Consider the following 115,343-nt stretch of genomic DNA (forward strand, 5'->3'; position numbering starts at 1 on the left):
GTTTGGCGATGCGCAGGTTGCGGCGGTGGGGGATCAGGCGGTGGTCTTCGACAGCGAGTCCGGGCAGCTCATCCTTCCGGACGGTGAGACGGTGACGTTGCCGGATGCTGAGGGTGGGCGTTTGCAGGAGAGCGGTCAGGCGAGTGGTTTCGCGGTGGTGGCGACGCCGTCGTCGTTGATCAAGCAGCCGTTGAGCGGCGGGGATCCGGTGATCACTGCATTGGACGCCACCGGGGTTCCGGCGGCTCCGGTGCAGGTGGATGGGTGTGTCCATGCAGCTTGGGCGGGCGCCGCCGTATACCTGCGCGATTGCGCCGATGATGCCAATGATCAGCGGAAGGAAATCCCTGAGCTGGGCGCGGATTCGGAGTTGGTGTTCCGGGTTAACCGGAGTGTGGTGGTTCTCAATGACATCAATGCCGGGGATGTGTGGCTGGTGTTGCAAAACATGCAGTTGGTCGATAACTGGGGTGACATCATTCCGCCGAAGCAGGAGTCGGATGAGGAGGATGAGGAGTCAGCGAGCGAGAATCCGGTTAACACGCTGCCGGACCGGTCGGGGGAGAACCGTCCGCCGGTAGCGACCGATGATTCGTATGGTGCCCGTGCCGGGCGGACGACCATCTTGAACGTCGTCGCCAATGACACTGACCCGGACGGGGACCTGTTGACGTCTTCCCTCACGGGTGAACAGCCCGCCGCGGGCAGCGTTCAACCGATCTACAACGGTGCAGGCCTCCAAATCGTGGTTCCCGAGGACGCCCCACTTGGAATCCACACGTTCGGCTATGAAGTCTCAGACGGACGGGGCGGAAGCGATACCGCGCAGGTCGAGGTGGATATCCGGAGTCGGGATTCGAACGAGGCCCCGAATCCGTTACGGCCGACGAAGATCCTCGTGGAAGAGGGTACGTCGGTCAGTCAGAACATCCTGAGTAACTGGACCGATGCAGACGGTGATGACCTGTTCCTGGTCAGCGCGGAGCCGACGCCGGATGGGGATCAGGTGCGTTCGCGATCGGATGGGTTGCTGACGTTCCGCGACGTCGGAAAATCCCAGGGGGTCAAGGAAGTCGACATCGTGGTTTCCGATGGGCGCGAGGAAGTATCCGGCGTCGTCAGTTTCGATGTCCGGGCGTCGGGGACGCTGCCGCCGGTGGTGAACTTCGACCATTTCACCGCCGTCGTAGGGCAGGAGTCGCAGTTGACTCCGCTGCAGAACGATCAGGATCCGGCAGGCGGCCAGCTAAGTTTGGCCAAGGCGGAGCTTGCAGGCGGCGACGCCGTGGTCAGCCCCAACTACGACACCGGCACAATAGCGTTCACGCCGAGTGCAGCCGGGACGTTCTATGTTGAGTATCTGGTGACGAATGGGCCGCAGAGTGCCAGTGGTCTGATCCGGGTCGACGCCAAGGCCGAAGGTACCGAGGGTGCTCCGATTGCCGTCCGCGATGTGGCGTTGTTGCCGCGTAACGGCGACGTGCTGGTGGATGTGTTGGGTAATGACAGCGATCCAACCGGCGGGGTGCTGGTGGTGCAGTCCGTCGACGTACCGGCCGGCTCGCCGGTGGATGTTGCGGTGCTCGATCATAACGTGCTCCGTATCCACGACGTTCGGAACCTTGGTGAGCAAACCACCATCACCTACACCATCTCGAACGGCAAAGCCTCCGCCACCGGTGAAGTCAGTGTCCTGCCGGTGGAGGGCCCGGAGACGCTGTTGCCGCCGCAGGCGAACTCGGATGAGGTGACGGTGCGTGCCGGGGATGTGGTGAACATTCCGGTGCTGGACAATGACACGCATCCTAACGGTGATGAGTTGACGCTCAGCCCGGTGTTGGCTCAGGGGATTGACCTGGCAGATGGTCGGGTGTTTGCTTCGGAGAACTCGTTGCGGTTCGTGGCGGGGCCGACGGCGAAGACGGTGTATGCGATTTATGAGGTGCTCGACAGCACCGGGCAATCTGACTCCGCTGAGGTGCGGATCAATATCCGGCCGCTGGATGCGCCGAATACGCCGCCGGTTCCGAAGAACCTCGACGCCCGCGTCATCGCAGGATCGACGGTGCGCATCCCAGTGCCGTTGGACGGTATCGACGCCGACGGTGACTCATCGTTCCTGGCTGGTATCGACGCTGCGCCGGCAATGGGAGCTGCTGTGCCGGGACCGAACTACATCGATTTCACTGCGTCGGCGACCGGAGCGGGGACCGACACGTTCACGTATACGGTGCGTGACCGGTTGGGCCTGGAGAACACGGGCACGGTGCAGGTGGGCATTGCCCCGGCGGCTGAGGCAAACCAGAAACCGATCGCGGTCAACGATGGTGTGATCCTACGGCCCGGCCGCGCGATCGCCGTCGACGCCCTGCGTAATGATTCAGATCCGGACGGGGACCCGATCGGGCTCGATCCGGAGGCACTGGTGGCGACTCCGGAGGAAATGGCACCGGAGGTCGTCGAGGGCAGGGTGCTGTTCACGGCCCCGACAGTCGAAGGTGATTTCAGCGTCCGCTACGGAATTCAGGACAGCCGTGGCGGCACTGCCGCCGGCAATATCAGCGTCACGGTCGACCAGAACGCACCGCTTCTACTGCCGATCGCACGGGATGACAGGGTTGAGGTCACCGAGACCCGCGGACGAACGGCCGTTGATGTACCGGTCCTGAAGAACGATGAGGACCCTGACGGTGTGGCCGAGGACCTGGTGGTCAGTCTTGACCCGGCGGATGTCACAGCAACGGTGGGCTCGGAGAACGTCGTTCGTGTGGAACTGACCCCCGAACCGCAGTCCATCCCTTATACAGTTGAGGATATTGACGGTGGTGTTGCGACGGCGGTGATGTGGGTGCCGGGGTTGAGCGAGCAGTATCCGACGCTGATCAGCGATGCGCCGATCGACGTGCAGGCAGGGGAGGAACTTGCCCTGGATGTGCGGGAGTTGGTGGAGGTCCGCGAGGGCAGGTCTCCGCGTCTTACGGTCAGCGAGAAGGTCTCGGCGATCGGGACCAGCAACACCAACGATTGGGTGGTTGATCCTAACAACCTGCGCTACGCCGCGGACGTCGCATACGCGGGCAAGGGCTCGATCACCTTTGAGGTCACCGATGGTTCCGGACCGGATGATCCGGAAGGTCTGAGCTCGACGCTGACCATTCTCACCAACGTGATTCCGGCAGAAGAGAGCCCGAACATTCCGCCGACCCTCAACTCGGGGTCACTTGAGGTGGCCGTTGCGGAGCCGGCGGTGAGCCTGGAATTGGCCGGTCTTGCCTTCGATCCCAACCCCGAGGACACCCTCAAGTTCTCGTTGATCGGTGATCAACCCGCGGGGTTCAAGGTGTCTCTTGGTGGCTCGGTGTTGAGCGTTGCTCCTGGTGATGATTCCGAGGCTGGTCTGACCGGCGTCGTGGGCATTTCGGTCACGGATGGGGAGGATTCGGCGTCGAGCTCGGTTGCGTTGACGGTCCTGGCATCGAACCGTCCGCTTCCGGTGGCGAATGATGATGAGGTGCTGGATGCGGTGCAGGGTGAGCCCGTGTCGGTGGATGTGTTGTCCAATGATGTGAATCCGTTCCCGGAGGAGCCTTTGCGGATTGTTGATGTGGTTGCTGACGGGAACGGCAGCGTGTCGCAGCAGGGTGAGTCGGTGTTGGTGACCCCGGCTGAGTCCTTTGTTGGGACGATGACGGTGCAGTACACGGTTCAGGACAAGACAGGGGATCAGTCGCGGTTGGCTACCGGGCAGGTCGTGTTGACGGTGAAGGGTAAGCCGGGGGTGCCGTCGACTCCGGTGGTGGAGAGTACGCGGAATAAGTCGGTGGTGTTGTCATGGGATCCGCCGGCGGATAACGGGTCGCCGATTACGGGTTACACGGTGAGCAGTAACAACGGGTTCACGCAGGAGTGCCCGGCGACGACGTGCACGTTGACGGGGTTGACGAATAACGTCGAGTACGTGTTCACGGTGACCGCGGCCAATGACATCGGTATCTCGGATCCGTCGCCGGAGTCGGCGGTGGCGCGCCCGGATACGCAGCCGGCGCAGCCTGCTCCGCCGAGCCTGGTGTTTGGGGACGGCGCCCTGACGGTGGATTGGACGCCGCCGGCGAATGAGGGGTCCCCGATTGAGGGTTATGACCTGCAGATTTCCCCTGCTCCGCCGAACGGTGTGGTGCAGCGCAGTGCCGCCGGTGGGCCGTTGACGTGGGAGGGCCTGGAGAACGGGACCGCGTACAAGGTGCGGGTGCAGGCCAGGAACGCTGCCCCGGAGCCGTCGGAGTGGAGTGATTACTCGGCCGCTGAGACTCCGGCGGGGTTGCCGGGGACGCCGGCGGCGCCGACGACCACGCGTGCGCAGTCCGTGGGATCAGAAAGTCAGTTGGTGGTTGATTGGGCGGATGTGTCACCCAATGGTGCTGCGGTGTCGAGGTATCAGGTTCAGGAGTTCCAGGGTGGGAGCCCCACACGGACGTTGCCGGAGGTGCAGGCCTCGGAGCAGACGATCACGGTGCCTAATGCTGAGGCGGATTATAGTTACGCGGTCCGTGCCTATAACAAGGCCGGGTGGACCGAGTACGGTGCGCAGTCCGCGCCGCGACGGGCCGTGGGTTCCCCTGCTGCGCCCAGTAACGTGACCTTGGCGGAGACGCGGACCGGTGCTGAGGGCCGGCACGTGCAGATCAACTTCAGTGAGCTCAGCGCTGAACAGCGCAACGGTGCACGCGCGTCCGAGGTCAGTTACCAGGCGACGCTCAACGGTCGCCAGATGGCGGTTCGGCCGGGTCAGGAAATCGGGGGCTTCGCCAACGGCACACCCGTCACAGCCACCGTCACCGCGGTTGTGAACAGCGACGGAGCCAACTACTCCAGCCCACCGGCCACCTCCAACACCGTGAACCCCTATGGCAACCCCGGGACGCCAACGGCCAGCGGCCAGAACGGTGCTCAGAACGAGACCAGCGTGACCTTCACCTGGGGAGCACCGAATACGGGTGCTCACGACGTCAAACAGGTTCAGATCAGCATTGATGGCGGCGGCTGGCAAAACGTCGCCAACTCGGGTTCGAGGCAGGTCAGCGGCAATTTCGAACAGCAACACGAGATCAGGGTTCGATCGCTCAATTCGCGTGACCAGGCCGGCGGAATTGCTACCGCCCGTGCAACGGCCGGTAAGGAACAGCCCAGCCAGTTGAACACCCGACTCTCAAGTCATATGGTGCGCAGCTGCACGGATCCGGCAGACAGAGCCACCTACAATCCCAAGACCTTCACCTGTCAAGGCGTTGGGGGAAACAATCCGCCCTGGTTCTATGCGGAGCATCAGTTCACGGTCGGATGCTGGATCCACCACACAGACGGTTACGGCATCGCCGGGCAGTGGTACCGGATCGTTGCGGGCCCCCGCAACGTCGGCCGCTACATCGACGCAGGACACGTCACCGTTGGTGGGCCGGCCCAGAGCAAGCTCCCGCAGTGTTAGCCCCTGGAGGTCGCTGTAGTGATCCTCCCCATGGGTACTCGTGCCCATGGGGAGCACAGCCTCCTTACCTATAGACTTGCGACGGCGCCGCGAACGGTCCAGGCGCCCTTTCTCGGGGGATAGCAACTTCTCATGATTCGTGGTCTTGATCGGCGCAAGCGCGCGCTCGTGTCCGGCACGGCGCTTGCCGTGGCGGCCGCCGTCGTAGGCGCCGTTCTCAACCCCGGTGTAACCACCGCTGAAGTGGACCTGAACGACGGCGGTGTCTGGGTCACCAACCTGTCGCAGGGCAAGGTCGGCCACCTGAACTATCCGTCACGCACACTCGACGGCGGTTTCATTGCCGGAAGCAACGCGTTCGACGTCCTGCAGCGCGATGCCACGGTGCTCAATCACAATCAGGACCAGGGCGCCCTCAGCCAGGTCAGCATCACCGCGGTCACCACGGGAGATGAACAGGAACTGCCCGGGAACGGCCAGCCGAAGCTCGGCACCGACTACGTTGTCTCGGTGAACGCGGGGGAGGGCACCGTGCGCACCGCACCGGTCACCAGCCTTGCAACCTTCGCGAGCGAGGACGCACCGCCCCTGGTCGAGGGCGCCACAGGCGTTGCCGCAGCGATCACCCCGCTCGACGTTGTTGTCACAGCCGATCCGGCGTCGGGCGACGTCGTGACCTGGGAAGCAGACGGCACCGGCGCGTTCGCCGAGACGTCACGGGAAACCGTGGAGGGCATCAGGGACGTCGAGGAACTGCAGCTCACCACAGTGGGGGACGACGCTGTCGCACTGGATCCGTCGTCGGGCACCCTGTTCCTGCCCGGTGGGAAGCAGACCGTACTCCCCGAGCCGGATGGCGCCCGCCTGCAGCAGAGCGGGCCGGCATCGCCTTTCGTTGCGGTCGCTACTGCCGGCGCGCTGGTCAGCGTGCCGCTGGACGGATCCGAACCGTCCGCTCAGCCCATCGAGGTTTCCGCTGAACCTTCCGCTCCCGTGCAGCAGGACGGGTGCGTCCATGCCGCCTGGGCCGCGGCCGGGATTTACGTCCGCGACTGCAGTACAGATTCGAACGACGTCACCTCGGAAATCCCCTCCCTCAACACGCAGTCGGAACTGGTGTTCCGGACCAACCGCAACGTCGTCGTGCTGAACGACATCCGTGGCGGCAATATCTGGCTGGTGCAGCAGAACATGCAGCTTGTGCAGAACTGGGACGAAATCATCCCGCCGCCGGAGGAGGACGACAAGGAAGACGAGGAGTCGGCCAGCGAAAACCCGATCAACACGCTGCCGGACAGGACCAAGGAGAACCAGCCTCCGGTTGCCGAGGATGATGAGCTGGGCGCCCGGGTAGGCTCCACCACCCTTCTCCCGGTGCTGGACAACGACTCGGATCCGGACGGCGATCTCCTCACGGTGACGGTTCCGGAAGGCCTTCCCGACGTCGGCGCGGTGCAGCCGGTGTACGACGCCACCGGCCTGCAGGTTGTGCTCGAAGCGGATGTCCCCCCGGGACGGCACACCTTCGATTACGCGGTCGACGACGGCCGCGGCGGTCGGGACACGGCGTCCGTCACCTTGAACGTGCGCTCTGCCGACTCCAACGAGCCGCCGCTGCAGAAGCGCAAGACGCGCATCGTCCTGGAGCAGGGTCAGAGCGCGAACCAGCACATCCTCGCCGACTGGACGGACGCGGACGGGGACGATCTCTACCTTCAGTCCGCCACCGCCACGACGGACGGTGACAGTGCCAAACACCGGGATGACGGACTGCTCACGTTCACCGACGGCGGAGCGCAGATCGGTGAGAAGGAAGTGGCGATCACGGTTTCCGACGGTCGGGAGACCACGGAGGGCGTCGTTGTCGTCGACGTCCGCGCCCCGGGCGAGGTGCCGCCCATTGCGAACCCGGACCACCTCACCGTCAACGCGGGGGAGGAGCTCCTTGTCGCCCCTCTGGAAAATGACCTCGACCCGTCCGGGAGGGGCCTGCGGCTCACACGCATCAACGGCGGCGAAACCGCTGAGGTCACCCCCAATTACGAGGTGGGTACGTTCACGTTCCGCTCGGACAAACCGGGCCCGGTTTACCTTGACTATGTCGTGGCCAATGGTCCTGCCAGCGCTCCGGGGATCATCCGCATCGATGTCCTGCCCGAGGGCGGGGAAGCAGGTGCTCCGGTAGCCGTGCGGGACAGTGCCCTGCTGCCCACCGGAGGGCAGACGCTGGTGGATGTGCTGGCCAACGACACCGACCCGGGCGGCGGTGTACTTGTGGTGCAGTCGGTCTCCCTGCCGGCCGATTCCCCGGTGACAGTGGCCGTCCTCAGCCACAGCATCCTGCGGATCAGCGACACCCGCGGACTCAAGGAACGCATCACGTTCAGCTACAGCGTGTCCAACGGACGTGAGAGCTCCACGGGCCAGGTGTCCGTGGTTCCCATCCCTGCACCCGCCAAGCTGCAGCCGCCCCGTGCCGCTGACGACGAAATCACCGTGCGTGCCGGCGACGTCGCCACGGTGGAGGTCCTTCGCAATGACGCGCATCCCAACGGCGGTGTGCTGACGCTGGACCCGGAGCTGGTGGAGACGGTCGCGCCCGCCCAGGGGCTGCTCGCTGTTTCGGGCAACAGCCTGCGCTTCAAGGCGGGGACCACGCCGGGAACCTACCGGGCGATCTACGCTGTACGCGGCCCGGACGGGCAGGAAGACTCGGCGCAGGTGCTGTTCCGGGTAACGGCAATCGACGAGGAGAACAATTCCCGTCCCCTGCCGGAAACGGTGAAGGCACGGGCCATCGCGGGCAACACCACGCGCATACCGATTCCGCTGACCGGGATCGATCCTGACGGCGACTCCGTGTCCCTGGTCGGTATCGATCAGGCGCCGACCAAGGGGACCGTGCGCGTTGGCGCTACCTTCATCGAATACACCGCCGCGACTGACATCTCCGGTCAGGACTCCTTCAGCTACGTGGTGACGGACCGTTTCGGGGCACGCTCGACCGGCACGGTGCTGGTTGGCATTGCACTGCCAAGTACGGTCAACCAGGTCCCGGTGCCGGTTGACGATTCAGTCGACGTCCTGCCCGGCCGCAACGTGACCGTGGACGTACTGTCGAATGATTCGGACCCCGACGGCGATGCGCTGGCCCTGTTGCCCGACGGTCTCGAGGCCGCCGGTGGAATCAACGCGGAGGTCCATGACCGCAAGGTGAGCTTCACCTCGCCTGAGCAAACCGGCACAACAGCGGTCCGGTACACGGTCGACGACGGCCGCGGCGGAACCGCGATGGGCACCGTTCGCGTGCAGACCAGGCCGGACGCTCCGCGCCTGGCACCCGTGGCGCACGATGACCGTATTTCCTTCTCGGAGACTCTGGGCAAGGCTGCCGTCGACGTGCCCGTGCTTGAGAATGACACGGACCGCGACGGGTCGCCGGAGGAACTGCAAATTTCCTTCCCCGAGCCCTCCGAAACGGCCTCCGTGCGGCCAGGAGAGGGCGACACGAGCATCGTCAATGTCCAGCTCCTGCCGGAGGCCCAGACCATCCCGTACACCGTCACCGACATCGACGGCCTCAGTGCGACGGCATTCATCCATGTTCCCGGTTCGGCGAACCAGCCGCCTGCCCTGTTGAACACGGGAACCCAGGAAGTGATGAGCGGCGAAGAGCTTGTCCTCGACCTCACCGAACTGGTGGTGGTCAGGGAAGGCCGCAGCGTGCAGCTCACCGATGACGCGAAGGTCACGGCTGTGGCGTCCAACAACGAGCCGCTGGTTCGCGACGCAACCACACTGGCCTTTACCTCGGCCGAGGACTATTCCGGAGCAGCGTCTGTCAGCTTCGAGGTCACCGACGGGACATCGGTTGATGATCCCGAAGGCCTGAAGTCAATGTTGACCGTCAGCATCATGGTGTTGCCTGACCCGAACCGGAACCACCCGCCCGAGGCACGTTCGGGCCAACTGCAGGTTGCCCAGCAGGAGAGCGGCACCATCGACCTGGCCAAGCTCGTCCAGGACATCGATGAGGCAGACACCCTCACCTTCGCACTTCTGGGCGATGCACCGGAGGGTCTGACGGCGGACCTTGACGGATCCGTCCTGTCCGTCGCCGCCGGTAACGCTGCGAAGAACCAGGCCCATACGATTCGATTCTCCGCGACGGACGGCCGCAGCGATCCCGTCGAAGCGGCAGTCAACATCACAGTTGTCAGTTCCACCCGTCCATTGGCCGTGGCGAACGACGATGTGGAACAGGACGCCGTGCAGGGCGAAACTGTTCTCGTCGACGTACTCGCCAATGACACGAATCCCTTCCCCGACACACCCCTGAAGCTGATCTCCGTCAGTACGGAAACCGGTCTCGGTTCGGCCAGTGCGCAAGGCGACTCCGTCGCAGTGACTCCGGCTGACGACTTCGTGGGCACCATGGTTGTGCAGTACCGCATCGGTGACCGTACGTCGGACCCCGAGCGCGAAGTGGACGGGCGGATCCGACTCACCGTCAAGGGTGCCCCTGACGCGCCTTCCACCCCGTCCGTCGGCGAAGTCAGCAGTCAAACCGTGGTGCTCTCCTGGGATCCGCCGGCCGACAACGGTTCCCGGATTACGGGCTACAGGGTCAGCGGCAGCGGTGGTATCAGCCAGGATTGCCCGGCCACTACCTGCAGCATTACCGGGTTGACCAACAACACGGAATACACCTTCACCGTCGTTGCAGTGAACGACGTCGGTGAGTCGCCGGCGTCGGGCGCGTCCGCCTCCGCACGGCCTGATGAGAAACCGTCCACCCCGGCCCCGCCGAGGCTTGTTTTCGGCGACCGCTCACTCTCCCTGGCGTGGGACGTCCCCGCGACGGAGGGCTCACCGGTGGAGAACTACGACCTCGAGATCTCGCCGGCTCCGCCGACCGGGGAGTTCCAGAAAACCGGAATCGCCGGCACTGCCGTCGAATGGGAGGGCCTCGAGAACGGCATCCCCTACAAGGTCAGGGTGCGGGCATTCAACAAGGCTCCGGATCCCTCGGATTGGAGCAGCTACTCCGCGTCCGAAATTCCAGCTGGCGTGCCGGCAATTCCTGCAGCACCGACTGCGCAGGTCTCCTCCCAGGGCGGGTCGACGAACTCCGTCCTGTCGGTGTCCTGGGCGCAGCCCTCCACGGCCGACAAGAACGGCGCGGAAATTGAGTCCTACACGCTGACCACCTTCCAGAACGGCAGCGCGTTGCGGTCTGCGGAACTGTCCGGATCCGTCTTCAACACCACGGTGACGGTGCCGAACTCCCAGAGTCCCTACACCTTCACCCTCACAGCCACCAACAAGGCGGGCACGTCCGCCGCAAGCGCGCCCTCCGAGCCCCGCCAGGCAGTGGGAGCGCCCGGAGCTGTGCCGAACGTGCAGGCAACTCCCGCCGATCGCAGCCTCACGGTGAAGCACGGGCAACCTGAGACCAACGGCGCAACGGCTCAGCAGACCCGGTACGAATACCAGTTGAATAACGGTGCCTTCGCGGCGCTCCCGGCGAACGGCGTCATTGGCGGTCTCAGCAACGGAACCGAGTACACCGTGGGCGTGCGAGCGGTGAACACCGCCAACGGCAGCTCCTTCCCGGGACCGGCGACCCAGTCGAACCCCGTGGTTCCGTTCGGCCAACCGAACACGCCGTCAATCAGCTCATCGCCGTCGGGGGAGCAGGTTGTCTTCTCGATCGGCGCCACCCCGTCCAACGGTCGTCCGGTCCAATCGGTGACCTGGGAGGCAGGCGGAGCGAGCGGGTCTGTTCCGGCCGGTGGCGGGCAGGCGACATCGGGTCGCGTCGGCTACGACCGGGACGTCACCATCACGGTGACGGTGACTGATTCCGAGGGGCAGCGCGCCACCAAGACGGCGACCGGCCGGACCTCCCCGGCGCCGAAGAAGTATGCAACGGTGAACGACACCGACGCCACGGGCACCTGCGAGTACCCTGTCTCGAGCAATGACAAGCCGGCCAACAGGGCCAACTGCTCCGATGCCGGTGGAACCTGGCGGGGCATCGGCTACCGGTTCGAGATCGAGTGCATAACTCCCAATGGGGGTGTCTACCCGATCTATGACATGCCGTCCCCGGGTCGGTTCGTCCAGGTAGGCAGTTCGAGCGAGTGGGTCAAGGCTGCGGCTGGAGGCTGGTTCAAGGCAGTCAGCGTGGCGGCTGAGCCAGGGGCCCGAACATGTTGACGCGCCGGGCGGGCTGTGGGAACAGACGACTCAAGAGCACTCAGGAATCACGCACGAGAAAAAGGAAGACATCATCATGACAATGACCGCTGAACAGGCCGCGTGGTTCGCCGGGACGTTCGACAAGCTTGTCGGGAATGTTGGGCAGGCTGTGCTCGGCAAGTCCCAGGTGGTCCGGCTTGTCCTGACCGCAATGCTCGCCGAGGGTCACGTGCTGCTTGAGGATGCTCCGGGCACCGGCAAGACCATGCTCGCGCGCTCCCTCGCCGCCACTGTGCAGGGCACCCACTCGCGTATCCAGTTCACGCCGGATCTGCTGCCCTCCGACGTCACGGGCATCACCATCTATGACCAGAAGACCCAGGAGTTCGAGTTCCACAAGGGACCGATCTTCGCCAACATCGTCCTTGCGGACGAAATCAACCGCGCTTCGCCGAAGACCCAGTCGGCGCTGCTGGAAGTCATGGAAGAGTCACGGGTGACCGTGGACGGTGTCAGCTACACCAATGAACGGCCGTTCATGGTCATCGCGACGCAGAACCCGATCGAGCAGGCCGGCACCTACCGCCTGCCTGAAGCTCAGCTCGACCGCTTCCTCATCAAAACAATGATCGGCTACCCGGACCACGCCTCGACCGTCCAGCTGCTTAGCGGATCCTCGACCCGCGACCGTTCGCTTGCCCTGACCCCCATCATCACCACCCAGGCCATCAAGGACATGGCAGACCTCGCCACGGAAACCCACGTGGATAACGCCGTGCTCGAATACATCTCGCGGTTGACCGAGGAAACACGTTCCGCACCCGAGACCCGTCTCGGAGTGAGCGTTCGTGGTGCGCTGGCGATGGTTCGCACGGCGAAGGTCTGGGCAGCAGGGCAGGGCAGGCACTACGTCCTCCCCGATGACGTCAAGGAACTGGCACCCTACGTGTGGACGCACCGGTTCGTCATGGACCCGGAAGCAGAGTTCGCCGGTGCAACACCCGAAGCCGTTCTGCGCCGTGTCCTGGCGGACGTTTCAGCTCCGCAGCAACGCGCGACCGCCTGAGACTCCTGACCATCCATGGCAACGAGTACCGAAACCGCAGAAAAGGGCGCCGCACGCCGGCGGGTGTCTGATCCGACATCCCGGCGGGCCTCCAGTCCGCGCCGATCAGGCGGCGGACGCCAAAAGCGCACGTCACCGCCGTCGTCCCGCCTCCATCCCCGGTCGCTGATCCGCGAGGTCTGGCAGCTCGCCCAGGCAGCGGGTACACCCGTGGCGCAGCGCGCCGCCGCTCTCGTGGAGCGGTACTGCGCCCCGGTGGTGGGAATCGTCAGCCCGCTCGGCTGGATCATCGGAGGAACGGTTGCTGCGCTCTGGGTACTCGGGGCCGTCTTCGGCTGGCGGGAAGCCCTGATCGCTGCCTTGATGGGAACCTTCCTGTTCATCCTGGCGATCGGTTTCATCCTTGGCCGGTCCTCGTACGCTGTCGAGCTGGACCTGACCCGCACGCGTGTGGCGGTGGGGGACCGCGCCGTCGGAAGCGTTGCTGTCTCCAACACGTCCTCCAAGGCACTGCTCCCGGCTTCCCTGGAACTACCCGTCGGCGCAGCGACGGCGATCTTCCACCTGCCGCGCCTGAAGCCGAATCAACTGCACGAGGATCTTTTCACCATTCCCACGCAGCGTCGCGCAGTCATCGTGGTTGGGCCGGTTCGTTCGGTGCGTGCCGATCCGTTGAGCCTGCTCCGCCGCCAGGTGTTCTGGACCGAGCCGACCGACCTCTACGTCCACCCGCGCACGGTGGCCCTGGTCGGGTCGGCCGCCGGGTTCATCAAGGACCTCGAGGGACTGCCCACCAAGGACCTCTCCAGCGCCGACGTATCCTTCCACGCCCTGCGCGACTACGTGCCGGGCGACGACCGTCGTCACATCCACTGGAAGACGACGGCGCGGACCGGTCAGCTGATGGTCCGGCAGTTCGAAGAGACCCGCCGCTCCCACCTTGCAGTTGCGCTGTCTACCAACACGCAGGAGTACGACTCCGACGCCGAATTCGAGCTCGGCGTCTCGGTAGCCGGGTCCATCGGCCTGCAGGCGATCCGGGAGCAGCGGAACCTCAGCGTCCTCACCCAGGACGGGCCGCTGCGCTCCGAAACCGGTCGTAACCTGCTGGACGACATGACTCGTATCGAGGGCCGCAGCCGCAGGCTCACCGCCGTGGATCTGGCGAGGACGACGGCGGATACTGTCCCCAACGCTTCAGTGGTCTTCTTCGTGGTGGGGCCGCACGTGACACCGTCCCAGCTCCGCTCGGCAGCCGCTTCCATTCCGCCCGGAATCCGGTGCATCGCCATCCGCTGCGTGACTGACCAGCAGCAGGCCAGGGCAACCATCGGCGACCTCACCGTCCTGACCCTGAACGACCTGTCCGACCTCGGACTCATCCTTCGAAAGGCTGCAGCATGAGCCGCCGCGCCGGTCGCACAGCCCGTCCGCTTCCAGGACGGCTGCAGACCATCATCGACGTCGGTGTGCTCACCGCCCTCCTCGGACTGGGCGTACTCGGTTTCGGCCCCACCTTCGGCGGCGACGTTCGCTACCTGGCAGCAGGGTTCGGCGGCCTGGCCGCCGGCCTCATCACAGCCTGGCTGAGTGCGCGCTTCCGCTGGGGTTTCTGGGCGACTGCCGGCGTTCTGTTGGGCGCCTACCTGCTGCTGGGCCACGCGCTGGCAGCGCCGGTCGAGTCCTTTCTCGGATTCCTGCCTTCACTTGAGTCCCTGCGCGTCCTGATTGTCGGCGTCGTCTTCTCCTGGAAGGACCTCCTGACCGTCGCCGACCCGGTGGGCATCAGCCGGGGCATGCTGGTGGTGCCCTTCCTGTCGGTGCTGCTGCTGTCGGCGGTTGCCGGTCTGCTGGCCTGGCGCATCCGTACTCCCTACTGGGTGCTCTTGCCGGTCCTTGGCCTGTTCATCGTCAGCATCGCTTTCGGAACCAACAGGGCGTCCCTTCCGGAACTGCGCGGGATCCTGCTGCTCGTCGCTGCGACTGCCTGGCTCGCGTACCGCCGGGACATTGCACGAACCGATGAGACCGGTGCGCTCTCCGCCAACGCACCGGCGGTGCCCGAGGCTGCCGCCGGTGTCAGGGGAGCCATCCGTTCCAACACGGCACGCCGGCTCGGATTCGGAGGTGCGGTGCTGGCGGCCGGCACGGTCCTGACCCTCCTGGTCAGCCCGGTGCTGGCCAGTACGGACCGGGACGTACTGCGCGACGTCGTCGAGCCGCCCGTGGACCTGTTCGACTACCCGAGCCCGTTGTCCAGCTTCCGAAAGTACGTCAAGGACCAGGCGGACGAGACGCTGCTGACGGTCGACGGATTGCCCGAAGGGCAACGGATCCGGCTCGCCGCCATGGACGCGTACGACGGCGTGGTCTACAACGTGAATCCGCAGGCTGCCGGAAACTTCGCCCGGGTCGGGGACGCCCAGCAGCTCGGCAGCGCCGAGGTAGCCGAGGGCGAGGGGACAGTCGCCACGCTCGACATCACCATCGAGGGCTACAACGGCGTATGGCTGCCCTCCGGCGGTGAGCTGCTTGGCGTGGATCTCGAAGGTCCCCGATCCCAGGACCTCAACCGCTCGCTGTACTACAACAACGATGCCCTGACGGCGCTGTCGACCAGCGGGGTGCAGGCAGGCGACAGCTACAGCGTCAACGTGGTCTTCCCGGAGATCCCGAGCGATGAAGTGCTGACGCAGTACGACTTCGCCGACCTCAGCCTCCCGCGGGTCCAGAATGACCCTCCGGTCATTGCATCCAAGGCCAGCGAGTACGTCGGGGACGTGTCGAATCCCATTGAACGGGTCCGTCGGCTCGAGCAGGTCCTGAATTCGCAGGGCTTCTTCAGCAACGGCAAGGACGGCGAAGCCCCGTCCCTGCCCGGCCACGGCGCTGCCCGGATGCTGAGCCTGCTGGATGCCGAGCAGATGGTCGGAGATGACGAGCAGTACGCCGTCTCCATGGCCCTCATGGCGCGCAAGCTCAACATCCCGGCCCGCGTCGTCATGGGCTTCTACCCGGATTGGGATGAGATCGAGGACCCGTCCGCTCCGATCGCGCTGACCGGCAGTGACGTCCACGCCTGGGTGGAAATCGCTTTCGATAACGCCGGATGGGTGCCGTTCAACCCCACCCCGCCGGAAGACAATGAACCGGTGCCGCCGCAGCAGCAGCCGAAATCCTCACCGAAGCCTCAGGTCCTGCAGCCGCCGCCACCACCGCAGGAACCGGCCGAACTGCCGCCGGACTCCGCTCCTGAACCGCAGGATGCGGAGGATCGGACCAAGGACTTCTGGGATGACTGGGGTCCGCTGATCCGTGCCATCGCGCTTGCCCTGATTCCGCTGGCAGTCCTGCTGCTGCCGCTGCTGCTCATCGCCCTGTTGAAGGTACGACGCCGGAAGCGGCGTGCCAACGTCGGTGCGCCTTCCCAGCGGGTCGGCGGAGGCTGGAGCGAGGTTCTCAGTCTCGCAACGGACCTCGGCGCGGACACCAACTCGAACGCCACCCGCCGCGAGAGCGCGCGGGAGCTGGGCGATGCTTTTCCTGTCAGCGCCGTCTCCACAACGCTCCTTGCGGAGCGGGCGGATGCCAGCATCTTCTCGTACGGCGAGCCGACCGAACGGGAGGTCGAGGAGTACTGGAAGGACGTCGAGTCATCCCTGGAAGACATGCGGGGCTCGGTAGGCTGGTTTCGTAGACAGCGTGCGCGGTACTCGCCGCGCTCACTCGTGCGTGAGGCGCGCTCACGGGTGGGTCAGCGCAGCGCCGGCCGCACCACCCAGGGAGGTCCGATCCCGGGTACCGGTCGACGCGCCGGGCGAAAGAAGGACTCATGACGGCAGGTGCGCAGGAGTGCCCGCGCTGTTCGTCGCGCGTGGTCTCCGGCACCGCTTATTGCGTGCGTTGCGGCGCTTCCATTCCCAATCGGACCGCGCATGTCCGTACAGTGGACCCACTGGGCAATGCGCTGGCGCATCACGATGCCCGGACGGACGGTGAGGGAGGGACACAGGGCGCCATGGCTCAGCTCAACCTTGAGAACGGCTCGGCGGGCAAACGGCTCGGAGCAAAACTGGTTGACGGCATTCCGCCTGCCCTGATCACGGGACTTGCCGCCGTCGTCGGTATGCCCCTGATCGGGTACGAGCAGGTGTCGTCGAGCTCAGCCGTGCTGGATCTCAGCAGGTTTTTTTTGGTCACCGGCGCCGGTGGGCTGCTGGCGCTCGGCTACTGGATTTTCCTGTGGGGCTGGGAGGCCAAGACGGGAAAGACGCTCGGCAACCTCATGTTCGGGCTGCGCACCACGGATGACGGGGGCTTCGCTCCCGGATGGCTCGCAGTGTTCCTGCGGAACCTCATCATCGGGTTATCGGGGATATTGCCCGTCATCGGGTTCGTGATTGTCATGCTGTCCAACCTGTTCGACTCCAACGGCAAGCGCCAGGGCTGGTATGACAAGGCCGCGCGCACCTTCGTTTTCGATGTCCGACGCGGCCGTAATCCGCTGGTGACCGGCGGGATCAACGGGCCGTCGTCGTTCGCGCCCGATTCGCCTCCGCCGGCCCTTCAACCAGTGTCATCACCGGTCATATCACGCCAGGAACCGTCCTCACCGGCTCAGGCGGTGCCGGCCCACACGACCGCAGTTCACATCGGGTCGCCGGGCGGAGCGCACGCGCAGCCTTCCCAACCGGAGCCCGTGACCTTCCGTCCCGAGCCGGTCGTGTTCCAGTCGGAGAAGGTCCCGACAGGCCGGACCGCCCCGCTCCCGGACTTCGACGCTACCCACCCGGACGAGGCAGCTGGGGAGACGGTCGTCTCCCGGCCCGCAACTGCTGCTTCCTATGCACCCCGGAGTGTGCGGATCAGGCTCGACGACGGCAGGGACTTCGTGCTGGAGTCCGCGGCTCTGATCGGCCGCAACCCGGCGGCCAAGGGCAGCGAGTCAGTGCAATTGATCTCCGTACAGGACGAAGGCCGTTCAGTCTCCAAGACACACCTCCACCTGCGGGTGGAGGCCGGCCGGCTCTGGGTCACGGACAGGCATTCGACCAACGGCAGTGCAGTCACCGGTACTGACGGCGAACGCACTCCGCTTCCCGGCGGACAACCGTACTGGGCGGCTCCCGGTTCGACCGTGCATTTCGGTGACCGCAGCTTCAAGGTGGAACAGGCATGAATAATCCGGAACAGACGAAGGACTGGAAAATTAAACTCACCGTCGGGTACGCGTCCGACCGCGGCCTCAAGCGTCAACTGAATGAAGACTCGCTGATTGCGTCCGAGCCCATCTTCGCGGTCGCGGACGGCATGGGCGGGCACGAGGCAGGCGAGGTTGCTTCCGGTATCTGCGTGCGGACGCTGGGGGAGAGCAGCATCATCGGCGAGCATGCTCCGCGTTTCTCGGCGTCGGATCTCGAGGAACTGCTGCGGACGGCCGATGAGCACATCCGTTCGGAAACCGGGGGCCGCGCCGGCACCACCCTGTCCGGCGTCGTGTTCGTCGAGGAATCCGGCATGCCGTACTGGCTCTTCTTCAATGTGGGAGATTCGCGCACCTATCGCCTGAGCCAGGGTCGTTTCGGACAGATCTCCGTTGACCATTCAGAGGTGCAGGAGCTGGTCGACCGGGGCCACATCACACAGGAGCAGGCTGCAGGTCATCCCCGCCGGCATGTCATTACACGTGCGCTCGGTACCGGGGATGATTCCGAAGCAGACTACTGGCTCATGCCCGTGGAGATGGGGGACCGGATCCTCATCTGCTCGGACGGGCTCAGCACCGAGGTGTCCGAAGAACGCATCTACACCCTGCTCAGTTCGTTGGCTGATCCGCAACAAGCCGCCGACGCCCTCGTGGAGGAGACCCTGCGCAACGGAGCACGCGACAACGTGACTGTTGTGGTGGTTGATGCACATGGAGTCGACGGCGACGCCGACCTTCACACCACCGCCCCGCGGACCATGGGGATCGAAACTGTCAGCGGTGCTGCTCCCGAGAACGCGGAGGCAGAGCGTCCGTGAGCGTTGTCCGCTACCTCCCCGGGGAGGAATGGCTCTGTGTGGTGCGCTCCGGCGTCGTCGTGATGGTTCCTGCAACCACTGCAGCCGACGTCCTTGACCGGCTTTGGAGCCGACTCGGGGAGACCCCAAACCTGCAGGCCATCCTGCCGATCGTGGCCGGCGGCTTCGGCCAGGGCCTCGACTCGATGCCGCCGTTCGGAGTGGTGTCCTACACGGACCGGCTGCACGTGCTGTTGCGCGGCGAGGTGCGCCTGAGCGTCGCGAACGACGACGGCGCGGCTCCCCTCGAACTCTCAGGCGAGTACGTAACCACCTGGACGGAGCGCATGCTCGACGGCGGTGCCCGGCACTTTTCGATGAGTGCCGGCGCCCCTGCCGGCCTTCCCGGTGCGGATCTCGAGGGGTCGGCCCTTCCGCTCGAAGCGGGTGTCGTCCGTTCCGCCAGCGTGAGCGTTGGATCGTCCGGTTCTGGAGGTGCGCCGACCGTGACGGCGGAACCTGCCTCCGTCGAACCTACTTTCGTCGAACTGGCTCAGGCCGAAGCGGCTCCCGTCGAACCTGCACCTTTCCTGCTGCCGCCCGCACAGTCCGCGTCGCTTGAGCCCGCGGAGGAGGAGGACCCTGAGCGTGCAATCACCGGGGCGCTCGAGGCCGAGGAATTCGCGACGATCAATCCGAGCCTGTACCTCACGTTCAACGAAGAACCGGAACCCGGACCGGAACCCGAACCCGAAACGGAACCCAAACCCGAAGAAGAACCGGAACCCGAACCGGAACCGGGACCCGAACCGGAAGAAGACCCGGAACTGAACACAACCGGCTATGACCACCTGTGGGACCAGACTGTTGTGCGTCGCGTTGAAGATGCTGCTGTGCGCCCTGCAGAGGACGATGACGCCGAGGAAGCACCGGTCGGTGAACCAGCCGGCCAGGATGCCCACGCGAATACCGGGAGCGGCACCCACGCAGGCGCCCAGCCGGCCGAAGCTCCGGCGCAGCCCGAAGTTTCGCAGTTCAAGGTTTCGCAGCCCGAACTTTCGCGGCCTGACGTTTCCCAGGTCGGCGACTCTTTCCCGCAGAGTGCTCCGCTGACAGAGGCTACGCCGGTGCCGCTTCCTGCGCCGGGTCAGCTGATCGACTCCGTGCCTTGGGCACGCAGGAGTGCTGAGCCGCCCAAGGCATCAGCCGTGCCCCCCAGCTCACCCATACCTCCAATGGGCGGCCCTGCGGTTCCGGCTGCACCGGTTTCCATTCCGCCGGTACCAGCCGGCCCCGGCGTGCTGCCGGACGGTCTTGATCTCGATGACCACGACGGTCAGACGATCATGCGCAGCGAGCTCGAGAGCCCAGCGCCCACATCGGTCCAGCCCTCGCCGGAGCCCCGGCCGGGCACCGGGCCGTTGGTGCTGGCGCGGCTGTGCCCGCAGGGTCATGCAAACCCGCCCGAAGCGTCGGCCTGCGGTGTCTGTTCGCAGCCGGTTGACGGTGAGCCGCGGGAGGTCCGACGCCCAAGTCTCGGCACCATGCGGATCTCGACCGGCGAGGTTGTCGAGCTGGACCAGTCGATCGTGATCGGCCGGCAACCCTCGGTTTCGAGGGTCCAGGGCCGCGGCATGCCCAAACTCGTGCAGGTCACCAGCGCCGGAGGCGATATTTCGCGTTCGCATGCGGAGGTGCGGCTCGACGGCTGGCACGTACTGCTGTGCGACCTGAAGGCCACCAACGGCACAGTGCTGATCCGCCAGGGCCAACCGCCGCGCCGCCTCGGCGAAGGAGAGACAGCTTTCCTGCTCGACGGCGACGTAGCCCAGCTCGGTGATGACGTCTTCCTGCGCTTCGAAGGCCTGCGATGAGTTCACGGCGCGCAGCCGCACCGCCCCCGCACATTCCGGGCTACCGCTACATCAGCCTGCTCGGATCGGGCGGCTTCTCGGATGTCTACCTGTACGAGCAGGACCGGCCGCGCCGGCGCGTGGCAGTAAAGGTACTGGTTTCAGGGCTGCTGACGGAGGGCGCGCGGAAGGCATTCGAATCTGAAGCCAACCTCATGGCCCAGCTCTCCACCCACCCGTACATCGTCACGATCTATGAAGCGAACATCACCGACGACGGGCACTCCTACCTCGCGATGGAGTACTGCTCACGGCCCAGCCTGGACGTGCGCTACCGCAAGGCAAGGCTGTCGCTGGCAGAGACCCTGACCATCGGCATCCAGGTTGCCTCCGCCGTCGAGTCCGCCCACCGGGCCGGTATCGTGCACCGCGACATCAAGCCCGCGAACATCCTTGTGACCGACTACAACCGCCCTGCCCTCACTGACTTCGGGATCTCCGGTACTACGGACGGCGGCGCGGACGAGGATCTCGGCATGTCCATCCCGTGGTCGCCGCCGGAAGCATTCGTGGGCGGCAGCGTCGACGGCGTCCGCATGGACGTCTGGTCCCTAGGGGCAACCCTCTACACGCTGCTCGCCGGCCGTTCGCCCTTCGTATTTCCCGGGATGGACAACTCCCAGCGCATGCTGATGGACCGGATCGGATCCATGCAGCTCGCTTCGATCGGCCGGGATGACGTGCCGGAATCACTCGAGCTCGCGCTGGCCACGGCGATGGCGAAGAACCCCGCCGCCCGCTATAGCTCGGCACACTCTTTCGCTCTCACCCTGCAGCGGATCCAGACCGAACTCGGCATCTCTGTCACCCCGTTCGAAGTGCTTGATGACACCGAACACGTACGTGATGATGACGACGACGCCGAAGCCACCAGGGTGCGCAAGGTTGTCTCCATCGATCCCGAGTCGCCCACCTACTCACCGACCTTCCCGACGGCGGCCGGCACCGCGCCCGCCCGCTCACTCCAGCGAGACCTGCCCACCTACGCGCCGCCGTCGTCATCCGTGCCCCCGTCCACCGCTGACAGGTCAGCAACGGGGAATTACGCAGGCGCGAATGACGCAACCGAGGACCACGCGTGGCGGGACCGGACGGTCCTGCGCGGGCGGGAGCCGCACACCGACTCGATGCGTATGGACACCACCCTCCATCGCCCTGCCGCCACCGGACAGCACGCGGACACGGACGACGTCGGACCGGCGGATGCCAGGCGCAGGCCGGGGGCGCTGGTCGGCGTCCTGGTGGGGCTCGTGCTGCTCGCCGGCGTCGCAATCGGCGGTTTCGCGGTCATGAACGGGCAACCACAGGACGAGCCCACGGTCGAAGCGCCGACGCAGCCTCCGCCCGACGCACTCGCGGGGGTGGAGGGCGTTGTTCCCTCGCCCACGGACGTCGTGGGTGAAGGGTCCGGGAACAACGTAGTGTTCACCTGGACGAACCCGGACCCGCAGGAAGGCGATGTGTATCGCTTCCGGACCGTGACCGTGCAGGAAGAGAGCGAATGGTCCAGGACCGTGCAGACCGAAGCGCCCCTCGTGGCCAACCCTGACGGTCCCACCTGCACTGATATACAGATAGTGCGGGCAAACGGCACAGCATCTGAGCCTGTGCGTGCCTGCTGGCCTGAATGAATTGAAGGGAACACCTGTGGGGGAACTTGCAATAGATTTTTGCGGTGAATGGCATGAACCGAAGGACGACGAGCCCTTCAACATCGGCCGCGAGGGTGACCTCGAGGTCGACGACAATCCCTACCTGCACCGCAAGTTCCTCCAGATTGCCCATCAGAACGGGATCTGGTGGCTCAACAACGTGGGCACGATGCTCTCGGCGACGGTCGCAGACACCACCGGCGGAATGCAGGCCTGGGTGGCACCGGGAGCGCGCATTCCGCTGGTCTTCGGCCAGACGCGCGTGGTGTTCACCGCCGGTCCCACCACCTACGAGTTCGATGTGCACCTCAAGACCCCTGCCTTCCGCCAGGAGCGGCAGGTCGACGACGGCTCGGGCACCACGACAATCGGCCCCGTACGCTTCACGGATTCGCAGCGGGCGCTGATCGTCGCGCTCGCCGAACCCATGCTGCGCCGCGAGGGAACCGGCTTCAGTTCCATACCCTCGTCCGCGGCGGCGGCGCAGCGGCTCGGATGGGCGTTGACCAAGTTCAACCGCAAGCTCGACAACGTCTGCGACAAACTGGACCGGGTCGGCGTGGTGGGTCTGCGCGGCGGCGGCGGGAAGCTCGCCACCAACCGGCGTGCCCGGCTGGTGGAACATGCGGTGACCTCGCACATCGTCACGCCCGAGGATCTACACCTGCTCGAAAAAATGAAGGGCAAGGCCGACGAGGACTGACGCATCCGGCGCCGGGCTTTTCGAAGCTGCACCGTGTGCCGTCGTCGTCCGTGTTGGTTTGGTACCTGACATCCCTCTAACTCACAGGAGTGTTCCTGCATGAAGCTGCGCCTGACCCTGCGGCGTGACCCTGACCCGGCGAGGGATCTCGCTGTCACCGTCGACGGGCTCGCCACCGTGAGCGACGTCGCCCGCGAGCTGTACGTCGCGGATCCCGCGCGTGCCGGAGCCGAGCCGCCCGGGCAGTTGTCCCTGACGGTCGAGGAATCGTACGTTGCCGGCGGTATGCGCGGCCGGACACTCAACCCGGATGTCAGCCTTTTCGAGTCCGGCCTCCGGCCGGGCTCCACCGTGACGATCAGCCGCGTCAGCGACCAGTTCAACGTGCCGGGCCAGGACCGCGGGCCGGCTGTTGCCACGCTGCGGGTGCTGTCAGGGCCGGATGCGGGCAAGGAGTTCTCACTGCCCGCCGGCGCCAGCTACCTGGGCCGCGACCGCAACTGTGACATCAGGTTTTCCGACCCGATGATGTCCAAACGGCACGCGCGGATCAACGTTGCGGACGGTATCGAGATTATCGACACCAACTCGGCCAACGGGCTGCTCATGGACGGTACAAGAGTGGCGCGTACTGCCCTGACTTCGGCAGACGAGGTCACGCTCGGCGATACCACCCTTGCCGTGGTGCCGCTGACCCGCTCCTATTCTGCGGATCCGACCAATCCGGTGATCGAGTTCAACCGGTCGCCGCGGGTGGTGCCCGCCTTCGACGAAAAGCCCAAGCAGCTCCCGGCCGGACCGCGCAGACCCAACCCCATGCGCTTCCCGTATCTGCTCCTGATCGCGCCTATCCTGTTGGGCGCCATCATGTTCTCCATCACGCGCAGCCCGTTCAGCCTCATCTTCATCCTGATGATGCCGATGATCCTGGTGGGCAGTTACCTCGACCAGCGGATCAACGCCAAGCGCACGTTCCGTGAAGCCGTGGCTCAGTTCCGTGATTCCATGGCGTTCTTCCGCAGCGATATTGAGCGGACCAGGAAGGTTGAGTGGGCGGTCCGGCATGCCGAAGCACCCTCCGTGGCGGACACGGTCGACGCCATCTACAAGCTGGGCCCCCTCCTGTGGACCCACCGGCCGGAGCATGACTTCTTCCTGACGATGCGCTTCGGCACCGGCCGCGCGCCGTCACGAATCGAACTGTCCGAACCCGCCGGATCCGACACCCTCCCTGAATTCTCCGAGGAGATTCGCGACGCAGCGGAGGAATACGGCTACATCGACGATGTGCCGATTGTCGCCAGCCTCCGCCTGTCCGGTGCACTGGGCGTCGCCGGGGCACGCGGGGTCGTGGACGACGTCGCACGCGGACTGGTGGTGCAGGCCATCGGTCTGCACTCGCCGGCAGAGCTGGCAGTGGTCGCCCTGACCTCGGTCCAGTCGAAGGAGCGCTGGGGCTGGCTGCAGTGGCTGCCGCACACCGGATCCGTGCACAGCCCGCTGACGGGGGACCACCTTGCCGCCGGACCCGCAGCAGCCGGCCTGCTGCTGTCACGGCTCGAGGATCTGGTGTCCGTCCGGGCAGCTGAACGGTCCGGCGTCGCGCTGCGTGGCCGCCTGGACCCACGGAAGGAACTGAACTACCCGGTCCCGGTCACGCCCTCGGTGCTGGTGATCGTCGAGGACGACGTCACGGCGGACCGCGCCCGCCTGACCCGTATCGCAGAAGCCGGGGCAGACGTGGGTGTCCACGTCCTCTGGATTGCAGGCACGGTGGCCGCCCTGCCCGCAGCATGCCGCGACTTCCTCTTCGTCGACGGCGACGCGGCGAATGTCAGCGGCCAGGTACGGCTCGGAGAACTGTCGACGCCGGTCAGCTGCGAGAGCGTGGACCTTGAGCTGGCGGGGCAGCTGGCTCGGATGCTGACCCCCGTCGTCGACGTCGGAAAGCCTGTTGAGGACGACTCCGATCTTCCACGCGCGGTCTCCTACGTCACCCTTGCGGGCCACGAACTGGTGGAGGCGACGACGGCGGTCGCGGACCGCTGGACCGAAAACAATTCGGTTGCGTCCCGCGCCGTGCCCAACCGCAAGCATCAGGGCTCGCTGCGTGCCCTGGTGGGTTCAAAGGGCGTCGAGCCGATGTACCTGGACCTGAAGACGGAAGGGCCGCACGCCCTCGTCGGCGGAACGACGGGCGCGGGCAAGTCTGAGTTCCTGCAGTCTTGGGTGCTCGGCATGGCCGCCGCATACAGCCCTGACCGACTCTCCTTCCTCTTCGTTGACTACAAGGGTGGGGCGGCGTTCGCGGACTGCGTGAAGCTGCCGCATACCGTTGGCCTGGTCACCGACCTGTCGCCGCACCTGGTGCGCCGCGCACTGACCTCCCTACGGGCGGAACTGCACTACCGGGAGCATCTGTTCAACCGCAAGAAGGCCAAGGACCTGCTCGCCATGGAGCGCGACGCCGACCCTGAAACACCGCCGTCACTGGTGATCGTGGTCGATGAGTTCGCTGCCCTCGCACGGGAGGTGCCCGAGTTCGTCGACGGCGTGGTGGACATCGCAGCCCGTGGCCGGTCACTTGGTCTCCATCTGATCCTGGCCACGCAGCGGCCCTCCGGCGTCATCAAGGACAACCTGCGCGCCAACACGAATCTCCGCATCGCGCTTCGCATGGCGGACACGGACGACTCCCAGGACATCCTCGGTACGCCGATGGCCGCCTACTTCAGCCCGTCGATTCCTGGGCGCGGTGCGGCGAAGACCGGCCCCGGCCGTATCCAGAGCTTCCAGACCGGTTACGCCGGAGGCTGGACCACCCGGGCGCCGGCGCGCCCACGGATCGACGTCGTCGAGATGAACTTCGGCTCGGGCACCCGTTGGGAGTCTGCAGGGGACGAGGTTGTCGCTGAGCCCGGCGGCCCCAATGACATCGCCCGGATCGTGGGCAATGTTTCCCAGGCTGCACTGGAACTGGGCATCAAGCCTCCGCGTAAGCCGTGGCTTGCTGAACTAGCGGAAGCCTATGACTTCTCGAAGCTGCCGAACCCCCGAACGGACGAGTCGCTGCTGCTCGGAGTGGTGGACGACCCGGAGCACCAGGCGCAGCCCACCGTTTTCTACCAGCCCGACGTCGACGGCAACCTCGCGATCCTTGGATCCGGCGGCTCAGGCAAGTCGACGGCGTTGCGGACGCTGGCAATCGGTTCAGCCGTCACCGTGCGCGGTGGTCCGGTGCAGGTGTACGGGATCGACTGCGCCTCGAACGGCCTCCAGATGCTCGGCCAGCTGCCGCACGTCGGCGCGGTGCTCGATGGCGAAGATTCCGAGCGGATCGGCCGGCTGCTTCGCTACCTGCGTGGCGTCATCAACGAGCGTTCCGACCGGTTCGCCGAGGTCCGGGCGGGAACCATTACGGAGTACCGTCGGCTGGCCAACCGTCCGGAGGAACCGCGGATCCTGCTTCTTGTTGACGGCATTACCACTTTCCGTGAGAACTACGAGTTCAAGGGGCGCGAGCGCCACTTCGAACTGTTCCAGCAGATTGCGACGGACGGCCGTCCCATGGGCGTGCACATTGTCGTCACCGGAGAGCGCACCAACTCCCTCCCGCCGTCGTTGGCGGCCTCGATCAGCAGACGGATCATCCTGCGCATGGCGGGGAAGGACGACTACTCGACGCTGGGCGTGCCCCGTGACGTACTCTCCAGCTCGTCGCCTCCCGGGCGTGGATTGCTTGACGGGCTCGAGGTGCAGCTTGCGGTCTTCGGCGGCAACGCCAACCTCGAACTGCAAGCGCGCGAGGTGGAACGCATGCGCGACGCCATGCTGCGCCAGGGTGTTCCGCAGGCGCCGGGCGTCCTCAGCCTGCCCGAGTCGATCGACCTCGATGTGCTGCCCGCGGCTGAGACGGGCTTGGCGGTCATTGGTGTTGATGACTTCAACCTTGAGCCCGCCGCGGTCTCCGCTACGGGTGCGTTCATGGTGTCGGGTCCGCCGGGGTCGGGACGCACGGTGGCGCTGGTGACTCTGGCTGCGGCACTGCAAAAGTCCTCGCCGCATGTGAAACGGATCTATCTCGGGGCGCGGCGCTCCACGGTTGCATCACTCGGTCTGTGGGACGAGGCGTACGCCACCGCTGCCCTGGTGCAGCCGGAACTGGCGAGGCTCACCACGCTGGTCGATGGTCCGGAAGGTTCGGTCGCGTTCTTCATCGAGGGCCTGACCGAGTTCACCGATTCGTTGGCGGAACTGGAACTGTCCTCGCTGGTGAAGACGGCTGTGAAGTCGGGTCAGTGGGTGGTCGGCGAGGCGGAAACGTCCACCTGGTCCAGCGCCTGGAACCTGTCCGGTCCATTCAAGTCCGGCAGGCGGGGACTGCTGCTCAACCCGAACGAGCTCGACGGCGACACGCTGCTGAACACGTCGCTGGGCAGAACTGCGGGTAACCGCTTCATACCGGGACGCGGCTACGTTGTCGGTCGGGGCAAGGCATACAAGCTACAGGTCGCCACAACCATGGGCGGCCTGGACTGACACAACGGTCCGGCGCCCGGACGGGTAGTGCTCCTTGGGTAGAGCTCCTTGGGGAGCGGTCCCCATCGACACCTCTCGACGGGCTTGGATAGGTTGTAGTCAGTCGCCCAAACGGGGAGCCCGCGAGGGACATCCCGGAAGGGCAGGGCGGTTCCGGAAATGCCGGACCGCCACAACGAAAGGTGGGGACAATGAGCAACGTTACACACGGTAATAACCCGGAGCAGATGGGACAGCTGGCACAGCTGCTTACCCAGAAGTCCGAAGAACTGAACCAGACCGCCAACCAGCTGACCCAGCAGCTCGGCAACACCGCCTGGGTCGGCCCGGACTCCGAGCGCTTCCGCGGCGAGTGGGAAACCCACCGCGCGCAGCTGACCCAGATTGCAGCACAGCTGCAGGAAGTCAGCGCGACCGTACAGCGCAACCGCCAGGATCAGGAAGCCACCTCGAACGCGTAAGTTTCCCGGTACGGCAGAACGGTCCGCAGCTTCGGCTGCGGGCCGTTCCCTCATTAACGCCCGCAACTGTCCGTGGTCTGGGGCAAGATAGGAACCGTGGCCACAGTGAACCAACACGCCGATGAGCAGTCCGAAGAACGTTCCGAGGTTGAGCTGCCCGCCGATGAGGTGCCGGCAGACTCGCTCAAGGAGGAGTACGCCCGGCTCGTGGAGGAGGTGAGGCGCCACCGCTTTGCGTACTACAACGAAAACGCACCGGTTATCTCGGACGCCGAGTTCGACGTGCTTTTTCGCAGGCTCGAACAGATCGAGGCCGAACACCCGGAACTGATCTCGAATGATTCGCCCACCCAGGAAGTCGGCGGCGATGTGTCCGCAGCCTTCGCGCCGGTTCAGCACCTGCAGCGCATGTACAGCCTGGAGGATGTTTTCTCCACCCAGGAGCTGGAGACATGGGTCCGGCGGGCGGAAGCAGGCATCCAGTCCCAACGTCCGGGCAGCACGGTCTCCTGGCTCACCGAGCTGAAGATCGACGGACTCGCCGTCAACCTGCTCTACCGCAACGGTGAGCTGGTGCGGGCGGCCACCCGGGGGGATGGCGCAACGGGCGAGGACATCACGCACAACGTGCTCACCATCAAGACCATCCCGCGCAAGCTCAACGGATCCAACCATCCTGCGGAGGTCGAAATCCGCGGCGAGGTGTTCTTCCCCTCGAAGGAATTCGCCCAGCTCAACGAGTCCATGGTCGAGGCAGGCAAGGCCCCCTTCGCCAATCCCCGCAACGCTGCAGCGGGTTCACTCCGGCAGAAGGATCCCGCGCTCACGGCCCAGCGGCCGCTGGACATGTATGTGCACGGCATCGGTGCCCGTGAGGGGCTGGAATCCGAAAGTCAGTCCGAGACGTATCGCCTGCTTGAGCAGTGGGGGCTGCCCGTGTCGCCCTACTTCAAGGTGTTCGGATCCTATGAGGAGGTTCTCGACTTCATTGAGCACTACGGCGAGCACCGGCATGACCTGTTGCATGAGATCGACGGCATTGTGGTCAAGGTGGACAGCTTCGCGCTCCAGCGCGCGCTCGGCCACACCTCGCGCGTGCCACGATGGGCTGTGGCGTACAAGTACCCGCCCGAGGAAGTGAACACCAAGCTCCTGGACATCCGCGTCAATGTCGGGCGTACCGGACGCGTCACACCATTCGGGCTGATGACTCCGGTCAAGGTGGCCGGTTCCACAGTGGAGATGGCCACGCTGCACAACCAGGAGGTTGTAAAGGCCAAGGGAGTCCTCATCGGTGACATCGTCGTGCTGCGCAAAGCCGGTGACGTCATCCCTGAGATTGTCGGCCCTGTAGTTGCGCTGCGGGCCCAACAGGATCCGCCGCCCTACGAATTCGTGATGCCAACGGTGTGCCCGTCCTGCGGCACGCCGCTGGCGCCTGCGAAAGAGGGCGACGTCGACATTCGGTGTCCCAATGCCAAATCCTGCCCGTCGCAGCTGCGGGAGCGCGTGTTCCACGTCGCCGGCAGGGGTGCGTTCGACATCGAGGCGCTCGGTTGGGAAGCGGCCATTGCACTCACCCAGCCTGCCGAACCTGCCGTGCCTCCGTTGACCACCGAAGCCGACCTCTTCCGTCTGACTCCTGAGAAGCTCGCCGATGTGCGGATAGTCCGTGACAAGAAGGTCAAGGGCGTTGTGAACGGCCAGGAGCTGGTGCCGTACTTCTACACGAGGGGCAGCGCCAAGAAACCCTCCGAACCCACGGCCACCACACGAAAGCTTTTTGTGGAACTGGAGAAGGCCAAGTCCCAGCCGCTGTGGCGTGTACTGGTTGCGTTGTCCATCCGCCATGTGGGGCCGACGGCTTCACGGGCTCTGGCCACCGCATTCGGATCGATGGAGAGGATCCGCAGTGCCAGCGAGGAAGAACTCGCCAACGTCGACGGCGTTGGACCCACCATCGCCGCAGCACTGAAGGAATGGTTCGCTGAAGACTGGCACTGCGAGATCGTCGATCGATGGGCTGAGGACGGGGTCCGGATGGCCGACGAGGTGGACGAGTCCATGCCCCGCACGCTGGAGGGGCTCACCGTCGTCGTCACCGGGTCGCTGGAGGGGTTCAGCCGTGACGAAGCGAAGGAAGCAATCATCCAGCGCGGGGGCAAGGCATCCGGTTCGGTATCGAAGAACACCAGCTACGTCGTGGCCGGGGAAAATGCCGGGACCAAATTGGACAAGGCAGAGCAGCTGGGGCTGACCATTCTCGATGAAGACGGTTTCCGAAGGCTCCTGGAGGAAGGAACCGTATGAGCGCCAGCCCTGCCGAACTGCTTCACGTCGCGCTGCAAGCCGCTGAAGCCGGTGCCCAGGTGCTGCAGAGGCGCGGTAACGGCGTCCTTGAAGCCGAGAACAAGAGTTCTGACAGTGACTGGGTCACCGCTTTTGACACCGCTGCCGAACGGGCCGTCCGTGATGTGATCTGGCGTTCCCGACCGCATGATGCGATTACGGGCGAGGAGTTCGGAACCACGGTTCCGGAAGGCCAGGCGTCCGGGATCCGGTGGTCCGTCGACCCGCTGGACGGCACTACCAATTTCATCCGCAACATTGTTTACTACGCCACGTCGGTAGCGGCGGTTGACAGCGGGGGAGAGTGGCTGGCCGGCGTGGTTCACGCGCCGGCGCTGGACCGGGTCTACTGGGCCTCGAAGGGCCAGGGCGCCTGGGTGCGGGAACGCGGACAGGTGCGCGAGTTGCACGGACCTGTTGCAGGACGCGCAGGCGCCATCGTGGGTAGTGGGTTCAGCTACCACCCCGGGCAACGGACGCACCAACTCGGGGAGCTCGGCGAACTCGTCGCGGGCCACGGGGACCTGAGGAGGATCGGGTCGGCGGCCCTTGACCTCTGCATGGTCGCCGATGGAACGCTGGACGCCTACATCGAGCGTGGACTGAATGAACACGACTGGGCGGCCGCTGCGCTCATCGCGGAGGAGGCCGGGGCCGTCGTTCGCCGTCCCGTCCTGACGTCGGCACTGGATGGCGGACCGGATGAGCACGAACGGTTCTCGGCGTTCACTGCGGCTGGTTCGCAGGCCATAGTAGAGCGTGCCGCGGAGCTCGAGGCGCGGTCCGCCGCTTACTGACCGAGGATCCTTCGACTGCAGGTCATGCAGGTCATGCAGGTCATGCAGGCGGCAGGCTGTAGCGGTGCTCCGGCCTGCCCGTCGTCCCGTAGCGCAGCTGGATTTCCACCGCGCCGTCGTCCGCCAGCGAGGACAGATACCGCTGCGCGGTGGCCCGCGATACGCCTACCCGGTTGGCGACCTCCACGGCGGAGTACTGCTCGTCGGGAACGAAGGAATCCAGGACCGCTGCCTCCGTGGCTGATCGGGGTTTAGACGACGGAGTGACGTCGCCCGGGATCAGCGATCGCTTGGCGCGTTCCACGGCATCCTGGTCCAGTGCCCCCGGCTGAGACAGAAGGCGGCGGTACCTGGCGTACGACCGCAGCTGCTGTGAGAGGGATTCGGCAGTGAACGGCTTCAAGAGGTAGCCGAGCGCGCCGCGGCGGAAGGCGGCGCTGACGGAGGCAGGGTCGGAGGCTGCGCTCAGAATCACGGTGTCCACGTCCAGCTGCTGGAGTAGGTCGAGTCCGGAGGCATCGGGCAGGTAGACGTCAAGCAGCACCAGGTCCGGACGGAGGCTGTGGACCGACTGCAGCGCCAGCGATGCTGTTCCCACCGGGGCCAGCGCCAGGAACCCGGCCACCGAATCCACGTACGCGGCGTGCAGTTTGGCCACGTGGAAGTCGTCATCGACTATCAGCACACGGAAGTCATCGGCCATGATCGTCCTTTCCTGCTCCATCGTTCCCCCGTGAATCCTTCGCCGCCGCGGTCGTGCCGGGCAGGGAAGCCATAAAGACCGCTCCCGGCCCGCCGGGCGTACCGGGCTCAAGCAACCGGACGTCCCCGCCGCGGCGCCGTGCCAGCTGGCGCACCAGCGCAAGCCCGAACCCCTGGCCGCCGCCGGCACGGACGGGGCCGGAAACTGTAGTGAAGCCTTCGGCAAAGATTGCCTCGGTGTCGGTTCCCGGCGCCAGCCCGTCTCCCGAGTCGGCAACCACCACATGAAGTGTCCCGCCGTCGTCGCCCGGTTCATCCATCACTTCCACCTCAACCCAGCGGGGGGTTCCTGTTCCGGCCACAGCGGCATTGACGGCGTTGTCAATCAGGTTGCCTAGAACCGTTGTGACGTCCTGCGCAGCTGTGACCTGCCCTCGGACCAGTGTTTCCGGCCCAATGCGCAAGGCAACGCCGCGCTCGTCGGCCTCAACCCCTTTTGCGCCCACGAAGGCCTGCAGATATGGGTCCTGAAGAAGTTCGGCCTGGTCTACCGGGAACTTCAGAGGCCCCGTCGCTGCCAACCGCGCCAGGTATTCGCGGGCCTGCTGGTGCTGACCGATGCTCATGAACCCGGCGATGGTGTGGAGCTGGTTGGCGAACTCGTGCCGCTGGGCGCGCAACGCAGTGGACATGGTTCCCACCGCGTCCAGCTGCCGGGTAAGTTGCTGCAGCTCCGTGCGGTCCCGCAGCATGAGCACCCATCCCAGGTCCTCGCGCCGATGAAGGGCCTTGCGGGCGCTGGCGACCAGTACGCGCTCACCGGCTACAAGCTCGACAGCGGAAGGGGAAGCGGAACCGGCGCCCGGCTCTGTCAGGGCCTTGAGCTGATCCGGGACGGGCGCGTCCTCCCACCGCGTTCCTGCCAGGTCCTCCTGCCCCAGTAGCCGCTGTGCTGCTGCGTTGAAGACGCTGATTCTCCCGTCCGCGGAAACACCGATCACGCCCTCGTCCACACCCTGAAGCACAGCCACCTGGTCATGGACCAGGGTGCTGATCTCCTCGGGTTCCAGACCCAGGGTGAGTCGGCGCAGCCGCCGACGCAGCAGGAAGGAGCCAAGCACGCCGGCCAACAGGGCGCCGGCGGCAGTCAGGGCAACTGGTCCCACGTCCTGGGCTACGCTCTGGCTCACGGTCTCCATGGAGTAGCCGACGCTGACCTCTCCAACCACGGCTGAGCTGTCGGGGGCGTAGACAGGAACTTTGGCTCCGGCGGAAGGCCCCAGTGTGCCTGTGTTGCGGGTGGTGACCTCGCGCCCTGCCAGGGCCTCGGTGGGATCGGTACTGACTTGCTCCCCGAGCCGCGCAGGATCGGGATGGGCGAGGCGAAGCCCGGTGTCGTCGGTGATGACCACGAACAACGCTCCGGTCCGTGTACGGGCTGCTTCCGCGGTGGCCATCAGGGGGCCGGCGGCCAGCTGGGCGGCCGGAGGGGTCCCCTCCTGTCGGCTGATGGCCAGCACGTCCGCCCTGACGGACGGATCCGACGCCACCGTCCTGGCAAGGGTTAGCGCCTGGGCCTCCGCCTCGTCGCCCGCCCGCTCATAGGTCAGCCAGGCGTGGACGGCGGCGCTGAGCAGGACCACGAGCAATACCACCGCCAGCTGCAGCAGGAGTGTCTGGGTGGAGAACCGCAGCGCGGGGCGCGGCCTGGGACGCGGCACGGTCCTCCTTTAAGCGGGTGCGGGGGCGATCGGACGTGGCGCCCTTCGGTGGGTGAGCACAATGAGCAAAATGCTCGCAACAAGCAGTATGTCAATCAAATCAACCAAAGGCACTGCCGTGACGGCGGTCACCCTACAGTTTGTATCACGCGTCACATTGCTGTGCCGCTGTTCACACAGAAGGAGCCGGCCGTGCTGGTAATACTTGGATTCGCGATGATCGCGGTGTTCATGGTGCTGATCATGACGAAGAAGTTGTCGCCGGTGCTGGCGCTGATCATCGTCCCCACAATTTTCGGTCTTTTCGCAGGTGCAGGCCTTGGCATCGGCGAGATGGTCATGGAATCGATGAAGTCGATGACCTCAACAGCAGCCCTGTTGATGTTCGCCATCATCTATTTCGGTTTGATGATCGACGTCGGCCTCTTTGACCCGCTGGTTCGCTTCATCCTTCGGAAACTGGGCAATGATCCCGCCAAAGTGGTCCTCGGTACCGCGCTCCTCGCTGCCGCAGTATCTCTTGACGGTGACGGCTCCACGACCTTTATCCTCACCACGGCCGCTATGCTGCCGATCTACCTTCGGCTGAAGATGAGCCCTGTGGTGCTGACCTGTGTGGCCGGCCTCGCCAACGGCACGATGAACATCGTGCCCTGGGGTGGACCGACCGCCCGGGCAGCCACCGCACTCAACATCGACGTCAACGATGTCTTCGTTCCGATGCTGCCCTCCCTCCTTGGTGGCATCGCCCTGGTTCTTGCCTTCGCCTGGATGCTCGGCATCCAGGAGCGCAACCGTCTCCGCGCCACGCAGCCCGAGCTCTGGGGAGCGCCTGACACGTTCGACGGCGGTGCCCCCGCCGGCCGTTCCGGTGTCGGCGGTTCGTACGCGGGCCGCGGACGTCCGGGAACCAACCCCGGGGGAGCGGCTCCCGCCGTCGGTGGTTCTTCCGTCGCTGTACTGGAAGGTACCGAGCCTGTAGCGGATGTTCGCGATAACGCTCTGGCGGGCACCTCCCTGGACCCGAACCGCAGTACCCTCCGTCCGAAGCTGCAGTGGTTCAACCTTGCGCTCACCGTCGCAGTAATGGGCATGCTCATCGCCGACCTTGTACCCCTGCCGTACGTCTTCATGGTGGGCTCCGCGATTGCTCTGTTGGTGAACTTTCCCCACGTCAAGGACCAGAGCGCGCAACTTGTTGCCCACGCGCCGTCGGTCGTTGCAGTAGTCAGCATGGTCATGGCGGCCGCGGTCCTGACCGGCGTCCTGACGGGTACCGGCATGGTCGAGGCAATGTCCGCCTGGCTGGTGCAGATCATCCCGTCCAGCATGGGCCCCTTCCTGGCAGTCATCACCGGCGTCCTCAGCATCCCCATGACGTTTTTCATGAGCAACGACGCCTTTTACTTCGGTGTACTGCCAGTTCTGAGCGAGACCGCAGGTCACTACGGGATCAGTGCTGCTGAAATGGCACGCGCTTCGATTACCGGCCAGCCCTTCCACATGCAGAGCCCCCTCGTCCCAGCGATCCTCCTCCTCGTGTCGCTGGCCAAGGTTGATCTGGGGGACCACCACAAGAAGGTTCTGTGGCGCAGCGCCGTTGTGTCGCTGCTGATGCTGGGAATCGGCATGCTGACCGGAGCGATTGGAATCGGCTAACCTGTAGCTGCCGTGCTGCTGTGGCTGCGGTGCTGCCGCACGCTGGCTGGCAGCACGGCATAACCTGTCCCCGCATCAGATCCCGGGTATAACCATGAGTTGGCAGAAAGTGTTTTCGACACTGGCCTCCACAAGGCTGCGTGAGGCATACGCCCACGCGGTGCTGGGAGAGGATCCTGAAGTGCAGCCAAAGGAGCGAGCAAAGCTCATCGAGTCAGGACTGCTTGATGCCGACGGTTCGGTCAATGACGCCCTGTTCAAGGAGCTCCTGGCAGCCGCATCAGCCCCGCGGCCGCAGGGCGTCGACAGGTTCTTTCGTGAAGGACGTCTGGACGGACTTCCGGCGGGGCATGCCGACCGGCTGTCAGTGCTCGAGCACCTGGCCGATCGCCTGTTTCCGGGCGGGCAGGAGCTGACCGAGCCGCAGGTCAACCTGCTGATCGCCACTGTTACGCGCGATATCCCTACGCTGAGGCGCGCGCTGGTCGATTACGGGTACCTTGTACGGAATGCGGACGGAACCGGGTACCGGCGTTCAGAGGTCGCCTAACTTAACCTGATCGTTGCATTGGTCCGGTCACAGTCGCACGGCTGATCTGCCACACTCGGATCATCGGTGTCCTACCCCGGAGGAGTCATTCATGGACATTACGGTCAGGCAGGCCGGCGAGAACGATTACGCCGAGATCAGGCGCATCACCGTGGCCGCCTACGCGGATGCCGGATACATCGACGACGACTACGCCTACAACCACATCCTCGGTGCTATCGAGAACCGGGGCTATGCGGGCGCCTCGCTGCTGGTAGCGGAATCGGACGGAGCAATTGTCGGCTCCGTGTTCATGACCAGGGCGGGCGGTGACTTCAGTGACGTCGCCCACGACGGTGAACTCGAGTTCCGTATGCTGGCTGTTGCCCCGGACCAGCAGCACAAGGGAATCGGGCATGCGCTGGTCCGTGAGGTCATCGACCGTGCACGCCGGGACCCGGATCTGTCAGGTGTGGTCCTGACTATCGCGCCGCAAATGGACGGACAGCACAAGCTGTATGAGGAGATGAACTTCGTCCGCATGCCGTCCCGCGACTTCGTGCTGTCTGACTCCTTCTCTCTGCACGTGTACAAGCTCGCCCTCTGACGGCGTCAGGAGGGCGCTGGTTCCAACCCTCTGTGGGTTCGTCATGTGCGCAAGCCGTACTTCGGCTCGGGACAGGGCACAATGGATAGGCGCATTTCGGCGCCCTCCCAGAACAAGGCATAACCAATGACCCTCACCATCCGTCGTGTAACGGAGAACGATTACGACGACGTCCGCCGGATCACCCGCGACGCCTACCTTCACGCCGGCTACTTCGACGCGGCCGACCACCCCTATGTGCAGGTGCTCGCCGACGTCGAGCACCGGGCTGAGCACGCCGAGGTCTGGGTGGGCGAGGATGACGGCGTCGTGATCGGGTCGTTTGCGATCACTTTCGAGGGTCAGCGCTACACGGATATTGCCATCGCCGGTGAATTGGAGTTCCGTATGCTCGCCGTTGACCCGGCCGTCCAGCGAGGAGGCTACGGGCGCCGGATGGTCGAGTGGATCATTGACTACGCCCGCACCGTCGACGGCGTAGAGGCAGTCAGCCTGACGAGCGGCACGGACATGGTGCGTGCGCATCGACTGTACGAGTCGCTCGGTTTCGAGAGGGTGCCCAGCCGCGACTGGTGGGTACCGGGTGAGGACATCGAGCTGTGGGTCTTCCGACTGGAGCTGTGATCGAGGTGCCCCCTTCGCAGTCCGGTGACGGACTGAAGCGCGCATAGACTAGAACCCGAAACCCCATGCCATTCAAGATCCTGGAGAAACATGCCCGAGATCACCCGTGAGGACGTCGCGCATCTTGCCCGGCTCGCACACATCGACATGAGCGCCGAGGAGTTGGACCGGATGGCCGGTGAACTGGCCGTCATCGTCGATTCCGTCAAGGCGGTCAGCGAAGCGGCCGGCGACGACGTTCCGGCGACCAGCCACCCCATCCCGTTGAGCAACGTCTACCGGGATGACGTCATTGGCGAAACCCTCAGCAACGACGAGGCTCTGAGCGGTGCCCCCGACAACGCGGACGGCCGCTTCAAGGTCCCCGCAATCCTGGACGAGGAGTAAACGATGTCCGATCTCACCAGGCTCAGCGCTGCCCAACTCGCGGAGAAGCTCACTTCCCGCGAGATCTCGGCAGTCGAAACCGTCCAGGCGCACCTTGACCGCATCGGCGAGGTCGATCCGGCCATCAACGCCTTCCTCCACGTCAACACCGACGAAGCACTGCGCGTCGCTTCCGAGGTGGACAAAGAGCGTTCGCTCGGCGACGCAATGCACCCGCTCGCCGGCGTGCCGATCGCCGTCAAGGACCTGATCGTGACCAAGGGCCAGCCCACCACGGCAGGGTCCAAGATTCTCGAGGGCTGGCACAGCCCGTACGACGCCACGGTGGTCCGGCGCCTCCGCGACGCCAAGATGCCGATCCTCGGCAAGACCAACCTTGACGAGTTCGCCATGGGCTCGTCCACGGAACATTCGGCCTACGGACCGACCCGCAACCCCTGGGACCTTGAGCGTATTCCGGGAGGATCCGGCGGCGGATCGGCCGCAGCTGTCGCGGCCTTCGAGGCACCCCTCGCCCTGGGTACCGACACCGGTGGTTCCATCCGCCAACCCGGAGCAGTCACCGGAACGGTAGGCGTCAAGCCGACGTACGGCGGCGTCTCCCGGTATGGTGCCATCGCCATGGCGTCGTCCCTCGACCAGATCGGTCCCGTAACCCGCACGGTCCTTGACTCGGCCATGCTGCACGAGGTCATCGGCGGACACGACCCCCACGACTCCACCTCGCTGACCGACCCGGTCGGCGCCCTCGTTGAAGCTGCCCGCAACGCCGACGTCAAGGGCATGCGCATCGGCGTCATCAAGGAACTCCAGGGGGAGGGCTACCAGGAGGGTGTTCAGGCACGTTTCAACGAAGCCCTGGACCTGCTGCGTCAGGCCGGTGCCGACGTCGTTGAGGTCTCCTGTCCCAACTTCAAGTACGCATTGGGCGCCTACTACCTGATCATGCCTTCGGAGGCATCGAGCAACCTCGCAAAGTACGACGGCGTCCGCTTCGGACTGCGCGTCGTGCCAGACGGCGCTCCCACCATTGAGCGCGTCATGGGCGCCACCCGCGCCGCCGGCTTCGGAGACGAGGTCAAGCGCCGCATCATCCTCGGCACCTACGCGCTCAGCGCCGGCTACTACGACGCCTACTATGGCTCGGCACAGAAGGTGCGCACCCTCATCCAGCGCGACTTCGACGCGGCGTTCACCCAGGCGGACGTGCTCATCTCACCGACGGCTCCCACCACGGCATTCAAGCTGGGGGAGAAGCTGGACGATCCGCTGGCCATGTACCTCAATGACGTCGCGACCATCCCGGCGAACATGGCGGGAGTTCCCGGCATCTCGGTTCCGGGTGGACTCTCGGACGGATTGCCCGTCGGGATCCAGTTCCTGGCCCCCGCACGTGAGGACGCCCGGCTCTACCGGGCGGGCGCGGCACTGGAGACCCTGCTCGAAAACACCTGGGGCGGACCCCTGCTGGCACAGGCACCAGAGATCGCTGGAGTGAAATAAATGACTTCTGAAACCGCCGAAATCCTGTCCTTCGAAGAGGCCATGGAGAAGTTCGATCCGGTACTCGGATTCGAGGTGCACGTTGAGCTCAACACCCGCACCAAGATGTTCTCCAGCGCACCGAACGCGTTCGGTGACACCCCGAACACCAACGTCACTCCGGTGGATCTGGGCCTGCCCGGCGTGCTTCCGGTCATCAACCGCGTGGCGGTCGAGTCCTCGATCAAGATCGGCCTCGCGCTGAACTGCAAGATCGCCGAGCGATGCCACTTCGCCCGGAAGAACTACTTCTACCCGGACACCCCGAAGAACTTCCAGACCTCGCAGTATGACGAACCGATCGCCTACGACGGCTCCATCGACATCGAGCTCGCCGACGGCACTGTCTTCACGATCGAGATCGAACGGGCGCACATGGAGGAGGACGCCGGCAAGCTCACCCACATGGGCGGCTCCACCGGCCGAATCCAGGGCGCCGAGTTCTCACTCGTCGACTACAACCGCGCCGGGGTTCCCCTCGTCGAGATCGTGACGAAGCCCATCGTCGGTGCCGGTGAGCGTGCTCCCGAGCTCGCGAAGGCCTACGTCGCCGCCATCCGCGAGATCGTCAAGAACCTCGGCGTATCGGATGCCCGCATGGAACGCGGGAACGTTCGCTGCGACGCCAACGTGTCACTGAAGCCCAAGGGCCAGGAGAAGTTCGGTACGCGGACCGAGACGAAGAACGTGAACTCGCTTCGCGCCGTCGAGCACGCTGTCCGGTACGAGATCCAGCGCCACGCCGCAGTGCTCGACGCCGGCGGCACCATCACGCAGGAAACGCGCCACTGGCATGAGGACACCCGGTCGACGACGGCGGGACGTCCCAAGTCCGACGCCGACGACTACCGCTACTTCCCGGAGCCGGACCTGGTGCCCGTGGTGACCGACGACGCGTGGATCGAGAAACTCCGCAGCGAACTCCCCGAACCGCCCGCCGCACGCCGCAAGCGCCTGCAGGCTGACTGGGGCTACTCCGACGCCGAATTCCGCGACGTGGTCAACGCCGGCGTCATGGACTCCATCGAGGAGACCGTCGCTGCAGGCGTGAAGCCCGCAACCGCCCGCAAGTGGTGGATGGGCGAGATCTCCCGCCGTGCCAAGGTCGCCGACCTCGAGCCCGCTGAGCTGGGCGTCACTCCGGCCCTGATCGTGGAACTTCAGGGTCTCATCGACTCCGGCAAGATCAACGACAAGCTCTCCCGTGAAGTGCTCGACGGCGTGCTCGCCGGCGAGGGCACGCCCACCGAAGTGGTGGCCCAGAGGGGCCTCGAAGTTGTGTCCGACGACGGCGCCCTCCTCGAAGCGATTGACGGCGCCCTTGCGGCCCAGCCCGATGTTGCGGATAAGATCCGCGGCGGAAAGCTGCAGGCGGTCGGCGCTATCGTCGGCGGGGTCATGAAGGCAACCCGCGGCCAGGCAGACGCCGGCCGGGTCCGCCAGTTGATCCTGGAGCGGCTCGGAGTCGAAGGGTAGCCAAGCCGTTCGGACGACTGACAGGAACGGGTAGGGGGCCAGCGGTGGCGAACATGCCGGCAGCAGAGGTGAACGTCACCGCTGAGCTGGTGGCGCGCCTGCTCGCCGATCAGCACCCCGATCTCGCCGGCCTGCCGCTCGCCCGGGCTGCCAACGGCTGGGACAATGCGATCTTTCGGCTCGGCGATGATCTGGCCGTCCGCCTGCCCCGCCGGCAGGCGGCGGCCGACCTCATCCGGAACGAGCAGCGCTGGCTGCCCGAACTCAGTGTGAGCCTGCAGGCGGTGACACCCGTTCAGTTGCGGACGGGCACGCCGTCGTCGTACTTTCCCTGGTACTGGACCATCACACAGTGGGTGGACGGGATACAGGCGGCGGGAATCGAGCCGCACGGCCGCTCCCAAGCGGCCGAAGACCTCGCACGCTTCGTGCTGGCCTTTCAACGCCCGGCACCTCCGGATGCCCCACGCAATCCGGTGCGCGGCGGACCGCTTTCCACCCGCAACGCGGCTGTGGAGGAGCGGGTCGCCTCCGCGGGGCTGTCCGAGGACCTACTCTTCCTGTGGCGCGACCTGCGGGACCAACCGGAATGGGATGGCTCGCCTCTCTGGCTGCACGGCGATTTGCATGCGGCGAACCTTGTCCTGGACCGGGCGGGAGGCCTCGCGGCCGTTCTCGACTTCGGGGACCTGACGTCCGGGGATCCAGCGACGGACCTCGCCGCTGCCTGGATGGTCTTCGACGGCGGGGGCCGCAGGACTTTCATGGAAACAATCAACAGTGAACGGGCTCCCGATGCGGCGACGTGGCGGCGCGCCCGCGGATGGGCCCTGTGCATGGCCTCGGCCATGGCCGCCATCTCCGACGACAACCCGACTTTCCGCTCCATGGGGGTCCGGATTCTCGAGGAAGTACTGCTTGACGAAGGGGTCACCGGTTGAAGTTCTCGCATGTCTCCCGCGTCCAGACCGAGGGCGACAACCACGTCATGGAAGACGCCTGCGGTTACCGGAACAACGCTGCCTGGATGATCGACGGTGCAACGAGCCTCCTCGACGAACTCGATCTCCCCGGCGCTTCCAACCCCTCCTGGTATGCACAGGTACTGGGACTGGCGCTTGCTGAAAGCGCCGGGCCGAGCGATGCCCGCTCGGTTCTCGCCGCGGCGCTCGCGAAGGTGGACGACATCGGCCACCAGCTGGTCGGCGCCGAATCCGAGCGGTTCCCAAGCGCCGCAGTCTCGCTCATCACAGCGGACGACGACGGCACGCTCTCCGTCCTCAGCCTCGCCGACTGCCACGTGGTTGCAGGCTTCGGGAACGGGGAGGTGCAGCACGTCGGCGAGGCGTTGCCGGGATCGTCGTCGCTTGAGGAGCTGCGCGCGGCGCGCCTGAGGCGGAACACACCGGACGGCGTCTGGGTTGCTCGCCGCGAGCCGGCCGCAGCTCAACATGCGCAGCTCGTGACGCTCGAATCGGTGCACACCGTGGCTCTGGCGTCGGACGGTGCGTGGCGCGCTGTCGACCTGGGGCTTGTCCGCGGTCCCGAGGAGTTTCTTGAGGCGGTGCAGACTCCAATGGGGGCGCAGGAGCTTATGCTGATGCTGCGGACCACCCAGGACGAGATCGGCGAAGCAGCTGACGACGCCTCGGTCCTGTGCGTCGCACTGACGGAGCAGTAGCCGGACGTCAGCCGCATTTTTCGCGGAGACCAGCGGAGCGTGAGGAGATACGGCCATGGCCGAAACAGCAGACGTCGTCATCGTCGGTGGTGGGATTGCGGGACTGTCGCTCGCGTCGGCGCTCACGTCAAACACCCGCGCGCGGCTGAGGGTTGTCCTCCTCGAGGCAGAACACTCGCTCGCGTACCACACGTCCTCACGGTCAGCCCGGCAGCTGATTCCCAGTTATGGGCCGGAGGTGATCCGCCGGCTCACGGACCGGACGCTGAACCTCCTCCGGGAACTTGAGGGCGGCCTGTCTTTGCCGGTTCTGTCGCCCCGCAGCTTCATGCTGATCGGCTCCGAGGAGACTGTCGCTGCCCGTGCCAGCGGCGCAATGGAACGCATCCCGTGGGAGGAAGCGGTGCGTCTCTGCCCACAGATCGCGCCGGCTTCAGACGCCCACGGTTACGACGCCGCCGGCCTCGACACCACCTCCGTCGGCTGCAATACCGATGTGTTGCTCGAGCACCATCGTGAACGCGCCACTGCAGGCGGCACCAAGATCCTGACGGGTGCCCGGGTCCACTCCGTCCAGCAGTTGCGTACCGCCTGGCAAGTCGGCGCCGGACCGCACGCAGTACATGCCGCCGTCGTCGTCAATGCTGCAGGCGCCTGGGCAGATGAACTTGCTGTCCTGTCCGGGGTGGCCACGCAGGGCCTGCGCCCCTACCGGCGCACGGCAGCCGTCGTCGCGGCGAGGAATATGCCCGCTCCGGATTCCCCGATGGTCGCGGCAGCGGATGACAGTTTCTACTTCCGCAGGGACGACGGCGGTGTCCTGATTTCGCCTGCAGAGTCCGTTCCCAGCGTGCCTGAGGACGCGCAGCCCCGCCCCGAGGATCTTGAAGCGCTGATTTCCCGCCTCGGTTCGGTGACCGAACTGGAAATCGAGCACGTCCTGAGGGCATGGACGGGATTACGCACCCAGGTGGCCGATGGCCTGCCCGTGGTGGGTTTCGACCCCGAGGCCGAGGGCTTTTTCTGGTTAGCGGGCCAGGGCGGCTACGGGTTCCAGACGTCGTCGGCGATCGCGGAACTGGCGGCCGGACTCATCTCCGGCGCCGGCCCGGGATCCGGAGGCGGACAGGCCATTGCCGCAGCGCTCGCAGCGGACCGCTAGCCGAGGACGTGCCCTGCGGGCGCGCATCGCTGTTTCGCCCGAGGTGGACAGCTCCCGGAGTTCAGCACAGCGCTCCCGGGACTAAAGTAAAAGCATGAAGGTTGAAGAGACGCCGCTTCCGGGAATCGGCGTACGCAAGGATATTGTCACGGCTTCAGGCCGCAGAATCGGGACCGTCACCCAGCGTGACGGTGAGACGGAGTTGATCGTCTCCCGTGCCGATGACCCGGACGCATGTCTGGCGTCCATTCCGCTCACCGCCGAGGAAGCCTCTACCCTCGGGAACCTGCTTGGTGCGCACCAGCTCGTGGCGCAGTTGACCGAGGCTCACCGCGACCTTCCGGGCGTGAACACCCGCCAGTTCCTCGTGGAGGTCGACTCTCCCTATGACGGACGCAAGCTGGGGGATACCAAGATGAGGACCCGTTCCAGCGTGTCGATCGTTGCTGTACTTCGGCGGGGCCAGGTGCAGGCTTCGCCTACGCCGGATTTTGTGCTCGGGTCAGGTGACCTGCTCGTAGCGGTCGGCACCTCCGAGGGGCTCGACACCGCCGCCGAGATCCTCCGCGGCGGCTGAGCCGCCCGTGGGAAGTCACAGCGCGCTGGTTCTCATTGAACTGGGGGCCGTCTTTTTCGGCCTCGGTATCCTGGCAAGACTCGCCGGACGGATAGGACTCTCACCCATCCCGCTCTACCTGGTCGGAGGGCTGTTCTTCGGTCACGGCGGGCTCATCGAGCTCGACGGTGTGGCGGAGTTCAGCGAGATCGCCAGTGAAATCGGCGTCGTCCTCCTGCTCTTGCTGCTCGGGCTCGAGTACACGGCGGGGGAGCTGGTCACCGGCCTCAGACAGTCGTGGATGGCCGGCGTACTGGACATTGTGTTGAACTTCCTGCCGGGCGTGCTGATTGCACTCGTGCTCGGATGGGGCGGCATCGGAGCTTTCGTGCTTGGCGGCGTGACCTACATATCGTCGTCAGGCATCGTGGCGAAGGTCCTCTCGGACCTCGGACGGCTCGGAAACCGCGAAACACCGGTGGTCCTTTCGCTCCTGGTCTTCGAGGACCTGGCCATGGCGGTGTACCTGCCGATCCTCACCACCGTCCTGGCAGGCGTGAGCTTCGCCGGCGGTCTCCAGGCGGTGGGAATCTCGCTCGTTGTCGTGACCATCGTCCTCGTGGTAGCGCTGCGCTTCGGCGCGACAGTCTCCGCCGTTGTCGACTCGAAAGACCGGGAGGTCTTCCTGCTGACGCTGATCGGCGGGGCGCTTCTGGTGGCAGGTCTTGCCTCTGCCATGCAGGTGTCCGCCGCCGTCGGCGCGTTCCTGCTGGGTATCGCCATCTCCGGGGCCACAGCCACCAACGCTGCTCGCCTCCTCGAACCCCTGCGTGACCTGTTCGCTGCCGTCTTCTTTGTCGTCTTCGGGCTCAACACCGATCCCGCAACCATTCCGCCCGTCCTCGGTTACGCACTCCTGCTCGCGCTCATCACCACGATCACCAAGGTGGCAACGGGCTGGTGGGCTGCAAAACGGCAGGGTGTCGGACGCCTGGGCCGTGCCCGCGCCGGTGCCGCCCTGATTGCACGCGGTGAGTTCTCGATCGTCATCGCCGGCCTTGCAGTCGCTTCGGGAGCGGTGACCGAGGAGCTTGCTGCACTCGCAACTGCCTACGTCCTGCTCATGGCCGTGTTTGGACCGATCGCTGCGCGGCTCGCGGAACCGGCAATGAACCTGTTCCGAAGGAGCGTACCGCTACCGGTGTAGCCCGGATACGCCGACGCGGCCCGAGGGAGCACACGGTGACATTGCGGCGTCTGATTGATTGCGGTTCGACCCACTCTGTGACCTGTGGAAACGGTCATTTCACCTCCGCCGTAACGGTTATGCGCCGATGGCTTCCGCGCCGGATCCTTACGCTGTCAGCAGCCCTACGATGATCCCACCTACTCAAATGAAAGGTGGTGCATCATGCACACACTTCGTGCGCTGCTGGCGAGTCTGCTCCTCATTGTCGGATTCAGCCTGGTAGCGCCGGCCCCTGCATCCGCGGCTCCGTACTGTGGAATCACGTGGGGCTCACTAGCGAAGACCAGCACGGCCCAAACCAGTGCTCCCGTCGTGAACGCCCGAGCGGGACGACACGCCTGCTTCGATCGGCTCGTGATCGACGTGCGCGGCGCTGGTGCCGGCTACACCGTTCGCTACGTCAGCGCCGTCACCGGGACTTCCGGGCTGCCGACGCCATTGCGTGGAGCCGCTGACATCCAGGTCACGGTCAACGCCCCCGCCCACGACGGCAGCATGAACGCAACCTACCGCCCGGCCGTCCGGTCCGAAGCGGTCAATGTCACCGGGTTCACAACCTTCCGCCAGGTGGCTTACATAGACAGTTTCGAGAGCCGCACAACCTTCGGCCTCGGCGTCCGCGCCCGTCTTCCGTTCCGGGTCTTCACCCTCGCCGGACCGGGCACCTCATCCAGACTGGTCATCGACGTGGCCCACCGCTGGTAGGGGATATCCGCCCCACCTTCCGGCGGATGGCGTCACATAATGGCGCCTTGGGTTTCTCAGGGCGCCATTATCCTTGCCCCGCCCGCGGGCGGGTGCCTACGCCAGAGGCTCCTCCAACACACGGTCGACGGCGTCGACCACGACGCCGGCCTCCACCAGCTTGCGTACGGCCTCGATCTCCGGAGCGAGGTACCGGTCGGTTCCCGGTCCCTCGACCACCTCACGGATGGCGGTGCGGGCGGCATGGATGGCCGGGGAACTGCAGGAGTTGGCCAGGCCTCCGTCGCGCGCGTCCAGGGCACGGGCAGAGGTGAGCAGTTCGATCGCCACAACGCGGGTGAGCCCGTCCAGCGCGCGCCGCAGCTTCAGGCCCGCCGACCAGCCCATCGACACATGGTCCTCCTGCATGGCGGAGGACGGGATGGAATCGACGGACGCCGGCACTGCTAGCCGCTTCAGCTCGGAGACGATGCCCGCCTGCGTGTACTGGGCGATCATGTGCCCGGAATCGACGCCGGGATCATGGGCGAGGAAAGGATTGAGGCCGTGGTTGCGGCTCTTGTCCAGGAAGCGGTCGGTGCGGCGTTCGCTCATGGAAGCCAGGTCCGCGACGGCGATCGCCAGGAAATCGAGCGCGTAGCCGATCGGAGCGCCGTGGAAGTTGCCGTTCGACTCCACCCTGCCGTCTGGGGTAACTACAGGGTTGTCGATGGCCGATCCGAGTTCGATCGCGGCGACTGTTTCGACGTGCGCCAGGGTAGCCCGCACAGCACCGTGCACCTGAGGAGCGCACCGCAGCGAGTAGGCATCCTGGACGCGGGTGAACCTGTGCGCTTTGCGTTCCTCGGAGGCATGTTCGCCGATCAACCGTGATCCGGCCAGGACCCGGCGAATGTTCGCGGCGGAGGCCACCTGCCCGGGGTGCGGCCGGAGCTGATGAAGGTCCTCGGCGAAGACGCTGTCGGTGCCCAGCAGTCCCTCGACACTCATCGCGGCGGCGAGGTCGGCGGTGCGCAGCAGCCGGTGGAGATCGGCGGAAGCGAGCACGAGCATGCCGAGCATTCCGTCGGTGCCGTTGATGAGGGCGAGACCCTCTTTTTCCCGCAGCTCAACCGGGGCGATGCCGGCGGCAGCGAGCGCTTCAGCGGCGGGCAGCAGCGCGCCGTCGTCGTTCCTTACCTCACCTTCACCCATCAGGGCCAGCGCCACGTGCGAGAGCGGGGCGAGGTCACCGGAGCAGCCGAGCGAGCCGTACTCACCGATGACCGGAGTGATGCCGGCGTTGAGCATGTCCGCGTAGGTCTGAGCGACGATGGGCCGAACTCCTGTTCGCCCCGTGGCCATGGTGGAGAGGCGGCCGAGCATCAGACCGCGCACTACTTCCCGGTCGACCTCCGCACCCGACGACGCCGCGTGGCTGCGGATGAGGCTGCGCTGCAGGTGCGTTCGTTCCTGTACGGGGATGTGCTTGGTGGCCAGGGCGCCGAAACCTGTGGACACGCCGTAGTGCGGCGTCGGGTCATCGATGAGGGCATCGATCACCGCTCGGCTTGCCTTCATTGCGGCCAGCGAGTCCTCGCTGAGCTCCACCCGGGCGCCGTGCCGCGCGACTGCGACCACCTCCGCAGGGGCGAGTGCTCCCAAACCGATACTGACGATTGTGCCGTGCCGCATGCTGTCCTCTTCCCGTCCTGCGAGCCACGCTCTTGCCAACAGATGAAATGAGCGTTTCAATAAGTGAAATACAAATTGGCCTCGAACGCAAGGAAGAAACTGTGGCGGATACCTCTACCCGCACCGTCGAGCGCGCACTGCTGCTCCTCGGCACGGTGTGCGACCGGGGATCGGTGACGCTGGCGGACGCCGCCCGCGACGCCGGACTCTCCGCCTCTACTGCGCTGCGGCTGCTGCGCACCCTGGAGGGCACCGGCTTCGTCCGCCGGGACGACGACGGCTACCGGCCCGGCATGCGCGTGGTGCAGCTCGGCGCGCAGGCCCTCTCGCACGAATCGCTCGTGTCTCTCGCGGAAAGCGCACTCGAACGACTGGTCGACTCCACGGGTGAGTCCGCCTACCTGAACGTTCCGTCCCACGACGGCCACGGCATCTACCTTTCTGTCCGTGAAGGCACCCATTCTGTCCGCCACACCAGCTGGGTTGGCCGGAGTATTCCGCTGACCGGCACGGCGGCTGGAGCGGTCCTCGGTGGAGAGACACCCTCTGACGGGTACGTGGTGGTCAGCAACGGCATCGAACCCGACGTCACGGCGATTGCCGCTCCCATCGAATCAGGCGGCCAGGTGGTGGCCGCGCTGAGCGTTGTGGTGCCGACCTACCGGATCACCGCCGACGGCGCACGCCGTATCGGCCGCCAGGTCGCCCGTGAAGCAGCCGGGATCCTCCACGCCCCACAGGGTGTCTCCAACGACGGCACCCAATCACCTTCATCGAACGAGTCCCCGATACCAGGAGCACAGTCATGACCGGATTCACCCAGCACGATCCCTCCCGCGCCATCCGCGCACCCCGCGGCACAGAGCTGTCCACGAAGAGCTGGCAGACCGAAGCCCCCCTGCGGATGCTGATGAACAACCTGGACCCGGAGGTCGCCGAACGCCCGGAAGATCTCGTCGTCTACGGAGGAACCGGCCGGGCCGCGCGCAGCTGGGAGGCGTATGACGCGATCGTCGCCACGCTCAAGGACCTGGAGGAGGATGAAACACTCCTAGTGCAGTCGGGCAAGCCGGTGGGCGTTTTCCGTACCAACCCGTGGGCGCCGCGCGTACTCCTCGCCAATTCCAATCTGGTGGGGGACTGGGCGACGTGGCCCGAGTTCCGCCGCCTCGAGGCCGAGGGGCTGATGATGTACGGGCAGATGACGGCAGGATCCTGGATCTATATCGGCACTCAGGGCATCCTGCAGGGCACGTACGAAACCTTCGCCGCCGTGGCGAATGCCGGATTCGGTGGAACGCTCGCCGGCACCCTCACACTGACGGCGGGATGCGGAGGAATGGGCGGGGCCCAGCCGCTGGCGGTCACCCTCAACGGAGGCGCGGTCCTGATTATCGACGTCGACGAGACCCGCCTGCGCCGGCGTGCCGCGAAGCGCTACCTCGACGTCGTCGCTTCCGACCTTGAGGATGGGTTGGCCCAGGTTCTCGAAGCGAAGCGGGAGAAGCGCGCCCTGTCAGTAGGCGTCGTTGGGAATGCCGCAGAGATTGTGCCGGCACTGCTGGAAAGGCAGCGGAACGGTGAGTTCAGCATCGACATCGTCACGGACCAGACGTCCGCCCACGATCCGCTGAGCTACCTGCCCGAGGGCATGGGCGTCGACGAGTGGGAGCGGGAGGCCTCCAGCGATCCGGATGGTTTCACCAAGAAGGCCCAGACGTCGATGGCACGGCACGTTGAAGCGATGGTCGGTTTCCAGGACGCCGGCGCCACCGTCTTCGATTACGGCAACTCCATCCGGGACGAGGCCCGCAAGGGCGGTTACGAGCGCGCGTTCGCATTCCCCGGCTTCGTTCCGGCGTACATCCGGCCGCTCTTCTGTGAGGGCCTCGGACCTTTCCGCTGGGTTGCGCTGTCAGGAGACCCGGCGGATATCGCGGTGACGGACGCTGCTCTGAAGGAACTGTTCCCCGACAACGCGCACCTGCACCGGTGGCTCGACGCGGCCGGTGACCTGGTGGAGTTCGAAGGCCTGCCGGCGCGCATCTGCTGGCTGGGCTACGGTGACCGCGCCAAGGCGGGCCTGCTCTTCAACCGGCTCGTCGCCGAGGGCAAGGTATCAGCGCCCATCGTCATCGGCCGTGACCACCTCGACTCGGGCTCCGTCGCCTCGCCGTACCGCGAGACCGAAGCGATGGCGGACGGCTCCGATGCCATCGCCGACTGGCCGCTGCTGAACGCCATGCTCAACACCGCCTCTGGCGCCACCTGGGTCTCCATTCACCACGGCGGCGGCGTCGGCATCGGGCGTTCGATTCACGCCGGGCAGGTGTCTGTCGCCGATGGAACGGCCCTGGCCGCCGAGAAGCTGGAGCGGCTCCTCACGAATGACCCGGGGACCGGCGTCATCCGCCACGTCGACGCCGGCTACGAACGTGCACAGGAGGTGGCCCATGAGCGCGGAGTCCGCATTCCCATGGAGCGCTGACTCCGCAGGAGGACGCAGCTCAGGCGTTCTGCCAGAGTCCCATGACGTTGCCTTCCGGGTCGCGGAAATAGGCGGCGAACCCCATCTCGCCGACCGCCAACTTCTCGCCGACCGGGGATCCTCCGAGCGAGGTGACTTTCCCGAGGGCGTCTTCGATATTTTCGACGTCGATGGTGATGATCGGTCCGGCCAGTTCACCGCCGTCGCGCCTGAACATGCCGCCGTTGATGTACCCGGGCTCAGTGGGCCCTCGGTCTCCGGCAGGGCCGGTGACCGCAGCGGTGTACTCGAACTCGGGCATCTGCGGCGTGTCCCAGCCGAATGCCTCGCGGTAGAACGTCCGGGCGCGATCGCCGTCGTCGAACGGGATCTCGAAATGCACAACACGTCCGCTCACAATGAACTCCTCCGGATTGATTGGGATAGCAGTGTGCTGGTGAGTCTAGGCCCGATATCCGGCACTGCACAGGGGTACAACACGTCTTCCGGAAGAACGTCCGCACACGGGAAGGGAAACCATTGGACAGCGTAAGCAACCTGCTGGGAGCAATCGAGGATGTCGGGCGGGACGCGACCCGCGGCGGGTACTCCCGGCCGGTCTTCTCCAACGCGGAGCTGGACCTGAGGTCGTGGTTCGAGCAGGAGGCAACCCGGCGCGGCCTCGAGGTCGAGACCGACCGCAACGGCATCCTCTGGGCCTGGTGGGACACCGGCTCGGAGCGCAGCGACAGCTCTCGGGACGGCGCACTCGTCACCGGCAGCCACCTGGACTCCGTTCCCGGCGGCGGCGCGTTTGACGGGCCCCTCGGGGTCGCTTCGGCACTCGCCGCCGTCGACGTCCTGAAGCAGCGGGGCGTGCAACCGCAGCGGGCGCTGGCCGTCACGGTGTTTCCGGAAGAGGAAGGCTCCCGTTTCGGAGTTGCCTGTCTCGGATCGAGGCTGCTGACGGGCGGGATCGATCCGGATGCGGCACGGAACCTCAGGGACCCCGATGGCGTGAGCTTCGCAGAGGCTGCACGAGCCAACGGGCTGGACCCTGCTCATCTCGGCAAGGACGACGACGCACTCCGACGGATCGGCGACTTCGTGGAGCTTCACGTCGAGCAGGGCCGCGGGTTGATCGACCTCGATTCGCCCTTCGCAATCGGCACATCGGTCATCGGCCACGGGCGGTGGAAGCTGTCCATCACCGGGCAGGGTAACCACGCCGGCACCACGCTCATGGCCGACCGCGCCGACCCGATGGTCGCTGCTGCCCAGGTCATCCTGGCGATCCGGAAGACCGCCGCGGCAACGCCCGAGGCCCGCGCCACCGTTGGCAGGGTCCAGCCCATTCCGGGCGGCACGAACGTGATCGCGTCACGGGTGGACCTCTGGATCGACGTCCGCCACCCGGACGACGCCGTTACCGCCTCACTGGTCGAGTCCATTCACGGCCAGGCACAGAAGGCCGCCGCATTTGAAGGATGCGCTGCGGCGCTGACCCGCGAGTCGGTGAGCGGCACGGTGAATTTCGACGGCGAACTTCAGCGCCAGCTGCAGCTGGCCATCCCCGGTGCTCCAGGCCTTCCCACCGGAGCAGGGCACGACGCCGGCATCCTTGCCGCACACGTGCCCTCCGCCATGCTGTACGTACGCAATCCGACCGGTATCAGCCACTCACCCGAGGAACACGTCGAGGACGCCGACGCCGACGCCGGCGCGGTTGCACTCGCCGACGTGCTGGAGCGGCTGCTGTGAAAACGCTGTGGTGTGAACGGGCCTGGCTGGAGCCCGGAGAGATCATGGCCGGCGTCCGGGTGGAGGTCGGTGACGACGGCGTGGTCCGACGGATGACCCGCGGCAGCGAGTGCTCCCCTGAGGACCTTCGGCTGGATGGCGTCGTGTTCCCCGCAGCGGCCAATGCGCATTCGCACGCGTTCCACCGGGTCCTCCGGGGCCGTACACACGCCGGCTCCGGCACCTTCTGGACCTGGCGCGAGGCAATGTATGGGGCAGCGGGTCTCCTCACCCCGCAGCTGTACGAGGAACTTGCCACCGCTGTCTACACCGAGATGGTTGGGGCCGGCTGGACCAGCGTGGCCGAGTTCCATTACCTGCACCACCGTGCGGACGGTACCCCGTATGGCTCAGCTGACGACCGCGGCCCGCACGCCATGGAGTTCGCACTGGCGCGCGCTGCGGTTGCCGCCGGGATTCGCCTCACACTCCTTGACACCTGCTACCTCTCGTCGGGGTTCGGCGCTTCGGTGCTGCCTGAACAGACACGTTTCACCGATGGAAGCGCCCGGTCCTGGCTCACCCGGTGGAAGTCCCTGCGCGACGCGATGGCTGAGCAGTACAGCACCGCTCAGGTCACGGTCGGCGCGGCGATCCACTCCGTACGCGCGGTCGATGAACCGGCCCTGGCGTTCATCGCGCAAAACCTTCCCGCTGACGTGCCGCTCCACATCCACCTCTCCGAACAGCCCGCGGAGAACCGCGACTGCATTGACGCGACAGGATTCACGCCTGCCGGGCTGCTGGCCCGCCACAACCTCCTGTCCGAACGGCTCACGGCGGTGCACGCCACCCACCTGAACGAGGAAGACGTCAAACTTCTCGGAACGGCGGGGGTCACCATCGCCATGTGCCCCACCACGGAAGCGGATCTCGCCGACGGGATAGGCCCTGCCACCGCTCTCCGTGATGCCGGCGCAGTGGTGGCGCTGGGCACTGACCAGCACGCCGTCGTCGACCCCTGGCTTGAGATGAGGGCGCTGGAACACGGCGAACGGCTGGCCAGCGGACAACGGGGACGTTTCTCACCCGCAGAACTGGTGCGTGCTGCTACTGCCGGTGGTTCCAGGGCACTCGGGCGCCGCGCTGCGGGGCTCCAACCTGGTCAAGTGTGTGACCTGATGGTCCTTGACCCGCGGTCGACCCGCACAACGGGCTCTTCCGCGGACCAGTTGGCGCTGACGGCAACAGCGCAGGACGTGCTCGCCGTCGTCGTCGGTGGGGAAGTGCTTGCTCGCAACGGCAGCCATGTCCGGCTGGGAGAGCCGGCGGTCCTCCTCTCCGCTGCCATCTCCCGGCTTGATGCCGCGGTGGACCTTGATGCCGCGGTGGACCTTAATGCGGCAGTGAACCTTGATGTATCAGCGACCCCAGGGAAGGCACGGTCATGACAGCAAAGACAACGGTTCTCACGAACATCGGCGAGCTCATGACACAGGACGCAGAGCACCGGGTACTGAAGGACGCCGCCGTCGTGCTCGAGGGGGAGCAGATCGTGTGGATCGGCGCGACGCGCGACGCACCGGCCGCTGACCACCACTACGATGCCGCGGGCCGTGCCTGCCTTCCGGGTTGGGTGGACAGCCACACCCACCTCGTGTTTGCCGGGGACCGGACGGCCGAATTCGAAGCGCGGATGGCCGGACAGTCCTACGCAGCCGGAGGCATTTCCGTCACGGTGGACGCCACCCGCAGCGCTCCTGACGAAGAGTTGAGCGCCCTGCTGGTTTCGCGTGCCGCGGAAGCTATGGCGGGAGGCACCACCTACCTTGAGACAAAGACGGGGTACGGGCTCGACGTCGATGAGGAGGCGCGCAGCGCACGGCTCGCGGCCGCTGTGGCCGACGAGGTGACGTTCCTCGGCGCACACCTTGTACCGCAAGGGTGGAACGCGGACGATTACGTGCGGGCGGTCACCGGACCGATGCTCAGCGCGGTCCGCCCCTACGTCCGGTGGGCCGACGTCTTCTGCGAGACCGGTGCCTTCACCCCTGACCAGAGCCGGCAAGTGCTCCGGGCGTGCCGGGAGGCGGGGTTGGGCCTGCGCGTTCACGGCAACCAGCTGGGACCGGGGGAGGGCGTGCAGCTCGCGGTGGAGGAGCGGGCGGCGAGCGTGGACCATGTGAACTACCTGTCGTCGTCGGACCTTGACGCGCTCGCCGGCTCATGGTCGGACTGGGAGGGCGGACCCGGCACCCGGGGGACCGTTGCCACCTGCCTGCCTGCCTGCGATCTGTCCACCCGGCAACCCCTCGCGCCCGCCCGTAAATTGCTGGACGCGGGAATCCCGATTGCGCTCGCTTCAAACTGCAACCCGGGCACGTCCTACACCACGTCCATGGCGTTCTGCGTGGCGACGGCGGTGCTGCAGATGGGTCTGACGGTCCACGAGGCTGTGCGGGCGGCAACCTACGGTGGTGCCCTCGCCCTCCGTCGGGAACGCTCAGCCGACGACGGCGGTGCCTCCGCGTCCGACGGTGTCTCCGCCTCCGACGGTGTCCTTTCCGGCGGTGCACCGGCTGGTGGTTCACTGGCTGTCGGTTCTTTGGCTGTCGGTTCACTGGCTATCGGACACCGCGCGGATCTGCACTTGCTCGACGCGCCGTCCGCGACGCATCTGGCCTACCGCCCCGGGATGCAGCTGACCCATGCGGTGTGGCGCGCCGGGCAACGTGTGCGCTGATCCAGGCACGGGACGGTTCCGGCACGGGGTTCTTTTGGCGCGGGGTTCTTTTGGCGCGGGGCTGTTCGGTGGCGCGGGCTGTCCGGTGACGTGCGGGCTTTGGTCGGAACGGTCCGGTACGGCACCATGAAGGCATGTCAACCGCAAGGACCAGCCAGTCGTCGTCGTTGTCGTCTTCTCCGGCTGGCGAGAGGAGAATCAAGGCTGAGATTCTGATCGTCCTCGGACTGTCACTCGGCCAGGCCGGGGTGTATGCGATTGTCGAGCTGATCGACAAGCTGACCCAGGCGCCACTGTCCGCTCAGACCACGCGTCTGAACCCCGTGCTCGATGACCGGCAGTACTTCGACCTGACCTATCAGCTGCTGGGCATCTTCTTTGCGCTGGTTCCGGTGGTCCTCGTGCTCTTCCTCCTGACGGAACCCGGGAAATCAGCGTTCCGACGCATCGGTTTCACCTTCCGCAAACCGAAGGTCGATTTCGGTCTGGGCGTGGCGTTGGCGGCCGTCATCGGAATTGGGACCCTTGGTGTGTACGCCGCCGGGCGGGCGCTTGGCATCACCACCGCGATCATTCCAACCGCTCTGGACACCTATTGGTGGACCCTGCCCGTGCTCGTGCTGTCCGCGCTCCGGCACGCAGTCCTGGAGGAGGTCATCGTGGTCGGCTATCTCTTCGAGCGGCTCCGGGAACTCGGCTGGTCAGTTGCTGCGATTGTCGTGACCTCGGCACTACTGCGTGGGAGCTACCACCTGTATCAGGGGATCGGACCGTTCATCGGCAACGTGATCATGGGGTTGATCTTCGGCTACGCCTACACCCGTGCCAAGCGGGTGATGCCGCTCGTGGTGGCGCATGCCCAGCTCGACATCGCCGGTTTTGTGGGTTTCGCGTTGTTTGGCTCGGCCATCGGGATCGGGAACTGATCGAAACTGTTTCATGGCGGAAGCAAGTGTGGCCCCGGCTCTGACGATCCGGGGCCGCAGCCGTTTATTGGCGACGTTAGATTTGGACTGCGCCCTTCGGAGTCTCGAAGGTGACCGACATAATCCCGGGAGTGCCGTTGGGAGCGATCCACTCCACGTCCACGTCATCGAGCGGGTGGCTTACGGGAGTGCCAAGCCATTCTGTGACACGCGCTGCAGAGCCTGCGATAGTCAGGGCGCTGAGCCGCACGGATGCGGGCCGGGCCTGGGAGGGGTGGAGGGACTGCGTGCCGTCGTCCCAGCGGATCATGTACGGAACCTGCGGATCAGCGATGAGGCCCTTGATGCCGATCTGCTGCCAGGTCAGCTCCTGGCCATCGGGGAATTTGCGGTTGCCGGGAACCGCGCTGCGGCCCAGACGCTCCTCGAAGGGGGCGAGGTCGTCAACGGCGACGCACCAGCCCATCCATCCGCCGCCCGCTTCCGACCTCGCGCGTACGGCCTGGCCGAAGGGCGCCTTGTCCGAGGCGGGGTGGTCGAGTACCTCCACAACCTCAAGGTACTGACCATTGACGAGAGGAAAAATCATGTTGCGGGTACCGAATCGTGGGTGGACGCCACCCTTCACGAATTCGATGCCCAGAGCGTCGGAAATCCGCTCCGCAGTGGCAGTCAGACCGTCGGGTTCGCAGGCATAAGACACATGATCCAGGCGCATGGCCCCATTTTGGCACTTTGTGATGGACGCCTCGACTTAGGGTTGCCTAAGTCACAACGAGAGGACTTGAAGGTCCAAGTAAAACCCAAGGTCGGCCACGCATAGTTGAGTCACACAGGGAGGCCGGTTCCGAGACCGCCGGATCTTCCTGCCGGGACACCCAATGGGTGTTCCCCTTGGGTGGGGCCGCCGTTACCCATAGACGAGACGGCCCCACTCAAGCACTGCGTCCGCGCCGGCTCTGAGCGCCCTGACGCAACCGTCTGTTTCACCGCGAGTCACAATAGTTGCCGTTTCCTGCCCTCTTCGGGTTCTCTTGTATGAGGTCACGAGTGACAGTGCGGTGGGTTCTGCCCGCCGGCGGCCCCGGCTTGCTGTCCGGCAACCCTCCTTCGCGGTGGGGTGCCCCGGGTGACGACCAGGCCCTGCATGTGGCGTGCAGGAGCAAGCGCGAGCTCTGAAGGCGGCAGGATTGACAGGCATCACCACGGTTGAACCGCATCCCCAGGCGACAAAGGTGGAGGGCGTCGTCGTCCAACGGCTTTCCATCGGTCCCTTGACGCTGGAAACGGGCGGTCACTTGCCCGACGTCGTACTCGCGTATGAGACGTGGGGCACCCTCAACGCTGATGCCTCCAATGCCGTGCTCGTCGAGCATGCGCTCACCGGCAGTTCCCACGTAGCCCGTGGGGAATCGACGGAAGACGGGTGGTGGGACGGACTGGTGGGACCGGGCCGCACCATCGACACTGACCGCTACTTCGTGGTTTCCATCAACATGCTCGGTGGTTGTTACGGGTCGACTGGACCTGCATCGCTTGATCCGGAGGGCAGGCCGTGGGGTTCGCGGTTTCCCTTCGTCACCATCCGCGACTCGGTGCGTGCCGAGGCGTTGCTTGCCGATCTGCTAGGGATCAGCACCTGGCATTCCGTGCTTGGCGGCTCGATGGGAGGAGCCCGGGCTCTCGAATGGGCGGTCACCCATCCCGAGAGAGTACGGAATTGCGCCGTCATCGCCTGCGGTGCGGCGAGCACAGCGGAGCAGATTGCCTTTGCGCAGGCGCAGGTTCAGGCCATCAGGCTGGATCCACGGTTTGCCGGCGGAGATTACTACGGATCTGCGGGTCCGGAGAGGGGCTTGGGGCTGGCACGGCGAATCGCGCATATCACCTACCGTTCAGAGGCGGAGCTTGGCCATCGGTTCGGACGGGCTGCGCAGGGGCTTGAGGAGCCGTTCGGGGCAGCCTTACCGCACGAACGGGGGCGTTACCAGGTTGAGAGTTACCTCGATCATCAGGCGGATAAGCTGGTTCGCCGGTTCGATGCCAACAGTTATGTGGTCCTCACCGAAGCGCTGATGAGCCATGACGTTGCCCGTGACCGTGGCAGCCTGACAACAGCCCTGGCGGACACGAAAGCGAAATTCTTCATCGCTGCGGTTGATTCGGACCGTCTCTACTGGCCGGCCCAGTCCTTCGAGCTGGCGTCTGCACTGCCGGGCAATGTGGCTGTCCATACCATTACCTCTCCTATTGGCCATGACGCATTCCTCACGGAGATCGGCCAGCTGGAACCCGCCCTGCACGCGGCCTTCTACGACGACGACGGCGCTGCTTAGCCCCGAAGGTTGGGTGGCCTTCTGTTCGGGCTGGCTCCATTCGGTAGTTAGAGCAACGCAGGAGCAACGGGAGTAGATGCTTCAAACGTGCTGCGAGGACCTGAACAGATCATCCTCGTCCGCTGTTGGGAAATGCCGGCAGGATGATCATCAGCCTCCGAGTCCGGATCCGAAATTGTCGGTGGTGGATGATTGAGTGTTTTGTATGGAGTTGGGGAGCGCGGAGGTTGGTGGGGACGCCTATGAGGCGGCTCTTGATGAGATGTATGCCGAGGCGTCTCGGGATTGGTCGGAGGATGATTTTGAAGCCGCCTTCGGCTGGGAGATCGACGGGCTGAACGCATCCGGCATCGATACGCATGCCCGTGCTGTGGTGGAGGAAGCTTCCCCGTATGAGTTGATGTCGCGGTTGATGGAAGCAACGTCCCCACATGCACGGCGGTCGCAAAGGTCCGGGCAACCGGATGCGGTGGGTCGGTGGCGGGTACTGAGTGACACCCTGGACATGCTGCGGGCTGCGGACCGGTTGGTTTCCTGGGTAGCCGCCCGGCGCGCCTGCCTGGTGGCGGATGTGTTCCACGAGGTGCACCGGGAGGAGGGCACCCGGACCGCAAGGTTGGATTCGCGGTTCAGTTTCACGCTGGCTGCGCAGGAGATCGCCCCACTGCTGCGGGTTCCCGCCCGAACCGCGCAGATGATGCTTGGTGAAGCGCTACGCCTAACCGAGAACCTGCCGGAAACGTGGAAAGCGCTCGATGACGGCAGGATCAGTCAGGTCCAGGCACAGGTCATCGTCGAGGAATCCGGGGCCATTCCAGCCGAGTCCCTGGCCGGATTTGAACAGACGATTCTGGAGACGGCAGGCGGGTTGACCCGGCCGAAGCTCGCTAGGCGTTGTCGGAGGTTGCGGGAGGAGCTGCATCCTGAATCGATCATCGAGCGGAAGGCTCGGGCGGTGCAGGACCGGGACGTGAGCGTGCAGCCGGAGCAAGACGGCATGGCATGGCTGGGCGCGTATCTGCCCGCGGAGCAGGCGCACGGAATCTTCAACCGGGTCGACGCCGCAGCCCGCTCACTGCAGGGACCCGAAGAGCTACGAACGCTATCGCAGCTGCGTGCCGATGTCTTTGCGGACGTCCTGACCCACACCTGCACCGGAAACCCGAAGAAGGGCACGGGGTACAGGGGTATTGGAGCGAATGTGTTCGTCACAGTCCCCGTCATGACGCTCCTGGGCCACCGTCGGGAAGACTGGCACAGTACCACCGAACAGAGTGCGAACCCGAAGCGAGGCGGTCTTCAGAAGGCACCGGCTTCCCTCAACGACACGGTTGTCGGTGCGGCTGCGAGTGTCGGCACCGGTTCGGATGCCACAGCGGCGGGCCCTGGTTCCGACTCCGGCTCCGGTTCCGGTTCTGGCTCTGACGCTCGTGGTAGCGTGCCCGACCTTGCTGGCTGCTCGAACGGGTTGCTGGACGGGTACGGACCGATCGATCCGGACACCGCAGCGAAACTCGCAGCCCACGCACCGAGTTTCACCAGGATTCTGGTTCACCCCGAAACAGGGGCAGTACTCAGCGTCGGCCGTGACAGATACCGCCCGCCCAAGCACTTGCAGGACTGGGTCCGGATCAGCAATCCCACCTGCGTTCATCCGGGATGTAATCGATCGTCCTGGTCCTGCGAAATCGACCATGTCGTCCCCTGGGCTCACGGCGGCCGCACCGAACTCGAGAACCTCAAACCCAGATGCAAGCTCCATCACAAGCTCAAAACCGAAGGCATCTGGCCTGCCGGCCAGGACGAGCAAGGCACACCACACCTCACCTCTATCGGCGGGCAAACCTACACCACCTTGCCTGAGCCCCCTCCGCCCTTCTAGCAGAACCCGCCCGTAACGCCGCACGCATATCCGCCCCCGGTAGTGGACACTTCTGGGTGTTTCACCGCGCCCGGTAGCGGGACAGGGTGCTTTTCCCTGCCCGGTGGCGGGACTTCAGGTGCTTTCGCTGCCCGGTAGCTAGACTCGGAGGCGTTTCACTGCGTCTGGCAGCAGGGACTCTCAAGACGTTTCTTCGCGCCCAGCGTCCGACCAACGGCAAGATCAGCTCGCAGCTCCGGGCGGCATCCCCGGCCCGAAGATCGGCGTCGGCTCCGGCCGTTTGGCCGTGATGCCGTCCCCGGAGGAACGGTGGCGGATCCGCCGCAACACCCACGGCACAAAGTACTCGCGCGCCCACACAAGGTCCTCACTTCGCGCTACCCGCCAGCTCTTCGGCGGCAAGGGCTTTGGTTCCAGCGGTCGCAGCTGATGACTGACGGCAAGAGTCTCCAGCACCATCATGGCGATCGTGTGATGTCCCAACGGAGAGAAGTGCAGCCTGTCCTCGGCCCACATCTGAGGGTTCACCAGTTGCCGGAGCGCCCACATGTCTGCGATGACGGCGTCGTGCCTGGCAGCGATGATGCGCAGGTTCTCGTTGAAGATCGCTGTCTTCGCACGGATTCCGCCCAGCACGGTGTCGCGCACGTCCGGCCCGGTGAACAGCACGACTGTGGCGCCCTGTGAACCCAGCACCTGTACAGCGCCGTCGAGCTTGGCCGCTAGGCGATCCGGGTCTCCTCCCGGCCTCAAAAGGTCATTCCCACCGGCCGAGAGGGTCACCAGATCCGGTTTCAGTGCGACGGCCGGTTCGACCTGCGTGTCGATGATCTGCTGCAGCAGCCTGCCGCGAACAGCCAGATTCGCATACGCGAAGTTGTCATGCCCCCGGCTCAGCTCTTCCGCCACCCGGTCAGCCCAGCCACGGAAGCCACCTGGACTATCAGGACTAGGATCACCGATCCCCTCGGTGAAGGAGTCACCGAGGGCGACATAACGGTTCCAGGGATGGGGGTATTCGTTCAACTCTTCCTGTGTCTCGGTCACTCCGCCATCCTGCCAAGCAAGGGCAGGCTACGCGAACGCTGGTTCCCGGCCGCCGGACGAATCATGCCACCATGGAGCAATGACCACTCTTCCCTCGCCTGACGGCAACGCTGTGCCCGCTTCCGGAAAAGAACCCGTCGTTGTCTGGTCGAAGCCCGAAGATTCACGTGCCGGCACCCCGCTGCTGGTGCTGCTGCACGGGCACATGGCAAACGAGGAAGACCTCATGGGCATCCTGGACTTCCTCCCCGATGAATTCACGGTGGCATCCGTCCGCGCACCGGTGGCACAGGGTCCAGGCTTCACCTGGTTCCCCCTGATGCAGGACACCGCATACTCCGTGGACAAGGTCACCGCAGCGGTTCAGGACGTCATTGACTGGGTGGACACCATCAAGGAACCCCATTCGAGCGTGACCCTGCTCGGCTTCTCCATGGGCATGGCGGTGGCGAGCTCCATGCTGCGGGCCCGCCCCACCGACTATGCCGCCGTCGTCGGGCTTTCGGGTTTTGTCGTGCCAGCTGAAGACAGTGGGTTCTTCAAAGACGAAGCGCTCGAAGCGAATCCGGTGCCATTTTTCTGGGGCCGCGACCAGGAAGACCCGGTCATCCCGTCCGATCGCATCGAGTTCACCCACGGCTGGCTGAACCGCCATACGAAGCTCACCAAGGTGCTCTACGCAGGGATGTACCACAGCATCAACGCCCAGGAGCTGGGTCACGTCCGGGAGTTTCTGCAGATGGTTGTGCCAGGGGTCAGCCGGACACCACGGTCACGGTAACGCCGTTGACGGTGACGGCGTCTCCGGCATGAAGCTGCCGTCCCCGGCGATCCTCAATTTCGCCGTTGACCTTCACCATTCCGTTCTCGATAAGTTCCTTGGCCTCTACGCCGTCCTCGGCAAGGTTGGCCAGTTTGACCAGCTGGCCCAGCCTGATCATTGAATCGCGGATCGGAACCTCAGTGTCTTTGCTCATAGTTCCATCATGCCTGCCCTCCGCACCTGCTCCTCGCGGATCAGTGACCTAGGGTTAACGGGTGTCTCGCGCCCGCCACCTTCCCGCCGTCGTCGGTCTTCCCTTGGCGGTCGCCGCCGGAGTGGCTATCCCGCTCCAAAGCAGGATCAACGGCGCCCTCGGACAAACCCTCAAGGACGGCCTTGCCGCCGCACTCATCAGTTTCGGAACCGGACTGGTGCTGATGATCCTCATCTCCCTCCTGCTGCCACGCGGCAGGGCGGGGTTCGCGCAGCTGATTCCCGCCGTACGGGAGCGCCGCTTTCCCCGCATCTACCTCGCGGCCGGCACCATCGGCGCACTGTTCGTTTTCTCGCAGGCACTCACCATTTCGATCCTCGGAGTGGCGCTGTTCACCGTTGCCGCCGTGATGGGCCAGACGCTCAGCGGGCTCGCTGTTGACCGGATGGGTATCGGGCCGGGCGGTCGACGTGTCATCACGCCGATGCGTGTGATCGGGGTAGCGCTGACCGTCGCGGCGGTCATCTGGGCGGTGTCGCCCCGGCTAGGAGAAACGGGCACGACGGCGGCACTCATCCTGCCGCTCCTGCTTCCCATTGCGGCGGGCATACTGGTGAGCTTCCAGCAGGCGATGAACGGAACAGCCGCCATGCAGTACGGCACTCCGATCACAGCGACGCTCATGAACTTTGTTGCCGGGTCGACGCTGCTGCTTGCTGCGTGGCTCGTGAAGCTGATCGCGGTTGGACCGCCTGAGCCGTTGCCGGGGGATTGGTGGTACTACCTCGGCGGGCCGATGGGGTGCGTTTTCATCGGGATCGGGGCGCTCCTCGTGCGGTCCCTGGGCGTCCTCCTCACTGGCCTCGGCATGATCGCGGGCCAGCTGCTGGGTTCGCTGGCACTGGACCTTGTGTTGCCGACGCCGGGTACGGTCGTCGTCTTCGCCACGGTTGCAGGGCCTGTCCTTGCCCTCGGAGCGATTATTTTGACAACCCTCCCCTGGAGCCGGGGCCTCCTTAAGCGCTCCTGATCGACCGCCTGGAGCAGAACGGGACGGGTCACCTGTACCGGTGAACCGTCCCGTCCTTGTCTTGCTGGTTCGTGTTACTGGTCAACCAGTTCGTCGTGATCGTGCTCCGGGTGGAGTCCGCCGCCGCTCTCCGTGCCGCCGCCCAGAGGGTTGCCGTCGAAGCTGGTCTTTTGCTTGAAGTTGCCCTTCACGTTGTCACCGACGCCGTTCACCGCCGTCGTATTTAGGGCGTAGGTGAGCGTTAGGTGGGCGATGGCATCGCTCATCTGGTCCAGCGACTCAATGCTGACGTTGCCGGTGTCGTCGCACGCAGCGTGGTAGCAGGCATCGTAGGGTGCCCCTGCAACGCCGCCGAACAGCATGGCTTGTTCCTCAGTCTTGACGCCCTCAGCGCCCGTGAAGAGCCCCCCGGCGGGGACACCCTGCGCGATGAAGGGCCCATAGTCGCTGCGGCCGCTGAATGCTGTCTCCCCGGAGGGGAGTCCTTCCGCGGCGAAGTAGTCGTGGAAGTCCTGTTCGATTTGCCCCGATCCTGCCGGTCCCGCAGCAGCGCCGGGCCCGACGGGGAAGGCGGAATTGTCGCCGTCATACACGAAGCGGCCGAAGTTCGGCGAGCCGATCATGTCGAAATTCAGGTACAGGCCGACCTTGGCCAACTCGCCGGACGCCACAGCACCATTGACATAGTGGTGTGCGCCCAGCAGTCCTTGCTCCTCTGCACCCCACCAGGCGAAACGGACCTTGTTGGCGGTTTGGACCTTGCTCATCGATTCCGCGACGGCGAGGATTGCGGCGCTTCCGGTGCCATTGTCATTGATACCGGGACCCGCCTGCACGCTGTCGAGGTGCGCTCCCACCATCACAACGTTGTCGGCATCTCCGGACGCGGTCTCAGCGAGCACGTTGGCGGTCTTCCGGTTCTCCGAGATGGTGTCGGCCGCGACCCGGCCGGTGACACCGTCACCCATCAGGCCGACACCGACGTCGTAGCTGGCCCCAAGCACCGGAATGGTGATTCCCGGAGCGCCCAGCGTACCGGCGATCGGGCCTGTGCTGCCGGCAAGCCCCGTGTTGAAGATGACGACGGCGGTGGCGCCGGCTGCTGCAGCATTGCTTGCCTTCTGAGCAAAGGGACAGCTTCCTCTCTGTACCAATGCAATTGAGCCGGTCGGGAAACCTGCGAAGTCGGCGGCTTCGCAGCCGCTGGTGTTACCGGCTCCAACGGCGCCCGTAGTGTCCACTGTCGTAAAGGAGCCGGTAACGTCTCCGGCGCCGGAGTAGGTCATGGTGGCGAAGGTACCAGCCGGGTAGTTCACCGCGGTGGGGCTGACCTGTGTCAGGACGGAAGGGCTCAACTCCTGGAAGTAGGGGAACGTGAATTCCTGCACCGTCGGGGTGTATCCGGCAGCCTGCAGTTTTCCAACGACGTAGTTCACTGATTCGTCGTAGCCGGCGGTGCCGGATGCGCGGGTCCCGCCGTGCGCCACCGCAACGGAATCCAGGGCATCGAGATGGCCGACCACCCGGTCAACCGTGACGGCGTTGCGCAGTTTCTGGGAAGTGTTGTTGTTGCTGTTCTCGTGGGTTGGCACGGCGGTTGCTGCCAGCCCGGCCGAAGCGACAAGCGCAAGCCCGCCAGCAAAAGCCAGGGATGCACGCCCAAAATGGGCGCGCTTGTAGAGAGCGTTAGGGATCACCGTTGTTCCTTCTGTCGCACAGATGTGCCTGCGGTCGCGGACACTAGAACCCCTGTGGCGCGGATCACGCCACAGGGGTTCGCTCAATGTATGGATAGTCCTCGCACCGCGTCAAGGGACCGGTACGGGCAGGGGAAAGGGTTGTGGCGAAGCGCGGCTGAGGGGCGTAGGGTCGGAATCCCGAACCGGGTATCCAGTTCTACGCAAAGGAGAACTCCATGGGCCTGAGCAACATCATTCGAAGCGCTGCCAGCCAGTTGGGCGGCAGGTCAGGCGGCACCACCCGGCGCACGCCTCGGACCGGCAGGATGTCCACCGGACGCGGTATGTCCACTGGACGCGGCGGAGTCAACAGGGGTGGCACGGGAGGCGTGGGCGGAATCCTCCGCAGCATCCTCAACCGGCGCTAAACCCCAGGCACCGGCGGTGGGCCGCCCAACCTCGCTTGGGAACCCACCGCCGAACTGCCGCGTCGGCGCTGCTTACGATTGGCGCCGCTTACGGTCGGCGCCGCTTACGATCGGCGCTGCTTACGATCGGCGCTGAATGGAAAGGGCGCCGGAAAGTCATAGTGCCAGGATCAGGACGCGGTCCTGACCACCAAAACGTCACATGGTGCGCCGTGGACAACACTGCTTGCGACGCTACCCAGAACGCGACCCAGGCCCTTCATCCCGACATTGCCGACCACCAGCAGCTGGGCGTTGGAACTCTTGGCTTCTTCGACCAGCGCGTCCTGTGGTTTCCCGCGGCGGGCCGCCGGACGGATTGAAAGGCCGGAATGATCTGCACGCAGCTGCTCTGCAACGCGTCCAGCCAGCGACAGGGCGCGCTCGGCGTCGTCGAGGATGTAGGTGTCGCTCCCGATCTTCACGATCTCCGTGTTGTCCTGCACATGCGCACTCAGCACGACGAGCTCGGTCCCCAGGCCACTAGCCAGTTCGGCCGCCCGGGTAGCGGCCTTGAAAGCCGTGTCGCTACCGTCGACTCCCACAAGAACAACTCCTGCCATGGTGCATCCTCCTTGATACGCGACACCGTCGGTGCGGTGTCTGGAAACTGGACCCGAGGGTTTGCACCCCGGACCGACATCCTTACCAGTATGGGAGACGAATCATTCCCGGACCGCATTCCGGGAAGCAATGTCCGGTGATCTGCCGCTGGGCATGACGTCTGGCGGGCGTCGCCGTCGACGTGGTTTCGGTAGGCTAAGGTGGTACCTTCGCCCGCCCGCATTCGGCGCGGCAGCTCGCGCTCAATCGCCGTCTGCTGCGCTGTCCGGCGGCACGTCGACGACCGCACCCAGCGGCCTGTCCAAACATGTAGAGGATGGCATTCATCGTGGCCAAGCAGGTTTCCGCCCTGGACCCAATCATTTCCCTCGCCAAGCGGCGTGGCTTCGTTTTCCAGGCCGGTGAAATCTACGGCGGCTCGCGGTCCGCCTGGGACTATGGTCCACTCGGAGCCGAGCTGAAGGAAAACATCAAGCGCCAGTGGTGGCAGTCGATGGTCAGGGGCCGTGAAGACGTCGTCGGCCTTGATTCCTCAGTGATCCTTCCCCGCCAGGTGTGGGAAGCGTCCGGCCACGTCGAGGTTTTCTCGGACCCGCTGGTGGAGTGCCTGTCCTGCCATAAGCGCTACCGCGCGGATCACCTCGAGGAAGAGTACGAGGAGAAGAAGGGCCGGGCACCCGAGAATGGTCTCGCCGATATCGCCTGCGCCAACTGCGGCACCCGCGGCCAGTGGACCGAGCCGCAGGAATTCTCCGGTCTGCTCAAGACCTTCCTCGGCCCCGTCGCCAACGAGGAGGGCCTGCATTACCTGCGCCCCGAGACGGCCCAGGGCATCTTCGTGAACTTCAACAACGTGCTCACGACCTCCCGCAAGAAGCCGCCGTTCGGCATCGGCCAGATCGGCAAGAGCTTCCGTAACGAGATCACCCCCGGAAACTTCATCTTCCGCACCCGCGAGTTCGAGCAGATGGAAATGGAGTTCTTCGTCGAGCCCGGCACCGACGACGAGTGGCATGAGTACTGGATCAAGGAACGCTTCGACTGGTACACGGGCCTTGGCATCAATCCGGACAACCTGCGCCTCTTCGTCCACCCGCAGGAGAAGCTGAGCCACTACTCAAAGGGCACCACCGACATCGAGTACCGGTTCGGGTTCCAGGGCTCGGAGTGGGGCGAGCTCGAGGGCATCGCCAACCGCACCGACTTCGACCTCTCCACGCACTCGAAGCACTCGGGCACCGACCTGAGCTACTTCAACCAGGCCACCAATGAGCGCTACACCCCGTACGTGATCGAGCCTGCCGCCGGCCTGACCCGGTCCTTCATGGCGTTCCTCGTGGACTCCTACGCCGAGGACGAGGCACCCAATGCGAAGGGCGGCGTCGACAAGCGCACAGTCCTGAAGCTCGACCCGCGTCTCGCGCCCGTCAAGGCCGCCGTACTTCCGCTGTCCCGCAACGAGGACCTTTCACCCAAGGCGAAGGACCTCGGCGCGCAGCTCCGGAAGAACTGGAACATCGACTTCGACGACGCGGGCGCCATCGGCCGCCGCTACCGCCGCCAGGACGAGATCGGCACCCCTTTCTGCATCACAGTGGACTTCGACACCCTCGAGGACCAGGCCGTCACCATCCGGGAGCGCGACACCATGGCGCAGGAGCGGGTATCGCTGGACAAGGTCGAGGGCTACCTCGCGCAGCGGTTGGTGGGCGCCTAAGTGGCAATCCAGTACCGCCCCTGGCGTGAAGGCGACGACCTCGAACTCGTGCAGCTGTGGGGCGGGCCTGAAAGCCCGCCGGCAGAACAGTCCCGCGCGCTGTTCCGGCCGTCGTCGGACTCCCCATGGCTGCGCTGCATCGTCGCTGAGGACACCGTGGACGGCGTAGCGGTACCCGTAGCCGCCGGCTACGTATTCGAGCCGAAGCTTCACAACCGGCGGTTGTGGGCGTACGTCGAGGTCGGCAAGGACCACCGCCGCTCCGGCATCGGCGCCACCCTCCTCGGGATGCTTCGCCACGAGGCCGGCAGGTCGCCGTCGGGCGTGTCCACCCTGCGCGCCAAAGTGGTGCCCGGCTCCGGCGGCGCGGCGTTCGCTGAAGCTGCCGGACTCCGCGGGATCCAGCGTTCCCGGATTGTCGAGGTGAACCCGGGTGCGCTCGCCGTTCCGAACTTCACGGACGACGACGGCCCCCAGCTTGAGGAAGCAGCCACCGGTTCCGTAGAGCTCACCAGGGCAGTGACCGAGTGGTACAACGCGGTACACGCCTGGGACCCCGCCGACATGTCTTTGGGTCAGGCGCAGCAGTTCCTGCTCGCCGACACCGCCGGTGCCGGCGGAGCTGTCGTACTGCGGGATCGGCCGAAGAGCGCCGGCGGCAAGATCGCCGCGTTTGCGCTGAGCTACACGCAGAGTCGGACGGATGCCCCGGCCGATGTACTGATCGGTTACGACACCACCCTCCAGCCCAGCGAACAGAGCGCTGCCGTGGCGTCCCTGCTGGCGATGCTGGTGTACCAGTACCCGGTCCAGGTGGAGGTGGATGACTCCATGGCAGCGTTGGTCGAAGTGCTGGATCCCCTTCTGGCCACCGGATCCGCTGAGGTCGTAGCCGAAACCCGGGTCGTCAGCGACTGACGTCCCGGGTGGGCGGTGTTACAGCACCACCGCAAGCGGGGAGGGCTGGGCGGCCAGTTCGGCCGCCCGGCGGAGGTGCCTCGTACGTACCGGAGCGCCGGTGTCCCGCGCGAAACCGTCCAGCAGGTACGACACCGCGAGGTCGTGCCAGAGGGGGAGTTTCGTGACCATGAAGTGGCCGGCTCCCGCGATGGTGACGTAACGGACGTCGTCGGCGATGCCCTGGAGTCGCTGCGCGTAGAGCAGTGACTGGTGCGGCGAGGTCCAGGTGTCTGCATCGCCGTGGGCAATCAGAACACGCCGCCCGGCCAGATGCTGCACCGGCGTCGTGCTGTCCACCCATGGAGCAAGTGCGACGACGGCGCGAACCAGGGGATCTTCCGCTGCACACAGCGCTGTGAGGCCGCCCATCGAGTGACCCAGGAGATATACCGGCAGGCCGGGATGCTGTTCGTGAATCCGCTCGAGCGCCCACCGCGCATCACGCAACGGGGACATCAGCTCGCCGTTCCATCCGCGCACACTGTTGAGCAGGTTCCACGTCTCCAGGCCGGCAGAAGAACCCCACGCATGCAGTTGCCGCGCAATGGGAACCATACGTGCCGGGCTCAGGTGCCGCGGCCTGACCGGTTCGAAGCTGTTCGCCCGTCCGCCGTGCAGCACCAGTGCAACGCCGCGGGGCTCCGCAGCCGCCGGACGTACCCTCACTGTCGGGGCATGCGCTGTTGCCTCTGCCACAGCGTCGCGGGCCTCACTGAACCTTCTCATCACCGAACACGCTCCTCATGTTCAATAGCGCGGGCATCGAGCGCCGTATCCATATAACGCACGAGCCGTCCGGCAGCTTCCCGGGAGCACCTGAGTAGAATCCTCGGGGGTTATGTAGCGGATGGTGACTTCCATCTGTCGGCAGCACAACAACAGCAAGGGACGGGTTCTTGGGCCACAGCCATATCCACCACTCGGATGCAGCCGGATCGGCGGCTCCCACCCCTGAGCAGAATGCGGCCCTGGCAGGTACCCGCAGGCGCGCGAACTTCCTTCTCGCCGCCATCCTGGTTCCGCTGGGAGTGATCACGCTGATCGGCATGATGCTGCTGTGGCCGAGCGGCGACAGGTCAGACATCACAGTAGCGAACCCGCTGGCCACCGCGGCCGGCACGTCCATGGACGTAGGGACGGTCCAGCGTGTTGTGCTTGAGGATTGCCCCTCCTCCCAGCCGACTGTCGACGCCGGCGGGGAGGCCCAGCAGTGTCAGGTCGCCTACACCCAGCCCGACGCCGGCGGCTCACCCGTGCCGGTGGAACTGAACCCGGAGGTTGCCCGCTCCGGGCAGGTCGACGCGGGGGATTCAATCCGCTACCTGAATCTCGAGGAGGTCGTTACCGCATCCGGTGCCCCGTACATCTTCGTTGATTTCGTCCGCACGCTGCCGGTAGCGGCGCTCGCGGTGCTCTACGCCGTCGTCGTTGTTTCCGTTGCTCGCTGGCGCGGACTGCGGGCGATCATCGGACTGGTGGGCGCGCTGTTCATCCTCGCCCAGTTCATGCTGCCCGGGCTGGTCGAGGGCAAGCCGCCGCTGCTGCTGGGCCTCGTGGGCTCGGTGGTGATCATGATCGGGGTGCTCTACTTCGCGCACGGTTTCTCCGCGCGAACGTCGACAGCGCTGCTGGGCACAATCTTTGGGTTGGGGATCACCGCGCTGCTCGCAGCGTGGGCGACTGACACCGCGAATCTCACCGGTGTGGGAAGCGACAGTTCGAGTGCGCTCATCAACGCCTCGCCGGAAATATCGCTCTCCGGAATCATTCTGTGCGGGCTGATTATTTCCGGGCTCGGTGTCCTCAACGACGTCACCATCACGCAGTCGTCGGCCGTCTGGGAGCTGTATGAGATTGCGCCGCACACGTCCACGCGACGGCTCTTCACCGGTGCCATGCGTATCGGCCGCGACCATATCGCCTCGACTGTCTACACGATCGCTTTCGCGTATGCCGGGGCCGCGCTGCCGCTGTTGATCCTCGTGTCCCTGCAGGATTCCTCCCTCATGACCACACTGACCAGTGGAGAACTCGCCGAGGAGGTGGTGCGGACCCTGGTGGGCTCGATCGGCCTGGTGCTCGCTATCCCGGTCACCACGCTCATTGCCGTTCTGGTGGTCAAGGCGGTCGGCGTCCGCGCTTCCAACTACCCGTACGACGACGACGTCACGCCCGCCGTGCTCGCATCTGGAGAATCCGGGGTGGTCGGCGCAGTTCCTGCAGCGCCGGGAGCGGCGGAGGGTCTGCCGAGCCGGCGGGCCCTGCGCGGGCAGAACTCCCGCTAATCCGTCACGGCACCTCGATTTGCCCCGCCTTGCGACAATGGACGGGTGAGCATTGCACCAACAAGTACCGCCACGCGGCTCGACCTGCCGCCGCTTCGCCTGGGCGGGATCACCGTGGATACTCCCGTGGTTCTCGCTCCGATGGCGGGCATCACCAATACCGCGTTCCGTAGGCTCTGCCGCGAATACGGAGGCGGCCTGTACGTCTCCGAGATGGTGACTTCGCGCGCCCTGGTTGAACGCAACCCGGAGTCGCTGCGCATCATCTCGCACGATGACGATGAGAAAGTCCGCTCCGTCCAGCTGTACGGCGTGGACCCCAAGACGGTTGGCGCCGCGGTGCGCATCCTCGTCGAGGAAGACCGCGCGGACCACATCGACCTCAACTTCGGCTGCCCGGTTCCCAAGGTCACCCGGAAGGGTGGGGGAGCGGCGCTGCCCTGGAAGATCGACCTCTTCACCTCCATCGTCCAGACGGCCGTCCGGGAAGCCTCACGCGGGGATATCCCGCTGACCATCAAGATGCGCAAGGGCATCGACGAGGACCACCTGACGTTCCGCGAGGCAGGGAAGATCGCGAGGGACGCGGGCGTGGCCGCCGTCGCGCTGCACGGACGCACAGCCTCCCAGTTCTACTCCGGTAAGGCTGACTGGACTGCGATCGCGGAGCTTCGCGAGGCACTGCCGGACATCCCTGTCCTGGGCAACGGCGACATCTGGAGCGCGGAAGACGCCATTCGGATGGTGCAGCAGACCGGCGTTGACGGCGTCGTCATCGGCCGCGGTTGCCAGGGAAGGCCCTGGCTCTTCGGTGACCTCATGAACGCGTTCGAGGGCAGCGACGAGCGGCACAGGCCCGGCCTTGGCCAGGTGGCGGACACGGTGTACCGGCACGCCGAACTGCTGGTCGACACCTTCGGCAACGAGATGATGGCGCTGCGCGACATCCGTAAGCACATGGCCTGGTACTTCAAGGGGTATGTGGTCGGCGGAGACCTGCGGGCCGCGCTGGCGACTGTGCCGACCCTGGAAGTCCTGCGCGGACTACTGGACCAGCTGGACCGGACCTCCCCGTATCCTGGAGCCGACGCCGAAGGACCGCGCGGACGGGCCGGTTCCCCGAAGCGCACTGCACTGCCTGACCGCTGGCTCGAAGCCCGCCAACTGAACGCTGATCAGCAGGCGGACATCGCAGCGGCGGAGGTTGATGTCTCCGGTGGATAGGACAGGGAACTACGTGCAGAACTCGAGCGACCGGCAGGACTCACCGATCACTCCCGGCTATTCAGACGCCGACATGCAGCGTTGGGTGGATGAGCCGCCCAAGAGCCTCCACCGCACCCACTTCGAGCGCGACCGGGCGCGCGTACTGCACTCCTCCGCGCTACGCAGGCTCGGAGCGAAGACCCAGGTGGTTGCACCCGACACGGACGACTTTGTCCGCACCCGCCTCACCCACAGCCTTGAGGTGGCCCAGGTCGGCCGCGAGCTGGGCCGGTCCCTCGGCTGCGACCCGGACATCGTCGATGCAGCCTGCCTTTCCCACGATCTCGGCCACCCGCCCTTCGGGCATAACGGTGAGGCTACGCTGAACGACCTCGCCCACTCGATCGGCGGGTTTGAAGGCAATGCCCAGACCCTCCGGCTGCTGACCCGGCTCGAGCCGAAGGTCATCCGGGCTGACGGTACTCCCGCCGGCCTCAACCTCACCCGTGCCAGCCTCGACGCCGCCTGTAAGTACCCCTGGACGGCCCCGGACGCGCCGGTCATCCATGGGCACCGCACATCGAAGTTCGGCGCCTACGAGGACGATCTCCCGGTGTTCAACTGGCTGCGCCAGGGAGCGCCTGCCGGCCGGTCCTGCCTTGAAGCGCAGGTCATGGACCTCGCGGACGACATCTCCTATTCGGTGCACGACGTCGAGGACGCCATTGTCGCCGGCCACTTCCAGCTCAAGTGGATGGACAACCCGGATCACCGCGCCCGGGTGGTGGGGTACACGCAGCAGTGGTACCTGCCGCACTCGGACCCCGCCGCCGTCGACGCCGCCCTTGCCCGACTTGAAGCGACCGACGTCTGGGTGCGCGAAGCGGACGGCAGCCGGAAAGCCATGGCTGCCCTGAAAAACATGACCAGCCAGCTCATCGGCCGGTTCTGCCTCAGCGCGCTCGAGACGACCCGCGGAATCTACGGCACAGACCCGCTGACCCGGTACGCGGCAGAGATGGTGGTCCCGGAGGACACCGTGACCGAGATCGCGGTCATGAAGGGGCTCGCCACAACCTACGTGATGACCAGCGTCCATCGCCAGCCCATCTACGAACGGCAGCGCGAAGTGCTGTCCTCCCTCGTCCAGCAGATCGCTGCCGCCGGTGACCGTCACCTTGAGCCGATGTTCGCCGCGGACTGGCGCCAGGCCGATGACGACGACACACGCCTCCGCGTCGTCATCGACCAGGTCGCATCCCTCACAGATGCCTCCGCGCTCGCGCTGCATGAGAGGGTTGTGGGGCCGGTCCCCGCCCTCTGGTAGAGGGTGTTCACAGGCAGGCCGGTCCGACACCGCAGGGCGGTACCCCGACACTAGACTGGATGGCATGGCCGGACTCATCAAGCGTGAAGATATCGATGAGGTTCGCCAGCGCACCGACATCAAGGAAGTAGTCGACGGCTACGTCACGCTGAAGTCTGCCGGCGTCGGTTCGTGGAAGGGGCTCTGCCCGTTCCACGACGAGCGCTCGCCGTCCTTTCATGTTCGTCCGCACATGGGCTCGTACCATTGCTTCGGCTGCGGCGAGGGCGGGGACGTCATCTCCTTCGTCCAGAAGATGGACCACACCTCGTTCGCTGAGACCGTCGAGAAGCTCGCTGCCCGCATCGGCTTCGAGCTGCGCTACGAGGACGGCGGAACAGGCCCCCGACGCGAGGACGCCGGAAAGCGCCAGCGCATGCTGGACGCGCACAAGATTGCCGCCGAGTTCTTCAGGGACCAGCTGCTCACTCCCGAGGCCGCGACGGGGCGGTCCTTCCTGCAGGAGCGGGGCTTCGACCGGACCGCCGCGGAGCACTTCGGGGTGGGTTACGCACCGCAGGGCTGGGACGGGCTGCTCAACCATCTGACGGGTCGCGGGTTCACGCTCGATGAGCTGAAGCTGACCGGCATGTTCAGCGCCTCCTCGAACAACGCAGGCCGGCTCTACGACCGGTTCCGCGGAAGGCTGATGTGGCCGATCCGCGACATCACCGGAGACACCGTCGGCTTCGGAGCCCGCAAGCTCTACGAGGACGACCCGGGGCCAAAGTACCTGAACACGCCCGAGACCAGTCTCTACAAGAAGTCACAGGTGCTCTACGGCATCGATCTTGCCAAGCGGGAGATTGCAAAGTCCCGGCAGCTCGTGGTGGTGGAGGGCTACACCGACGTCATGGCGTGCCACCTGGCGGGCGTGGGCACCGCGGTCGCCACGTGCGGTACAGCCTTCGGCGCCGAGCACATCAAGATCGCCCGGAGGCTCCTGTCCGATGACGGCACCGGGGGAGAGGTGATCTTCACCTTCGACGGCGATGCCGCGGGCCAAAAAGCCGCGCTGCGGGCTTTCGAGGAAGACCAGCGGTTCAACGCCCAAACCTACGTCGCCGTCGGGGCAGGCGGCGCCGACCCCTGCGAGCTTCGGCAGACGGCCGGGGACCAGGCGGTCCAGGATCTCATCAGTACTCGCCGTCCGTTGTTCGAGTTTGCGATCAAGGCATCCTTCGACCAGTTTGATCTGACAACAGGTGAAGGGCAGATGAAGGCTCTTCGGCACGCGGCTCCCATCGTGGCGAACATTCGCGACGTCTCGCTCAGGTCCATCTACACGCGGGAGCTTTCCCGCTGGCTGGGCATGCAGTTCGTGGGCGAGGACCAGGTGGCGCGCGCGGTGGCGTCCGCTGCGAAGCGCGCGGCGCAGCCGGCACCGGAGCCCCAGGGAGAGGGCCGCCGTCGTACCGGCGATGGGCAGCAGGGCGACTGGGGGGAGCGCACCGGGGCCCAGCCCGGGCAGGGCGCTCCCGGCGCTTCCACGGGCCAGGGACGCAATTCCGCCGGCGACCAGGCCCGGGTGGAGGAGGTGCCCCAGTTCCGGCGGCCTGATCCCCGTGACCCCGTGGCACGGATGGAGCGGGAGGCGCTCGAGGTGGTCCTGCAGTACCCGCAGCTGCTCGATGGCGCCCAGTGGGAAAGGTTTGGAGATTCGCGGTTCTCCGTTCCCGCCTACGCTGCGCTGCACGACGCCGTCCGGGCGGCTGCGGCGAGCAGTTCCCAGGATCCGAGTGCCACGTCCAACTGGGTGGAAAGGGTGCGCCAGGAGGTTCCCGAGGTGCTGCGCGGGTTTGTGAGTGAGCTGGCCGTGACCCCGCTGCCCGCAAAGGACGCCGATGCCCTGGCCATGTACTGCCGTGACATCCTCAACAGGCTCTCCGAGCTGCGCATCACCCGACTCAAGGCGGAGAAGCTGAGCGCACTTCAGCGGCTCGATCCGGCATCGGACCCCGCCCAGTTTCAGCAGCTGAACCGTGAGCTGATGGAGCTTGAGATGGAGCGCCGCGCCCTGCGATCCGACTAGCCGGCGCTCAATTTCACTTCGCCACAAATCCTATGTAGAGTTGTTCCTGCTGCTTTCCCCCGTAGCTCAATTGGCAGAGCATTCGACTGTTAATCGAAGGGTTACTGGTTCAAGTCCAGTCGGGGGAGCAAATAGGCTCCTGACCTGCGGTTTCGCCGGTCAGGAGCCTTTCTTCTTGTGCAGGGTTTCCGCGGTTCGGGCCAACGCCCAGATACGCGACGTAGGGTTGGCGCATGACTGACTCCGATCTGGTTCTCGTCACCGGCTCCACCGGATATATCGGCGGACGTCTGGTCTCCCGCCTCGTTGCCGAGGGCCGGAAGGTTCGGGTGGTGGTTCGCACGCCGCAGAAGCTGCTGGACGTGCCCTGGGCCGGGAAAGTCCAGATGATTGAAGGTGATCTTCAGGACCCCGAAACCATGCGGCGTGCCTGCGAGGGAGTCACCAGCCTCTACTACCTGGTGCACTCCATGGGCTCAGGTCGCGGTTTCGAGCGGCGTGAGGCTGAGATTGTTGCTACCGTCGCCGAGGCCGCGGCACAGGCCGGGGTCCGGCGCATCATCTACCTTGGGGGTCTGCATCCGCAGGATGTGAAGCTGTCCACACACATGCGCTCCCGCGTCGCCGTGGGCGAGGCGTTGCTGGCGTCCGGCGTGCCCACCGTCGCGTTCCAGGCCGGCGTCGTCATCGGGTCAGGCTCAGCCTCGTTCGAAATGATCCGGCATCTATCGGACGTGCTACCCGTCATGCCCGCGCCCAAGTGGGTCCTGAACCGCATCGAACCGATCGCCGTGCGTGATGTTATTCACTACCTGCTCGGCGCCCTGGACCTTCCGGAAGGACTCAATCGAACCTTCGACCTCGGCTCCGGCGACGTCCTGACCTATGCCGACATGATGAAGCGCTACGCGGAGGCCGCCGGCCTGCCACGCCGGACGGTGCTGGCACTGCCTGTCCTCACCCCTCGTCTGGCAGGACACTGGGTGAACCTGGTCACACCCATTCCGCGGGCCATGGCGATGCCGCTGATCGAATCCCTCCAGCACGACGCCGTCACGGCCGAGGCGGATATCCATCACTACCTGCCACAGCCGGAAGGCGGGCTCACCGACTATCGCAGCGCCGTCGACCTCGCCCTCAACAAAATGAGCGCCGGCGAAGTGGAAACGAGCTGGGCGGGTGCTTCCCAGCGGGACGCTGTAGCCGACCCTCTTCCGTCCGATCCGCAGTGGGCCGGGCACACGGTCTTCAAGGATGAGCGCTCCTTGCGCTCAAGTGCTCCTGCTCCGGCGGTCTGGAAGGTGATCGAGGGCATCGGCGGGGAGAACGGCTGGTACTCCTGGCCTGTCGCCTGGGCAGCCCGTGGCTGGCTCGACAAGATCGCGGGCGGAGTGGGCCTGCGCCGTGGGCGCCGGCACTCCTCCGAGCTGATGGCGGGGGAAGCCCTGGACTTCTGGCGGGTGGAGGAACTGGTGCGCGGCGAAAAACTCCGCCTGCGGGCGGAGATGAAGCTTCCCGGGAGGGCGTGGCTGGAGCTCTCGGTAGTGCCCGACGGCGGTGCCAGCGAATACCGCCAGCGCGCCATTTTCTTTCCCCGCGGACTCGCCGGCAGGCTGTACTGGCTCAGCGTGCTGCCGTTCCACGGCGTCGTCTTCGACTCAATGGCGCGAAACATCACCCGCACGGCGGAGAGGACACACCAACAGGGGTGAGAGCCCGGGCCCGGTTTCCTTTCCTGGTTGTGCCTTGTCCTGGTTGTGCTGGCTGGTTGCGCTGTCCTGATCGTGCCGGCTGGTCAGTGGATGGAGGGAACGGTCCGCGGCCGCACGATCGCCCAGAGGAATACGATCCCGAGCGCGATGCAGGCAGCCATCACCGCAGCCATAGGCGTGGCGGATGCGATGCCGAGCACGCCCACGATCGGCGAGATGATGCCTGCAAGTCCGAAGGTTGTCGCTCCAAGGAGTGAAGCCGCAGTGCCGGCCTGGGCGCCGTGGTTGGCCAACGCCAGCACCTGGACGCACGGGAAGGTGAACCCCGCGGCTGCGATGTAGAACCAGAGCGGAACGGCGGTTCCCCAGAAGCCGAAGTCCAGGAAGTCGAAGAGGATCATGAGCAGGGCCATCCCAAGCATGACCACGGTAGAGCAGGCGATGATCCACTGCGGCCCCACCCGCCGGACCACACGGGCACTGGTCTGAACGGCCGCCACGATGCCGAGCGAGTTCACCGCGAAAAGCAGGCCGTACTGCTGCGGGTCAAGGCCGTACACATCCTGGAACAGGAATGGTGACGCTGAAAGGTATGAGAACAGTCCGGCGAAGTTCATGCCGCCGACCAGCAGGATGCCGATGAAGACCCTGTCGCTCAAGACGGCCCGGTAGCGCTGCACGGCCGTCGAGGACGACGCCTTCCGGCGGTCGGCCGGCAGCGTCTCGATGATGAATGACGAGACGGCGAGGATCACCAGGAATCCGTAGGCTGCCAGGAACCAGAAGATTCCGGGCCAGGGCATGACCACCAGGAGCTGGGATCCGATCACGGGCGCGAAGATCGGTGCCATGCCGTTGACCAGCGCCATGTAGGAAAGCATGCGCACCAGCGGGTAGCCGCTGAACAGGTCGCGGATCATTGCCATTGCCACCACGCCGCCGCCGGCAGCGCCCATTCCCTGCAGTACCCGGAAGACCATGAGCATCCCGATATCGGTGGACAGGGCAGCACCGAGGGAAGCAAGAACATGGAGGCTGGTGGCGGCAATGAGCGGAAGGCGCCGACCGACCTTGTCGCTCAGCGGGCCCACGATGAGCTGTCCCACCGCGAAGCCTACGATGGTTCCGGTCAGGGTCAGCTGTACCGCTGCCTCGGTGACTCCGAGGTCGTCCTGCAGCGCCGGGAATGCCGGCAGGTACAGATCGATGGTGAAGGGGCCCAGGGCTGTCAGCGTGCCGAGAATGACAACGTAGATCAGCTTCTGACGCCGGGTGAGGGAATCTCCCGGGTGCGTGATGGTACTCAACAGTTACCTAACTGGCATGTGTGCGGATGCGGGGGGAAGTCGCACTGCGACGCTGCAGACGGGACGTGGTGAGCGCCGGCGAACCCAGATAGTGGTTGCCATGGCGAATCATTAACCATCTTAGAGCCCCCGCGCAACCTCGCACAGTCCCCCCGGCGCGGGAAACTTCGGTCCGTTGCTCAGCAGGCTTGGCTCTGACGTAGGGTGAAATGCAGCCCGGAGGGCGGACACATTGATCGAGGGGTCGGGAGAAGCGGCGTGAAGGCCAGGGATCGGAAGTACAACGAGCCGTCGGGCGGGGTACAGCCGCACATGGGGAAGGTCATCGGGGTCAGCGTGGCTGCCGCGGTAGGCGGCCTCCTCTTCGGCTTCGACACTGCCGTGGTGAACGGAGCAGTCGACGCGATTCAGGAGGACTTCGGTCTGGGAGAAGCGATCCTCGGGTTCACTGTTGCGATCACCCTCCTCGGTTGCGCAGCCGGTGCCTGGTTCGCCGGTGAACTCGCTGACCGCCTCGGACGCAAGCGTGTGATGTTCGGCGCAGCGATCCTCTTCCTGGTCAACTCGGTCGGCTCGGGATTCGCAGTCAGTGAATGGGATCTGATGTTCTGGCGGCTCGTCGGCGGAGTTGCGATCGGTGTCGCATCCGTCATCGCGCCTGGCTATATCGCCGAGATCGCCCCGGCACGGTGGCGCGGAGGCCTGGCCTCCATCCAGCAGCTTGCCATCACGGTCGGAATCTTCGCCGCACTGCTGTCGGACGCCTGGCTTGCCGATATGGCCGGGGGAGCAACCGGAGAACTGTGGTGGGGACTGCCTGCGTGGCGCTGGATGCTGCTGGTCGGCGTCGTACCGGCGATTATCTACGGCGTCCTTGCGCTCACCATTCCGGAGTCTCCCCACTACCTGATCCGCGGTGGACGGGACGCGGAAGCTGCGCAGGTGCTCTCGCGGGTGACCGGGATCAGGGACACGTCTGCCAAGCTGACGGAGATCCGTTCGACGCTGAGGGTGGAAGACAAGACCAGCCTGCGGGACCTTCGCGGATCGGCCCTCGGCCTGCAGCCGATTCTCTGGGTGGGCATGATCGTCGCCGCCCTGCAACAGCTCGTGGGCATCAACGCCATCTTCTACTACTCCACAACGTTGTGGCAGTCGGTCGGCTTCAGCGAGAGTGATTCCTTCACGACGTCGGTCATCACTTCCATCATCAACGTCGCCATGACGTTCGTTGCCATCTTCTTTGTCGACAGGATCGGCCGGCGAAAGCTGCTGCTGGTCGGTTCAGCCGGCATGTTCGTCGGCCTGCTCGCAGCAACCGTGTCCTTCGCGCAGGCCACGGGCGGCGGAGAAGATGTCTCCCTGCCGGGAATGTGGGGACCTGTAGCCCTCGTCGGCGCCAACCTGTTCGTGATCTTCTTCGCCGCGACCTGGGGGCCGGTCATGTGGGTGACACTCGGAGAAATGTTCCCGAACAAGGTCCGGTCCATCGCCCTCGGTGTGGCGACGATGGTGAACTGGATCTTCAACTTCATCGTGACACTGGCATTCCCATGGGTCAGCGAGAATCTCGGCGTGTGGATCATGTACGCGGTTTTTACCGTCTTCGCGGTGGTCTCCTTCTGGTTCGTCAAGACCCAGCTCGAGGAATATGCGGGCCGTGAGCTGGAGGATCGCGACGAACTCATCGCACGCTGATGTGCTGTAAGTTGCGGTGAATCGAGCCTGTTCGGGCGAGAAATATGCGTCGGTGGTAATTTTGCTAGCAGATGCGCAGGATGAACGGATGGGAGCACGGCAGATGGAGAGCTCGACCAGCACGCGGGTGAATCGATCGGGCGGCACGCCGTCGATAATTGGCCTGATCAGATTGCTGCTGCGGCTGACCCCGCGCCAGCTTGGCGACGAAGTGTCGCTCGCCCGCGAGCAGATGAAGCAGAAGGGGATCAAGGCCGGTGTCGCAGCGGCTTTTTTCGTGGTTGCCCTCCTCTTCCTCGCAGCCCTCGCAGTGGCCCTCATCGTTGCCGCCATCATGGGCCTGGCCACGGTCATGCCGGCCTGGCTCGCGGCGCTGTGCTTCGCTGCGCTGTTCCTTATCATTGCGGCGATCGCGGGGCTGATGGGCCTGTCACGGTTCAAGAAGGCGATGCCGCTCCTGCCTGAAGATGCCATCCGCGGGGTCAAGTACGACATCGGCGTGCTCAAGGAAGGGCGCAGGTTCAATCCCGCAACGCTCGACGTCAAGAAGCCTGCCGAAGAGAAGAAGCCCAAGCACAAGGAGTCCGGCGAGCCAAAGCGGCCGGCACCGTCCTACGCGGAGCTGCGCAGCCGTTCAGGACGCCGCCGCGACCACATCGCGGAAACGCGGGACGATCTCAGCCGGGGACTGGACTTTAAGTCGCAGATCAATCGCACCACCTCGAAGGCACGCACAGCTGCTGCGCATGCCAAGTCGTCAGCGGTTCAGGCGCGGGACTCCCGGCGTACCCACGGCAGTTCGTCGCCGCGGGCAGTGCATGTTCCTGCCCGCCACAACCAGACACTCGCAGACCGCTGGAAGCCCCTCAGCGTCGTCGCCGCGTCTGCTGCCGCTATCGCTGTGATGGTGCGCCGGCTCGTCGCCAAGTAGGCCTTGCACCTCCTGCTTGCGCGAACCCGCCGGCCGTTGCCGGCTAATCGCGCCCCTGCCTGCATAATGGGAGCGGAGGGACAGTGATCAGACTTATAGGCGCCGGGGGGAAGCCTGGGCGGACTCCTGCTGAGTTGAACACGTTCTGGACTGCGCCGAATATCATCACCGTGGTCCGTTTTCTCGGTGTCCCGCTCTTCGTGATGTTCATCGTGCAGCAACGGTACGGCGCCGCCGTCATCACCCTCGTGCTCCTTGGTTCAACAGACTGGATCGACGGCTACGTGGCCCGCCAGTTCGGCCAGGTCTCGTCAGTCGGCAAGTGGCTCGATCCGCTTGCGGACAGGACTGCGCTGATTGTCGTCGCCGTGACGTTCGTCGTGGACGGCGTTGCACCGGCCTGGCTGGTGTGGGCCATAGTGATTCCGGACGCCATTCTCATCATCAATGCCTTGATTCTGTTCCGCGGCCGCTTGTCCCTGCCGGTGAGCAATATCGGCAAGATCAGGACTGCGCTGCTGCTGGTGGGATCCCCGCTCCTGCTGCTGCAGCGGGTCGATGGCTTCAACGAGCCGTGGCTGGAGATCACCGCCAACACACTGCTGATTCTGGGGTGCATCGGCCACCTTATTGCTTTTTACGGGTACTTCACGGCGGCGCATCGGAAGTACCGGTTGGAGCAGAGCGCATGAGGGAAGCGGGCGCATGGCCTGGGTAGCGGTCTTCCTGGCGCTGCTCGGCGCATGCTTTCTGGCCGTCGGCGCACAGCGCCAGGGCAGCGCCGTACGCTCGAACACCGGCGGCCTGTCCCTGAACTCGAACGGCTTCCTGCGCCTGCTTCGAAATCCGCGCTGGATTCTGGGTCTGATCCTCCTTGGCGTGGGCATGGTGTGCAATGTGATCGCACTGAGCCTCGCCAGCCTCACAGTTGTGCAGCCCATCGGCGCCATCGCGCTGGTCATCACCACAGTGGTCAACTCCCGGGACCAGGGCGTGCGCATCAACCGGGCCACCGTCGTCGCAATTTCGGCATGCGTCACCGGAAGCGCGCTGTTCGTGCTGCTTGCGGTGAACGTAACCAGGAAGGACCACGTTGTCCTGCCCGACCAGGAACTGACGGCCGTCCTGCTGCTGTGTATCGCCGTGGCAGTCTTCGGAACTCTGGCGTTCGTCTTCAAGCGGCGCCTCAGCGCATTCGCCTACATCCTCGGAGCAGGTGTGCTCTTCGGTTTCGTGGCAGTTCTGACCAAGATCATCGCCACGCATCTACTGGACCCGAATGGGCGGTTTTTGCTCAACGTTCCGATCTACAGCGTTATCGCGATCATCGCCGCCGCGGGTCTCGGCTCATGGTTCGTGCAAAGCGCCTACGCCACAGGTCCGCCGGACCTGGTGATCGCAGGCCTGACAGTGGTGGATCCGATCGTGGGAATCGCCGTCGGCATCGTGGTGCTGGGCGAACTGCAGCCGAATGTGGAATCGGTGATCGCAATTGCCATGGGAGCGGCAGCCATCGTTGCTATTGTTGGAGTAATAGCCCTGTCGCGCCACCATCCAGACGTGGTCAAGCGCCAGAAAGAAGCACGACGGCGGTAACGCCGGACTTCGCCCATCGTTGCCAACCCGAGGACTACTTCGTGACTGATACGGCAGCAGACGCGCCGCTGACCATTCTCATCGCTGCTGATACCTATCCGCCGCACGTCAATGGAGCGGCGCAGTTCGGGTACCGGCTCGCCAAGGGCATGACGGCCCGTGGACACAAAGTGCACGTCCTGGCGCCCCACACCACCACCGGCAAAAGTTTTACGGAACCGGGCGGGTACTGGACGGTACACCGGCTCCGCTCCCATGCCGTTCCCACGCACGACTACTGGCGTATCTGCCTTCCCTGGGAAATCAAGCGTGACATCCGGATGCTTTTCGACCGTGTGCAGCCCGATGTTGTGCATATCCAGTGCCACTACATGGTCGGTGAGTACGCGCTCTACGAGGCTCTCAAACGCGGCATCCGCGTGATCGCCACCAACCACTTCATGCCCGAGAACCTGAATCCGTTCCTGCCTTTCCCACGGTGGTTCAAGAACATTGTGGCGAAGAATTCATGGCGCGACATGGGCAGGAAGATGGGGAAGGCTGACGTTGTCACCACACCCACCCCGCTCGCCGCGAAGGCAATGCATGAGCACGCTTTTCTCCGCAAGGTGCTGCCGCTGTCGAATGGGATCGATGCGGCGGCTTACGAGCCCAAGCCGGGTGAACAGATCGAGCGTCCTGACTACCCGATCGTGCTCTTCGTCGGGCGCCTCGCGGAGGAAAAGCACGTGGACGTCCTGATCGACGCAGTGGCAAAGACACCGAAGGAGCTGAACCTGCACCTGGAGATTGTCGGTGGGGGAGAGGTCAAGCCGGTGCTGCAGGCGCAGGCCAAGCGGCTCGGACTGGAAGACCGCGTGAAGTTCCATGGCCTGATTGATGATGAGGAGTTGCGGCTGGCGTACCTGCGCGCAACCGTGTTCTGCCAGCCGGGTACCGCTGAACTTCAGTCGTTGGTCACTCTTGAGGCGATGTCCGCGTCGACGCCGGTGTTGCTAGCCAACGCGATGGCCCTGCCGCATCTGGTTGAGGACGGCTCCAATGGTTACCTGTTCACACCGCATGACAGTACCGAGCTGGGTGAACGACTCACCGAGATCATCTCCATGCCGGAAGCCGAGCGCGAGCGGATGGGCAAGATGAGCCGCTCCATGGTGGAGAAGCACAGTATCGACTCCACGCTTTCGACCTACGAGGATCTGTACCACGGCCGATCCCACGAGAGCGAAACGGTCTGACTCGCCGAAAGCACAGCTCGGGTCGTGACTAGAATGGATTGCGCCGATGGTCTCATCGGTGCTGCGGGGCTGTAGCTCAGCCGGTTAGAGCAGCGGACTCATAATCCGTTTGTCGTGGGTTCAAGCCCCACCAGCCCTACAGATCGGAAGGAACCCTGGCTCTACGGCCGGGGTTCCTTTCATTTTCCGGCGAGTCGTCGCGAAAGCGGCATGGAGACCGGAGACGCCGGCGGCTGGTGCCCAAAGTTACTCGCGGGTAACATGAGTCCGGTGAGCCGCGCTAACAGTGCGCGGACCCCGCCGGCGGGGGCGAGCGCCGGGCCACTGATGGTGAGGAACATTCATGGGTGCACCCACACTCGACGCAGACAACCTGCCGTACGCCGACGGTGACTTCTATTTTTTCGAACAACTGCTGGACTCCCGGGAGCGCACCCGCCTTCATGAGGTGCGGGAATGGCTCGCCCAGGAGATCCGCCCAAATGCATCGCGCTGGTGGAACGCAGGCGTGTTCCCGACCGAGTTGATTCCTCGCATTGCGGAGCTGGACGTCGTCTCGCCCGTGAAGCGTCAGGGTTACTCGAACCTGTTTGCCGGGCTGCTGCACGCCGAGTTCACCCGCGCCGATACATCGATCGCCACGTTCATGGGAGTCCATGACGGGCTGTTCACAGGGTCCATTGAAACGCTGGCCTCACCGGAGCAGCAGGCCGCGTGGCTGCCGGACATCTACGCGATGAAGAAGATCGGCGCCTTCGGCCTGACCGAGCCGCTTGGCGGGTCTGATGTGGCCGGCGGAACGCGCACCACCGCAGAGCGCAACGGCGACGGATGGGTCCTCAACGGGGCAAAGCGCTGGATCGGAAATGCCACGTTCTCCGACTGGGTGGTCATTTTCGCCCGGGATGTCGCGGACAACCAGGTCAAGGGCTTCATGGTGGACACGTCGCTGCCGGGCTACAAGGCCACCAAGATCGAGAACAAGACGGCCCTGCGAACGGTGGAGAACGCCGACATCCTCCTGGAGGGTCTCCAGGTGAGTGATGACTTCCGGCTGGCCGGTGCGAACAGTTTCAAGGACGCCAACAAGGTGCTTCGCATTACCCGGCTGTCCGTGGCGTGGCAGGCGGTGGGGCAGCAGCTTGCGGCGTTCGACGTGGCCCGCCGCTATGCTGTGGAGCGCCAGCAGTTCGGACGTCCGCTCGCCTCCTTCCAGCTCATTCAGCAGCAGTTGGTGGAAATGCTGGGCAACACGGTGAGCTCCCTGGGCATGATGGTGCGGCTGGCCCAGCTCGCGGACGAAGGCGGTGCCCGCGACGAACAGTCAGCCCTCGCCAAGGCGTTCACGACCGCCCGCATGCGGGAGACCGTCGCACTTGGCCGAAGCATTCTGGGGGGCAACGGCATAGTCACCGACTATGAGATGGCGAAGATCTTCGCCGACGCAGAGGCTGTCTACTCCTATGAAGGAACCTACGAGATCAACTCCCTGGTCACGGGGCGGGCAATCACCGGGATTGCCGCTTTCATCTAGCGGAGTTCTATCCTGTGCCGGCCAGCGGCAGCAGGATGGAGGGACGCCGGTCGGAGACGAGCGGGAGTGGGTTGATGTATTCACCATTCTCCCGGACGCCCCAGTGCACACAGGGGCCAGGGCAGTGGGGTTCGGAGCTGATGCTCCCGACTACCTGCCCCCTTTGCACGCTTGCACCTTTCACCACGGACGCGGTGACCGGTTCGAAGCTGGACAGGAACCCGTCTCCATGGTCGATGGTCAGCACCGGCCTGTTCACCACCGTGCCGGTGAACACCACGACCCCATCGGCGGGGCTCAGCACCACGCCGTCCGCCGCGCCGAGATCGACACCGCGGTGACCGGCCATCCACCTCTCCGGCGGTCGATCGAAATGGCGAAGCACGGGGACGCCGCCGCTCAGCGGCCATTCCCAGGGTCCCTCGGCAGGAGGGGCGGCCGGGGCCGGCCCGCCGATGGAGAGCAGCGCCCCGATAGCGGCGGCCATGAGCAACGGGCGGGGCAGGTTCTTTCGCGCAGTCACCCATCCACTATCCAACCGGTCGTTTCCCTCGTGCCGGCGTCGTGGGCCGATGTGGAAAGGTCCATCTGATTCGGCCGGATTGTGGAGGAAGGGCCGGATGTGCTCCCCGTCAGGAGTGACGGGCTGCTGTAGTACACTAGGTGAAGCAGTTTCCCGTATGCCGTCATGCCACAAAGCTCTTCGTGTGGTTCTGCGGCTCGTCGGGAACTGACTACGCGTGTCCCGATTCACAGGTCAATCGCCGCTGAACTTCACTGGTGGGCGTATACCTGGGAACACTGCTCCAGCGGTCCGGAGGAATCCGGTTGGAGCGGTGAGTCATCTGACGGACACCAGGACCCCGCATAGTCCGCGGGAATCAACCGTCAAACCGGCAGATTACACAGCAATGACTGTGCTGCCCTACGAAAGGAACGACATGCCAGTCGTTACCATGCGCCAGCTGCTCGACAGCGGCGTCCACTTCGGCCACCAGACCCGCCGCTGGAACCCGAAGATGAAGCGCTTCATCTTCACCGAGCGCAACGGTATCTACATCATTGACCTGCAGCAGTCGCTGTCCTATATCGACCGCGCCTACGAGTTCATCAAGGCCACCGTTGCCCACGGCGGAACCGTGCTCTTCGTCGGTACCAAGAAGCAGGCACAGGAAGCCATCGCCGAGCAGGCCACCCGCGTTGGCCAGCCGTACGTCAACCAGCGTTGGCTCGGCGGCATGCTCACCAACTTCCAGACCGTCTCCAAGCGCATCCAGCGCATGAAGGAGCTCGAGGAAATCAACTTCGAGGATGTCGCCGGTTCCGGCCACACCAAGAAGGAACTCCTCCTGCTGCAGCGCGAGCTGACCAAGCTTGAGAGCAACCTCGGCGGTATCCGCAACCTCACCAAGGCTCCGTCCATCGTGTGGGTTGTCGACACCAAGAAGGAACACCTCGCCATCGACGAGGCCAAGAAGCTCAACATCCCGGTTGTCGCAATCCTCGACACCAACTGCGACCCCGATGAGGTCGACTTCCCGATCCCGGGCAATGACGACGCCATCCGCGCAGTCAACCTGCTGACCCGCGTTGTCGCCGACGCCGTTGCCGAGGGCCTCATCGCCCGCAACAACCGCGCTTCGGGCAACGACGCCGCGGCAGCAGAAGAGCCGCTCGCCGAGTGGGAGCGTGAACTGCTCGAAGGCAGCGCCGCGCCTGCTGCTGAAGAGGCTCCTGCCGCGGAAGCACCTGCTGCTGAAGAGGCACCCGCTGCTGAAGAGGCACCCGCTGCTGAAGAGGCACCCGCTGCTGAAGCAGCTCCTGCTGAGGAAGCTGCCGAGGGCGAGAGCAAGTAGTTTCGGTGACAGGGTGCGGGATTCAAGCCCGCACCCTTTCGCTTGTGCCGGACCTGTTTCCGGAGAACTTTCACTCAAATTATCTTGACGAGAAAACCACATCTGAGGAGTTCAAATGGCAAACTACACTGCCGCTGACATCAAGGCTCTCCGCGAGCGGACCGGCGCCGGAATGATGGACGTGAAGAAGGCTCTCGACGAGGCCAACGGCGATGCCGAGAAGGCCATGGAGCTCATTCGCATCAAGGGCCTGAAGGGCGCAACCAAGCGCGAAGGCCGTTCGACCGCCGAAGGCCTCGTTGCCGCCAAGGTCGAGGGCAACGTCGGCGTCATGGTCGAGGTCAACTGCGAGACCGACTTCGTCGCGAAGGCCGGCCCGTTCATCGAATTCGCCAACAAGGTCCTTGCTGCCGCGATTGAGTCGGGTGCCGCTGACGTCGAGTCGCTGCTCGCACACACCGTTGACGGCAAGCCCGTCTCGGAGCACGTTATCGAAGCCGGAGCCCTGCTCGGCGAGAAGGTGGACATCCGCCGCGTGGCACGTGTTGAGGGTGCAATCGTTGACGCGTACCTCCACAAGACGTCGAAGGACCTCCCCGCACAGGTGGGCGTGCTCTTCGCAGTAGAGGGCAGCGGAGACGGTGCAGCCGAGGCCGCACACGATGTCGCCGTTCACATCGCCGCCTACTCGCCGACCTACCTCACGCGTGAGGACGTTCCGGCTGAACTCGTCGAGACCGAGCGCCGCATCGCTGACGAGACCGCCCGCGCGGAGGGCAAGCCCGAGGCCGCTCTCACCAAGATCGTCGAGGGTCGCCTGACCGGCTTCTTCAAGGAGGGCGTGCTGGTGGACCAGGCGTTCGCCAAGGACGCCAAGAAGTCCGTCGCCCAGGTGCTGAAGGAAGCCGGCGTCGAGCCCAAGGAATTCGCTCGTTTCCGGGTTGGTGCCTAACCGGCGCGAAACCCTTACGGGTTGATATTTGTTTGAGATGATGGAGGGGCGGTCGCCACGGTGACCGCCCCTCCGCCATGTGCGGTGACCATGTGCGGTGACCGTCGCCGTACCGGACCTGCAAGACTGATTCCACCAACCATTCGAGACCTGCCGACCGGGGCCTTCAACGACGCCGGGGGCAGGGTGATCTTCCACCGCACCCTCGTTGAACCACCAGCGCAGCTGCGCAACTGAACCGCACGTACGAAAGCCCGGGAGGCATCATGGAGAAATACGACAACGCTGGCCACAGCGGATCCCCGAGGCGGCGCGTGCTGTTGAAGCTCTCCGGAGAGGTCTTCGGAGGCGGAAAGCTCGGCGTCGACCCTGACATGGTCCGGGGAATAGCGAAGCAGATCGCCGCGACAATCGGGCAGGTGGAAGTTGCCATTGTTGTCGGCGGCGGGAACTTCTTCCGCGGCGCCGAACTCTCCCAGAGCGGCATGGACCGATCGCGCGCCGACTACATGGGCATGCTCGGAACAGTCATGAACTGCCTCGCCCTGCAGGACTTCCTTGAGCAGGCGGGTGTCGAGACCCGCGTCCAGAGCGCCATCACCATGGGACAGGTTGCGGAAGCCTACATCCCGCGGCGCGCCATCCGGCACCTGGAAAAGGGCCGCGTAGTGATCTTCGGCGCCGGTGCCGGGCTGCCGTATTTCTCAACCGACACCGTCGCCGCCCAGCGGGCGCTGGAAGTGCGCGCCGACGTCGTACTCATGGCCAAAAGCGGCGTGGACGGCGTGTACACAGCTGACCCGCGCAAAGACTCGAGTGCGCAGAAGCTAGAGGCGCTCTCCTACGATGACGCCCTGCGTCAGGACATCCGCGTAATGGACCAGACCGCCATGACCATGTGCAAGGACAACAACCTCTCCATGGTGGTCTTCGGCATGGAGGGCGAAGGCAACGTCACCAGCGCAATCATGGGGGAGCGCATCGGCACGATCGTCACTGCCTGAGCGCCGCGCGCGGCCGGCCGGTCCCGGTGCCGGCCCGGCTGTGAACTAGGATTATCAACTGAATCGGACGCTTAGAAGCAGCGGATTTCGAACCAAAGGAGAAATCGTGATCGAAGAGACCATGTCAGAGGCCACCGACCGTATGGACAAGGCCGTCGAGGCCGCGAAGGAAGACTTCGCGACAGTACGCACCGGCCGTGCCAACCCGTCCCTGTTCTCGAAGGTCGTCGTCAACTACTACGGCTCACCGACGCCGCTGCAGCAGCTGGCGTCCTTCCAGAACCCGGAAGCGCGCACGCTGCTGATCACTCCGTTTGACCGCTCCGCGCTCAGCGAGATCGAAAAGGCACTGCGCGACTCGGACCTCGGCGCCAACCCGTCCAACGACGGCAACGTCATCCGGGTGGTGCTTCCCGAACTGACGGAGGAACGCCGCAAGGAGTACGTCAAGCTGGTCCGCGGCAAGGCAGAAGACGCCAAGATCCAGATCCGGAACATCCGCCGCAAGGCGAAGGACGGCATCGACAAGGCTGTGAAGGACGGCGACGCCGGCGAAGACGAGGGCGCACGTGCCGAGAAGGATCTCGATGCACGCACCAAGTCTCACACCGACACCATCGACGACATGCTCAAGCGCAAGGAAACAGAGCTGCTCGAGGTCTGATGAGCGACTCCCAGCCTTCTACCGAGGCTGGCCGCACGCCTGCCGCTGATGCTGCACACCAGGCGGCGGCCGGTCCGCCGGCCGCCGGCGTCCTGCCCGGCAGGCGTGCACTCCGCGAGGCAGCGAAATCAAGCCGCACCGGCCTGTTCAAGCGCCGGTCCCCGCGGCCACCGTCCGGTGCAGCCTCCCGCGCGGGGCGGAATCTGCCGGCGGCTATCGGCGTCGGGCTTGCCCTGCTCGTGTCGCTGCTGGTGGGGATGCTGTTCCTGCCGCTGGCTTTTGTGGCACTCACCACGATGATCGGCGTCGTCGGCGTCTGGGAAGTGGGCAGAGCGCTTGAGGTGCGGCACATCAAGGTTCCCACCGTCCCGGCGGTGGCGGCAGGCGTCGCGCTTCCTTTCGCGGCCTACCTCGGTGGGCCGGAAGCGCTGGCCTTTGCAACGGTAGCCTCGGTGACAGCGCTGGTTCTCTGGCGCTCCCTCGACCCTGCTCCAGACGCCGCGCGCAGCATTATGGCCGGCACCTTTGTGCTCCTATGGGTGCCGTTCCTGCTCAGCTTCGCCATGCTGCTGCTCCAGGAGCCGTCCGGTTCCATCAAGGTGGCAACCCTCCTGCTTCTCGTGGTCGCGAACGACACCTTCGGTTACCTGGTCGGCGCATTCTTCGGCAAACACGCTATGGCCCCCCGTATCAGCCCGAAGAAGTCGTGGGAGGGCTTCGGCGGCTCGATCGGTGGAGCGATGATCGTGGGCGTACTCGCGGTGGTGCTCCTTCTCGACAGGCCATGGTGGGTCGGCATCTGCCTGGCCGTTGCTGTTGTCGCTGCGGCCACGGCCGGAGACCTCGCGGAGTCGATGATCAAACGGGAACTGGGCGTCAAGGACATGAGCAGCATCCTGCCCGGCCATGGCGGCGTCATGGACCGGCTCGATTCGATCGTCTTCGCTTCGCCGGTTGCCTTCCTGCTGTCCGTTACATTGGTACCCGGATCCCTGTAGAACCTGACGACTGCGCGCGGTGACCGCGACGGTGCGAAGAACGCCACGGAACGAAGAAAGAGAACGCACACCCATGGATGGAGCACGCAACGGCAGCTCGCCGTTTGCCCGTGTCGGTCGCCGAGAATTCGGCTACAACGCGAAGCAGGTTGACAGGTTCCTGACCCGTGCGCGCACCTTCTACAACTCGGACGGCACTGACGGTGAACCCGTCACCAGTAGTGACGTGCGCACCATTGCTTTCGACCCTGCCCGCGGCGGATACGAACCGCGGGCGGTTGACGCGGCGCTCGACCGGTTGGAAGACGTCTTCGCCCAGCGCGAGCGTGACGCCCTCATCGAGTCCAACGGCGAGCAGGCCTGGCTGATGCAGATCGGGCGTATCTCCGCTGTGCTGCGGGGGAGGCTTCACCGTCCCCCGGGCGAGCGCTTCCGTCGCCCGTCGCGGAATAATGCCACCAGCTACAACATCGAGGATGTCGACGCTCTGTGCAACGAGCTGCTCGGCTACTTCGAGAACGACATGCCGCTGAGCGTCGACGTGGTACGCAGGGCTGTCTTCCGCGAAGCTATCGGCCAGGACGGCTACGAGGAAACCCAGGTCGATGCCTTCCTCGACCGCGTGGTTGAGCTCATGGCCGCCATCGACTGAGGTTCTTACCGCAGTAGGGTGATCGACGGCGACGGCGGCTCTTGATCAGGATCAGGCGGCTTCGGGCGTGTGTAGCCGGGCAAGGACCCGTGACGCATTTCGGGGCCGGCGCCGCGCCGTAAGCCGGGATACCGCGATGGTGATGGCAAAGGCTGCCGGAACGGTCCAGAGGGCCGGTAGCCGGAGCCACTGGGGCGCCTGATCGGCTCCCAGCGCAGCCGCGAGCAGGATCGACCCACCGCAGAGTACCGCTCCTGACGCCATGCCGGCGATAGCTCCGACGTCGGTAAGTCCACGCCACCAGATGCCCAGGACCAGAAGGGGGCAGATGGTTGAGGCGGTGAACGCAAAGACCATGCTTACGCTGCCTGCCAGCGCAAGCGTGTCGGTGAGCAGCGCGAAGCCGAGGGGAATAAGGGCCGAGACGATCGCCGCCCACCGGAAACCGGAAACGCTCGCACGGAAGAAGTCCTGGCTGACCACGCCCGCCAGCGACACCACCAGTCCGCTAGACGTGGAGAGGAAGGCGGCGAACGCACCGGCCGTGACGAAGGCCGAGAGGATGTCTCCTCCGAGTCCGTCGAAGATGCGGCTCGGCAGCAGCAGCACGGTGGCATCCGCTGAACCCTCCACCGCCAGATCAGGCGTGTGGATCCTGCCCAGCACGCCGTACAGGGTAGGGAACAGGTAGAAGACTGAGAGCAGTCCCAGCACAAGGAGCGTCGTCCGGCGTGCCGAGGCTCCGTCCGGGTTCGTGTAGAAACGCACCAGCACATGCGGTAGCCCTAGAGTGCCGAACAGCAGCGCGATCACGAGCGAGATGTTCTGGTAGAGGGAGGCCGACCCGGTGGCGTTGAGGCTGGAACTGAAGACGGCGCCGTCGTCCGTCAGGGATGCCCCGGAGCCGGCGAGCTGCATGAGGATAAAGATCACCGGAACGGCCAGCGCCGTCAGCTTCAGCCAGTACTGGAAGGCCTGGACGAACGTGATGGAGCGCATTCCGCCGGTGATCACACTCAGGCACACCACCACGACGACGGCGACTGACCCCACCCAGGACGGCAGGCCCGTAGTGATGCGCACGGTAAGCGCAGCCCCGTGCAGTTGCGGCACGATATACAGCCACCCGACCGCGATGACGAGCAGACTCGTCACGCGACGCACGCTTCGGGAGTCAAGACGCGCCTCAGCGAAATCGGGAATGGTGTAGGCACCCGAGCGCCGCAGGGGAGCCGCCACGAATAACAGGAGCATGAGGTAGCCGGCGGTGTAGCCGATCGGGAACCAGAGCGCGTCCACGCCGGAGAGGAGGATCAATCCGGCCACCCCGAGGAAGCTCGCGGCGGACAGGTATTCTCCTCCGATGGCAGAGGCGTTCCACCAGGGGCGCACGGTGCGGGAAGCGACGTAGAAGTCGCCCGTGGTCCGGGAGATCCGCAGCCCATAGATACCGATCAGGACCGTGGCTACGGCAACGAGGATCAGCGATACGTATCCCACCACGGGGTTCAGCTCGGGGAACGTCATTCGTCGTTCACCAGGTCGCGGAAACGCTGTTCGATCCGTCCGGCGCTCCGGACGTACAGCACGGCGCAGCCGATGACCACGGGGTAGATGCCGAGCCCGAGGAGAAGCCAGGGAACGGGAACGGTTGCGATGGTCCAGCTGTGGATGGCCGGAAAGAGGCTGAACAGGACCGGGATGCCGACGAGGATCACCAGGAAGCCTGACGCGACGACCGCCGACAGCCTGAGTTGGGAGCGGATGAGCGAGCGCACAAAAAGTTCACCGACGTCGGACTGTTCCGCCAGTTCCCTCGCGACCGGGTAGGTGGGCGCCGGACCCGTCGCTGAGCGGGGCGCGGTGACCCGCACGCGTGGCGGGCGCTGTTCAGGGGCCGACACCGCGCTACTGTCCGGGCCGCAGGCGGGTGGCTTCGAGCTTGCCGCGGATCTCGGACAGGTGCCGACGGCTCACCGGCAATTCAGCGTCACCCACAAGCACACTGGCTTTGCCCGTTCCCAGCTTGACCTGGGTTACCTGGTCCATGGCCACAAGGTACGACCGGTGCGTGCGCAGAAATCCGGCGTCAGCCCACTGGCGCTCCAGGTCGTTCAGGGGAATCCGGATGAGGTAGCTTGCCTCGGCGGTGTGCAGCCGGGCGTAATCACCCTGCGCCTGTACGTAGCGAATCTCATCCCGCCGGATCATCTTGCTGATCCCGCCCTGGTCGACGGTGATGACCTCCGGCGTGGTGGCCCCATCCTCCATCAGCTCGCAGATCCGCCGTACGGACTCGGTGAGTCTCTCGGTGCGTACCGGCTTGAGCAGGTAGTCGACGGCGCGGAGTTCGAAGGCCTCCAGAGCCCGGTCCTCGTCCGCGGTGACGAAGACGACGGCGGGAGGCCGGCTGAAGCGTGAGATGACCCTTGCGATGTCCAGACCGGTCAGCGAGGGCATATGGATGTCGAGGAACAGTGCGTCGATGGTGTGGTCCTGCAGGATCCGCAGGGCCTCGGCGCCGCTCGAAGCCTGATGAATAGTGTCGATGCGGGCATCCCTGGAGAGCAGGAAACCCAGCTCGGCGAGTGCCGGAAGTTCATCGTCGACGATGACCACGTTGACCATGGTTCCAGATTACGCGGAAACTGCGGGCGCTCTTGTCGGTACCCATTACGTGGGTGGCCGCACAGCCGGAGTTCAGGGCTGGTGGGCAGGCTGGGACTTCGGGATGCGCAGGGTGACCAGGGTGCCGGCGCCCGGCGCGGTGTCGACCACCAGTCCGTGGGCTTCGCCGTAGACCTGCCGCAGTCTGGAATCGACGTTGCGCAGGCCCACGTGCACGCCGTCCACATGCCCGGCAAGAACGGCACGCAGCCGGTCGGGATCCATCCCCACGCCGTCGTCCTCGATTGTCACTTCCGCATAGGCTCCGGCGTCGTGGGCGGTGATGGTGATATGCCCTGTACCGTCTTTCGAGTCCAGACCATGCCGGACGGCGTTTTCCACGAGCGGTTGCAGGCTGAGGAAAGGGATCACCGTGCTGAGTACTTCAGGACCGATCTGGAGACTGACTTTGAGCCGGTCCCCGAACCTGGCTCGCTCGAGCAGGAGGTAGCGGTCGATCGACCGCAGCTCCTCGGCCACGGTGGTGAAGTCACCGTGGCGGCGGAACGAGTAGCGCGTGAAATCCGCGAACTCGACCACAAGCTCGCGGGCACGCTCAGGATCGGTGTTGATGAAGGAGGCGATCGCGTTGAGAGAGTTATAGATGAAGTGCGGGCTGATCTGCGCCCGCAGCGCGCGTACCTCGGCTTCCATGAGCTGGGTGCGTGACGAATCGAGCTCGGCCAGTTCCACCTGCGTGGCAACCCAGGCACCGACCTCGTTGGTTGCACGCACGAGGCCTGCGTTGACCGAGGGCACAAAGGCACCGACCGTACCGACCACCCGGCCGTTCACGCGGATCGGAGCAACCACTGCCTCCGCGATCCCGGTCTGCTCTCCGGTCACACTTCCCAGCTGCGGCCCTTTGAAGATCCGCGTGCGCCCGCTGGACAGTACGTCCTGCGCGAGGAGCATCACCTCGGACGGCTCTTTCGCGGCACCCTCCCAGGCAAGGACGCCGTCCGTGTCGGTCACCAGCAGGGCCTGACAGCGCAGAAGGCCGCGAAGATGGCGCGCTGCCTTCGACGCTCCGGCCGGTGTCAGCCCGGTCCGCAGGTGTTCTGATGCCTGGGCCACCGTGTGGAGGGTCGCGTAGGTGGCGCGATCGGCGTCGGACCCCAGATCCCGGTAGGAGCGTGAGAACTTGAACCCCAAAACCGCGACCACTGCCAGGGTGATGATGACGACGGCGGCAACAAGCGCTACGTCCACGGCGGGGCTGAGCATGGGTCAAGAGTAGCGGTCACCGGAACGACGTCAGACACCGTTCGGCGCAGGGCCGCACCGTTCACCGCACGTACTTGTCCATTGGGCGACGGACCCCGGCAGGTTCTTGGCATCGACGCGCCGGGTGATCGACAGTGATGGGAGTCACACTCCCTTTCCCGTGCCGTCCAGTGCGGCGCTGACCTTCAGGGGAGCCCCTAACAAGGAGGTATCAATGGGTTCCGACCCATCGCGCGACGCACCGCCGCCGGCCCCGGTGGACTTCACCGAAGTCCAGCAGCGGCCGGAGTTCAGGGAGCTGCGCAAACGGCACCGCAGCTTCGTCTTTCCCATGGCAGCGGTCTTCCTGCTGTGGTACTTCCTGTATGTCCTGCTCGCTGACTACGCACACGAGTTCATGTCGACTCCTGTGTTCGGGAATGTGAACATCGGGCTGATCCTCGGGCTGCTGCAGTTCGTCAGCACCTTCGGAATCACCATGTGGTACGTCAGCTATGCCAACAAGAGGCTCGATCCGATCGCGGAGGGCCTCCGCAATGACCTTGAAGGCGTGCTGCCTGAGACAAACCAGACCCTCGAGGGAGGAACCCGATGAGGCAGTACCTGCCGATGCAGACCGCCGAGACAACCACGGTCGGTGAGCCGTGGCTGAACATGACCATTTTCGGTCTGTTCGTGGCGATCACCCTGGTGATCGTGCTGCGCGCCAGCCGCAACAACAAGACCGCGGCCGACTACTACGCAGCCGGCCGCTCTTTCACCGGCCCGCAGAACGGCACGGCGATCGCGGGCGACTACCTGTCCGCCGCGTCCTTCCTCGGCATTGTGGGAGCCATCGCCATCAACGGCTATGACGGCTTCCTGTACTCAATCGGCTTCCTGGTGGCCTGGCTGGTTGCGCTGCTGCTCGTCGCAGAGTTGCTTCGCAACACCGGCAAGTTCACCATGGCGGACGTCCTCTCCTTCCGGTTGCAGCAGCGGCCCGTGCGCATCGCCGCCGCCATCACCACGCTCGCCGTGTGCTTCTTCTACCTGCTGGCGCAGATGGCCGGAGCCGGTGCGCTGGTGTCGCTGCTCCTCGGCATCGACGACCGCCTCGGCCAGTCCCTCGTCATCACCGTCGTGGGCGCGCTCATGATCCTGTATGTACTGGTTGGCGGCATGAAGGGCACCACCTGGGTGCAGATCATCAAGGCCTGCCTGCTCATCGCCGGCGCGTTCGTGATGACCGTCTGGGTGCTGGCCCTGTACGGCTTCAACCTTTCCACCCTGCTTGGTGCCGCCATCGAAACCTCGGGGAATCCCGCCATCACGGGTCCCGGACTGCAGTATGGCGCCACCGGTACGACACGTCTGGACTTTGTGTCCCTCGCGCTCGCACTCGTCCTGGGAACGGCAGCACTGCCTCACGTGCTGATGCGCTTCTACACTGTGCCGACGGCCAAGGAAGCCCGCCGCTCAGTGGTGTGGGCTATCTGGCTCATCGGAGCGTTCTACCTCTTCACCCTGGTGCTCGGCTACGGTGCCGGTGCCCTGATCGGTGCGGACCGCATCAACGCGGCGCCGGGCGGCGTCAACTCAGCCGCTCCGCTCCTGGCGTTCGAGCTCGGCGGACCATTCCTGCTCGGCATCATCTCCGCGGTCGCCTTTGCCACGATCCTCGCCGTTGTTGCCGGGCTGACGATCACCGCGGCGGCGTCCTTCGCCCACGACATCTACGCAAACGTCGTCCGGCGCGGCAAGGTCGATCCCGACGGTGAGGTGAAGGTCGCCCGGCGTACCGTCGTCGTTATTGGAGTGCTTTCCATCCTCGGTGGAATCGGTGCGCAGGGGCAGAACGTTGCATTCCTCGTTGCTCTGGCTTTCGCGGTGGCAGCGAGTGCGAACCTGCCGACCATCATCTACTCGCTGTTCTGGAGCAAGTTCAACACCCAGGGCGCGCTCTGGAGCATGTACGGCGGCCTGCTCACGGCAATCATCCTCATCGCGTTCTCCCCGGTGGTCTCCGGTGGTGAGAAGTCGATGATCCAGACGGCGGACTTCTCCTGGTTCCCGCTGAGCAACCCCGGGATCGTCTCGATTCCGCTGGCGTTCTTCCTGGGCTGGCTCGGCACCGTGCTGGCCAAGCGCACTGAGGACGCGCAGAAGCAGGCGGAGATGGAGGTTCGCTCGCTCACCGGTGTCGGTGCGGAGAAAGCAACCCACCACTAGTTCTCCCAGCATGCACAACGGGCCGGAATCGATTCGATTCCGGCCCGTTGTGTTGCACCTATCCGTGCCGCTGGGACTAATGGTCCGGGTGGTCCGCAGGAACCGGCACCGAACCATGTTGGCCGTGCGGCACTGCGTGCTCACCTGCCGTCGATGCGGCGAGTCCCGGCGTCGTAATTCCCGCGACCAGGACGGCGGAGAAGAAGAGCCCGGCGAGGAGCTTTCCGGGCGAGGCCGGCCGGCCTTGACGTCCGGAACGCCGGCGCAGGGTTCCCAGACAACCGAGCTGCAGGAGCACCAGTGCCAGGGCCGACACCAGCGTCAGGTCAAGCTCACGGCTGCCGGCAGGAGCCAACAGTGCGCTCCAGCTGAGGACAGCCAGGACGACGGCGGCAGCCGCGGGAAGCGCGACGGGCACGGACAGCGTAAGTAACCTCGCCGGCCGACCGGCACCGTGCCCCCCGCGCAGGGTGACGATGCCCCACGCGGTGAGCGAAAGCGCCCACAGTCCGACGGCGCCACCCAACAGAAGGGACCCCGGACCACCGCGAGCCAGGATCGAATCAGCTGCCAGGGCAAAAAAGGTCATCCCCGAACCCAGGGCAGCGAAGCCGGTAAGCAGGCGGAGTACCTCGTCCCGGGAACCCTGCCCGTCAGCGCGCTGTTGAAGAGCCGGCAGAACCCGCGCTTCAATACCGGTGACGGTCATCGGTCAATTACGCGTGTGCGCGGGTGCGTGCGGTGTGAACCTGCTTGTCCTGCGACAGGCCCACGCCGAGCAGGAGCACGGCGCTTGCGAGGTGCAGGACGTTATCTGCACCGTTGAGGGCGATGATGTTGAGCGAGGTGCCCACCAGGAAAAGCCCGAGGATACCGACCAGGAGGTAGACGGCGCCGACGGTGGTGTTGACTCCCTTGGCGGCGCTGACCGACTTCAGGCCGGCGAGCAGAAGTGCTGCACCGATAGCCAGGTGAATGATGTTGTGGAGGGGATTGACTTCGAAGATGATCAGCGTGTTGCCTTCGGTGGCGAAGAATCCCACCCCGGACGTGACGAAGAAACCGAGGATGCCGACCAGGAGGTAGACCGCGCCGAAGACGGTTGCGAGGAGACGGTTGGGGGAGGTGCCCATGATGATGCCTTTCCTTAGATGTGCGCTCCGGTAATGGAGTTCTGCTCACCATTCGGGTCTGTCGGCGTTACGGATGGTTATTTCCCCTGATCTTCCGGAACCGGGACTACTCCTCCGAACCCCGCTGCAGCAAAGGTTCCATGCGGTAGGGAATCAGCTCGTGCATGGCAAGGGAGGTATCACAGCGCTCCACGCCGTCGCACGCCAGGATTTTTCCGTTGATGCGGAAGAGGTCTTCGGCATCAACCGAGACAACGCGGACCAGGATGTCCGCCTGCCCGGTCAACCCGTGGGCTTCCAGCACTTCGGGGATGCCGGCCAGCTGTTCGGTGATGGGGGCCAGCTTCCGCTGGTCCACATGGACGTGGATAAACGCTGTCAGGGGGTAGCCGAGCGCGGTCGGATTGATGCGGCGCTCGAAGGAGAGGAAAGTCGAGTTTTTCTCGAGGCGGGTCATTCGCGCCTGCACTGTGTTGCGTGACAGGCCGAGTTTCTGGGCGAGGGCCACGACCGTCCTGCGGGAGTCCCGTGCAAGCGCGAGCAGGAGCCTCGAGTCGGTCGCGTCAAGGGGCTGCATAGTGCGCAACGGTAGCACGAGCTGGAGTCGTGAAATAGAGCAGAATGCTCAGTGAAAGGCAGATCGGTTGTGCTGGCTGGTCCACGTGAGTATCGTCACAGTAAACCTCAGGCAACGGTGCCTTGGCTCTTTCCAGCGCCGTTCGGCCTTGGGTTCGTGGGAGCGCGCCGACCGCCGACGCCGCAAGACTTAAGGATGGGTGAACGTGCCTTCGAACGACCAGACGGATGCCACGCGGGATGAGCTGATCCAGCTGATTACGCCCAACGGGGAGCGCCGTTCAAACGCCGCGTACGACCCCTGGGTTGCAGATGTTGATGGGGCTGCCCTGCAGGCCCTGTATGAGGACATGGTCGTCATCCGGCGGATCGACGCCGAAGCCACCGCGCTCCAGAGGCAGGGTGAGCTCGCGCTCTGGCCGCCGCTCCTTGGTCAGGAAGCAGCGCAGATCGGTTCGGGTCGAGCCCTTCGTGAGGACGATTTTGTGTTCTCCAGCTACCGTGAGAACGGCGTGGCGTACTGCCGCGGTGTTGACCTGACGGATCTTCTCCGGGTCTGGCGCGGGAACGCCTCCTCGGGCTGGGATCCTTACGCCATCAATATGGCCACGCCCCAGGTGATCATCGGAGCGCAGACCCTGCATGCCACCGGTTATGCCATGGGCATCCTCACAGACGGCGCCGACTCGGTCGCTGTCACCTACTTCGGTGACGGTGCCACCAGTCAGGGCGATGTCAATGAAGCAATGGTGTTCGCGGCCAGCTACCAGGCACCGGTCATCTTCTTCTGCCAGAACAATCAGTGGGCCATCTCGGAGCCGGTCCGTTTGCAGGCGCATGTGCCGATTGCGCGCCGCGCACCGGGGTTCGGTATCCCGTCCGTTCGCGTTGACGGCAATGACGTGCTCGCCTGCCTTGCCGTCACACGGGAGGCGCTTGACCGGGCGAGGACGGGCGGCGGCCCGACCTTCATCGAAGCGGTGACCTACAGGATGGGCCCGCACACCACCGCGGACGATCCCACCCGATACCGGGACGCGAATGAACTTGAGGACTGGGCCGCCAAGGACCCCATTGCGCGCCTCGCCGGGCTGCTTGATTCCGAGGGCCTCCTACCCGCCGAAGTCAGCGACGCAGTCAAGGCCACAGCGGATGAGGTTGCGGCGCGGCTGCGTGAGGGATGCATCTCCATGCCGGAGCCGGCAGCTCTCGACGTGTTCAAGCATGTCTACAGTGAACCCAACTCATGGCTTGAGCGGCAGCAGGACCATTACGAGCAGTACCTGACTTCATTCGGATCTTCTGAGGAAGGGGGCCGCTGATGTCCACCATGACATTCGGGCGTGCCATCAACGCCGGGCTTCGACGCGCCATGGATAACGATCCCAAGGTTGTACTCATGGGGGAGGACATCGGAAAGCTCGGGGGCGTCTTCCGCATCACTGACGGACTGCAGAAGGACTTCGGCCCGCACCGCGTCCTCGACACGCCGCTTGCCGAATCCGGGATCATGGGCACGGCTGTGGGCCTGGCCTACCGGGGCTACCGTCCCGTCGTCGAGATCCAGTTCGACGGGTTCATCTACCCGGCATTTGACCAGATCGTGTGCCAGGTGGCCAAGCTGCACTATCGGACGAAGGGAGCGGTGAAGGTTCCGCTCACCATCCGTGTGCCCTTCGGCGGTGGGATCGGGTCTCCCGAACACCACTCCGAATCACCCGAGGCATACTTCACCCACACCTCGGGACTCCGCGTGGTCAGCGTTTCGAACCCGCAGGATGCCTACGTGATGATTCAGCAGGCCATCGCGAGCGATGATCCCGTGCTCTACTTCGAGCCGAAGCGTCGTTACCACGTGAAGGGGGAGGTCGACGAGAGCGTCGATCTCAGCTCCACAAGCATGAACGACGCCCGCGTGGTGACCGAGGGCAGCGATGTCACGCTCGTAACCTATGGGCCGCTCGTGCCGACGGCGCGGGACGCCGCGATCGCAGCGTCCGACGACGGGATCTCGATCGAGGTGATAGACCTTCGTTCCCTTGCGCCCATCGATTTCGGGACCGTGGAGAAATCGGTCCGGAAGACCGGACGGCTGGTCATCACCCATGAAGCCGCCCAGTCGGGCGGGCTTGGCGCGGAGATCGCCGCCAGCATCACGGAGCGCTGTTTCTACCATCTCGAGCACGCGCCGGTCCGCGTGACCGGGTTCGACATCCCGTACCCCTACTCCAAGGTGGAGTTCCACCATCTGCCGGACCTTGACCGGATACTGGACGGAGTGGACCGCGCCCTCGGGCGGCCCAATTCCTTGAGCTCGCACAACGGACTGGAAGGATAGTGGCACCGGTGATCAAGGAATTCCGACTGCCCGACCTCGGTGAAGGCCTCACCGAGTCGGAAATAGTTGCCTGGCACGTCGCGGTAGGCGACACGGTGGAACTCAACCAGGTGATCGCCGATGTCGAGACCGCGAAAGCGGTCGTCGAACTGCCGTCGCCCTACGCGGGCGTCGTCGCGAAACTCCATGAGCAGCCCGGCACCGTGGTGGAGGTCGGCGCGCCGATCGTCTCCTTCGATGTGCCCGGTGCGGGTGGTGACGCACCGGCCACCGATGGCCCGGACCAGAGCAGGTCCGAGCCCGCCGAGCCGCCCAGGCGCGAGCCGAACCTCGTCGGCTACGGCGCAGCGGTCGAGAAGTCGGGTCGGCCCGCACGGCGAGCCCGGCGTGCCGGCGCAGCGGTACCAGCCACCACTATTGACGCCGCCGCTCCGGCCGCTTCTGCTCCTGCTATATCAACCGAACCAGCGGTTACGCCGCCACCGGCTCCGGCTCCGGCTCCGGCTCCTGCTCCTGCTGTTGCGGATGCGCCGCGGGAGCGTCCGCGGTCAACACCGCCGGTGCGGAAGCTCGCCCGGGACCTCGGTATCGACCTGACGGGACTGACCGGCAGCGGGCCGAACGGACTGATAGTTCGCGAAGATGTCCTTGCTGCGCAGCAGGGAAACGCTCCAGCCAGCAGGCAGATCACCGCCGAGGCACCGCCGTCGTCGGGCACCGGCGGCGAGCGCGTAACCCGGACGCCGATCAGGGGAGTGCGCAAGCACACTGCTGCCGCCATGGTGGCCAGCGCCTTCACCGCTCCGCACGTCACCGAGTTCCTGACGGTGGACGTCACCGCGTCAATGGAGCTCCTGGGACGTCTCAAGGCGAGCAGGGCCTTCGCCGATGTCCGCATCACGCCGCTGGCTCTGGTGGCGAAGGCGCTGTGCATCGCGCTCGACCGTAACCCGACCCTGAATTCCCGGTGGGATGAGGCGGCGCAGGAAATCGTGCAACACCACTACGTGAATCTGGGTATTGCGGCGGCGACACCGCGCGGATTGATGGTTCCGAATATCAAGGACGCCCACGAACTGGGCCTGCGGGAGCTGGCTGAGGCGCTGACGGAATTGACCGAGACAGCACGCGCCGGCAAGACGGGTCCGGCGGACCTTTCCGGCGGAACGATCTCCATCACCAATGTTGGAGTGTTCGGTATCGACGCCGGCACGCCCATCCTCAACCCTGGGGAAGCGGCGATCCTGGCCATGGGGTCTGTCCGCAAGATGCCATGGGAGTACAAGGATGAGATTGCCCTCCGGCAGGTGATGACCCTCAGTCTGTCCTTCGACCACCGGCTGGTGGACGGCGAACAGGGCTCACGCTTCCTGGCCGATATCGGCACGATCCTGCGGGACCCGGGCATGGTTCTGACCATGGTTTAGCCGGTCCACTCATCGTGAGCTACGTGCAGCTCCGCTGCCCTGAACGCTGTAGGGGCACCGGAGCTGCACGAAACTTCTGCTAGTGAAACTTCCGCTAGCGCAGTTCGAGCAGGAGTTCCTTCACAACCGCTCCGCGGGCGTTGGCGAAGCCCTGGGTCTCCCCGATCTGGGTGAAACCGTAGCGCTCAAGGATGCGGATCGAGTTCGTGTTGTCGGCGACAGCGCGTGCCCGCAGCGGGCGCTCGGTGAACTCCTCGAGGAAGAGGCCGACTGCCGCCGTCGTAATTCCCTGCCCCCAGCGTGCCTTGTCGATCCAGTAGCTGATCTCGGGGACGTCGCCGTCCCGGTAAGCCAGGATGCTGCCCACCACGGCGTCGTCAGCGACGATGGTGCGGACGGTCACGGTGGGATCATTCAGGATGTTCTGCCAGTGATGGTTGAAGACACCCCGGTCCGAAGGGTTCTTGGCGCTGAAAGCGGCCATGTGGTTGGCGCTGGGGTCCAGCTGATGGGAAAAGAATTCGTCCAGGTCGGAAGGTTCAACGGCGCGTAGCGTAATCACTGGAAGCTTTCAGGTAGGCGGAACACGGTACTTACACAAAGTTCTGGGTGCACGGAGTGTGCTCTCCATCAGCGTACTAGGACGTAGCGCGTCGGTGCCCTTCGCGGACTTACGCCTTCACGCTCAGGGCGGCCCACGCCATTTCCTCGAGTAACTGACGCAGTTCAGCGGTGTCCTTACTGCTGCGCCGGCGGTGAGTGGAGTGCGGGGTGGAGTTGATCAGTCCGAACGCGGCGTGCGCCTTCCGGCGCAGGTGCGTTCTGTCCTGATTACGGGCCAGCGCCGAAAGGGCGTCAACCCAGACCTCGACGTAGTTGCGCTGAAGCGACCGCACCGTTTCCTGGTCGTCGTCGGCCAGCGAACTGAGATCCCGGTCCTGTACCCGGATGACGTTTGCATTGCGCAGGGCGAAGTCCACCTGGAACTCGATCAGCCCGCGCAAAGCCTGCTCCGGGCTCGGGCTTTCCGCAACAACCGCACGTCCACCCTCGAGCAGGTCCTGGCTGACTCCGGCGAGCAGCGCAGCAAGGACCGCAGGTTTGCCGCTGAAGTGACGGTAGACCGCCGGCCCGCTGACTCCGGCCGCCGCACCGAGATCCTCAATGGACACCCCGTTGTAGCCACGCTCGGCAAAAAGCTGTGCGGCAGCATCCAGCAAGGCTGCGCGCCGGGACGCTTTGGCCAGGCTGCGGCCGGTCAGCCGCGTGGGAGCTGGAGCGTCCATGCCTTCCTTTCGTGACGGACTGTCATCGTGAAGTGAACGGGGAGTGGGACGCCTCCATTCTGGTGGACAGTTTAGTTAATAGCTACTAACCTAAATTTGAGTTAATCCCCGCTAACTGATTGCGTCCATGGGTTCTGGACACCCGTGCGCCGACCGGAAGGACGTCAATGGAGACCCTGGCATCGCGCCTTGACCCGAACGCCGAGGCGTTCCGTCAGAACCACGCGGGTCAGCGGGCGCTCGCCGATGAGCTTCGCAAACGCCTCGCGCAGACGGCTCTCGGCGGGCCGGAGCACTCGCGGGAACGCCATGTCAGCCGCGGCAAGCTGCTGCCGAGGGACCGCATCGACCATCTGCTGGATCCCGGCAGCCCGTTCCTCGAAATCGCCCCGCTGGCCGCCAACGGAATGTACAACGATGAGAGTGCCGGCGCCGGAGTCATCGCCGGGATCGGGCTGATTCACGGACGGCACGTCCTGGTGATCTCGAATGACGCAACGGTCAAGGGCGGCACGTACTATCCGATGACCGTCAAGAAGCACCTCCGGGCGCAGGAAATCGCTCTGGAGAACAACCTTCCGTGCGTGTACCTGGTGGATTCCGGCGGAGCGTTCCTGCCGAAGCAGGACGAGGTGTTTCCCGACCGGGAGCACTTCGGACGCATCTTCTATAACCAGGCCACGATGTCCGCCCGGAAGATCCCGCAGATCGCCGCGGTGATGGGCTCCTGCACGGCCGGCGGCGCCTACGTTCCGGCCATGAGCGATGAAACCGTCATTGTCCGGAACCAGGGGACCATCTTCCTCGGCGGTCCGCCGCTGGTGAAGGCTGCGATCGGTGAAATCGTCACGGCGGAGGAGCTTGGCGGCGGCGACGTGCATGCGAAGACTTCCGGCGTCGTCGACCATCTCGCCGAGAACGACCAGCACGCCCTGGAGATCGTTCGGGATATCGTCTCGACGCTCCCCGTCCCGGACCCTGCCTGGACACCCGGGGAATCCGAAGAGCCCCGGGTGGACATGGAGAGCCTCTACGGGGCTGTGCCGCTCGATGTCAACGCGCCCTACGACGCGAGGGAAATCATCGCGCGCATCGTCGACGGCAGCCGCTTCCACGAGTTCAAGAAGGAGTACGGCACCACGCTCGTGACGGGCTTCGCCACGCTGCACGGGCACCCGGTCGGCATTGTCGCGAACAACGGCGTTCTCTTCGGGGAGTCCGCCCTGAAGGGTGCGCACTTTATCGAACTGTGCGATCAACGGGGCATTCCGCTGATCTTCCTTCAGAACCTGTCGGGCTTCATGGTAGGCCGTGACTACGAGGCCGGCGGCATCGCGAAGCACGGAGCGAAGATGGTCACCGCGGTGGCGACCTGCCGCGTACCGAAGCTGACCGTCGTCGTCGGCGGTTCCTTCGGGGCGGGAAACTACTCCATGTGCGGGCGGGCGTACTCGCCGCGGTTCCTCTGGATGTGGCCTGCCAGCCGCATCTCCGTCATGGGCGGCAACCAGGCGTCCTCAGTGCTGGCCACCGTGAAGCGCGACCAGATCGAGGCGCGCGGTGAGCAGTGGAGCACCGAGGATGAAGAAGCGTTCAAGGCACCCATTCGTGAGCAGTACGAAGCGCAGGGGAGCCCCTATTACTCCACGGCGCGGCTCTGGGACGACGGCATCATCGACCCTGCAGACACCCGCCGCGTCCTCGGCCTCGCCCTCGATGTCTGCGCCAACGCACCGTTGCCGGACACCTCCTTCGGCCTCTTCAGGATGTGATCCGCATGACAGACACAGCACTTTTCAACACTGTCCTCGTTGCCAATCGAGGTGAGATTGCGTGCCGGGTGATCCGGACGCTGCGGGCCCTCGGCATCCGCTCGGTCGCGGTGTACAGCGACGCCGACGCCGATGCCCGCCACGTTCGTGAGGCGGATCAGGCGGTACGGATCGGTCCCGCTTCACCGGCACAGAGTTACCTCAACATCGAGGCGATTGTCGCCGCCTGCGAGGGGACCGGTGCGCGGGCGGTGCATCCCGGCTACGGGTTCCTGAGCGAGAACCAGGCCTTCGCCCGCGCCCTTGAGGAGGCAGGGATCGCCTTCATCGGCCCCCGCGTCCACGCCCTGAACGTCATGGGCGACAAGATCCGGTCCAAGAACCACGTCAGCGGGTTCGGCGTGCCGGTGGTTCCCGGAATCGCCGAACCCGGGCTCAGCGATGACGATCTCGTTGAAGCCGCCGAACACGTGGGCTACCCGCTGCTCATCAAGCCCTCCGCCGGCGGGGGCGGCAAGGGAATGCACGCCGTGGACCGCCCGGAGGACCTCCGGAGCAGCCTGCAGACGGCACGCCGGGTGGCTGCTTCGGCTTTCGGCGACGACACGCTGTTCCTTGAGCGGCTGATCCGCAGCCCGCGGCACATCGAGGTGCAGGTGCTCGCCGACACCTACGGCAACGTCATTCATTTGGGGGAGCGGGAGTGCTCGCTCCAGCGCAGGCACCAGAAGGTCATCGAGGAAGCACCCTCACCTCTGCTTGACGAGGCAACGCGCGTCCGCATCGGTGAAGCGGCCTGCAACGCGGCCCGCAGTGTCGACTATGTGGGTGCCGGCACCGTGGAGTTCCTCGTGTCCGACGACGCACCCGACGAGTTCTTCTTCATGGAGATGAACACGAGGCTGCAGGTGGAACATCCCGTCACCGAAATGGTCACTGGTGTGGACCTGGTCGAGTGGCAGGTGCGCATCGCGGCGGATGAGAAGCTCACGCTCGCGCAGGACGACGTCGTGCTCACCGGCCACGCCGTGGAGGCGCGGGTGTACGCGGAGGATGCGGAAGCCGGATTCCTTCCGTCGGCGGGCACCGTCGTCGACCTCGCAGAACCGCACGGCGAAGGCATCCGTGTGGACAGCGCCCTGCTGCCGGGGCTGGAGATCTCACCGACCTACGATCCGATGCTCTCAAAGGTCATCGCGTGGGCTGATTCCCGCGCGCAGGCACTTGACCGCCTCGACCGTGCCCTTGCACAGACAAGGGTCGCGGGACTGCGCACCAACATCGAGTACCTGCGGTTGCTCATCAACGACGACGACGTCCGCGCCGGCAGACTCGACACCACCCTGATCGAGCGGAAGCTTCCAGGGCTCTCCTTCCGGACGGCGGCCGGTGCTGAGTTGGCTGCGGCCGCCGTCGTACTCGCTGCAGAAAGCGTGACCCGAGGCGCGCGCCGTCGTGCCGGCTCTCCCTGGCACACCGGCGACGGCTGGCGGCTCGGAGGGGTCCACGCCCCTACTCCGGTCCAGCTCCAGGTGGCAGGCTCAGCACCGCAGACCGTCCCGATCACACGGGATGGCGAGCGAAGCCTCGTCACTGTGGGCGGAAGTCGTTTCGAGGTGTCCCGACTGCCTGCCCCTGCGAGCGGTGGGGCTCCCCGCGCCGTGGTCGACGGCGTCACGTTGGACACGCGCCTGGTTCGGGCCGGGTCAACGCTCTGGCTGACCGACGCCGGCTGGTCCCAGCCCGTTCGCCTGCTGACACGCGAGGAAGTCCTGCAGGCGCAGTTGGCAGCCGTCTCGCGGTCTGAGGGCGCGGCCGACCCCGAGGTGCGCTCGCCGATGCCGGGAACGGTCATCACCGTGAATGTCACCGACGGCGATCCCGTGACGGAGGGCCAGGTCCTTGTCACGGTCGAAGCGATGAAGATGGAGCACCAGCTGACCGCCGCCGTCACCGGAACGGTCGCCATCTCCCTCAGCCCGGGCGACCTCGTGTCGGCGAACCAGGTTGTTGCCCGCATTCACCCCGTACCGTCCGGCGACGCAGAAGATCCTGCCGCCGGTCCCGTCCCTCCAGAACAGGAAGATCCCCAGTCATGAACTTTGAACTGAGCGAGGAATACCAGGACCTTGTTGATACCGTCCGGGAGTTCGCAGACCAGGTCGTAGCGCCGGTCTCCGCCAAACACGACGAAGAGCACAGCTTCCCATACAAGGTGATCGCCCAGATGGGAGAACTGGGACTCTTCGGCCTCCCGTTCCCCGAACAGTACGGCGGCATGGACGGCGACTACTTCGCCCTGTGCCTCGCGCTTGAGCAGCTGGCGCGGGTGGACCAGTCCGTGGCCATCACGCTCGAGGCAGGAGTGTCGCTTGGAGCAATGCCGGTGTACCGCTTCGGGACCGAAGAGCAGAAGCAGCAGTGGCTGCCCATGCTGACGAGCGGTGAAGCGCTCGCCGGTTTCGGCCTGACCGAGTCGGAGGCCGGCTCGGATGCCTCCGGAACCAAGACCAACGCGAAACTGATTGACGGCGAGTGGGTGATCAACGGCACCAAGGAGTTCATTACCAACTCGGGCACCGACATCACCCGTCTGGTGACCGTGACAGCAGTCACCGATACCTCCACGCGCGACGACGGCACGGTGAAGAAGGAAATTTCCACCCTTCTCGTGCCGACCGATACGCCAGGATTCACCGCCGAAAAGGCATACAACAAGGTCGGCTGGAACGCATCAGATACGCACCCACTGACCCTGAAGGACGTCCGCGTCCCGGAAGCGAACCTCCTCGGCACCCGCGGCCGCGGTTACGCGAACTTCCTCCAGATTCTCGACGAGGGCCGCATCGCAATCGCTGCCCTCGCTACCGGTGCCGCCCAGGGCTGCGTCGAGGAGTCAATCCGGTACGCCAAGGAACGCCAGGCCTTCGGCAGCAATATCGGTGCCTACCAGTCCATCCAGTTCAAGATTGCGCGGATGCAGGCGAGGGCCCATACCGCGCGCCTCGCCTATTACGACGCCGCTGCCCGGATGCTGGCAGGCAAGCCGTTCAAGACGCAGGCGTCCATCGCTAAGCTGGTCGCAGGCGAGGCAGCGATGGATAACGCCCGTGACGCCACGCAGATTTTCGGCGGATACGGGTTCATCAATGAGTTCACGGTGTCCCGCCACTATCGTGACTCGAAGATCCTTGAGGTCGGAGAAGGAACCACCGAGGTGCAGCTGATGCTCATCGCCCGCGAGCTCGGACTCTGACCACCCAGCTCACCGAGCTGATCGATTTGTAAGGGAGAAGCAGTGATAGACAAAGTCGTCGCCTCAGCAGCCGAGGCCGTAGCGGACATTCCGGATGGAGCGTCCCTGGCCGTTGGCGGGTTCGGACTCTGTGGGATTCCGGTAGCGCTGATTGACGCGCTGCATGAACAGGGGACCAAGGAGCTTGAGACCATCAGCAACAACTGCGGAGTGGACGGCTGGGGCCTCGGCAAACTGCTTGATGACCATCGTCTCCGGCGCACCATCAGCTCCTACGTCGGCGAGAACAAGGAGTTCGCCCGGCAGTACCTTGCCGGCGAACTCGAGGTGGTCCTGACCCCCCAGGGAACGCTTGCGGAGAAGCTGCGCGCCGGCGGGGCGGGCATCCCCGCCTTCTATACGACGGCCGGCGTGGGCACACAGGTGAGCGAAGGCGGCCTGCCGCAGAAGTATGACGACGCCGGCAACATCGCCATTGCGTCAGCACCCAAGGAAGTGCGGGAATTCGGCGGACAGGACTACGTGCTGGAGGAGTCAGTAAATCCCGACTTCGCGCTGGTGCACGCCTGGAAGGGCGACCGTCACGGCAATCTCGTCTTCCACGCAACTGCCATGAACTTCAACCCGCTGTGTGCGCAGGCAGGCAGGATCACCATCGCCGAGGTGGAGGAACTGGTGGAGCCGGGTGAACTGGATCCGGAACACATTCACACGCCGGGTATCTTCGTGCAGCGGGTAGTCCACACACCGAACATTGAAAAGCGGATCGAGAAGCGGACAGTGTCCCTCGACCCTGCGTCGTCCGCCCCCGCGGAAACCTCCAGCCAGGCGAAGGAGCTTTGATCATGGCGCTGACACGGAATGAACTCGCCGCCCGGGTGGCGCAGGAACTGGAGAACGGGCAGTACGTCAACTTGGGCATCGGTATGCCCACCCTGATCCCCAACTACATCCCCGCCGGAGTGGAAGTGGTGCTTCACTCCGAGAACGGGATTCTCGGCGTCGGGCCTTACCCCACAGAGGACCAGTTGGATCCGGACCTGATCAACGCAGGAAAGGAGACCGTCACCGTCAACAAGGGCTCGGCCTTCTTCGACTCCGCGTCCTCGTTCGGGATGGTGCGCGGCGGCCACGTCGACCTCGCAGTCCTGGGTGCCATGGAGGTTGCTGCCAACGGCGACCTGGCCAACTGGATGATCCCGGGAAAGATGGTCAAGGGCATGGGCGGCGCCATGGACCTGGTATTCGGAGCCAAGCGCCTGATCGTCATGATGGAGCACGTCGACCGCAACGGGAACCCCAAAATCGTCCAGCGCTGCTCGCTTCCGCTGACGGGCAAGGGCTGTGTGGACCGCATCATCACGGACCTTGCGGTGATCGATGTCGACCACGAGCGCGACGGCGGCACGCTGGTCCTCCGCGAGACGGCTCCGGGAGTGAGTGTCGATGAGGTACTGGCGGTTACGGGTGCGCCGGTGGAGGTCGACCTCGATGACGAGTGAGAGTCCTGCACCACGATCCGTCGTGCAGCGTGGGCTCTACTACGACGAACTGCACACCGGAGTGGTGTATGCACACCGCCCGGGCAGGACGCTCACGGAGGCGGACAACGTCCTGTTCACCACCATGACCATGAATACCCAGGCGCTGCACCTCGATGCGGCATGGAGCGCTGAGCAACCGTTCGGCCAGCGGTTGGTGAATTCGATGCTGACCCTTGCCACCGTCGTCGGGCAGTCAGTTGCCCAGCTGACACAGGGCACAATCGTGGCGCAGTTGGGTCTGACGGACGTTTCGTTTCCCAAACCGCTGTTCCACGGTGACACCCTGTATACGGAGACCGAGATCACGGAGAAGCGTCCGTCGAAGTCCCGTCCGGGGCAGGGACTGGTGACCATGAAGCACACCGGACGCAATCAGCACGGCGAGGTAGTGGCCCTGGCCACCCGGACGGTGTTGATGTGGTCCTCAGCTGCGCGCGGAGAGGGGCACGGAGAGGGGCACGGCGTCCATGACTGACTTCACGATGGGCCCGGCCCTGCTCTTCTGTCCCGGTGACCGGCCTGAGCGGTACAGCAAGGCGGCGGAACGGGCTGACGCAGTCATCCTCGATCTGGAGGACGCAGTAGCTCCCGACCGCAAGGCTGCGGCCCGCGAAGCGTTGATTTCGCATCCGCTCGATCCGGCGAAGACCATCGTGCGAGTCAACCCCGCTCAGAGCCACGAGTTCGCACTGGACCTCCAGGCACTCCGGGAGACGGCGTACCGGACGATCATGTTGGCCAAAGCCGAAGGCGGCGAGGACCTGTGGGCGCTGAACGGGTTCCACGTCGTTGCGCTGTGTGAGACGGCACGCGGCGTGCTCAAAGCGAGCGAGCTGGCTGAGGAGCCCAACGTCGTCGCCCTCATGTGGGGAGCGGAGGACCTGGTGGCTTCGCTCGGCGGCACCGCCAGCCGCAAGGACGACGGCGGCTACCGCGACATTGCCAGACACGCCCGCTCCACTGTGCTCCTGGCGGCTGCAGCAGCGGGCAAGCAGGCCGTCGACGCGGTCTACGTCAACATTCCGGACGTCGACGGACTTGCCGAGGAAGCACGCGACGCTGTCGCCTCCGGATTCGGTATGAAGGCGTGCATCCACCCCAGTCAGGTGCAGATCATTCGGGATGCGTACCGTCCCTCGGCCGAGGAAGAGCAGTTCGCTCGCGACGTGCTGGCCGAGGCGCAGCGCCACGGCGGAGTGTTCACGTTCCGGGGCAAGATGGTCGACGGGCCCATCCTTCGCCACGCCGAGCAGACCCTGCGGCGGGCACAGCGCACCTGACCTTCCGCGTTGAGTTGGCAGGACACACCCCGAAGAGCGAGCCAAAAGGGACGTGTCCTGCCAAGTCAACACATCGGGAGGGGTACGCGATACTGGAGGAATGGAGTACCCACGAGCCCAGCCTGGTCCGCGCCGCGTCGTCATTCTTGGATCCACCGGCTCAATCGGCACCCAGGCACTCGATGTCATCGCGCAGTCACCGGAGCTTTTCACGGTTGCCGGGTTGTCAGCCGGCGGATTGAACCTGTTGCTGCTGGCCGCACAGGCCGTGGAAACCGAAGCCCCCGTTGTGGCGGCTGCAGTCGCCTCCGCTGAAGAACTCAAGACCGCCATCGACGACGCCGCCCGCGCTTCCGGCAAGCCGTCGTACCGGCCGGAGATCTTCGCCGGCCCCGATGCCTCAACGCATCTTGCCGCCTGGCCGGAGGCCGACGTCGTCCTCAATGCCATCACCGGGTCGATCGGGCTCGCACCCACCCTCGCAGCCCTGAGGCAAGGCCACCTGCTGGCACTGGCCAACAAGGAGTCACTCATTGCCGGTGGGCAGCTGGTCCGGGACGCCTCCCGCCCAGGGCAGATCGTGCCCGTCGACTCCGAGCACTCTGCGATCGCCCAGGCACTGCGGTCCGGCACGGCCGACGAAGTGCAACGGCTTGTCCTCACCGCCTCCGGAGGCCCATTCCGCGGCCGGTCACGTGTGCAAATGTCCTCGGTCACCCCGGCGGAAGCTCTTGCGCACCCCACGTGGGACATGGGACTCATGGTGACCACCAACTCGGCGACGATGGTCAACAAGGCTCTCGAAGTCATCGAAGCGCACCTGCTGTTCGACGTACCCCTCGACCGTATTGACGTCGTCGTCCATCCCCAGTCGGTGGTCCATTCGATGGTCGAATTCATCGACGGGTCTACTCTCGCCCAGGCCTCCCCGCCGGATATGCGGTTGCCCATCGCCCTTGGCATCGGATGGCCGAACCGGGTGAGCGGAGCGGCCGCGGGCTGCGACTGGACGAAAGCAACCTCGTGGACGTTCGAACCGCTGGATGAGGAAGCGTTCCCGGCCGTCGCACTGGCGAAGGACGCCTCGGCCCTCGGCGGGACCCATATGGCGGTCTACAATGCCGCCAACGAAGAGGCAGTAACGGCATTCCATGCCGGACGGATCGGCTTCACGGACATCGTGGATACGGTACGCGCCGTCGTCGAAAGCCACACGAGCGACTCCGACGTCACCCTTGAGTCCGTACTCGACGCCGAGGCGTGGGCACGGCGCAGCGCGCGGATTCGTTGTGGCTTCCAGGACTGAAATGCAACCACCAAGAAGGAACTGACGAGTGACCATTGTGCTGTTCATAGCCGGCGTGCTGTTCGTGGCTGTCGGCATTGCAGCGTCCATCGCGCTGCACGAAGTGGGCCACCTGGTTCCCGCGAAGCTTTTTCGGGTGCGCGTTACGCAGTACATGATCGGGTTTGGTCCCACAATCTTCTCGCGTCGCAGGGGTGAGACGGAGTACGGCGTGAAGGCCCTCCCACTGGGCGGCTACGTCTCCATGATCGGCATGTTCCCGCCCGCGAAAACGGTCGACGGCGGTGCAGCGGTCCGTCAGTCCAGCACCGGAATGTTCCAGCAACTGGCGGCCGATGCCCGCCAGGCGGCCGCTGAGCAGCTTCGTCCGGGCGATGAAAACCGCGTCTTCTACAAGCTGCCCATCTGGAAGCGCATTGTGATCATGCTCGGTGGGCCGGTGATGAACCTGCTGATCGGCATTGTCATGTTCGCCATCCTCATCATGGGATTCGGGTCCGCGCAGCCCACCACCACAGTTTCCGAGGTCTACCAATGCGTTGTGCCCGCCGACCAGCAGCAGGAAACCGGACAGACCGACTGCGGACCCGCAGACCCGGCCGCGCCCGCGTTTGAGGCGGGCCTGAAGCCGGGCGACCGCATTGTCACCTTCGACGGACGCGAGGTGACCGGCTGGATGGAACTTTCTTCCTGGATCCGCGACGCTGCCGGCCGGGAGGTACCCATCACCTATGTGCGGGACGGCGAGACCTTCAGTTCGACGATCGAGCCCCTGCTGACCGAACGACCCGTTCCGGACATCGATGGGAGGGCACTCCTGAACGCGGACGGCACACCGGTCATGCAGGAGGTCGGTTTCATCGGCGTCGGCTCCCAGCAGGAACTGGTGCCGCAGCCGGCGTCGGAGGTCATGCCCGCGGTGGGGGATAGCCTGGTCCGGGTGACCGGGGTCGTACTGAATCTGCCGCAGCGGGTGGCTCAGGTGGCTGAAGCCGCATTCTCTGACGCGCCGCGCGATCCGGAGGGCCCCATCAGCGTAGTGGGTGTGGGGCGTATTGCAGGCGAGGTGTCCGCCATGGAGGAAATTCCTTTCGAAGCCCGGGCGGCGACGCTCGTGGGTCTGGTGGGAGGCGTGAACCTTGCGCTGTTCGTGTTCAACCTGATCCCGCTCCTGCCGCTCGACGGCGGCCATGTCGCCGGAGCTTTGTGGGAAGGTCTGCGCCGGAGTATTGCCAGACTGTTCAAACGGCCGGACCCGGGCCCGTTTGATATGGCAAAGCTCCTGCCCGTCACGTATGCCGTCGCAGTCCTGCTGATGGGCATGGGCGCCCTCTCGATCTACGCAGACATCGTCAAGCCGGTGAATCTCTTCGGCTAGGTTGAATTTCACATTTCACCCTTTCTAGGTTGAATTATGTAATTCAACCTCCTATGGTTGAACGATGTACGTCCTGACGATCGACCAACGCGACAGCACCCACACAGGGGACCGGGTCCCGGACCTGCTGGCTTGTCTCGAAGACGTGCCCTCGGAGGTGTCCTTCGAACGCTCAGTCGGCGATGAGATTCAGGGTGTCCTGGGATCAGCCGAGGCGGTCGTCGAAGCGACCCTTCGGTGCGTGCGCGACGGCGGATGGTACGTGGGAATAGGCATCGGCACCGTGGAACTTCCCTTACCGGCAAGCCCGCGGGAGGGGCGCGGAAGCGCCTTCGTCGCGGCGAGGGCCGCCGTCGAACGCGCCAAGAAGACGGCGGACCGCGCCCCGCTCGCGGTGGAAGGCCGCCACGGCGCCGCCGAAGCTGAAGGTGTGCTGTCGCTCATCGGGCGATTCGTCATGAACCGGTCCGAAGCGGAGTGGCGCATCCTGGACCTTCTTGAGCCCCAGCAGAGGGGAAGCCAGTCGGCGGTCGCCCGGGCGCTGGACATCAGCCCCCAGGCAGTGAGTAAGGCGGTCTCCCGCTCGGCATGGATTGAGGAATGGGCGGCTCGTCCCGCTGCCGCAGTATTGTTGCAGCTGGCGGAGGGGAATGTTCACCCGGCCGCGGATGGGGGAAGAAAATAATGGAGATTTTGTGGGGATTTCTGGCGCTGCTCGCTGCCGGCTTGCTGGGCTCACCCATCACGCTGGCCGTCCTGCGTCTCGCGCGGGCCGTGGATGAGCAGCAGAACCAGTCCGTCCCCGGATTGGACGTTTCCGCAACTGACGTAGAGTCGACGCCGGAAGCCGAGGTTGCTCTCCACGAGTCGGCTCCGGACACCCCGGGGGTTCTTCGCGGTGGACTTGTGATCGGCATCCTCGAACGGACCGGT

94 protein-coding genes, 2 tRNA genes and 1 riboswitch (1 of these 97 running past the window's edge) are annotated in these 115,343 nt (G+C 65.2%); of the genes, 75 read left to right on the forward strand and 21 right to left on the reverse strand.

Annotation, left to right across the window (positions count from 1 at the left end):
• The first annotated feature begins 25 nt into the window (after positions 1–25).
• The 14 genes from AC5RU3_RS14690 (at position 26) to AC5RU3_RS14755 (ending at position 31,169) form a co-directional block, all read left to right on the forward strand.
• Positions 26–5,482 carry an Ig-like domain-containing protein gene (locus tag AC5RU3_RS14690; protein ID WP_493966044.1) on the forward strand — a complete coding sequence of 1,819 codons (5,457 nt, stop codon included), beginning with the start codon at positions 26–28 and terminating at the stop codon, positions 5,480–5,482.
• A gap of 132 nt (positions 5,483–5,614) precedes the next feature.
• On the forward strand, positions 5,615–11,704 hold the full coding sequence (locus AC5RU3_RS14695; protein ID WP_493966045.1) for an Ig-like domain-containing protein: 6,090 nt from the start codon (positions 5,615–5,617) through the stop codon (positions 11,702–11,704).
• 76 nt (positions 11,705–11,780) lie between these two features.
• Positions 11,781–12,752: an AAA family ATPase gene (locus AC5RU3_RS14700; protein ID WP_309072255.1), complete on the forward strand. Its 972-nt coding sequence runs from the start codon at positions 11,781–11,783 to the stop codon at positions 12,750–12,752.
• 15 nt (positions 12,753–12,767) lie between these two features.
• Positions 12,768–14,156: a DUF58 domain-containing protein gene (locus tag AC5RU3_RS14705; protein WP_493966046.1), complete on the forward strand. Its 1,389-nt coding sequence runs from the start codon at positions 12,768–12,770 to the stop codon at positions 14,154–14,156.
• Entirely contained in the window at positions 14,153–16,588 is a 2,436-nt protein-coding gene (locus AC5RU3_RS14710; RefSeq protein ID WP_493966047.1) for a transglutaminase TgpA family protein, read from the forward strand. Before AC5RU3_RS14705 ends, AC5RU3_RS14710 begins: the two co-directional genes overlap by 4 nt.
• Before the next feature lie 182 nt (positions 16,589–16,770).
• A complete protein-coding gene (locus AC5RU3_RS14715; RefSeq protein WP_493966048.1) occupies positions 16,771–17,931 on the forward strand; it encodes an RDD family protein in 1,161 nt (386 codons plus the stop codon).
• Positions 17,928–18,776 carry a PP2C family protein-serine/threonine phosphatase gene (locus AC5RU3_RS14720; RefSeq protein WP_309072251.1) on the forward strand — a complete coding sequence of 283 codons (849 nt, stop codon included), beginning with the start codon at positions 17,928–17,930 and terminating at the stop codon, positions 18,774–18,776. The genes AC5RU3_RS14715 and AC5RU3_RS14720 overlap by 4 nt, the downstream gene beginning before the upstream one ends.
• A complete protein-coding gene (locus AC5RU3_RS14725) occupies positions 18,773–20,629 on the forward strand; it encodes an FHA domain-containing protein (RefSeq protein ID WP_493966049.1) in 1,857 nt (618 codons plus the stop codon). The genes AC5RU3_RS14720 and AC5RU3_RS14725 overlap by 4 nt, the downstream gene beginning before the upstream one ends.
• Entirely contained in the window at positions 20,626–22,299 is a 1,674-nt protein-coding gene (locus tag AC5RU3_RS14730) for a serine/threonine-protein kinase (protein WP_493966050.1), read from the forward strand. The genes AC5RU3_RS14725 and AC5RU3_RS14730 overlap by 4 nt, the downstream gene beginning before the upstream one ends.
• A 16-nt stretch (positions 22,300–22,315) precedes the next feature.
• The gene (locus AC5RU3_RS14735) at positions 22,316–23,023 is read left to right on the forward strand and encodes a flagellar basal body rod protein FlgC (RefSeq protein WP_309123916.1); all 708 of its coding nucleotides are present in this window, start codon (positions 22,316–22,318) and stop codon (positions 23,021–23,023) included.
• Positions 23,024–23,122: 99 nt separating this feature from the next.
• Positions 23,123–27,562, forward strand: a complete 4,440-nt coding sequence (locus tag AC5RU3_RS14740; RefSeq protein WP_493966051.1) for a type VII secretion EssC family protein — start codon at positions 23,123–23,125, stop codon at positions 27,560–27,562.
• 191 nt (positions 27,563–27,753) lie between these two features.
• Positions 27,754–28,023, forward strand: coding sequence for a WXG100 family type VII secretion target (locus AC5RU3_RS14745; RefSeq protein ID WP_026544706.1), 270 nt, complete (start codon positions 27,754–27,756; stop codon positions 28,021–28,023).
• A 153-nt stretch (positions 28,024–28,176) separates the two neighbouring features.
• The gene (gene ligA, locus AC5RU3_RS14750; protein WP_458117146.1) at positions 28,177–30,333 is read left to right on the forward strand and encodes an NAD-dependent DNA ligase LigA; all 2,157 of its coding nucleotides are present in this window, start codon (positions 28,177–28,179) and stop codon (positions 30,331–30,333) included.
• The gene (locus tag AC5RU3_RS14755) at positions 30,330–31,169 is read left to right on the forward strand and encodes an inositol monophosphatase family protein (protein WP_309071381.1); all 840 of its coding nucleotides are present in this window, start codon (positions 30,330–30,332) and stop codon (positions 31,167–31,169) included. The genes ligA and AC5RU3_RS14755 overlap by 4 nt, the downstream gene beginning before the upstream one ends.
• Positions 31,170–31,209: 40 nt before the next feature.
• Here AC5RU3_RS14755 and AC5RU3_RS14760 read toward each other — a convergent pair whose 3' ends face one another.
• Together AC5RU3_RS14760 and AC5RU3_RS14765 are read right to left on the reverse strand one after the other, a co-directional pair.
• Positions 31,210–31,872: a response regulator gene (locus AC5RU3_RS14760; protein WP_493966052.1), complete on the reverse strand. Its 663-nt coding sequence runs from the start codon at positions 31,870–31,872 to the stop codon at positions 31,210–31,212.
• Positions 31,862–33,592, reverse strand: a complete 1,731-nt coding sequence (locus AC5RU3_RS14765) for a sensor histidine kinase (RefSeq protein ID WP_493966053.1) — start codon at positions 33,590–33,592, stop codon at positions 31,862–31,864. Before AC5RU3_RS14765 ends, AC5RU3_RS14760 begins: the two co-directional genes overlap by 11 nt.
• Positions 33,593–33,784: 192 nt before the next feature.
• Between AC5RU3_RS14765 and AC5RU3_RS14770 the strand changes: the two genes are divergently transcribed.
• The 13 genes from AC5RU3_RS14770 to AC5RU3_RS14830 all read left to right on the forward strand — a co-directional run bounded on the left by AC5RU3_RS14770 (position 33,785) and on the right by AC5RU3_RS14830 (position 45,769).
• Positions 33,785–35,251 carry a CitMHS family transporter gene (locus AC5RU3_RS14770; RefSeq protein WP_493966054.1) on the forward strand — a complete coding sequence of 489 codons (1,467 nt, stop codon included), beginning with the start codon at positions 33,785–33,787 and terminating at the stop codon, positions 35,249–35,251.
• Positions 35,252–35,345: 94 nt separating this feature from the next.
• Positions 35,346–35,801 (forward strand): DUF2087 domain-containing protein, encoded by a 456-nt coding sequence (locus AC5RU3_RS14775; RefSeq protein ID WP_309123919.1) that lies wholly within the window; start codon positions 35,346–35,348, stop codon positions 35,799–35,801.
• 91 nt (positions 35,802–35,892) lie between these two features.
• The gene (locus tag AC5RU3_RS14780; RefSeq protein WP_309071386.1) at positions 35,893–36,387 is read left to right on the forward strand and encodes a GNAT family N-acetyltransferase; all 495 of its coding nucleotides are present in this window, start codon (positions 35,893–35,895) and stop codon (positions 36,385–36,387) included.
• 126 nt (positions 36,388–36,513) lie between these two features.
• Positions 36,514–37,011 carry a GNAT family N-acetyltransferase gene (locus AC5RU3_RS14785; protein ID WP_309071387.1) on the forward strand — a complete coding sequence of 166 codons (498 nt, stop codon included), beginning with the start codon at positions 36,514–36,516 and terminating at the stop codon, positions 37,009–37,011.
• A 90-nt stretch (positions 37,012–37,101) separates the two neighbouring features.
• Positions 37,102–37,398 (forward strand): Asp-tRNA(Asn)/Glu-tRNA(Gln) amidotransferase subunit GatC, encoded by a 297-nt coding sequence (gene gatC / locus AC5RU3_RS14790; RefSeq protein WP_309071388.1) that lies wholly within the window; start codon positions 37,102–37,104, stop codon positions 37,396–37,398.
• A 3-nt stretch (positions 37,399–37,401) separates the two neighbouring features.
• On the forward strand, positions 37,402–38,901 hold the full coding sequence (gene gatA / locus AC5RU3_RS14795) for an Asp-tRNA(Asn)/Glu-tRNA(Gln) amidotransferase subunit GatA (protein WP_493966055.1): 1,500 nt from the start codon (positions 37,402–37,404) through the stop codon (positions 38,899–38,901).
• Positions 38,902–40,416, forward strand: coding sequence for an Asp-tRNA(Asn)/Glu-tRNA(Gln) amidotransferase subunit GatB (gene gatB / locus AC5RU3_RS14800; protein WP_493966056.1), 1,515 nt, complete (start codon positions 38,902–38,904; stop codon positions 40,414–40,416).
• Positions 40,417–40,469: 53 nt separating this feature from the next.
• Positions 40,470–41,357: an aminoglycoside phosphotransferase family protein gene (locus AC5RU3_RS14805; protein ID WP_493966128.1), complete on the forward strand. Its 888-nt coding sequence runs from the start codon at positions 40,470–40,472 to the stop codon at positions 41,355–41,357.
• A complete protein-coding gene (locus tag AC5RU3_RS14810; protein WP_309071392.1) occupies positions 41,354–42,097 on the forward strand; it encodes a protein phosphatase 2C domain-containing protein in 744 nt (247 codons plus the stop codon). The genes AC5RU3_RS14805 and AC5RU3_RS14810 overlap by 4 nt, the downstream gene beginning before the upstream one ends.
• A gap of 55 nt (positions 42,098–42,152) precedes the next feature.
• Positions 42,153–43,259 carry an NAD(P)/FAD-dependent oxidoreductase gene (locus tag AC5RU3_RS14815; protein ID WP_493966057.1) on the forward strand — a complete coding sequence of 369 codons (1,107 nt, stop codon included), beginning with the start codon at positions 42,153–42,155 and terminating at the stop codon, positions 43,257–43,259.
• Between the two features lie 94 nt (positions 43,260–43,353).
• Positions 43,354–43,836, forward strand: a complete 483-nt coding sequence (locus AC5RU3_RS14820) for a cation:proton antiporter regulatory subunit (protein WP_493966058.1) — start codon at positions 43,354–43,356, stop codon at positions 43,834–43,836.
• 7 nt (positions 43,837–43,843) lie between these two features.
• Positions 43,844–45,022, forward strand: a complete 1,179-nt coding sequence (locus tag AC5RU3_RS14825; protein WP_309071395.1) for a cation:proton antiporter — start codon at positions 43,844–43,846, stop codon at positions 45,020–45,022.
• Between the two features lie 204 nt (positions 45,023–45,226).
• Complete coding sequence (locus AC5RU3_RS14830) at positions 45,227–45,769, forward strand: AMIN-like domain-containing (lipo)protein (RefSeq protein ID WP_493966059.1); 543 nt, start codon at positions 45,227–45,229, stop codon at positions 45,767–45,769.
• A gap of 96 nt (positions 45,770–45,865) precedes the next feature.
• Here AC5RU3_RS14830 and hutH read toward each other — a convergent pair whose 3' ends face one another.
• Positions 45,866–47,443, reverse strand: a complete 1,578-nt coding sequence (gene hutH, locus AC5RU3_RS14835; protein ID WP_309124699.1) for a histidine ammonia-lyase — start codon at positions 47,441–47,443, stop codon at positions 45,866–45,868.
• Positions 47,444–47,544: 101 nt separating this feature from the next.
• On the opposite strand from hutH, the gene AC5RU3_RS14840 reads away from it, so the two are divergent.
• Entirely contained in the window at positions 47,545–48,252 is a 708-nt protein-coding gene (locus AC5RU3_RS14840; protein WP_458116818.1) for an IclR family transcriptional regulator, read from the forward strand.
• A complete protein-coding gene (hutU, locus tag AC5RU3_RS14845) occupies positions 48,249–49,931 on the forward strand; it encodes a urocanate hydratase (protein ID WP_493966060.1) in 1,683 nt (560 codons plus the stop codon). The genes AC5RU3_RS14840 and hutU overlap by 4 nt, the downstream gene beginning before the upstream one ends.
• Positions 49,932–49,950: 19 nt before the next feature.
• Here hutU and AC5RU3_RS14850 read toward each other — a convergent pair whose 3' ends face one another.
• Positions 49,951–50,328 carry a VOC family protein gene (locus AC5RU3_RS14850; protein ID WP_493966061.1) on the reverse strand — a complete coding sequence of 126 codons (378 nt, stop codon included), beginning with the start codon at positions 50,326–50,328 and terminating at the stop codon, positions 49,951–49,953.
• A gap of 122 nt (positions 50,329–50,450) precedes the next feature.
• Here AC5RU3_RS14850 and AC5RU3_RS14855 point away from each other — a divergent pair, with 122 nt between their 5' ends.
• The 4 genes from AC5RU3_RS14855 (at position 50,451) to AC5RU3_RS14870 (ending at position 55,319) form a co-directional block, all read left to right on the forward strand.
• Positions 50,451–51,671, forward strand: a complete 1,221-nt coding sequence (locus tag AC5RU3_RS14855; RefSeq protein ID WP_493966062.1) for an allantoate amidohydrolase — start codon at positions 50,451–50,453, stop codon at positions 51,669–51,671.
• Positions 51,668–53,101 (forward strand): formimidoylglutamate deiminase, encoded by a 1,434-nt coding sequence (locus tag AC5RU3_RS14860; protein ID WP_493966063.1) that lies wholly within the window; start codon positions 51,668–51,670, stop codon positions 53,099–53,101. The genes AC5RU3_RS14855 and AC5RU3_RS14860 overlap by 4 nt, the downstream gene beginning before the upstream one ends.
• On the forward strand, positions 53,098–54,393 hold the full coding sequence (locus tag AC5RU3_RS14865; RefSeq protein WP_493966064.1) for an amidohydrolase family protein: 1,296 nt from the start codon (positions 53,098–53,100) through the stop codon (positions 54,391–54,393). The genes AC5RU3_RS14860 and AC5RU3_RS14865 overlap by 4 nt, the downstream gene beginning before the upstream one ends.
• 134 nt (positions 54,394–54,527) lie before the next feature.
• A complete protein-coding gene (locus AC5RU3_RS14870) occupies positions 54,528–55,319 on the forward strand; it encodes a CPBP family intramembrane glutamic endopeptidase (protein ID WP_493966065.1) in 792 nt (263 codons plus the stop codon).
• Between the two features lie 76 nt (positions 55,320–55,395).
• Here the strand turns inward: AC5RU3_RS14870 and AC5RU3_RS14875 are convergent, their stop codons facing one another.
• On the reverse strand, positions 55,396–56,037 hold the full coding sequence (locus AC5RU3_RS14875) for a VOC family protein (RefSeq protein ID WP_309124511.1): 642 nt from the start codon (positions 56,035–56,037) through the stop codon (positions 55,396–55,398).
• A 324-nt stretch (positions 56,038–56,361) separates the two neighbouring features.
• Positions 56,362–56,494: riboswitch (SAM riboswitch) on the forward strand.
• 24 nt (positions 56,495–56,518) lie between these two features.
• On the opposite strand from AC5RU3_RS14875, the gene metX reads away from it, so the two are divergent.
• Positions 56,519–57,655, forward strand: a complete 1,137-nt coding sequence (gene metX, locus AC5RU3_RS14880) for a homoserine O-acetyltransferase MetX (protein ID WP_493966129.1) — start codon at positions 56,519–56,521, stop codon at positions 57,653–57,655.
• Between the two features lie 205 nt (positions 57,656–57,860).
• Complete coding sequence (locus AC5RU3_RS14885; protein ID WP_493966066.1) at positions 57,861–59,537, forward strand: HNH endonuclease signature motif containing protein; 1,677 nt, start codon at positions 57,861–57,863, stop codon at positions 59,535–59,537.
• A 222-nt stretch (positions 59,538–59,759) separates the two neighbouring features.
• Here the strand turns inward: AC5RU3_RS14885 and AC5RU3_RS14890 are convergent, their stop codons facing one another.
• A complete protein-coding gene (locus AC5RU3_RS14890) occupies positions 59,760–60,584 on the reverse strand; it encodes an SGNH/GDSL hydrolase family protein (RefSeq protein ID WP_493966067.1) in 825 nt (274 codons plus the stop codon).
• A gap of 79 nt (positions 60,585–60,663) precedes the next feature.
• Between AC5RU3_RS14890 and AC5RU3_RS14895 the strand changes: the two genes are divergently transcribed.
• On the forward strand, positions 60,664–61,365 hold the full coding sequence (locus AC5RU3_RS14895) for an alpha/beta hydrolase (RefSeq protein ID WP_309072428.1): 702 nt from the start codon (positions 60,664–60,666) through the stop codon (positions 61,363–61,365).
• Here AC5RU3_RS14895 and AC5RU3_RS14900 read toward each other — a convergent pair.
• Positions 61,340–61,561: an RNA-binding S4 domain-containing protein gene (locus AC5RU3_RS14900; RefSeq protein WP_309072429.1), complete on the reverse strand. Its 222-nt coding sequence runs from the start codon at positions 61,559–61,561 to the stop codon at positions 61,340–61,342. The two genes, AC5RU3_RS14895 and AC5RU3_RS14900, sit on opposite strands and share 26 nt — an antisense overlap.
• 61 nt (positions 61,562–61,622) lie before the next feature.
• Here AC5RU3_RS14900 and AC5RU3_RS14905 point away from each other — a divergent pair, with 61 nt between their 5' ends.
• Positions 61,623–62,591, forward strand: coding sequence for a DMT family transporter (locus AC5RU3_RS14905; RefSeq protein ID WP_309072430.1), 969 nt, complete (start codon positions 61,623–61,625; stop codon positions 62,589–62,591).
• A 74-nt stretch (positions 62,592–62,665) separates the two neighbouring features.
• Here the strand turns inward: AC5RU3_RS14905 and AC5RU3_RS14910 are convergent, their stop codons facing one another.
• Positions 62,666–64,288, reverse strand: a complete 1,623-nt coding sequence (locus AC5RU3_RS14910; RefSeq protein WP_493966068.1) for a M28 family peptidase — start codon at positions 64,286–64,288, stop codon at positions 62,666–62,668.
• Between the two features lie 218 nt (positions 64,289–64,506).
• Between AC5RU3_RS14910 and AC5RU3_RS14915 the strand changes: the two genes are divergently transcribed.
• Entirely contained in the window at positions 64,507–64,698 is a 192-nt protein-coding gene (locus tag AC5RU3_RS14915; RefSeq protein ID WP_309072432.1) for a hypothetical protein, read from the forward strand.
• A gap of 170 nt (positions 64,699–64,868) precedes the next feature.
• On the opposite strand, the gene AC5RU3_RS14920 is transcribed toward AC5RU3_RS14915, so the two are convergent.
• A complete protein-coding gene (locus AC5RU3_RS14920; protein ID WP_309072433.1) occupies positions 64,869–65,300 on the reverse strand; it encodes a universal stress protein in 432 nt (143 codons plus the stop codon).
• A 326-nt stretch (positions 65,301–65,626) separates the two neighbouring features.
• Between AC5RU3_RS14920 and AC5RU3_RS14925 the strand changes: the two genes are divergently transcribed.
• A complete protein-coding gene (locus tag AC5RU3_RS14925) occupies positions 65,627–67,018 on the forward strand; it encodes a glycine--tRNA ligase (protein ID WP_309072434.1) in 1,392 nt (463 codons plus the stop codon).
• On the forward strand, positions 67,019–67,936 hold the full coding sequence (locus AC5RU3_RS14930; protein WP_493966069.1) for a GNAT family N-acetyltransferase: 918 nt from the start codon (positions 67,019–67,021) through the stop codon (positions 67,934–67,936). It begins immediately after the preceding gene.
• Between the two features lie 18 nt (positions 67,937–67,954).
• Here AC5RU3_RS14930 and AC5RU3_RS14935 read toward each other — a convergent pair whose 3' ends face one another.
• Positions 67,955–68,704, reverse strand: a complete 750-nt coding sequence (locus AC5RU3_RS14935) for an alpha/beta hydrolase (RefSeq protein WP_493966070.1) — start codon at positions 68,702–68,704, stop codon at positions 67,955–67,957.
• Between the two features lie 170 nt (positions 68,705–68,874).
• Here AC5RU3_RS14935 and AC5RU3_RS14940 point away from each other — a divergent pair, with 170 nt between their 5' ends.
• From AC5RU3_RS14940 to AC5RU3_RS14965, 6 genes are all read left to right on the forward strand, one after another.
• Complete coding sequence (locus tag AC5RU3_RS14940; RefSeq protein ID WP_493966071.1) at positions 68,875–70,263, forward strand: YibE/F family protein; 1,389 nt, start codon at positions 68,875–68,877, stop codon at positions 70,261–70,263.
• 45 nt (positions 70,264–70,308) lie between these two features.
• Positions 70,309–71,487 (forward strand): tRNA dihydrouridine synthase DusB, encoded by a 1,179-nt coding sequence (gene dusB / locus AC5RU3_RS14945; RefSeq protein WP_309070271.1) that lies wholly within the window; start codon positions 70,309–70,311, stop codon positions 71,485–71,487.
• A gap of 13 nt (positions 71,488–71,500) precedes the next feature.
• Complete coding sequence (locus AC5RU3_RS14950) at positions 71,501–72,796, forward strand: deoxyguanosinetriphosphate triphosphohydrolase (protein WP_375164440.1); 1,296 nt, start codon at positions 71,501–71,503, stop codon at positions 72,794–72,796.
• A gap of 64 nt (positions 72,797–72,860) precedes the next feature.
• Positions 72,861–74,867 (forward strand): DNA primase, encoded by a 2,007-nt coding sequence (dnaG, locus tag AC5RU3_RS14955; protein ID WP_458116829.1) that lies wholly within the window; start codon positions 72,861–72,863, stop codon positions 74,865–74,867.
• Between the two features lie 55 nt (positions 74,868–74,922).
• Positions 74,923–74,995, forward strand: a tRNA-Asn gene (locus AC5RU3_RS14960).
• Positions 74,996–75,100: 105 nt separating this feature from the next.
• Positions 75,101–76,579: an SDR family oxidoreductase gene (locus tag AC5RU3_RS14965; RefSeq protein ID WP_493966072.1), complete on the forward strand. Its 1,479-nt coding sequence runs from the start codon at positions 75,101–75,103 to the stop codon at positions 76,577–76,579.
• 83 nt (positions 76,580–76,662) lie between these two features.
• Here the strand turns inward: AC5RU3_RS14965 and AC5RU3_RS14970 are convergent, their stop codons facing one another.
• On the reverse strand, positions 76,663–77,886 hold the full coding sequence (locus tag AC5RU3_RS14970; RefSeq protein ID WP_458116831.1) for a multidrug effflux MFS transporter: 1,224 nt from the start codon (positions 77,884–77,886) through the stop codon (positions 76,663–76,665).
• Between the two features lie 258 nt (positions 77,887–78,144).
• On the opposite strand from AC5RU3_RS14970, the gene AC5RU3_RS14975 reads away from it, so the two are divergent.
• The 7 genes from AC5RU3_RS14975 to AC5RU3_RS15005 all read left to right on the forward strand — a co-directional run bounded on the left by AC5RU3_RS14975 (position 78,145) and on the right by AC5RU3_RS15005 (position 84,883).
• Entirely contained in the window at positions 78,145–79,584 is a 1,440-nt protein-coding gene (locus tag AC5RU3_RS14975; protein WP_493966073.1) for a sugar porter family MFS transporter, read from the forward strand.
• 88 nt (positions 79,585–79,672) lie between these two features.
• Positions 79,673–80,515: a phage holin family protein gene (locus tag AC5RU3_RS14980; protein ID WP_493966074.1), complete on the forward strand. Its 843-nt coding sequence runs from the start codon at positions 79,673–79,675 to the stop codon at positions 80,513–80,515.
• An 83-nt stretch (positions 80,516–80,598) separates the two neighbouring features.
• The gene (locus AC5RU3_RS14985; protein ID WP_309070307.1) at positions 80,599–81,207 is read left to right on the forward strand and encodes a CDP-alcohol phosphatidyltransferase family protein; all 609 of its coding nucleotides are present in this window, start codon (positions 80,599–80,601) and stop codon (positions 81,205–81,207) included.
• A gap of 13 nt (positions 81,208–81,220) precedes the next feature.
• Positions 81,221–82,111, forward strand: coding sequence for a DMT family transporter (locus AC5RU3_RS14990; RefSeq protein ID WP_309070308.1), 891 nt, complete (start codon positions 81,221–81,223; stop codon positions 82,109–82,111).
• 41 nt (positions 82,112–82,152) lie between these two features.
• The gene (locus AC5RU3_RS14995; protein ID WP_493966075.1) at positions 82,153–83,349 is read left to right on the forward strand and encodes a glycosyltransferase; all 1,197 of its coding nucleotides are present in this window, start codon (positions 82,153–82,155) and stop codon (positions 83,347–83,349) included.
• A gap of 65 nt (positions 83,350–83,414) precedes the next feature.
• Positions 83,415–83,488 (forward strand) — tRNA-Ile (locus AC5RU3_RS15000).
• Between the two features lie 204 nt (positions 83,489–83,692).
• The gene (locus tag AC5RU3_RS15005) at positions 83,693–84,883 is read left to right on the forward strand and encodes an acyl-CoA dehydrogenase family protein (protein WP_493966076.1); all 1,191 of its coding nucleotides are present in this window, start codon (positions 83,693–83,695) and stop codon (positions 84,881–84,883) included.
• A gap of 7 nt (positions 84,884–84,890) precedes the next feature.
• On the opposite strand, the gene AC5RU3_RS15010 is transcribed toward AC5RU3_RS15005, so the two are convergent.
• Complete coding sequence (locus AC5RU3_RS15010; RefSeq protein ID WP_493966077.1) at positions 84,891–85,406, reverse strand: M23 family metallopeptidase; 516 nt, start codon at positions 85,404–85,406, stop codon at positions 84,891–84,893.
• Positions 85,407–85,824: 418 nt separating this feature from the next.
• Here AC5RU3_RS15010 and rpsB point away from each other — a divergent pair, with 418 nt between their 5' ends.
• The 6 genes from rpsB (at position 85,825) to AC5RU3_RS15040 (ending at position 91,009) form a co-directional block, all read left to right on the forward strand.
• On the forward strand, positions 85,825–86,739 hold the full coding sequence (gene rpsB, locus AC5RU3_RS15015) for a 30S ribosomal protein S2 (RefSeq protein WP_493966078.1): 915 nt from the start codon (positions 85,825–85,827) through the stop codon (positions 86,737–86,739).
• 115 nt (positions 86,740–86,854) lie between these two features.
• Positions 86,855–87,691 (forward strand): translation elongation factor Ts, encoded by an 837-nt coding sequence (tsf, locus tag AC5RU3_RS15020; protein ID WP_309070313.1) that lies wholly within the window; start codon positions 86,855–86,857, stop codon positions 87,689–87,691.
• Between the two features lie 266 nt (positions 87,692–87,957).
• Positions 87,958–88,695: a UMP kinase gene (gene pyrH / locus AC5RU3_RS15025; protein WP_493966079.1), complete on the forward strand. Its 738-nt coding sequence runs from the start codon at positions 87,958–87,960 to the stop codon at positions 88,693–88,695.
• Between the two features lie 106 nt (positions 88,696–88,801).
• Positions 88,802–89,359 (forward strand): ribosome recycling factor, encoded by a 558-nt coding sequence (gene frr, locus AC5RU3_RS15030; protein ID WP_309070315.1) that lies wholly within the window; start codon positions 88,802–88,804, stop codon positions 89,357–89,359.
• Positions 89,359–90,357 carry a phosphatidate cytidylyltransferase gene (locus AC5RU3_RS15035; protein WP_309070316.1) on the forward strand — a complete coding sequence of 333 codons (999 nt, stop codon included), beginning with the start codon at positions 89,359–89,361 and terminating at the stop codon, positions 90,355–90,357. The genes frr and AC5RU3_RS15035 overlap by 1 nt, the downstream gene beginning before the upstream one ends.
• Positions 90,358–90,430: 73 nt before the next feature.
• Entirely contained in the window at positions 90,431–91,009 is a 579-nt protein-coding gene (locus tag AC5RU3_RS15040; RefSeq protein WP_493966080.1) for a DivIVA domain-containing protein, read from the forward strand.
• A 51-nt stretch (positions 91,010–91,060) separates the two neighbouring features.
• Here the strand turns inward: AC5RU3_RS15040 and AC5RU3_RS15045 are convergent, their stop codons facing one another.
• The 4 genes from AC5RU3_RS15045 to AC5RU3_RS15060 all read right to left on the reverse strand — a co-directional run bounded on the left by AC5RU3_RS15045 (position 91,061) and on the right by AC5RU3_RS15060 (position 94,903).
• Positions 91,061–92,521, reverse strand: coding sequence for a sodium/solute symporter (locus AC5RU3_RS15045; RefSeq protein WP_309070333.1), 1,461 nt, complete (start codon positions 92,519–92,521; stop codon positions 91,061–91,063).
• An 11-nt stretch (positions 92,522–92,532) separates the two neighbouring features.
• Positions 92,533–92,913, reverse strand: coding sequence for a DUF485 domain-containing protein (locus AC5RU3_RS15050; RefSeq protein WP_309070318.1), 381 nt, complete (start codon positions 92,911–92,913; stop codon positions 92,533–92,535).
• A gap of 4 nt (positions 92,914–92,917) precedes the next feature.
• A complete protein-coding gene (locus AC5RU3_RS15055) occupies positions 92,918–93,637 on the reverse strand; it encodes a LytR/AlgR family response regulator transcription factor (RefSeq protein WP_309070319.1) in 720 nt (239 codons plus the stop codon).
• Positions 93,638–93,709: 72 nt separating this feature from the next.
• Entirely contained in the window at positions 93,710–94,903 is a 1,194-nt protein-coding gene (locus AC5RU3_RS15060) for a sensor histidine kinase (RefSeq protein WP_309124034.1), read from the reverse strand.
• A 214-nt stretch (positions 94,904–95,117) separates the two neighbouring features.
• Here AC5RU3_RS15060 and AC5RU3_RS15065 point away from each other — a divergent pair, with 214 nt between their 5' ends.
• Positions 95,118–95,498, forward strand: a complete 381-nt coding sequence (locus AC5RU3_RS15065) for a DUF485 domain-containing protein (RefSeq protein WP_309070321.1) — start codon at positions 95,118–95,120, stop codon at positions 95,496–95,498.
• Entirely contained in the window at positions 95,495–97,114 is a 1,620-nt protein-coding gene (locus AC5RU3_RS15070) for a monocarboxylic acid transporter (protein WP_309070322.1), read from the forward strand. Before AC5RU3_RS15065 ends, AC5RU3_RS15070 begins: the two co-directional genes overlap by 4 nt.
• A gap of 76 nt (positions 97,115–97,190) precedes the next feature.
• Here AC5RU3_RS15070 and AC5RU3_RS15075 read toward each other — a convergent pair whose 3' ends face one another.
• From AC5RU3_RS15075 to AC5RU3_RS15085, 3 genes are all read right to left on the reverse strand, one after another.
• The gene (locus AC5RU3_RS15075) at positions 97,191–97,823 is read right to left on the reverse strand and encodes a hypothetical protein (RefSeq protein WP_309070323.1); all 633 of its coding nucleotides are present in this window, start codon (positions 97,821–97,823) and stop codon (positions 97,191–97,193) included.
• A gap of 7 nt (positions 97,824–97,830) precedes the next feature.
• Positions 97,831–98,247 (reverse strand): DUF4383 domain-containing protein, encoded by a 417-nt coding sequence (locus tag AC5RU3_RS15080; protein WP_309070324.1) that lies wholly within the window; start codon positions 98,245–98,247, stop codon positions 97,831–97,833.
• A 106-nt stretch (positions 98,248–98,353) separates the two neighbouring features.
• Positions 98,354–98,824: an Lrp/AsnC family transcriptional regulator gene (locus AC5RU3_RS15085; protein WP_309070325.1), complete on the reverse strand. Its 471-nt coding sequence runs from the start codon at positions 98,822–98,824 to the stop codon at positions 98,354–98,356.
• Positions 98,825–99,029: 205 nt separating this feature from the next.
• Between AC5RU3_RS15085 and pdhA the strand changes: the two genes are divergently transcribed.
• Genes pdhA through AC5RU3_RS15100 form a run of 3 tightly spaced genes read left to right on the forward strand, consistent with a single transcriptional unit; the run spans position 99,030 to position 102,588 of the window.
• On the forward strand, positions 99,030–100,145 hold the full coding sequence (gene pdhA, locus AC5RU3_RS15090) for a pyruvate dehydrogenase (acetyl-transferring) E1 component subunit alpha (protein WP_309070326.1): 1,116 nt from the start codon (positions 99,030–99,032) through the stop codon (positions 100,143–100,145).
• Positions 100,145–101,161 (forward strand): alpha-ketoacid dehydrogenase subunit beta, encoded by a 1,017-nt coding sequence (locus AC5RU3_RS15095; protein WP_493966081.1) that lies wholly within the window; start codon positions 100,145–100,147, stop codon positions 101,159–101,161. Before pdhA ends, AC5RU3_RS15095 begins: the two co-directional genes overlap by 1 nt.
• Positions 101,158–102,588, forward strand: a complete 1,431-nt coding sequence (locus AC5RU3_RS15100) for a dihydrolipoamide acetyltransferase family protein (protein WP_493966130.1) — start codon at positions 101,158–101,160, stop codon at positions 102,586–102,588. Before AC5RU3_RS15095 ends, AC5RU3_RS15100 begins: the two co-directional genes overlap by 4 nt.
• Before the next feature lie 94 nt (positions 102,589–102,682).
• On the opposite strand, the gene AC5RU3_RS15105 is transcribed toward AC5RU3_RS15100, so the two are convergent.
• The gene (locus tag AC5RU3_RS15105; RefSeq protein ID WP_309070329.1) at positions 102,683–103,150 is read right to left on the reverse strand and encodes a GNAT family N-acetyltransferase; all 468 of its coding nucleotides are present in this window, start codon (positions 103,148–103,150) and stop codon (positions 102,683–102,685) included.
• 109 nt (positions 103,151–103,259) lie between these two features.
• Entirely contained in the window at positions 103,260–103,874 is a 615-nt protein-coding gene (locus AC5RU3_RS15110; RefSeq protein WP_309070330.1) for an SACE_7040 family transcriptional regulator, read from the reverse strand.
• 167 nt (positions 103,875–104,041) lie between these two features.
• Here AC5RU3_RS15110 and AC5RU3_RS15115 point away from each other — a divergent pair, with 167 nt between their 5' ends.
• The 11 genes from AC5RU3_RS15115 to AC5RU3_RS15165 form a co-directional block, all read left to right on the forward strand.
• Entirely contained in the window at positions 104,042–105,646 is a 1,605-nt protein-coding gene (locus AC5RU3_RS15115) for a carboxyl transferase domain-containing protein (RefSeq protein ID WP_493966082.1), read from the forward strand.
• Between the two features lie 5 nt (positions 105,647–105,651).
• Positions 105,652–107,745, forward strand: coding sequence for an acetyl/propionyl/methylcrotonyl-CoA carboxylase subunit alpha (locus AC5RU3_RS15120; protein WP_493966083.1), 2,094 nt, complete (start codon positions 105,652–105,654; stop codon positions 107,743–107,745).
• Positions 107,742–108,902: an acyl-CoA dehydrogenase family protein gene (locus tag AC5RU3_RS15125; protein ID WP_309070614.1), complete on the forward strand. Its 1,161-nt coding sequence runs from the start codon at positions 107,742–107,744 to the stop codon at positions 108,900–108,902. Before AC5RU3_RS15120 ends, AC5RU3_RS15125 begins: the two co-directional genes overlap by 4 nt.
• A gap of 42 nt (positions 108,903–108,944) precedes the next feature.
• The gene (locus tag AC5RU3_RS15130; protein WP_493966084.1) at positions 108,945–109,745 is read left to right on the forward strand and encodes a CoA transferase subunit A; all 801 of its coding nucleotides are present in this window, start codon (positions 108,945–108,947) and stop codon (positions 109,743–109,745) included.
• A gap of 2 nt (positions 109,746–109,747) precedes the next feature.
• Positions 109,748–110,404 (forward strand): CoA transferase subunit B, encoded by a 657-nt coding sequence (locus tag AC5RU3_RS15135; protein WP_458116848.1) that lies wholly within the window; start codon positions 109,748–109,750, stop codon positions 110,402–110,404.
• Complete coding sequence (locus tag AC5RU3_RS15140) at positions 110,394–110,921, forward strand: MaoC family dehydratase (RefSeq protein WP_309070611.1); 528 nt, start codon at positions 110,394–110,396, stop codon at positions 110,919–110,921. The genes AC5RU3_RS15135 and AC5RU3_RS15140 overlap by 11 nt, the downstream gene beginning before the upstream one ends.
• On the forward strand, positions 110,914–111,726 hold the full coding sequence (locus AC5RU3_RS15145) for an HpcH/HpaI aldolase/citrate lyase family protein (protein ID WP_309070610.1): 813 nt from the start codon (positions 110,914–110,916) through the stop codon (positions 111,724–111,726). Before AC5RU3_RS15140 ends, AC5RU3_RS15145 begins: the two co-directional genes overlap by 8 nt.
• A gap of 100 nt (positions 111,727–111,826) precedes the next feature.
• Entirely contained in the window at positions 111,827–113,032 is a 1,206-nt protein-coding gene (gene dxr / locus AC5RU3_RS15150) for a 1-deoxy-D-xylulose-5-phosphate reductoisomerase (RefSeq protein ID WP_493966085.1), read from the forward strand.
• Positions 113,033–113,060: 28 nt separating this feature from the next.
• The gene (locus AC5RU3_RS15155; protein WP_493966086.1) at positions 113,061–114,410 is read left to right on the forward strand and encodes a M50 family metallopeptidase; all 1,350 of its coding nucleotides are present in this window, start codon (positions 113,061–113,063) and stop codon (positions 114,408–114,410) included.
• Between the two features lie 64 nt (positions 114,411–114,474).
• On the forward strand, positions 114,475–115,095 hold the full coding sequence (locus tag AC5RU3_RS15160; RefSeq protein ID WP_493966087.1) for a MarR family transcriptional regulator: 621 nt from the start codon (positions 114,475–114,477) through the stop codon (positions 115,093–115,095).
• Positions 115,095–115,343 carry the 5' portion of a hypothetical protein gene (locus AC5RU3_RS15165; protein ID WP_493966088.1) on the forward strand. It continues 186 nt past the right edge of the window, so only the first 249 of its 435 coding nucleotides appear in the window; it begins with the start codon at positions 115,095–115,097; its stop codon lies beyond the right edge, outside the window. The genes AC5RU3_RS15160 and AC5RU3_RS15165 overlap by 1 nt, the downstream gene beginning before the upstream one ends.

It is taken from the genome of Arthrobacter sp. MDB1-55, assembly GCF_059092925.1.

What these genes read in the sequence shown, in the direction of transcription:
- AC5RU3_RS14695 (WP_493966045.1), top strand. Translation starts at nt 5,615, where the DNA reads ATGATTCGTGGTCTTGATCGGCGCAAGCGCGCGCTCGTGTCCGGCACG.
- AC5RU3_RS14700 (WP_309072255.1), top strand. Translation starts at nt 11,781, where the DNA reads ATGACAATGACCGCTGAACAGGCCGCGTGGTTCGCCGGGACGTTCGAC.
- AC5RU3_RS14705 (WP_493966046.1), top strand. Translation starts at nt 12,768, where the DNA reads ATGGCAACGAGTACCGAAACCGCAGAAAAGGGCGCCGCACGCCGGCGG.
- AC5RU3_RS14710 (WP_493966047.1), top strand. Translation starts at nt 14,153, where the DNA reads ATGAGCCGCCGCGCCGGTCGCACAGCCCGTCCGCTTCCAGGACGGCTG.
- AC5RU3_RS14715 (WP_493966048.1), top strand. Translation starts at nt 16,771, where the DNA reads ATGGCTCAGCTCAACCTTGAGAACGGCTCGGCGGGCAAACGGCTCGGA.
- AC5RU3_RS14720 (WP_309072251.1), top strand. Translation starts at nt 17,928, where the DNA reads ATGAATAATCCGGAACAGACGAAGGACTGGAAAATTAAACTCACCGTC.
- AC5RU3_RS14730 (WP_493966050.1), top strand. Translation starts at nt 20,626, where the DNA reads ATGAGTTCACGGCGCGCAGCCGCACCGCCCCCGCACATTCCGGGCTAC.
- AC5RU3_RS14740 (WP_493966051.1), top strand. Translation starts at nt 23,123, where the DNA reads ATGAAGCTGCGCCTGACCCTGCGGCGTGACCCTGACCCGGCGAGGGAT.
- AC5RU3_RS14745 (WP_026544706.1), top strand. Translation starts at nt 27,754, where the DNA reads ATGAGCAACGTTACACACGGTAATAACCCGGAGCAGATGGGACAGCTG.
- AC5RU3_RS14755 (WP_309071381.1), top strand. Translation starts at nt 30,330, where the DNA reads ATGAGCGCCAGCCCTGCCGAACTGCTTCACGTCGCGCTGCAAGCCGCT.
- AC5RU3_RS14760 (WP_493966052.1), bottom strand. Translation starts at nt 31,872, where the DNA reads ATGGCCGATGACTTCCGTGTGCTGATAGTCGATGACGACTTCCACGTG.
- AC5RU3_RS14775 (WP_309123919.1), top strand. Translation starts at nt 35,346, where the DNA reads ATGAGTTGGCAGAAAGTGTTTTCGACACTGGCCTCCACAAGGCTGCGT.
- AC5RU3_RS14780 (WP_309071386.1), top strand. Translation starts at nt 35,893, where the DNA reads ATGGACATTACGGTCAGGCAGGCCGGCGAGAACGATTACGCCGAGATC.
- AC5RU3_RS14785 (WP_309071387.1), top strand. Translation starts at nt 36,514, where the DNA reads ATGACCCTCACCATCCGTCGTGTAACGGAGAACGATTACGACGACGTC.
- gatC (WP_309071388.1), top strand. Translation starts at nt 37,102, where the DNA reads ATGCCCGAGATCACCCGTGAGGACGTCGCGCATCTTGCCCGGCTCGCA.
- gatA (WP_493966055.1), top strand. Translation starts at nt 37,402, where the DNA reads ATGTCCGATCTCACCAGGCTCAGCGCTGCCCAACTCGCGGAGAAGCTC.
- gatB (WP_493966056.1), top strand. Translation starts at nt 38,902, where the DNA reads ATGACTTCTGAAACCGCCGAAATCCTGTCCTTCGAAGAGGCCATGGAG.
- AC5RU3_RS14805 (WP_493966128.1), top strand. Translation starts at nt 40,470, where the DNA reads ATGCCGGCAGCAGAGGTGAACGTCACCGCTGAGCTGGTGGCGCGCCTG.
- AC5RU3_RS14815 (WP_493966057.1), top strand. Translation starts at nt 42,153, where the DNA reads ATGGCCGAAACAGCAGACGTCGTCATCGTCGGTGGTGGGATTGCGGGA.
- AC5RU3_RS14820 (WP_493966058.1), top strand. Translation starts at nt 43,354, where the DNA reads ATGAAGGTTGAAGAGACGCCGCTTCCGGGAATCGGCGTACGCAAGGAT.
- AC5RU3_RS14830 (WP_493966059.1), top strand. Translation starts at nt 45,227, where the DNA reads ATGCACACACTTCGTGCGCTGCTGGCGAGTCTGCTCCTCATTGTCGGA.
- hutH (WP_309124699.1), bottom strand. Translation starts at nt 47,443, where the DNA reads ATGCGGCACGGCACAATCGTCAGTATCGGTTTGGGAGCACTCGCCCCT.
- hutU (WP_493966060.1), top strand. Translation starts at nt 48,249, where the DNA reads ATGACCGGATTCACCCAGCACGATCCCTCCCGCGCCATCCGCGCACCC.
- AC5RU3_RS14865 (WP_493966064.1), top strand. Translation starts at nt 53,098, where the DNA reads ATGACAGCAAAGACAACGGTTCTCACGAACATCGGCGAGCTCATGACA.
- AC5RU3_RS14870 (WP_493966065.1), top strand. Translation starts at nt 54,528, where the DNA reads ATGTCAACCGCAAGGACCAGCCAGTCGTCGTCGTTGTCGTCTTCTCCG.
- AC5RU3_RS14875 (WP_309124511.1), bottom strand. Translation starts at nt 56,037, where the DNA reads ATGCGCCTGGATCATGTGTCTTATGCCTGCGAACCCGACGGTCTGACT.
- AC5RU3_RS14885 (WP_493966066.1), top strand. Translation starts at nt 57,861, where the DNA reads ATGGAGTTGGGGAGCGCGGAGGTTGGTGGGGACGCCTATGAGGCGGCT.
- AC5RU3_RS14895 (WP_309072428.1), top strand. Translation starts at nt 60,664, where the DNA reads ATGACCACTCTTCCCTCGCCTGACGGCAACGCTGTGCCCGCTTCCGGA.
- AC5RU3_RS14900 (WP_309072429.1), bottom strand. Translation starts at nt 61,561, where the DNA reads ATGAGCAAAGACACTGAGGTTCCGATCCGCGATTCAATGATCAGGCTG.
- AC5RU3_RS14915 (WP_309072432.1), top strand. Translation starts at nt 64,507, where the DNA reads ATGGGCCTGAGCAACATCATTCGAAGCGCTGCCAGCCAGTTGGGCGGC.
- AC5RU3_RS14920 (WP_309072433.1), bottom strand. Translation starts at nt 65,300, where the DNA reads ATGGCAGGAGTTGTTCTTGTGGGAGTCGACGGTAGCGACACGGCTTTC.
- AC5RU3_RS14935 (WP_493966070.1), bottom strand. Translation starts at nt 68,704, where the DNA reads ATGAGAAGGTTCAGTGAGGCCCGCGACGCTGTGGCAGAGGCAACAGCG.
- dnaG (WP_458116829.1), top strand. Translation starts at nt 72,861, where the DNA reads ATGGCCGGACTCATCAAGCGTGAAGATATCGATGAGGTTCGCCAGCGC.
- AC5RU3_RS14965 (WP_493966072.1), top strand. Translation starts at nt 75,101, where the DNA reads ATGACTGACTCCGATCTGGTTCTCGTCACCGGCTCCACCGGATATATC.
- AC5RU3_RS14980 (WP_493966074.1), top strand. Translation starts at nt 79,673, where the DNA reads ATGGGAGCACGGCAGATGGAGAGCTCGACCAGCACGCGGGTGAATCGA.
- AC5RU3_RS14990 (WP_309070308.1), top strand. Translation starts at nt 81,221, where the DNA reads ATGGCCTGGGTAGCGGTCTTCCTGGCGCTGCTCGGCGCATGCTTTCTG.
- AC5RU3_RS15005 (WP_493966076.1), top strand. Translation starts at nt 83,693, where the DNA reads ATGGGTGCACCCACACTCGACGCAGACAACCTGCCGTACGCCGACGGT.
- rpsB (WP_493966078.1), top strand. Translation starts at nt 85,825, where the DNA reads ATGCCAGTCGTTACCATGCGCCAGCTGCTCGACAGCGGCGTCCACTTC.
- tsf (WP_309070313.1), top strand. Translation starts at nt 86,855, where the DNA reads ATGGCAAACTACACTGCCGCTGACATCAAGGCTCTCCGCGAGCGGACC.
- pyrH (WP_493966079.1), top strand. Translation starts at nt 87,958, where the DNA reads ATGGAGAAATACGACAACGCTGGCCACAGCGGATCCCCGAGGCGGCGC.
- AC5RU3_RS15035 (WP_309070316.1), top strand. Translation starts at nt 89,359, where the DNA reads ATGAGCGACTCCCAGCCTTCTACCGAGGCTGGCCGCACGCCTGCCGCT.
- AC5RU3_RS15040 (WP_493966080.1), top strand. Translation starts at nt 90,431, where the DNA reads ATGGATGGAGCACGCAACGGCAGCTCGCCGTTTGCCCGTGTCGGTCGC.
- AC5RU3_RS15055 (WP_309070319.1), bottom strand. Translation starts at nt 93,637, where the DNA reads ATGGTCAACGTGGTCATCGTCGACGATGAACTTCCGGCACTCGCCGAG.
- AC5RU3_RS15060 (WP_309124034.1), bottom strand. Translation starts at nt 94,903, where the DNA reads ATGCTCAGCCCCGCCGTGGACGTAGCGCTTGTTGCCGCCGTCGTCATC.
- AC5RU3_RS15065 (WP_309070321.1), top strand. Translation starts at nt 95,118, where the DNA reads ATGGGTTCCGACCCATCGCGCGACGCACCGCCGCCGGCCCCGGTGGAC.
- AC5RU3_RS15070 (WP_309070322.1), top strand. Translation starts at nt 95,495, where the DNA reads ATGAGGCAGTACCTGCCGATGCAGACCGCCGAGACAACCACGGTCGGT.
- AC5RU3_RS15075 (WP_309070323.1), bottom strand. Translation starts at nt 97,823, where the DNA reads ATGACCGTCACCGGTATTGAAGCGCGGGTTCTGCCGGCTCTTCAACAG.
- AC5RU3_RS15080 (WP_309070324.1), bottom strand. Translation starts at nt 98,247, where the DNA reads ATGGGCACCTCCCCCAACCGTCTCCTCGCAACCGTCTTCGGCGCGGTC.
- AC5RU3_RS15085 (WP_309070325.1), bottom strand. Translation starts at nt 98,824, where the DNA reads ATGCAGCCCCTTGACGCGACCGACTCGAGGCTCCTGCTCGCGCTTGCA.
- AC5RU3_RS15095 (WP_493966081.1), top strand. Translation starts at nt 100,145, where the DNA reads ATGTCCACCATGACATTCGGGCGTGCCATCAACGCCGGGCTTCGACGC.
- AC5RU3_RS15110 (WP_309070330.1), bottom strand. Translation starts at nt 103,874, where the DNA reads ATGGACGCTCCAGCTCCCACGCGGCTGACCGGCCGCAGCCTGGCCAAA.
- AC5RU3_RS15115 (WP_493966082.1), top strand. Translation starts at nt 104,042, where the DNA reads ATGGAGACCCTGGCATCGCGCCTTGACCCGAACGCCGAGGCGTTCCGT.
- AC5RU3_RS15120 (WP_493966083.1), top strand. Translation starts at nt 105,652, where the DNA reads ATGACAGACACAGCACTTTTCAACACTGTCCTCGTTGCCAATCGAGGT.
- AC5RU3_RS15125 (WP_309070614.1), top strand. Translation starts at nt 107,742, where the DNA reads ATGAACTTTGAACTGAGCGAGGAATACCAGGACCTTGTTGATACCGTC.
- AC5RU3_RS15135 (WP_458116848.1), top strand. Translation starts at nt 109,748, where the DNA reads ATGGCGCTGACACGGAATGAACTCGCCGCCCGGGTGGCGCAGGAACTG.
- AC5RU3_RS15140 (WP_309070611.1), top strand. Translation starts at nt 110,394, where the DNA reads ATGACGAGTGAGAGTCCTGCACCACGATCCGTCGTGCAGCGTGGGCTC.
- AC5RU3_RS15145 (WP_309070610.1), top strand. Translation starts at nt 110,914, where the DNA reads ATGACTGACTTCACGATGGGCCCGGCCCTGCTCTTCTGTCCCGGTGAC.
- dxr (WP_493966085.1), top strand. Translation starts at nt 111,827, where the DNA reads ATGGAGTACCCACGAGCCCAGCCTGGTCCGCGCCGCGTCGTCATTCTT.
- AC5RU3_RS15160 (WP_493966087.1), top strand. Translation starts at nt 114,475, where the DNA reads ATGTACGTCCTGACGATCGACCAACGCGACAGCACCCACACAGGGGAC.